Annotated in this window: 117 protein-coding genes, 1 tRNA gene and 2 pseudogenes (2 of these 120 only partly in view); 47 read left to right on the top strand and 73 right to left on the bottom strand. The window is 70.7% G+C overall.

Translation table 11 applies throughout. The annotated features are described in order from the left end of the window. The 3 genes in view from JOD60_RS06215 to JOD60_RS06205 are tightly spaced (at most 53 nt apart) and all read right to left on the bottom strand, a layout consistent with a single transcriptional unit that may run on beyond the window. Nucleotides 1-303 carry the 5' portion of a TlpA family protein disulfide reductase gene (locus JOD60_RS06215; RefSeq protein ID WP_076689527.1) on the bottom strand. It extends 297 nt beyond the left edge of the window, so only the first 303 of its 600 coding nucleotides appear in the window; the start codon lies at nt 301-303; the stop codon falls past the left edge of the window. Beyond that, nucleotides 300-929 (bottom strand): histidine phosphatase family protein, encoded by a 630-nt coding sequence (locus JOD60_RS06210; protein ID WP_076689525.1) that lies wholly within the window; start codon nt 927-929, stop codon nt 300-302. The genes JOD60_RS06215 and JOD60_RS06210 overlap by 4 nt, the downstream gene beginning before the upstream one ends. A gap of 53 nt (nt 930-982) precedes the next feature. Continuing rightward, entirely contained in the window at nt 983-1,699 is a 717-nt protein-coding gene (locus tag JOD60_RS06205) for a DedA family protein (RefSeq protein WP_076689523.1), read from the bottom strand. 87 nt (nt 1,700-1,786) lie between these two features. Here JOD60_RS06205 and aspS point away from each other — a divergent pair, with 87 nt between their 5' ends. From aspS to JOD60_RS06180, 5 genes are all read left to right on the top strand, one after another. Then, the gene (aspS, locus tag JOD60_RS06200; protein WP_076689521.1) at nt 1,787-3,127 is read left to right on the top strand and encodes an aspartate--tRNA(Asn) ligase; all 1,341 of its coding nucleotides are present in this window, start codon (nt 1,787-1,789) and stop codon (nt 3,125-3,127) included. A gap of 160 nt (nt 3,128-3,287) precedes the next feature. Next, nucleotides 3,288-4,427 (top strand): ABC transporter substrate-binding protein, encoded by a 1,140-nt coding sequence (locus JOD60_RS06195; protein WP_076689519.1) that lies wholly within the window; start codon nt 3,288-3,290, stop codon nt 4,425-4,427. Beyond that, the gene (locus JOD60_RS06190) at nt 4,424-5,356 is read left to right on the top strand and encodes an ABC transporter permease (RefSeq protein ID WP_372430792.1); all 933 of its coding nucleotides are present in this window, start codon (nt 4,424-4,426) and stop codon (nt 5,354-5,356) included. The genes JOD60_RS06195 and JOD60_RS06190 overlap by 4 nt, the downstream gene beginning before the upstream one ends. Beyond that, nucleotides 5,353-6,177, top strand: a complete 825-nt coding sequence (locus tag JOD60_RS06185) for an ABC transporter permease (RefSeq protein ID WP_076692082.1) — start codon at nt 5,353-5,355, stop codon at nt 6,175-6,177. Before JOD60_RS06190 ends, JOD60_RS06185 begins: the two co-directional genes overlap by 4 nt. After that, nucleotides 6,174-7,280 (top strand): ABC transporter ATP-binding protein, encoded by a 1,107-nt coding sequence (locus JOD60_RS06180; protein ID WP_076689515.1) that lies wholly within the window; start codon nt 6,174-6,176, stop codon nt 7,278-7,280. Before JOD60_RS06185 ends, JOD60_RS06180 begins: the two co-directional genes overlap by 4 nt. Nucleotides 7,281-7,311: 31 nt before the next feature. Here JOD60_RS06180 and JOD60_RS06175 read toward each other — a convergent pair whose 3' ends face one another. From JOD60_RS06175 to JOD60_RS06155, 5 genes are all read right to left on the bottom strand, one after another. Then, nucleotides 7,312-7,608 carry a Dabb family protein gene (locus tag JOD60_RS06175; protein ID WP_076689513.1) on the bottom strand — a complete coding sequence of 99 codons (297 nt, stop codon included), beginning with the start codon at nt 7,606-7,608 and terminating at the stop codon, nt 7,312-7,314. Next, complete coding sequence (locus JOD60_RS06170) at nt 7,605-7,898, bottom strand: glutaredoxin family protein (RefSeq protein ID WP_076689511.1); 294 nt, start codon at nt 7,896-7,898, stop codon at nt 7,605-7,607. Before JOD60_RS06170 ends, JOD60_RS06175 begins: the two co-directional genes overlap by 4 nt. A 77-nt stretch (nt 7,899-7,975) precedes the next feature. Next, nucleotides 7,976-8,074, bottom strand: coding sequence for a 30S ribosomal protein bS22 (locus JOD60_RS06165; RefSeq protein ID WP_003792170.1), 99 nt, complete (start codon nt 8,072-8,074; stop codon nt 7,976-7,978). Between the two features lie 82 nt (nt 8,075-8,156). Then, on the bottom strand, nt 8,157-8,348 hold the full coding sequence (locus tag JOD60_RS06160; RefSeq protein ID WP_076689509.1) for a helix-turn-helix domain-containing protein: 192 nt from the start codon (nt 8,346-8,348) through the stop codon (nt 8,157-8,159). Between the two features lie 93 nt (nt 8,349-8,441). Next, nucleotides 8,442-8,849 (bottom strand): ArsR/SmtB family transcription factor, encoded by a 408-nt coding sequence (locus JOD60_RS06155; RefSeq protein ID WP_076689507.1) that lies wholly within the window; start codon nt 8,847-8,849, stop codon nt 8,442-8,444. Between the two features lie 84 nt (nt 8,850-8,933). Here JOD60_RS06155 and JOD60_RS06150 point away from each other — a divergent pair, with 84 nt between their 5' ends. Both JOD60_RS06150 and JOD60_RS06145 read left to right on the top strand, forming a co-directional pair. Then, the gene (locus tag JOD60_RS06150; RefSeq protein WP_076689505.1) at nt 8,934-10,376 is read left to right on the top strand and encodes a TrkH family potassium uptake protein; all 1,443 of its coding nucleotides are present in this window, start codon (nt 8,934-8,936) and stop codon (nt 10,374-10,376) included. Beyond that, complete coding sequence (locus JOD60_RS06145) at nt 10,369-11,040, top strand: potassium channel family protein (protein ID WP_076689503.1); 672 nt, start codon at nt 10,369-10,371, stop codon at nt 11,038-11,040. The genes JOD60_RS06150 and JOD60_RS06145 overlap by 8 nt, the downstream gene beginning before the upstream one ends. 55 nt (nt 11,041-11,095) lie before the next feature. Here the strand turns inward: JOD60_RS06145 and proC are convergent, their stop codons facing one another. After that, entirely contained in the window at nt 11,096-11,929 is an 834-nt protein-coding gene (gene proC / locus JOD60_RS06140) for a pyrroline-5-carboxylate reductase (protein WP_076689501.1), read from the bottom strand. Nucleotides 11,930-12,025: 96 nt separating this feature from the next. Here proC and JOD60_RS06135 point away from each other — a divergent pair, with 96 nt between their 5' ends. Next, on the top strand, nt 12,026-13,138 hold the full coding sequence (locus JOD60_RS06135; RefSeq protein ID WP_076689499.1) for an alpha/beta hydrolase: 1,113 nt from the start codon (nt 12,026-12,028) through the stop codon (nt 13,136-13,138). Between the two features lie 82 nt (nt 13,139-13,220). On the opposite strand, the gene JOD60_RS06130 is transcribed toward JOD60_RS06135, so the two are convergent. Further along, nucleotides 13,221-13,652 carry a nucleoside deaminase gene (locus JOD60_RS06130; RefSeq protein ID WP_076689497.1) on the bottom strand — a complete coding sequence of 144 codons (432 nt, stop codon included), beginning with the start codon at nt 13,650-13,652 and terminating at the stop codon, nt 13,221-13,223. Between the two features lie 59 nt (nt 13,653-13,711). Between JOD60_RS06130 and upp the strand changes: the two genes are divergently transcribed. Next, on the top strand, nt 13,712-14,344 hold the full coding sequence (gene upp / locus JOD60_RS06125; RefSeq protein ID WP_076689495.1) for a uracil phosphoribosyltransferase: 633 nt from the start codon (nt 13,712-13,714) through the stop codon (nt 14,342-14,344). A 34-nt stretch (nt 14,345-14,378) separates the two neighbouring features. Here the strand turns inward: upp and JOD60_RS06120 are convergent. From JOD60_RS06120 to JOD60_RS06110, 3 genes and pseudogenes are all read right to left on the bottom strand, one after another. Beyond that, a pseudogene (locus tag JOD60_RS06120) lies at nt 14,379-15,154 on the bottom strand (CorA family divalent cation transporter). 236 nt (nt 15,155-15,390) lie between these two features. Next, nucleotides 15,391-15,690 carry a DUF3467 domain-containing protein gene (locus JOD60_RS06115; RefSeq protein WP_076689493.1) on the bottom strand — a complete coding sequence of 100 codons (300 nt, stop codon included), beginning with the start codon at nt 15,688-15,690 and terminating at the stop codon, nt 15,391-15,393. A gap of 44 nt (nt 15,691-15,734) precedes the next feature. After that, nucleotides 15,735-19,289 (bottom strand): TM0106 family RecB-like putative nuclease, encoded by a 3,555-nt coding sequence (locus tag JOD60_RS06110; RefSeq protein ID WP_076689491.1) that lies wholly within the window; start codon nt 19,287-19,289, stop codon nt 15,735-15,737. Nucleotides 19,290-19,383: 94 nt separating this feature from the next. On the opposite strand from JOD60_RS06110, the gene JOD60_RS06105 reads away from it, so the two are divergent. Continuing rightward, nucleotides 19,384-21,456: an NAD(+) synthase gene (locus JOD60_RS06105; protein ID WP_076689489.1), complete on the top strand. Its 2,073-nt coding sequence runs from the start codon at nt 19,384-19,386 to the stop codon at nt 21,454-21,456. A 9-nt stretch (nt 21,457-21,465) separates the two neighbouring features. On the opposite strand, the gene JOD60_RS06100 is transcribed toward JOD60_RS06105, so the two are convergent. Beyond that, the gene (locus JOD60_RS06100; RefSeq protein WP_076689487.1) at nt 21,466-22,053 is read right to left on the bottom strand and encodes a hypothetical protein; all 588 of its coding nucleotides are present in this window, start codon (nt 22,051-22,053) and stop codon (nt 21,466-21,468) included. 196 nt (nt 22,054-22,249) lie between these two features. Here JOD60_RS06100 and JOD60_RS06095 point away from each other — a divergent pair, with 196 nt between their 5' ends. After that, on the top strand, nt 22,250-23,158 hold the full coding sequence (locus JOD60_RS06095; protein WP_076689485.1) for a hypothetical protein: 909 nt from the start codon (nt 22,250-22,252) through the stop codon (nt 23,156-23,158). 42 nt (nt 23,159-23,200) lie between these two features. On the opposite strand, the gene JOD60_RS06090 is transcribed toward JOD60_RS06095, so the two are convergent. The 4 genes from JOD60_RS06090 to JOD60_RS17025 form a co-directional block, all read right to left on the bottom strand. Continuing rightward, nucleotides 23,201-26,197, bottom strand: coding sequence for an AAA family ATPase (locus JOD60_RS06090; RefSeq protein ID WP_076689483.1), 2,997 nt, complete (start codon nt 26,195-26,197; stop codon nt 23,201-23,203). Continuing rightward, nucleotides 26,194-27,342, bottom strand: a complete 1,149-nt coding sequence (locus tag JOD60_RS06085) for an exonuclease SbcCD subunit D (RefSeq protein WP_076689481.1) — start codon at nt 27,340-27,342, stop codon at nt 26,194-26,196. Before JOD60_RS06085 ends, JOD60_RS06090 begins: the two co-directional genes overlap by 4 nt. A 70-nt stretch (nt 27,343-27,412) precedes the next feature. Next, nucleotides 27,413-28,879 carry an MFS transporter gene (locus JOD60_RS06080; RefSeq protein ID WP_076689479.1) on the bottom strand — a complete coding sequence of 489 codons (1,467 nt, stop codon included), beginning with the start codon at nt 28,877-28,879 and terminating at the stop codon, nt 27,413-27,415. 51 nt (nt 28,880-28,930) lie between these two features. Further along, complete coding sequence (locus tag JOD60_RS17025) at nt 28,931-29,059, bottom strand: hypothetical protein (protein WP_269746953.1); 129 nt, start codon at nt 29,057-29,059, stop codon at nt 28,931-28,933. 44 nt (nt 29,060-29,103) lie between these two features. On the opposite strand from JOD60_RS17025, the gene JOD60_RS06075 reads away from it, so the two are divergent. After that, complete coding sequence (locus JOD60_RS06075) at nt 29,104-29,958, top strand: alpha/beta fold hydrolase (RefSeq protein WP_076689477.1); 855 nt, start codon at nt 29,104-29,106, stop codon at nt 29,956-29,958. Between the two features lie 22 nt (nt 29,959-29,980). Here JOD60_RS06075 and JOD60_RS06070 read toward each other — a convergent pair whose 3' ends face one another. Further along, a complete protein-coding gene (locus JOD60_RS06070) occupies nt 29,981-30,277 on the bottom strand; it encodes a hypothetical protein (RefSeq protein WP_076689475.1) in 297 nt (98 codons plus the stop codon). A 97-nt stretch (nt 30,278-30,374) separates the two neighbouring features. Next, complete coding sequence (locus JOD60_RS06065; protein ID WP_076692081.1) at nt 30,375-30,674, bottom strand: GNAT family N-acetyltransferase; 300 nt, start codon at nt 30,672-30,674, stop codon at nt 30,375-30,377. A gap of 635 nt (nt 30,675-31,309) precedes the next feature. Here JOD60_RS06065 and JOD60_RS06060 point away from each other — a divergent pair. Then, on the top strand, nt 31,310-32,020 hold the full coding sequence (locus tag JOD60_RS06060) for a winged helix-turn-helix domain-containing protein (protein ID WP_076689473.1): 711 nt from the start codon (nt 31,310-31,312) through the stop codon (nt 32,018-32,020). Between the two features lie 235 nt (nt 32,021-32,255). Beyond that, on the top strand, nt 32,256-33,218 hold the full coding sequence (locus tag JOD60_RS06055) for a DNA-3-methyladenine glycosylase family protein (protein WP_076689471.1): 963 nt from the start codon (nt 32,256-32,258) through the stop codon (nt 33,216-33,218). An 8-nt stretch (nt 33,219-33,226) separates the two neighbouring features. Here the strand turns inward: JOD60_RS06055 and JOD60_RS06050 are convergent, their stop codons facing one another. The 5 genes from JOD60_RS06050 to JOD60_RS06030 all read right to left on the bottom strand — a co-directional run bounded on the left by JOD60_RS06050 (nt 33,227) and on the right by JOD60_RS06030 (nt 37,449). Next, nucleotides 33,227-33,982, bottom strand: a complete 756-nt coding sequence (locus JOD60_RS06050) for an iron ABC transporter ATP-binding protein (protein WP_076689469.1) — start codon at nt 33,980-33,982, stop codon at nt 33,227-33,229. Next, nucleotides 33,979-35,025, bottom strand: coding sequence for an iron chelate uptake ABC transporter family permease subunit (locus JOD60_RS06045; RefSeq protein WP_232321710.1), 1,047 nt, complete (start codon nt 35,023-35,025; stop codon nt 33,979-33,981). Before JOD60_RS06045 ends, JOD60_RS06050 begins: the two co-directional genes overlap by 4 nt. Further along, the gene (locus tag JOD60_RS06040) at nt 35,018-36,010 is read right to left on the bottom strand and encodes an ABC transporter permease (protein ID WP_076689467.1); all 993 of its coding nucleotides are present in this window, start codon (nt 36,008-36,010) and stop codon (nt 35,018-35,020) included. Before JOD60_RS06040 ends, JOD60_RS06045 begins: the two co-directional genes overlap by 8 nt. A 10-nt stretch (nt 36,011-36,020) precedes the next feature. Next, on the bottom strand, nt 36,021-37,010 hold the full coding sequence (locus tag JOD60_RS06035) for a siderophore ABC transporter substrate-binding protein (RefSeq protein ID WP_076689465.1): 990 nt from the start codon (nt 37,008-37,010) through the stop codon (nt 36,021-36,023). Between the two features lie 250 nt (nt 37,011-37,260). Further along, complete coding sequence (locus JOD60_RS06030) at nt 37,261-37,449, bottom strand: hypothetical protein (RefSeq protein ID WP_076689463.1); 189 nt, start codon at nt 37,447-37,449, stop codon at nt 37,261-37,263. A 156-nt stretch (nt 37,450-37,605) separates the two neighbouring features. Between JOD60_RS06030 and JOD60_RS06025 the strand changes: the two genes are divergently transcribed. Both JOD60_RS06025 and JOD60_RS06020 read left to right on the top strand, forming a co-directional pair. Next, a complete protein-coding gene (locus JOD60_RS06025; RefSeq protein ID WP_076689461.1) occupies nt 37,606-38,394 on the top strand; it encodes a siderophore-interacting protein in 789 nt (262 codons plus the stop codon). A 28-nt stretch (nt 38,395-38,422) separates the two neighbouring features. After that, nucleotides 38,423-39,115: a Pr6Pr family membrane protein gene (locus JOD60_RS06020; RefSeq protein ID WP_076689459.1), complete on the top strand. Its 693-nt coding sequence runs from the start codon at nt 38,423-38,425 to the stop codon at nt 39,113-39,115. 12 nt (nt 39,116-39,127) lie between these two features. On the opposite strand, the gene JOD60_RS06015 is transcribed toward JOD60_RS06020, so the two are convergent. Both JOD60_RS06015 and JOD60_RS06010 read right to left on the bottom strand, forming a co-directional pair. Beyond that, nucleotides 39,128-39,958, bottom strand: coding sequence for an aldo/keto reductase (locus JOD60_RS06015; RefSeq protein WP_076692079.1), 831 nt, complete (start codon nt 39,956-39,958; stop codon nt 39,128-39,130). A 50-nt stretch (nt 39,959-40,008) separates the two neighbouring features. Next, nucleotides 40,009-40,821 carry a Cof-type HAD-IIB family hydrolase gene (locus tag JOD60_RS06010; protein WP_076689457.1) on the bottom strand — a complete coding sequence of 271 codons (813 nt, stop codon included), beginning with the start codon at nt 40,819-40,821 and terminating at the stop codon, nt 40,009-40,011. A 96-nt stretch (nt 40,822-40,917) separates the two neighbouring features. Between JOD60_RS06010 and JOD60_RS06005 the strand changes: the two genes are divergently transcribed. The 5 genes from JOD60_RS06005 (at nt 40,918) to JOD60_RS05985 (ending at nt 47,224) form a co-directional block, all read left to right on the top strand. After that, nucleotides 40,918-42,216, top strand: a complete 1,299-nt coding sequence (locus JOD60_RS06005; protein ID WP_076689455.1) for a sensor histidine kinase — start codon at nt 40,918-40,920, stop codon at nt 42,214-42,216. Next, entirely contained in the window at nt 42,204-42,887 is a 684-nt protein-coding gene (locus JOD60_RS06000) for a LuxR C-terminal-related transcriptional regulator (protein WP_076689453.1), read from the top strand. Before JOD60_RS06005 ends, JOD60_RS06000 begins: the two co-directional genes overlap by 13 nt. Beyond that, nucleotides 42,884-43,762: a hypothetical protein gene (locus JOD60_RS05995; protein WP_076689450.1), complete on the top strand. Its 879-nt coding sequence runs from the start codon at nt 42,884-42,886 to the stop codon at nt 43,760-43,762. The genes JOD60_RS06000 and JOD60_RS05995 overlap by 4 nt, the downstream gene beginning before the upstream one ends. A gap of 78 nt (nt 43,763-43,840) precedes the next feature. Beyond that, nucleotides 43,841-45,520, top strand: coding sequence for a glucose-6-phosphate isomerase (gene pgi, locus JOD60_RS05990; RefSeq protein WP_076692078.1), 1,680 nt, complete (start codon nt 43,841-43,843; stop codon nt 45,518-45,520). A gap of 216 nt (nt 45,521-45,736) precedes the next feature. Next, on the top strand, nt 45,737-47,224 hold the full coding sequence (locus JOD60_RS05985) for a lipase maturation factor family protein (RefSeq protein ID WP_076689448.1): 1,488 nt from the start codon (nt 45,737-45,739) through the stop codon (nt 47,222-47,224). Between the two features lie 117 nt (nt 47,225-47,341). Here JOD60_RS05985 and JOD60_RS05980 read toward each other — a convergent pair whose 3' ends face one another. Then, entirely contained in the window at nt 47,342-47,992 is a 651-nt protein-coding gene (locus JOD60_RS05980; protein ID WP_232321709.1) for a YdeI/OmpD-associated family protein, read from the bottom strand. After that, nucleotides 47,992-48,729, bottom strand: coding sequence for an NRDE family protein (locus JOD60_RS05975; protein WP_076689444.1), 738 nt, complete (start codon nt 48,727-48,729; stop codon nt 47,992-47,994). Before JOD60_RS05975 ends, JOD60_RS05980 begins: the two co-directional genes overlap by 1 nt. Nucleotides 48,730-48,779: 50 nt before the next feature. Here JOD60_RS05975 and coaBC point away from each other — a divergent pair, with 50 nt between their 5' ends. After that, complete coding sequence (gene coaBC / locus JOD60_RS05970) at nt 48,780-49,991, top strand: bifunctional phosphopantothenoylcysteine decarboxylase/phosphopantothenate--cysteine ligase CoaBC (RefSeq protein ID WP_076689442.1); 1,212 nt, start codon at nt 48,780-48,782, stop codon at nt 49,989-49,991. A gap of 80 nt (nt 49,992-50,071) precedes the next feature. On the opposite strand, the gene JOD60_RS05965 is transcribed toward coaBC, so the two are convergent. Continuing rightward, complete coding sequence (locus JOD60_RS05965) at nt 50,072-52,201, bottom strand: glucose PTS transporter subunit IIA (RefSeq protein WP_076689439.1); 2,130 nt, start codon at nt 52,199-52,201, stop codon at nt 50,072-50,074. A gap of 289 nt (nt 52,202-52,490) precedes the next feature. Between JOD60_RS05965 and JOD60_RS05960 the strand changes: the two genes are divergently transcribed. Continuing rightward, on the top strand, nt 52,491-53,435 hold the full coding sequence (locus JOD60_RS05960) for an aggregation-promoting factor C-terminal-like domain-containing protein (protein ID WP_076689437.1): 945 nt from the start codon (nt 52,491-52,493) through the stop codon (nt 53,433-53,435). A gap of 76 nt (nt 53,436-53,511) precedes the next feature. On the opposite strand, the gene JOD60_RS05955 is transcribed toward JOD60_RS05960, so the two are convergent. After that, complete coding sequence (locus JOD60_RS05955) at nt 53,512-53,745, bottom strand: hypothetical protein (RefSeq protein WP_076689434.1); 234 nt, start codon at nt 53,743-53,745, stop codon at nt 53,512-53,514. Nucleotides 53,746-53,846: 101 nt separating this feature from the next. Between JOD60_RS05955 and JOD60_RS05950 the strand changes: the two genes are divergently transcribed. After that, entirely contained in the window at nt 53,847-54,260 is a 414-nt protein-coding gene (locus JOD60_RS05950; RefSeq protein WP_157127876.1) for a hypothetical protein, read from the top strand. 79 nt (nt 54,261-54,339) lie between these two features. Beyond that, complete coding sequence (locus JOD60_RS05945) at nt 54,340-54,495, top strand: hypothetical protein (protein ID WP_157127875.1); 156 nt, start codon at nt 54,340-54,342, stop codon at nt 54,493-54,495. Between the two features lie 35 nt (nt 54,496-54,530). Here the strand turns inward: JOD60_RS05945 and JOD60_RS05940 are convergent, their stop codons facing one another. Beyond that, the gene (locus JOD60_RS05940) at nt 54,531-54,884 is read right to left on the bottom strand and encodes a hypothetical protein (protein ID WP_076692077.1); all 354 of its coding nucleotides are present in this window, start codon (nt 54,882-54,884) and stop codon (nt 54,531-54,533) included. Nucleotides 54,885-55,000: 116 nt separating this feature from the next. Between JOD60_RS05940 and JOD60_RS05935 the strand changes: the two genes are divergently transcribed. After that, nucleotides 55,001-55,258 (top strand): type II toxin-antitoxin system Phd/YefM family antitoxin, encoded by a 258-nt coding sequence (locus tag JOD60_RS05935; protein ID WP_076689429.1) that lies wholly within the window; start codon nt 55,001-55,003, stop codon nt 55,256-55,258. Beyond that, complete coding sequence (locus JOD60_RS05930) at nt 55,246-55,638, top strand: type II toxin-antitoxin system VapC family toxin (RefSeq protein WP_076689427.1); 393 nt, start codon at nt 55,246-55,248, stop codon at nt 55,636-55,638. The genes JOD60_RS05935 and JOD60_RS05930 overlap by 13 nt, the downstream gene beginning before the upstream one ends. A 21-nt stretch (nt 55,639-55,659) precedes the next feature. On the opposite strand, the gene JOD60_RS05925 is transcribed toward JOD60_RS05930, so the two are convergent. Next, on the bottom strand, nt 55,660-56,079 hold the full coding sequence (locus JOD60_RS05925) for a hypothetical protein (protein WP_372430791.1): 420 nt from the start codon (nt 56,077-56,079) through the stop codon (nt 55,660-55,662). A gap of 753 nt (nt 56,080-56,832) precedes the next feature. Between JOD60_RS05925 and JOD60_RS17020 the strand changes: the two genes are divergently transcribed. Beyond that, complete coding sequence (locus JOD60_RS17020; RefSeq protein ID WP_076689425.1) at nt 56,833-57,255, top strand: DUF488 domain-containing protein; 423 nt, start codon at nt 56,833-56,835, stop codon at nt 57,253-57,255. Here JOD60_RS17020 and JOD60_RS05915 read toward each other — a convergent pair. From JOD60_RS05915 to JOD60_RS05895, 5 genes are all read right to left on the bottom strand, one after another. Beyond that, entirely contained in the window at nt 57,238-58,086 is an 849-nt protein-coding gene (locus JOD60_RS05915; protein WP_084201917.1) for a DUF8757 domain-containing protein, read from the bottom strand. The genes JOD60_RS17020 and JOD60_RS05915 overlap by 18 nt on opposite strands. A 455-nt stretch (nt 58,087-58,541) precedes the next feature. Then, nucleotides 58,542-61,352 (bottom strand): FtsX-like permease family protein, encoded by a 2,811-nt coding sequence (locus JOD60_RS05910; RefSeq protein WP_204981588.1) that lies wholly within the window; start codon nt 61,350-61,352, stop codon nt 58,542-58,544. A 55-nt stretch (nt 61,353-61,407) separates the two neighbouring features. Next, a complete protein-coding gene (locus tag JOD60_RS05905; RefSeq protein ID WP_076692075.1) occupies nt 61,408-62,142 on the bottom strand; it encodes an ABC transporter ATP-binding protein in 735 nt (244 codons plus the stop codon). Between the two features lie 5 nt (nt 62,143-62,147). Further along, nucleotides 62,148-62,756: a PadR family transcriptional regulator gene (locus JOD60_RS05900; RefSeq protein WP_076689416.1), complete on the bottom strand. Its 609-nt coding sequence runs from the start codon at nt 62,754-62,756 to the stop codon at nt 62,148-62,150. Nucleotides 62,757-63,039: 283 nt separating this feature from the next. After that, a complete protein-coding gene (locus JOD60_RS05895) occupies nt 63,040-63,732 on the bottom strand; it encodes a hypothetical protein (RefSeq protein WP_157127874.1) in 693 nt (230 codons plus the stop codon). A 21-nt stretch (nt 63,733-63,753) separates the two neighbouring features. Here JOD60_RS05895 and JOD60_RS05890 point away from each other — a divergent pair, with 21 nt between their 5' ends. Further along, nucleotides 63,754-64,125: a hypothetical protein gene (locus JOD60_RS05890; protein ID WP_157127873.1), complete on the top strand. Its 372-nt coding sequence runs from the start codon at nt 63,754-63,756 to the stop codon at nt 64,123-64,125. A gap of 17 nt (nt 64,126-64,142) precedes the next feature. Here the strand turns inward: JOD60_RS05890 and JOD60_RS05885 are convergent, their stop codons facing one another. From JOD60_RS05885 to JOD60_RS05870, 4 genes are read right to left on the bottom strand one after another with little or no spacing between them, the layout of a single operon-like run. Then, nucleotides 64,143-65,075 (bottom strand): hypothetical protein, encoded by a 933-nt coding sequence (locus JOD60_RS05885; protein WP_157127872.1) that lies wholly within the window; start codon nt 65,073-65,075, stop codon nt 64,143-64,145. Nucleotides 65,076-65,089: 14 nt separating this feature from the next. Then, the gene (locus tag JOD60_RS05880; RefSeq protein WP_076689410.1) at nt 65,090-66,190 is read right to left on the bottom strand and encodes a TniB family NTP-binding protein; all 1,101 of its coding nucleotides are present in this window, start codon (nt 66,188-66,190) and stop codon (nt 65,090-65,092) included. Continuing rightward, a complete protein-coding gene (locus JOD60_RS05875; RefSeq protein ID WP_076689408.1) occupies nt 66,187-68,205 on the bottom strand; it encodes a TnsB C-terminal domain-containing protein in 2,019 nt (672 codons plus the stop codon). The genes JOD60_RS05880 and JOD60_RS05875 overlap by 4 nt, the downstream gene beginning before the upstream one ends. Continuing rightward, nucleotides 68,202-68,945, bottom strand: a complete 744-nt coding sequence (locus tag JOD60_RS05870) for a TnsA-like heteromeric transposase endonuclease subunit (protein ID WP_135950044.1) — start codon at nt 68,943-68,945, stop codon at nt 68,202-68,204. Before JOD60_RS05870 ends, JOD60_RS05875 begins: the two co-directional genes overlap by 4 nt. 499 nt (nt 68,946-69,444) lie before the next feature. On the opposite strand from JOD60_RS05870, the gene JOD60_RS05865 reads away from it, so the two are divergent. Next, nucleotides 69,445-70,758 carry an HNH endonuclease signature motif containing protein gene (locus tag JOD60_RS05865; protein ID WP_232321708.1) on the top strand — a complete coding sequence of 438 codons (1,314 nt, stop codon included), beginning with the start codon at nt 69,445-69,447 and terminating at the stop codon, nt 70,756-70,758. 4 nt (nt 70,759-70,762) lie between these two features. Further along, the gene (locus JOD60_RS05860) at nt 70,763-71,083 is read left to right on the top strand and encodes a hypothetical protein (protein WP_076689406.1); all 321 of its coding nucleotides are present in this window, start codon (nt 70,763-70,765) and stop codon (nt 71,081-71,083) included. 98 nt (nt 71,084-71,181) lie between these two features. Here the strand turns inward: JOD60_RS05860 and JOD60_RS05855 are convergent, their stop codons facing one another. Continuing rightward, nucleotides 71,182-73,026 carry a DUF2207 domain-containing protein gene (locus JOD60_RS05855; protein ID WP_076689404.1) on the bottom strand — a complete coding sequence of 615 codons (1,845 nt, stop codon included), beginning with the start codon at nt 73,024-73,026 and terminating at the stop codon, nt 71,182-71,184. Nucleotides 73,027-73,112: 86 nt separating this feature from the next. On the opposite strand from JOD60_RS05855, the gene JOD60_RS05850 reads away from it, so the two are divergent. Next, nucleotides 73,113-73,568, top strand: a complete 456-nt coding sequence (locus tag JOD60_RS05850) for a MarR family winged helix-turn-helix transcriptional regulator (protein ID WP_076689402.1) — start codon at nt 73,113-73,115, stop codon at nt 73,566-73,568. Nucleotides 73,569-73,586: 18 nt separating this feature from the next. Here the strand turns inward: JOD60_RS05850 and JOD60_RS05845 are convergent, their stop codons facing one another. The 3 genes from JOD60_RS05845 to JOD60_RS05835 all read right to left on the bottom strand — a co-directional run bounded on the left by JOD60_RS05845 (nt 73,587) and on the right by JOD60_RS05835 (nt 75,525). Next, complete coding sequence (locus JOD60_RS05845) at nt 73,587-74,648, bottom strand: DUF2804 domain-containing protein (RefSeq protein ID WP_076689400.1); 1,062 nt, start codon at nt 74,646-74,648, stop codon at nt 73,587-73,589. 80 nt (nt 74,649-74,728) lie between these two features. After that, nucleotides 74,729-74,914 carry a GHKL domain-containing protein gene (locus tag JOD60_RS05840; RefSeq protein ID WP_076689398.1) on the bottom strand — a complete coding sequence of 62 codons (186 nt, stop codon included), beginning with the start codon at nt 74,912-74,914 and terminating at the stop codon, nt 74,729-74,731. A 155-nt stretch (nt 74,915-75,069) separates the two neighbouring features. Then, nucleotides 75,070-75,525 (bottom strand): Hsp20/alpha crystallin family protein, encoded by a 456-nt coding sequence (locus tag JOD60_RS05835; RefSeq protein ID WP_076689396.1) that lies wholly within the window; start codon nt 75,523-75,525, stop codon nt 75,070-75,072. A gap of 269 nt (nt 75,526-75,794) precedes the next feature. On the opposite strand from JOD60_RS05835, the gene JOD60_RS05830 reads away from it, so the two are divergent. After that, nucleotides 75,795-76,787 carry a putative endonuclease domain-containing protein gene (locus JOD60_RS05830; RefSeq protein ID WP_076689393.1) on the top strand — a complete coding sequence of 331 codons (993 nt, stop codon included), beginning with the start codon at nt 75,795-75,797 and terminating at the stop codon, nt 76,785-76,787. A gap of 120 nt (nt 76,788-76,907) precedes the next feature. Here JOD60_RS05830 and JOD60_RS05825 read toward each other — a convergent pair whose 3' ends face one another. Further along, on the bottom strand, nt 76,908-78,389 hold the full coding sequence (locus JOD60_RS05825) for an L-serine ammonia-lyase, iron-sulfur-dependent, subunit alpha (RefSeq protein ID WP_076689391.1): 1,482 nt from the start codon (nt 78,387-78,389) through the stop codon (nt 76,908-76,910). Nucleotides 78,390-78,468: 79 nt separating this feature from the next. On the opposite strand from JOD60_RS05825, the gene JOD60_RS05820 reads away from it, so the two are divergent. Then, nucleotides 78,469-80,358 (top strand): alpha-amylase family protein, encoded by a 1,890-nt coding sequence (locus JOD60_RS05820; protein WP_076689389.1) that lies wholly within the window; start codon nt 78,469-78,471, stop codon nt 80,356-80,358. A gap of 90 nt (nt 80,359-80,448) precedes the next feature. Here JOD60_RS05820 and JOD60_RS05815 read toward each other — a convergent pair. Then, nucleotides 80,449-80,521 (bottom strand) — tRNA-Arg (locus JOD60_RS05815). 206 nt (nt 80,522-80,727) lie between these two features. Further along, nucleotides 80,728-81,384 (bottom strand): asparagine synthase, encoded by a 657-nt coding sequence (locus JOD60_RS05810; RefSeq protein ID WP_076689387.1) that lies wholly within the window; start codon nt 81,382-81,384, stop codon nt 80,728-80,730. An 86-nt stretch (nt 81,385-81,470) separates the two neighbouring features. Between JOD60_RS05810 and JOD60_RS05805 the strand changes: the two genes are divergently transcribed. Continuing rightward, nucleotides 81,471-82,337, top strand: coding sequence for an SDR family NAD(P)-dependent oxidoreductase (locus JOD60_RS05805; RefSeq protein WP_076689385.1), 867 nt, complete (start codon nt 81,471-81,473; stop codon nt 82,335-82,337). A 112-nt stretch (nt 82,338-82,449) separates the two neighbouring features. Continuing rightward, complete coding sequence (locus tag JOD60_RS05800) at nt 82,450-82,650, top strand: hypothetical protein (protein ID WP_076689383.1); 201 nt, start codon at nt 82,450-82,452, stop codon at nt 82,648-82,650. A 78-nt stretch (nt 82,651-82,728) separates the two neighbouring features. Here JOD60_RS05800 and JOD60_RS05795 read toward each other — a convergent pair whose 3' ends face one another. The 7 genes and pseudogenes from JOD60_RS05795 to JOD60_RS05765 form a co-directional block, all read right to left on the bottom strand. After that, on the bottom strand, nt 82,729-83,661 hold the full coding sequence (locus tag JOD60_RS05795) for an aldose 1-epimerase family protein (RefSeq protein WP_076689381.1): 933 nt from the start codon (nt 83,659-83,661) through the stop codon (nt 82,729-82,731). A gap of 93 nt (nt 83,662-83,754) precedes the next feature. Next, a pseudogene (locus JOD60_RS05790) lies at nt 83,755-84,534 on the bottom strand (L-arabinose isomerase family protein); the annotation flags it as partial. Nucleotides 84,535-84,711: 177 nt separating this feature from the next. Next, a complete protein-coding gene (locus JOD60_RS05785) occupies nt 84,712-85,557 on the bottom strand; it encodes a sulfurtransferase (RefSeq protein WP_076689379.1) in 846 nt (281 codons plus the stop codon). Nucleotides 85,558-85,802: 245 nt separating this feature from the next. Next, nucleotides 85,803-86,411: a PadR family transcriptional regulator gene (locus JOD60_RS05780; RefSeq protein ID WP_076689377.1), complete on the bottom strand. Its 609-nt coding sequence runs from the start codon at nt 86,409-86,411 to the stop codon at nt 85,803-85,805. Between the two features lie 288 nt (nt 86,412-86,699). Further along, nucleotides 86,700-87,776, bottom strand: a complete 1,077-nt coding sequence (locus tag JOD60_RS05775) for an FUSC family protein (RefSeq protein ID WP_084201914.1) — start codon at nt 87,774-87,776, stop codon at nt 86,700-86,702. After that, nucleotides 87,773-89,743 carry an HAAS signaling domain-containing protein gene (locus JOD60_RS05770; RefSeq protein WP_198159132.1) on the bottom strand — a complete coding sequence of 657 codons (1,971 nt, stop codon included), beginning with the start codon at nt 89,741-89,743 and terminating at the stop codon, nt 87,773-87,775. Before JOD60_RS05770 ends, JOD60_RS05775 begins: the two co-directional genes overlap by 4 nt. Next, a complete protein-coding gene (locus tag JOD60_RS05765) occupies nt 89,740-90,105 on the bottom strand; it encodes a PadR family transcriptional regulator (protein ID WP_076689374.1) in 366 nt (121 codons plus the stop codon). Before JOD60_RS05765 ends, JOD60_RS05770 begins: the two co-directional genes overlap by 4 nt. A gap of 87 nt (nt 90,106-90,192) precedes the next feature. Here JOD60_RS05765 and JOD60_RS05760 point away from each other — a divergent pair, with 87 nt between their 5' ends. Both JOD60_RS05760 and JOD60_RS05755 read left to right on the top strand, forming a co-directional pair. Then, nucleotides 90,193-90,576 (top strand): MmcQ/YjbR family DNA-binding protein, encoded by a 384-nt coding sequence (locus tag JOD60_RS05760; protein ID WP_076689372.1) that lies wholly within the window; start codon nt 90,193-90,195, stop codon nt 90,574-90,576. Nucleotides 90,577-90,599: 23 nt separating this feature from the next. Next, nucleotides 90,600-91,310, top strand: coding sequence for a GTP pyrophosphokinase (locus JOD60_RS05755; RefSeq protein WP_076689370.1), 711 nt, complete (start codon nt 90,600-90,602; stop codon nt 91,308-91,310). A 112-nt stretch (nt 91,311-91,422) separates the two neighbouring features. Here JOD60_RS05755 and JOD60_RS17015 read toward each other — a convergent pair whose 3' ends face one another. From JOD60_RS17015 to JOD60_RS05745, 3 genes are read right to left on the bottom strand one after another with little or no spacing between them, the layout of a single operon-like run. Then, the gene (locus JOD60_RS17015; RefSeq protein ID WP_269746951.1) at nt 91,423-91,545 is read right to left on the bottom strand and encodes a hypothetical protein; all 123 of its coding nucleotides are present in this window, start codon (nt 91,543-91,545) and stop codon (nt 91,423-91,425) included. Then, a complete protein-coding gene (locus JOD60_RS05750; RefSeq protein ID WP_232321707.1) occupies nt 91,532-92,056 on the bottom strand; it encodes a bifunctional 4-hydroxy-2-oxoglutarate aldolase/2-dehydro-3-deoxy-phosphogluconate aldolase in 525 nt (174 codons plus the stop codon). Before JOD60_RS05750 ends, JOD60_RS17015 begins: the two co-directional genes overlap by 14 nt. Before the next feature lie 4 nt (nt 92,057-92,060). After that, nucleotides 92,061-92,810 carry a PfkB family carbohydrate kinase gene (locus tag JOD60_RS05745; RefSeq protein ID WP_076689368.1) on the bottom strand — a complete coding sequence of 250 codons (750 nt, stop codon included), beginning with the start codon at nt 92,808-92,810 and terminating at the stop codon, nt 92,061-92,063. A 295-nt stretch (nt 92,811-93,105) separates the two neighbouring features. Between JOD60_RS05745 and JOD60_RS05740 the strand changes: the two genes are divergently transcribed. Next, on the top strand, nt 93,106-93,585 hold the full coding sequence (locus tag JOD60_RS05740; protein WP_157127871.1) for a hypothetical protein: 480 nt from the start codon (nt 93,106-93,108) through the stop codon (nt 93,583-93,585). A gap of 10 nt (nt 93,586-93,595) precedes the next feature. Beyond that, a complete protein-coding gene (locus JOD60_RS05735) occupies nt 93,596-93,895 on the top strand; it encodes a hypothetical protein (RefSeq protein WP_157127870.1) in 300 nt (99 codons plus the stop codon). A 103-nt stretch (nt 93,896-93,998) separates the two neighbouring features. Here the strand turns inward: JOD60_RS05735 and JOD60_RS05730 are convergent, their stop codons facing one another. From JOD60_RS05730 to JOD60_RS05700, 7 genes are all read right to left on the bottom strand, one after another. Beyond that, a complete protein-coding gene (locus JOD60_RS05730; RefSeq protein ID WP_076689364.1) occupies nt 93,999-95,072 on the bottom strand; it encodes a hypothetical protein in 1,074 nt (357 codons plus the stop codon). 758 nt (nt 95,073-95,830) lie between these two features. Next, on the bottom strand, nt 95,831-96,151 hold the full coding sequence (locus JOD60_RS05725) for a helix-turn-helix domain-containing protein (RefSeq protein ID WP_076692071.1): 321 nt from the start codon (nt 96,149-96,151) through the stop codon (nt 95,831-95,833). A 5-nt stretch (nt 96,152-96,156) separates the two neighbouring features. Next, nucleotides 96,157-97,203, bottom strand: a complete 1,047-nt coding sequence (locus tag JOD60_RS05720) for a tyrosine-type recombinase/integrase (RefSeq protein WP_232321706.1) — start codon at nt 97,201-97,203, stop codon at nt 96,157-96,159. 268 nt (nt 97,204-97,471) lie between these two features. Beyond that, nucleotides 97,472-98,452 (bottom strand): Gfo/Idh/MocA family protein, encoded by a 981-nt coding sequence (locus tag JOD60_RS05715; protein WP_076689360.1) that lies wholly within the window; start codon nt 98,450-98,452, stop codon nt 97,472-97,474. 155 nt (nt 98,453-98,607) lie between these two features. Continuing rightward, nucleotides 98,608-99,774 (bottom strand): cystathionine gamma-synthase, encoded by a 1,167-nt coding sequence (locus JOD60_RS05710; protein WP_076689358.1) that lies wholly within the window; start codon nt 99,772-99,774, stop codon nt 98,608-98,610. Continuing rightward, nucleotides 99,771-100,775: a pyridoxal-phosphate dependent enzyme gene (locus tag JOD60_RS05705; RefSeq protein WP_076689356.1), complete on the bottom strand. Its 1,005-nt coding sequence runs from the start codon at nt 100,773-100,775 to the stop codon at nt 99,771-99,773. Before JOD60_RS05705 ends, JOD60_RS05710 begins: the two co-directional genes overlap by 4 nt. Before the next feature lie 286 nt (nt 100,776-101,061). Continuing rightward, nucleotides 101,062-101,463, bottom strand: coding sequence for a sulfurtransferase (locus JOD60_RS05700; RefSeq protein WP_076689354.1), 402 nt, complete (start codon nt 101,461-101,463; stop codon nt 101,062-101,064). A gap of 83 nt (nt 101,464-101,546) precedes the next feature. On the opposite strand from JOD60_RS05700, the gene JOD60_RS05695 reads away from it, so the two are divergent. After that, nucleotides 101,547-102,131, top strand: coding sequence for a flavin reductase family protein (locus tag JOD60_RS05695; RefSeq protein WP_076689352.1), 585 nt, complete (start codon nt 101,547-101,549; stop codon nt 102,129-102,131). 24 nt (nt 102,132-102,155) lie between these two features. Here the strand turns inward: JOD60_RS05695 and JOD60_RS05690 are convergent, their stop codons facing one another. Then, on the bottom strand, nt 102,156-103,115 hold the full coding sequence (locus tag JOD60_RS05690) for a cation efflux transmembrane domain-containing protein (protein WP_076689350.1): 960 nt from the start codon (nt 103,113-103,115) through the stop codon (nt 102,156-102,158). Further along, nucleotides 103,112-103,618 (bottom strand): transglycosylase SLT domain-containing protein, encoded by a 507-nt coding sequence (locus JOD60_RS05685; RefSeq protein ID WP_076689348.1) that lies wholly within the window; start codon nt 103,616-103,618, stop codon nt 103,112-103,114. The genes JOD60_RS05690 and JOD60_RS05685 overlap by 4 nt, the downstream gene beginning before the upstream one ends. A 95-nt stretch (nt 103,619-103,713) precedes the next feature. Between JOD60_RS05685 and JOD60_RS05680 the strand changes: the two genes are divergently transcribed. From JOD60_RS05680 to JOD60_RS05660, 5 genes are all read left to right on the top strand, one after another. Next, entirely contained in the window at nt 103,714-104,067 is a 354-nt protein-coding gene (locus JOD60_RS05680; protein ID WP_076689346.1) for a DUF7882 family protein, read from the top strand. A gap of 110 nt (nt 104,068-104,177) precedes the next feature. Beyond that, complete coding sequence (locus JOD60_RS05675) at nt 104,178-104,771, top strand: Dps family protein (protein WP_076689344.1); 594 nt, start codon at nt 104,178-104,180, stop codon at nt 104,769-104,771. Beyond that, nucleotides 104,768-105,868: an acyl-CoA dehydrogenase family protein gene (locus tag JOD60_RS05670; RefSeq protein WP_157127869.1), complete on the top strand. Its 1,101-nt coding sequence runs from the start codon at nt 104,768-104,770 to the stop codon at nt 105,866-105,868. The genes JOD60_RS05675 and JOD60_RS05670 overlap by 4 nt, the downstream gene beginning before the upstream one ends. Beyond that, on the top strand, nt 105,865-107,262 hold the full coding sequence (locus JOD60_RS05665; protein WP_076689342.1) for a PIG-L family deacetylase: 1,398 nt from the start codon (nt 105,865-105,867) through the stop codon (nt 107,260-107,262). Before JOD60_RS05670 ends, JOD60_RS05665 begins: the two co-directional genes overlap by 4 nt. After that, nucleotides 107,259-108,056 (top strand): glycosyltransferase family 2 protein, encoded by a 798-nt coding sequence (locus JOD60_RS05660; RefSeq protein ID WP_076689340.1) that lies wholly within the window; start codon nt 107,259-107,261, stop codon nt 108,054-108,056. The genes JOD60_RS05665 and JOD60_RS05660 overlap by 4 nt, the downstream gene beginning before the upstream one ends. Here the strand turns inward: JOD60_RS05660 and JOD60_RS05655 are convergent. From JOD60_RS05655 to JOD60_RS05645, 3 genes are all read right to left on the bottom strand, one after another. Continuing rightward, nucleotides 108,000-108,314, bottom strand: coding sequence for a hypothetical protein (locus JOD60_RS05655; RefSeq protein WP_232321705.1), 315 nt, complete (start codon nt 108,312-108,314; stop codon nt 108,000-108,002). The genes JOD60_RS05660 and JOD60_RS05655 overlap by 57 nt on opposite strands. Before the next feature lie 85 nt (nt 108,315-108,399). Continuing rightward, nucleotides 108,400-108,726, bottom strand: coding sequence for a DUF7882 family protein (locus JOD60_RS05650; protein ID WP_076689338.1), 327 nt, complete (start codon nt 108,724-108,726; stop codon nt 108,400-108,402). Between the two features lie 23 nt (nt 108,727-108,749). Continuing rightward, nucleotides 108,750-109,022 carry a hypothetical protein gene (locus tag JOD60_RS05645; protein WP_076689336.1) on the bottom strand — a complete coding sequence of 91 codons (273 nt, stop codon included), beginning with the start codon at nt 109,020-109,022 and terminating at the stop codon, nt 108,750-108,752. A gap of 231 nt (nt 109,023-109,253) precedes the next feature. On the opposite strand from JOD60_RS05645, the gene JOD60_RS05640 reads away from it, so the two are divergent. Next, nucleotides 109,254-109,409, top strand: a complete 156-nt coding sequence (locus tag JOD60_RS05640) for a hypothetical protein (RefSeq protein WP_198159130.1) — start codon at nt 109,254-109,256, stop codon at nt 109,407-109,409. 9 nt (nt 109,410-109,418) lie between these two features. On the opposite strand, the gene JOD60_RS05635 is transcribed toward JOD60_RS05640, so the two are convergent. After that, nucleotides 109,419-110,525 (bottom strand): fatty acid desaturase family protein, encoded by a 1,107-nt coding sequence (locus tag JOD60_RS05635; protein ID WP_076689334.1) that lies wholly within the window; start codon nt 110,523-110,525, stop codon nt 109,419-109,421. Between the two features lie 141 nt (nt 110,526-110,666). Beyond that, on the bottom strand, nt 110,667-111,007 hold the 3' portion of the coding sequence (locus JOD60_RS05630) for a MarR family winged helix-turn-helix transcriptional regulator (protein WP_076689332.1). 139 nt of this gene lie beyond the right edge of the window; 341 of the gene's 480 nt are visible here — the last part of the coding sequence; its start codon lies beyond the right edge, outside the window; it ends in the stop codon at nt 110,667-110,669.

The raw sequence follows: 111,007 nt of genomic DNA, 5'->3' as shown, positions 1-111,007 counted from the left end.
CTCCAGCGTCGGCGCCTCGGCACGGCAGGGACCGCACCCGGCGTACCAGAAGTTCAGCACGAGCACGTCGCCGGCGTAGTCGGTGCTCGTCACGGTCGACCCGTCGACGGCCGTCCCGGTGAACGCGACGGCGTCGCCGCGGTCGGCGGGGGCGATCTCCTGCACGGTGCCGTCACCGGAGATGTAGCCCTTGTCGCCGCCCTGCTGGTACTGCTCGACCAGTCCGTCGTTGCCGCCGGTGCACGCCGTCAGAAGCAGTGCGGCGAGCGCGACGGCGGAGGCCGCGGTTCTGCGCCCGGTCATACCGCCCCCACATCCACGGCGCCGGCGAGGGATGCCGGCTCGGCGTACGACACCTCGCGCCAGCGGTCGCCGTCGCGCTCGAAGCTCGTCACGCTCGACAGCGCGCAGCGCCGGCGGCGCGGGTCGTGCCGCAGCGGCTCGCCCTGGACGGCGAGGTGGGTGATCCAGATGGGCAGCTGGTGCGAGACGATGACGACGTCGCCGGATGCCGCGGCATCCCATGCCTCGCGCATCGCGGCGTCCATGCGGTCGACGATCTGCGTGTACGGCTCGCCCCAGCTCGGCAGGGCGGGCGTGCGCAGATAGTGCCAGTTGCCCGGGTTCATCAGGGCGCGGCGCATGCGCTTGCCCTCGAACACGTTCGTCGGCTCGATGACGCGCTCGTCGAGCGTCGGCTCGAGGCCGAAGGCGGCCGTGAACGGTTCCGCCGACTCGCGCGTTCGCTGCAGCGGCGAGGCGTACAGCGCCGTCACAGGGCGACCGAGGCGCTTCACGTGATCGGCCGCCTGCTGCGCCATCGCGCGGCCGTCGTCGCTGAGCCGAAAGTTCGGCAGCCGCCCGTAGAGCACGCGCTGGGGGTTGTGGACCTCCCCGTGGCGCACGAGGTGGAGGCGATCTGCGGGCATGCGCCAAGTCTACGGGGGCCGCGTCTGTGGCTGGGCTGGGAGCGGGCGGAGGCCTACTCCCCCGGTACCTTCGCGGCTCGGCGTTGCGCCCAGAGCCCCCGCACGCGGGCGAGGACGAACCACGCGACGGCAGCGATCGCCGCGGCGATGACGACGTACTGCAGGATGTCGGTGTACTGCTCGATGACCGGCCACGCCTCGCCGAGGAAAAACCCGCAGAGCACGAACACGGTGTTCCACGCGAGCGAGCCCGCCGCGGAGAGCAGCCCGAATCGCCAGAGCGGCATCCGGGTGACGCCGGCGGGGATGGAGATGAGCGAGCGGAAGATGGGGATCATCCGGCCGAAGAACACGGCCTTGCCCCCGTGACGCGAGAACCAGGCGACCGTCTTGTCGATGTCTTCGGGATGCAGCAGCGGCACGCGCGCCGCGATCGACCGCAGCCGGTCAAGGCCCAGCCACGCGCCGAGCCCGTACAGCAGGAAGGCGCCCACGACGGCACCGGCGGTCGTCCAGGCGATCGCCTCGACGATCGTGAAGGCGCCGCGCGAAGCGGCGAGGCCCGCCATCGGCAGGATGACCTCGCTCGGCAGCGGCGGGAAGAGGTTCTCGAGAGCGATCGCGATGCCCGCCCCCGCCGGGCCGATGATCTCCATGAGGCCCACCGTCCAGTCGGCGAGGGCGCTCAGCCACGACCCGTCGTGAGAGGCGTCGGCGGCCGGAGCGAGGGGGCTGCGGGTGGGAGCGGCGAGGGCGAACGCGATCGTCATGTCATCGACGGTAGGCCGCCGAGGTTGCCGGTTCCTGTGGATCCGCCCGGGTGGTCGCGCTCTCGCCCCCACGTAGACTGATCCCTCGTGAGTGAACGCACCCTCGTCAGCCAGCTGCAGTCCCGCGAAGACGGTCCCGTCTCGGTCTCCGGATGGGTCGAGACCGTCCGCGATCAGAAGAAGGTGCAGTTCGTCATCCTGCGCGATGAGACCGGCGCGGTACAGCTCGTGAACCCCGCCACCCGCCCTGACCCCGAGGCCAGCGGCCAGGATGCCGACGCGCTCGCGCTGACCGCGCTCATCTCGGAGCTGTCGACCGGCACGTTCCTGACCGTGACGGGCGACCTCAAGCACGACGAGCGCGTCAAGCTGGGCGGCGTCGAGATCAAGATCGCCTCGCTCGACATCGCGGCATCCGCCCTGCCCGAGACGCCCATCGCCGCCGACAGCGGCCTCGACAAGCGCATGGATTGGCGTTTCATCGACCTGCGCCAGCGCCGCAACGCCCTCATCTTCCGCATCTCGACGACCCTCGAGCACGCGATGCGCAGCTACTGGATCGAGCGCGACTACGTCGAGCTGCACACGCCCAAGCTCATGGACAGCCCCGCCGAGGGCAACGCCGAGCTGTTCGCCTTGGAGTACTTCGGCGACCAGACCGCCTACCTCGCGCAGAGCCCGCAGCACTACAAGCAGATGGCGCAGGCGGCCGGGTTCGGCAAGATCTTCGAGATCGGCGACGTGTTCCGCGCCGACCCGAGCTTCACCAGCCGCCACGCGACGGAGTTCACCTCGGTGGATGCCGAGATCAGCTGGATCGACTCGTACGAGGACGTCGCGGCGATGCAGGAGGAGCTCATCGCGACCGCGTTCGCCGCGGTCAAGGAGAAGCACGGCGCCGAGATCGAGGAGCTGTTCGGGCAGACCGTCGAGGTCCCGACCCTCCCGTTCCCGCGCATCCCGCTCGCCGAAGCCCGCGAGATCGTGAAGGCGCGCGGCTACGAGATCCCCCGCACCGACGGCGACCTCGACCCCGAGGGCGAGCGGCAGGTCTCCGCGCACGTGAAGGAGACGTACGGCAGCGACTTCGTCTTCGTGACCGACTACCACCCCGAGATCCGGCCGTTCTACCACATGCGCAACGCCGAGACCGGGCTCACGAACAGCTACGACCTGCTGTACCGCGGCACCGAGATCACGACCGGTGCGCAGCGCGAGCACCGCATCGACGTGCTCGAGGCGCAGGCCCTGGAGAAGGGTCTGTCGCTGGAAGGCCTCGCGCACTACCTCGACTTCTTCCGCTACGGTGTGCCGCCGCATGGCGGCTTCGGCATGGGCCTCGCGCGCGTGCTGATGCTGATGCTCGGGCAAGACTCCATCCGCGAGGTCACCTTCCTGTTCCGCGGGCCGACGCGCCTCGCCCCGTAAGCGAAGGGTCCGCTCCGGCGGGCCCTTCGTCGTCTTTCCCTCTCCTTTGCCGATCGTTCATCTGCGACGCACGAACGGTCCATCCTCCGCCCCTAACGTCCTCTCGTCCCCGTTGCACGAACGCTCCCGCGCGCGTGCACCACCCGAGAGGAATACCCGTATGTCCCGTCATGCGCTGCGCCGGATCGCTCCGGCCGTCGCTCTGCTCACCGCCTCGGCCATCGCCCTGGCCGCCTGCTCGTCGTCCTCGGATGCCACCGACGGCGCCTCCGACTCTGCGTCGGACGCCGCCGCCGCGACGAGCGTCGCCGACTTCGGCACGTTCGCCGACCTCGAGGCCGCCGCCAAGGCCGAAGGCAAGCTCAACGTCATCGCGCTGCCGCGCGACTGGGCGAACTACGGCGAGATCATCGACGCCTTCAAGAAGAAGTACCCCGAGATCGAGGTCACCGAGCAGTCCCCCGACGTCTCGAGCGCCGAGGAGATCCAGGCAGCCACGACGAACGCAGGTCTCGACACCGCCCCCGACGTGTTCGACCTCGGCCTCACCGTGGCCCTGCAGAACACCGACAAGTTCGCCGCCTACAAGGTGCAGACGTTCGACGAGATCCCCGACGCACTCAAGGAGCCCACGGGCCTGTTCGTCGGCGACTACAGCGGGTACATGTCGGTCGGCTACGACTCGAGCCGCTTCCCCGAGCCCGCCCAGATCACCGACCTGCTGGGTGAGGACTACAAGGGCTCGGTCGCGATCAACGGCGACCCGACGCAGGCCGGCGCCGCCTTCGCGGCCGTGGGTCTGGCCACCGTCCAGAACGGCGGCACGCTCGACGACTTCCAGCCCGGCATCGACTTCTTCAGCGAGCTGCAGAAGGCGGGCAACCTGCTGAAGGTCGACGTGACCACCGGCACGATCGCATCGGGCGAGACCCCCGTCGTCTTCGACTGGGACTACCTGAACGCGACGCACTCCGCCGACAACGCCAACTGGAAGGTCAAGGTCTTCTCGGGCACCGGCTACGCGGGCTACTACAACCAGGCGATCAACAAGGACGCGCCGAACCCGGCCGCCGCCCGCCTGTGGCAGGAGTTCCTCTACAGCGACGACGTGCAGAACCTCTGGCTCGCCGGCGGCGCCCGCCCCGTGCGCATGGAGGCCATGACGAAGGCCGGCACGATCGACGAGACCGCCGCGGCGAAGCTCCCCGCAGCTCCCTCCGACACGGTCGTTCCGACCGAGGCTCAGAGCAAGGCCGCCGGCGCGCTCCTCGGCGAGAAGTGGGCCTCGGCCGTCCAGTGACATCCGCGACCGTCGCACCCGCTGCGACGAGCACAGGCCCCGGGTCGGAGCACCACGCTCCGGCCCGGGGCCGGTCCCGTCGCAGCGCACCGTCCCTCACGTGGCTGGGGCTTGTCCCCTTCGCCGCGTACCTCCTCCTCTTCCTGGCCCTGCCGACCGTCCTCGCGATCGGCACCGGCTTCTTCGAGAAGAACGGCACGTTCACCTGGGCGAACATCTCCGCCCTCGTCGACCCCGTCGTCCTCACCGCGTTCTGGAACAGCACGTGGCTGTCGCTGCTCACCGCTGCCATCGGCGCGATCCTCGGTGCGCTCGTCTGCTACGCCGCGATGGGCCTTCCCCCGCAGGGCGCCCTACGCAGCGCACTGGATGCCGCGACAGGCGTCCTCGCCCAGTTCGGCGGCGTCATGCTCGCATTCGTCTTCATCGCCACGATCGGCGTGCAGGGTGTCGTGACCCTGCTTCTCAAGGATTCTTTCGGCGTCGACCTGCAGCCGGGGACCTGGCTCTACTCGGTGCCGGGCCTCATCCTCCCCTACATATACTTCCAGGTGCCGCTCATGGTCATCACGTTCCTCCCCGCCCTGTCGGCGTTGAAGTCGCAGTGGTCGGAGGCGAACCTCACGCTCGGCGGCACGCGGGCGAGCTTCTGGCTGCGCATCGGCCTGCCGGTGCTCGCGCCGTCGTTCCTCGCGAGCTTCCTGCTGCTGTTCGCGAACGCGTTCTCGTCGTACGCGACGGCCGCCGCCCTGGCGAGCCAGGGCTCTCAGATCGTGCCGCTGCAGATCCGCGCGGCGCTCACGAGCGAGACCGTGCTCGGGCGGGAGAACCTCGCGGGCGCCCTCGCGCTCGGCATGATCGTCGTCGTCGGCGTCGTCATGGCCATCTACGCTCTCGTCCAGCGGCGCGCCGCGCGGTGGCAGTCGTGAGTGGGCCCGGTATCGCGCCCTCGCGGGTGACACGCACCGTGATCGGCATCGTGATCGGCATCCTGTTCGCGATCCCGCTGCTGTCGACGTTCCTGTTCACCCTGCGCGACCGCGAGAGCGGCGGGCTGTCGTTCGCCAACTGGGTGCGCGTGTTCGACCCCTCCAACACCCAGGTGCTCACGCCCATCTGGACAGGACTCGGCAACTCGGTCGTCCTTGCCGTCGTCACGGTCGTGATCGTGCTCGTGGTCCTGCTTCCGACGATGATCCTCATCGAGCTGCGCTTCCCGAACCTCGCACGCGTTTTCGAGTTCGCGGTGCTGCTGCCGATCTCGATCCCCGCGATCGTGCTCGTCGTCGGTCTCGCGCCGATCTACCTGCAGATCGGGCGCATGTTCGGCACGGGAACGTGGACCCTCGCCTTCGCGTACGGCATCACCGTGCTGCCGTTCGCCTACCGGTCGATCAAGGCGGCGATGGATGCCGTGGACCTCCGCACGCTCGCCGAGGCGGCCCGCTCGCTCGGCGCGGGCTGGCTCGCCGTCGTCATCCGGGCGCTCGTGCCGAACCTCCGACAGGGGCTCCTCGCGGCATCCCTCATCTCCGTCGCCGTCGTCCTCGGCGAGTTCACGATCGCGTCGCTGCTGAACCGTCAGGTGTTCCAGACCGCGCTCGTGGTGGCGCAGAAGATCGACCCGTACGCGTCGGCGATCTTCACGCTGCTCTCGCTCCTGTTCGTCTTCCTCCTACTCCTCCTCGTCGGTCGCGCGGCCTCCTCGTCTTCACGGGGACGCCGCCGCGCCGGAAAGGCCTCGTCATGACCACCGCCGACTCCCCCGCGCGCGCGCTGCCGCGCACCTCCGAGAACCTGCTTCTGCACGAGACCGGCGAAGGCACGACGGTGCAGCTGGCCGGCATCGTGAAGGAGTTCGGCGCGACGCGCGTCCTGCACGGCGTCGACCTCGACATCGCCCCCGGCGAGTTCGTGTCGCTGCTCGGACCGTCCGGCTGCGGCAAGACGACGCTCCTGCGGATCCTCGCGGGGCTCGAGGACTCCACCGACGGCACCGTCTCCTTCGACGGGAAGGATGTCTCGCGGGTGCCGACCAACAAGCGCGACATCGGCATGGTGTTCCAGTCGTACTCGCTGTTCCCGCATCTCCGGGTACTCGACAACACCGCATTCGGGCTCCGCCGGCGCGGTATCGGCGCCCGCGAAGCGGCGAAGCGCGCGCAGGATGCGCTCGAGCTGGTCGGGCTCGGACATCTCGCCGACCGGTTCCCGCATCAGCTCTCCGGCGGTCAGCAGCAGCGCGTCGCCCTCGCCCGCGCCCTCGTCACGGAGCCCCGCGTGCTGCTCCTCGACGAGCCGCTGTCGGCGCTGGATGCTAAGGTGCGCGTGCAGCTGCGCGACGAGATCCGCCGCATCCAGTTGCGCCTGGGCATCACGACCGTCTTCGTCACGCACGACCAGGAGGAGGCGCTCGCCGTCTCCGACCGCATCGCCGTCATGAGCGCGGGCCGCATCGAGCAGATCGGCACGCCGGGCGAGCTGTACGAGCGCCCCTCCTCTCCCGAGGTCGCGGCGTTCGTCGGGCTCTCAAGCGTCGTGCCTGCGGTCTCCGACGGCGCCGTCGCCCGCGTGTGGGGCCTCGAGCTGCCGCTGCTGCGCCCTGTGGATGCCGGTGCGGTGGAGATCTTCGTCCGCCCCGAGAACGTGCGGCTCGTCACGACCGCCGTGCCCGGCATCGACGCCACCGTGCAGGAGTCGACCTTCCTCGGCAGCTTCCGCCGCACGCTCGTGCGCACCTCGGACGGTGAGATGATCACGCTGCAGCACCCCGTCGGCGAAGCGATCACCTACGACGATGTCGTGCGCGTGTCGATCGACCCCGTTCCGGTGCTCGCCCGCGTCGCGTCCTGACGACATCCTTCGAGGTCTGGGTGCGACCCGCTCAGACCTCGAAGTCGACGGCGACGCGGTCGGAGACGACCGAACGGATGTAGCCTGCCACGGCCTGGTGGTCGGGGTGCGTCTGATAGGCGTCCAGGCCGGCACGATCGGCGAAGTCCGCGACGAGGGCGACGTCCCAGTTGCCGCCCCCGACGACGTCGGGCCCGATCGACAGGTCGACGATAGACGGCACGACCTCCCGCAGCGCCCCGAGATCGGCCGAGACCTTCGCGGCCTGCGCGGCGCGCTCGGCGGGGTCTTCGGTGCGCAGCTTCCAAGCGACGACGTGGCGGATCATGCGGTGTCCTTTCCGGAGGGGGTGCGCGTCGCGGCATCCTGCGTCGCGGCATCCAGTGCTGTGCGCAGCCGCGCCGCGTCGAGGCGCCAGTGCGCGTGCAGCCGGTCGTCGATGAGCACGACCGGGATCTTCTCCCACCACGTGTCGTACAGTGACGGGTCGTCGAGGATCGAGACCTCCTCGACCGAGACGGCGTCCTCATCGTAGTCGGCGACGACGACGTCGACGATCTCACGGGCGACGTCGCACAGGTGGCAGTCGGGTTTGGAGATGATCGTGAGGGTGGTCACGGCATCTATCCTCCCCCATAGACACGAAGCGCCCGTCCGTGAGGACAGGCGCTCGGTGTACGTGCCGCTGAGAAGGCTTACTTCTTGTTGCGGCGCTGGTGGCGAGTCTTGCGAAGCAGCTTGCGGTGCTTCTTCTTCGCCATGCGCTTGCGGCGCTTCTTGATGACAGAACCCACGGAAAACCTCACTATGTCAGGGGTCTGGACGCGGATCGCCACGTCCGGGATCGGGCACCTCGAAAAATGCCCTCGGAACAGTCTAGCCGACGTCGGCGATGGGCCGTTGCAGGGCGTCGGTGACGGCGGTCTCGGGCACGCGGTAGCTGCGCCCGAAGCGCACGGCGGGAAGCTCTCCCGCGTGCACCAGGCGGTACACCGTCATCTTCGACACGCGCATGAGCTCCGCCACCTCGGCGACGGTGAGAAAGCGCACGTCAGACAGGTCCGCCATCGAGACTCCCCCAGATCCAGTGAAACTATCGACCAACAGTACGGCTTCTGTGGGACGCCTGTAAACCTCTGTGACCGCTGTGACGTACCCGGATCAGCGGCCGGGGATCCGCTTGAACGCGCTGTCCCAGGCGTGCTTGGCGGATGCCGCGGCCCGCCCGACGAGATCCGCGGCTGCGACGGCGGAATCGGGCAGGGTGGTCGCGGGGTCGGCGTCGTCGATCAGACCGTCGTCGAAGAACGGCACGAGCCAGTCGTCGATGATGTCCAGCGGTGCCGGCGACAGCGAGTAGAACCGGTGCTGCCCCTCTTCACGGACCGTCACGAGCTCGGCTTCGCGCAGCACCTTGAGATGCTTCGACACCGTCGGCTGGCTCACCCCGAGCTCGGTCACGATGTGCGAGACGCTCGTGCCCCGCTCCCCGGCGGAGGCGCGCTCGCGCAGCAGCTGCAGGATGTCCCGACGGGTACCGTCGGCGATCACGTCGAAGATGTCCGCCATCCCCTTAGGTTAGCCCGCGCCGCGCCCGGAGTACCATGACATGGATTCTTCGAAGAGCATGCACGACCAGGGGAGGAGACGGTCATGACGGGCGACACCGTCGGCGCCCGTGCGTGGCGCAGCATGCGGAGCGTGCTCGCCGAGTCCTGGGACCGCCTGCGCGACCTGACGACCGCCTCCCCCTCCCGCTTCGCGGTGGGCGTCTTCCTCACGCTGATCCTGCTGTTCACCGCCCTGTTCATGCTTCCCGCGGCCGCCGCAGACGGGCAGTCCACGGCATTCGCCGACGCGCTGTTCACGGCGGTCTCGACGATCTGCGTCACGGGACTGTCGACCGTCGACATGGGGACGCACTGGAGCCCGTTCGGGCATGTGCTCGTCTACATCGGCGTCAACGTCGGCGCGCTCGGTGTGCTGACCCTGGCATCCATCCTCGGCCTCGTCATCTCCAAGCGGCTGGGCCTGCGCGCGAAGCTCATCGCCGCCGGCGACACCAATCCGCTGCGCGCCCACGGCGGCCCCGTCAACGAGGGGCAGACCGTCCGTCTCGGCGAGGTCGGTCAACTGCTCGCGACGGTCGCGCTGTCGACCCTCGTCATCGAGGCGGGGCTCGCGATCCTGCTGTACCCGTCGCTGCTGCTGAGCGGGATCGACCCGATCAGCGCGCTGTGGGAGGCGCCCTACTACGCGGCGATGTCGTTCACCAACACCGGCTTCGCCCCCAACGCCGGCGGCCTCGAGCCCTTCGCGCAGAACTACGTCGTGCTGACGCTGCTCATGGCCGGCGTCTTCCTCGGGTCGATCGGCTTCCCGGTGATCTTCACCCTGTGGCGGCACCACTTCCACGTGCGCCGCTGGTCGCTGCACGCGAAGCTCACCGTCATCACGACGGTCGTCCTCTTCTTCGCCGGCGCGGGCGTGTTCCTGCTGCTGGAGTACGACAACCCCGAGACCTTCGGCGGGATGGATGCCTGGGACACCACGTTCCAGGCCTTCTTCCTGTCGGCGATGACCCGCTCCGGCGGCTTCTCGGTCGTGGACATGAGCGAGCTGCACGGCTCGTCGCTGGTGGTCGGCTCGATGCTCATGTTCGTCGGCGGCGGCTCGGCGTCCACGGCGGGCGGCATCAAGGTGACGACGCTCGCCGTCCTCGCGCTCGCGGTCTGGTCGGAGGCGAAGGGCCGCCCGAGCGTGGAGGCGTTCGGCCGCCGCATCCCGAGCGATGTGCAGCGCGTCGCCCTGTCGGTCGTGGCGTGGGGAGCGACCATCGTGGCGCTGTCGACCGTCACGATCACGCAGATCACCCAGCAGCCGGTCGAGTACGTGCTGTTCGACGTCATCTCGGGGTTCGCGACCGTGGGCCTGTCGACCGGGGTCACGCAGCAGCTGCCGGACTCCGCCGTCTACGTCATGGCCCTGACGATGTTCATGGGGCGCGTTGGTACAGTGACACTCGCCGCGGCCGTGGCCGCGACATCCCGTTCGCAGCACTACTCGCTGCCCGTGGAAAGGCCCATCGTTGGTTGAGCAGATCCGGAGCGATGCTCCCGTCCTGGTGATCGGCCTCGGCCGGTTCGGCGCCGCGTGCGCCGGCGAGCTCGACCGGCTCGACCGCGAAGTGCTCGCGATCGACGACAACCTCGAGCTCGTGCAGAAGTGGTCCGAGCGGGTCACCCACACCGTGCAGGCCGACGCCCGCAACATCGAGGCGCTGAAGCAGATCGGCGCGCAGGACTTCCAGGTCGCCGTCGTCGCGGTCGGTTCGTCGATCGAGGCGTCGGTGCTCATCACCGCGAACCTCGTGGACCTCAAGGTGCCGCAGATCTGGGCGAAGGCCGTCTCGCAGAGCCACGGCAAGATCCTCGCCCGCGTCGGCGCGAACCACGTCATCTACCCCGAGCGCGAGGCCGGCGAGCGCGTCGCGCACCTCGTGTCGGGCCGGATGCTGGACTTCATCCGCTTCGACGACGACTTCGTGCTCGCCAAGATGTACCCGCCGAAGTTCATCCGCGGCATCCGCCTCGACGAGTCGGGCGTGCGCTCCAAGTACAACGTCACCGTCGTGGGCGTGAAGAGCCCGGGCAAGCCGTTCCGCTACGCCGAGGCGAACACCGTCGTCACCAACCACGACCTCATCATCGTCTCGGGCACGAACTCCGACATCGAGCGGTTCGCGTCGCTCGACCGCTGACCTCCCGCGAGAAACCACCCGCGGGAGGTCAGCGGTGGGTGTCCGGCGCCGGGCGTCAGGCGCCGGCGGCGAGCTCGCGGGAGCGCGCGAGCGCGGCATCCGTCGCCTCGGCGAAGATGCCGGCGAGGTTCGCCCCCTGGAGCACGGCGATCGCCCTTTCGGTCGTGCCCTTCGGGCTCGTCACCCGGCGGCGGAGTTCGGCCGGGTCTTCCCGGGTCGCGTCCAGCAGCGCGGCGGCGCCGATGAAGGTCTGCTCGGCCATGAGGCGCGCATCCGCGTCGGAGAAGCCCTTGCCGCGCGCGGCCTCGGTGAGGTCCTCGATCAGCAGGAAGACGTACGCCGGGCCCGACCCCGAGATGGTGCCGAGCGCGTCGATCTGATCTTCGGCCAGTTCGATCACGACGCCGCACGTCTCGAAGAGTTCCCGCACGAGGGCGACGTCGGCAGCGGATGCCGCGGGACCGGCAGCGATCCCCGTGACGGCCTTGCCGACCACGGCCGGCGTGTTCGGCATCGACCGGACGACGGCGACGTCGTCCCCGACGATCGACGCGAAGGTCGCGAGGGTGACGCCGGCGGCGAGGCTCACGACGATCACACCGGGGCGGAGGACCGGGGCGATCTCGCGCAGCAGGTCGGGAACCATCACGGGCTTCACGCCGATGAGGACGATGTCGGCGCCCGCCGCGGCGGTCGTGTTGGCGGCCGGATCCTGCTCGAGCGCCAGGCTCGTCACGCCGGCCAGTCCTTCGAGGTCTGCGGCCTTGGCCGCCGTCCGGTTGGTGACGACGATCCGCGGCGCACGGCCGGAGCGGACGAGCCCCTGGAGAATGGCGCCACCCATCGAACCGGCACCGAGAATCGCGATCGAGGGGAGGTCTTCAGCCATGCCCTCAATCCTATGGACGATCTGCCGCGCAGGGTCGGGGGGAATCCCCTGGGATGCACCCGGCGCACGCCTACCCGCACATCGTAGGATGCCGTCATGACCCTCCTGGACGGCATCACCTCCCGCCTCGTCGACACCGACCGGCTGACGGTCGGCATCCTGGAGCGCGTCGGCGACAACCCGGCGACCGCGCCCGAGCAGACGGTCGTCCTCATCCACGGGAACGTGTCGTCGAGCCTGTTCTGGCAGGAGCTCATGCAGGATCTGCCGAGCGATCTGCGCGTGATCGCGATCGACCTGCGCGGCTTCGGTGAGACCGAGAGCCTCCCCGTCGACGCGACGCGTGGCGTCCGCGACTTCAGCGACGACGTCCACGCGACGCTCACCGCGCTCGGCATCGAGACGGCTCATCTCGTCGGCTGGTCGATGGGCGGCGGCGTCGCGATGCAGTACGCGCTGGATCACCCCGTCCTCTCGCTCACGCTGCAGGCGCCGGTGTCGCCCTACGGCTTCGGCGGCACCCGCCGCGACGGATCGCGCCTGACCGACGACGACGCCGGCTGCGGAGGCGGCGGCGCCAACCCGGACTTCGTACAGCGCCTCACCGACCGCGACATGACCGACGAGTCGCCGACCTCACCGCGCAGCGTCTTCCGCTCGGGCTACGTCGCCGACGGGTACACCAGCGAGCACGAGGACATCTGGGTGGAGTCGATGAACACGACGTCCACGGCCACGGGGAACTACCCCGGCGACGGCGTCGACAGCCCGAACTGGCCGAGATTCGCGGCGGGCACGATCGGCGTCCTCAACACGATGGCGCCCCGCTACTTCAACACCTCGGGGATCGTGGACCTGCCCGTCAAGCCGCCGATCCTGTGGATCCACGGCACGGCCGACGCCATCGTCTCGGACGCCTCGTTCTTCGACCTCAACCACCTCGGCGCGATCGGGGTGATGCCGGCGTGGCCGGGGCCGGAGGTCGCTCCCGCGCAGGAGATGGTGTCGCAGACCCGCGACGTCCTCGAGGCGTACCGCGCGGCGGGCGGCGAGGTGACCGAGGTCGTGCTGGAGGGCGTGGGCCATTCGCCGCATCTGGAGCGCCCCGCGGAGTTCCGCCGCGCACTGCTCGAGGTGATCGGCTACATCGGGCGTCCCGCCGATCCGGCGCCGCCGACCGAGGCGATCATCCTCAGCTCCTCGGACTGAGCACCCGGCGACCTCGGCGCGCAACCGGCGATCTCGGCGCGGAACCGGCGACCTCGACGCGGAACCGGCGACCTCGGGGCGGTCAGCGGCGGGCGTCGAAGAACGTGCGCAGCAGGGCCTGCGCTTCGGCCTCGCGCACCCCGGCGACGACCTCCGCCCGCACCGGCAGCCGCCGGTCGCGCAGCACGTCGTACACCGATCCCGCCGCGCCCGCCTTCTCGTCCCAGGCGCCGAAGACCACGCGCCCGACCCGCGCCTGCAGGATCGCGCCGGCGCACATGAGGCAGGGCTCGAGGGTCACCACGAGCGTGCAGCCCTCGAGATTCCATGAGCCGAGGGATGCCGCGGCCGCCCGCAGGGCGACGATCTCGGCGTGTGCGGTGGGATCGGCCGTCGCTTCGCGCAGATTGCGTCCTTCGCCGCGCGGGGTGCCCGCGGCATCCGTCACCACGGCCCCCACCGGGATCTCACCCGCCGCTGCCGCCGCGGCGGCGAGCTCGAGTGCACGTCCCATCGCGGCGTCGTCACGAGCCGGAGCAGGAAGGGGCACGCGCCCAGCGTAGGCTGAACGCCATGCGCGTGCACGTTGCCGACCACCCCCTCATCACCCACAAGCTCACGGTGCTGCGCGACAAGCGCACGCCCTCGCCGGTGTTCCGCCAGCTCACAGAGGAGCTCATCACGCTCCTCGCCTATGAGGCGACACGCAACGTGCGCGTCGAGGACATCGAGATCGAGACCCCCGTGACGACGACGGTGGGGGTGCGGATCGGCGAGCCCCGGCCGCTCGTCGTGCCGATCCTGCGGGCGGGACTCGGCATGCTCGACGGCATGGTCAAGCTCCTGCCGACCGCCGAGGTGGGCTTCCTCGGCATGGCGCGCAACGAGGAGACCCTGCAGCCGTACACGTACGCGGAGCGCCTGCCCGAGGACCTCAGCGACCGGCAGTGCTTCGTGCTCGACCCGATGCTCGCCACCGGCGGGTCGCTCGGCGCCGCGATCGACTTCCTGTTCGCGCGCGGCGCGCAGGACGTCACCGCGATCTGCATCCTGGCCGCTCCCGAGGGCCTCGCGAAGATCGAGGAGCAGGTCGGTGACCGCGACGTGACGCTCGTGCTGGGCGCGCTCGACGAGCGCCTCAACGAGAAGGGCTACATCGTGCCCGGTCTCGGCGACGCGGGCGACCGCCTCTACGGCACGGTCTGAGCGCCCGCACCGGCGACCGCGCCGGTGGCGTCGGTCACAGCCAGCGGCGCCGCTTGAAGAGCACGTACAGCAGCGTCGGGAAGGCGATCATCACCGTGAGCGCGACGGGGTAGCCGTACTCCCAGTGCAGCTCCGGCATGACGTCGAAGTTCATGCCGTACACGGTGCCGATGAGCGTCGGCGCGAAGATGATCGCCGCCCACGACGAGATCTTCTTCACCTGCTCGTTCTGCTCCAGGTTGACTTCGGTCTGGCGCCGCGCGACGAGGGCGGAGTGCACGGTCAGCGCCTTGTCGAGCACCATGCGGAAGCCGTCGATGCGCTCGGTGACCCGGATTGCGCGGTCGCGCACGTCGCGGAGCTTTCGCTGCAGCTCGATGTCGACGTGGTAGGCCTCCTGCCCCCGCTGCAGCCACTCGATGATCGAGACGAGCGGGTGCGTCGCCCGCGAGAAGCGCACGAGCTCGCCGGAAAGCTCGTAGATGCGGCGCGACAGCGCGTCATCGTCCGCATCGCCGAACAGGTCGTCCTCGATCTCGTCGATGTCGTTCTCGATGCCGGCGACGACCGGCTCGTACTCGGCGACCACTCCACCTTGGAACGCTGGTGGCCTCCGGTCGCGTCTTCGATGGCGAGCGGATGCAGGTCGAACTCGGTCGCGACCGAGGCGAGCTCTTTGTCGGACGGGCGGTAGAGCCCGATCCACGCGAAGCCCTGGTGCGCTTCCTGGAGCGCGTAGGCCTCGTCCAGCGTGACAGGGGTGGCGACGCGGATGCCGTCGACGTAGACGGCGTTGTCGATGAGGGTCATGAGGGGGTCTCCTTGCCGGGCGGGCGCGCCGGGGCGCGCGTCATCGGCGCCCCGGATCGGGACGCGCGAGGATGCCGCGGAGCAGCCGGCTCTCAGCGTGCGAGGACGCGAGCGGGGTGCACCGCGGCGCGTCTACTGTCGTCTGCCATGGTGTCTCACCGCCTCGGGTCGGGGCCCGCTCATCGAGGGCCTCGGCGAGTATAGCCCTCGCCCGTGAACCGTGCGCTCAGGAACCCTCAGGAACCGGAGCGCCGCCCGGTCTCCTGCTCCCAGAACTCCAGCTGCTGCGTGAGCGCCTTGGCGAGCTCGAACACCTGCTGCGGCGGGATCCGCACCCGCTGCACCACGCGCCCGGGGACGATGGTGACGGGGTTGCCGTCGGCATCCGCCCCTGCCTGCGGCGGACGCGCGAGCGAGACGAAGTCCATGACGAACACGTCGGACGTGTGCCAGACGTTCGCGAAGTCGGCGTAGTTGCCCGGCACGACGTCGGGGGGAACCTCGATCTCGAACTGGCGCGGAACCTCATCGGTCATGACTTCCCCCTGTCCGTGGCCGCGGCGTGCGGGCTGTGGCGAGTCTACGGCCGATCCGCGCCGACGAGCCGGGCGAAGGCGCTGAGCCTCGCGACGCCGTCCGGCGTGCGGGGCAGGTCGTCGAGCAGTCCGGTTCCGTACACGATGTATGCGGTGTGCTCCGCCCGGGAGACAGCGACGTTGAGGCGGTTCTGCAGCAGCAGGAACTCCAGTCCCCGCGGCGCGTCGCGTCCGCTGGACGCGGCCAGCGACACGATCGCGACCGCCGCCTCCTGCCCCTGGAACTTGTCGACCGTGCCGACCGGCACGGCGCCGAACCCGGCTGCGACGAGCGCCTCCTCGACGAGCACCTGCTGCGCGTTGTACGGGGTCACCACGATGAGGTCGGTGGGGGCGAGCGGGCGTGGCGCCGCATCCTCCCCCGCCGTCCACGACCGCCCGACGAGGTCGCGGACGATCCCGACGACCGCGGCGGCCTCTTCGGCGGACTGGGTCGCGTTGCCGGTGTGACCGAGCGGCACCGGGACGACCCCCGGCGTGACGCCGGCGAGGTGCCGCGCCGAGGTGCTCGGGTGCGCCGCGAGCCGGCCCTCGTACGACAGCTCCGACACGGGAGCGGCGACTTCGGGCCTCATGCGCCGGGTCTGCGCGAGGAAGTACCCGCGGTCGTCGGCGATGACCGCGGCCCCGTCCATGACCCAGCCGAGCGCGGAGGTGTCGACCGGCTCGGGGTGGGTGCCCTGACTCACCTGCGGCAGCTGCTGCGGGTCGCCCAGCAGCAGCAGCCGCTGCGCGGCCACCGACACGGCGATCGTCGAGGCGAGCGAGAACTGGCCGGCTTCGTCGATGACGAGCAGGTCGAGACTGCCGCGCGGGACCCGCCCGGCATGACTGAGGTCCCACGCCGTCCCGCCGATGACGAACCCCTCCGGATGCTCGTCGGCGAACGCCGCGTAGCCGTCCTTCGCGATGGGGGTGAAGCACTCCGCGCCGGTGGGTGTGCCCTTCGTCGCCTTCGCGACCTGCGCCTTCGGAACGCCGGCGACGACGATGCGGTCGAGCATGTGCTCCACCACGGCGTGCGATTGGGCGACGACCCCGACCCGGTAGCCGCGCTCGGCCACCAGACGCGCGATGACGTGCGATCCCACGTAGGTCTTGCCGGTGCCCGGCGGCCCCTGGACGGCGAGGTAGCTGCGGTCCAGCTCGTGGACGGCACGCACGATGTTCTCGACGTCGTCGGCGCCGCCCCGCGGCAGTACGCCGCTCGCGGTGCGTGGCGACCGCCGCAGCAGCAGATCGGTGGCGGCGTCGTGCGGGAAGGAACCGGACGCCGTCGGCGCGACCTCGATCAGCGTGTCCGCCCACTGGTCGATGGCCGCCTGCTGACTGCCCGCCTGCGGCGGCGCGGGCGGCGTCAGGGCGATGGGCAGATCCTGCCAGGTGAAGCCCTGGATCGAGTTCTCCTCCACGACGACGCCGTCATCGAGCACGTCGACGACGCGGACGGTGCGGGCGGCGTGGATCCACCGCGGACTCGTGTCGATGGGGAACGGCGCCGGCAGCTCGTAGACGACGAACGTCGACGAGTCGGCGGTGAGCTTGGTGCCCGGCGCGAGGTCGCCCCGCAGCTCGACGACACGGCGCTGCACGCGCGCACCCTCGGGGATGTGCCAGTCGGTGAGCACGCGGCAGCGGTCATGGTCGAAGACGACGACGTCGCGGGTGTCCTCCCAGATCGACACCGGCTCCCGCAGGCGCAGGAAATGCGTCGCCCAGAAGGTCTTCGCTTCGCGCGGATAGTAGTCGATCGCGGCGGCCCCCAGCCGGAGCGCGGTGACCGCGCGCTCGTCGAGATCGGTGGCGGATGCCGCGGCGTCCGCGAGGCGAGTGAGCGCCTCCGCCCGGGGCGACGGCTCGTAGGGACGCTCCGCTGCATCGATGTCGGCCGACGGCAGGAGGTTCGCCTCGCGCGCCCGCTCGACGAGCCAGTCGCGCAGGCGTCGGGTCGAGACGCAGTCGTAGCGGTTGTAGTCGGCGAGGTCGTCGAGGATCGTCTGCGCCTCGGCATCCTCCCCGGCATCGCTGAGCGCGCGGGACTCGACGTACTTCACGATCGAGTCGTCGCCGCGCTGCACGTCGCTCGTGCGCACCTCGTCGCCCATGTACAGCGGTTCGAGCTTCTTGATGGAGTACGACCGTGATCCCACGCGCAGCGCCCGCCGCACGATCGGGTACAGGTCGACGAACACGCCCTCCCGCAGCAGCGTGTCCACCTCGGCTTCGCGCACGCCGTACCGCGCGGCCATCGCCAGCAGATGCGTCGGCTCGTACGGCGCGTAGTGATAGATGTGCATGCCCGGGTGTTGCCGCCGACGCAGCGCCACGACGTCGAGGAAGTCCTCGAGCGCCTGCTTCTCCTGTGCGAAGTCGTGCGCCCACAGCGCGGAGTACTGCTCGGCGTCGTCCACCCAGCCGAACAGGTAGTCGATGCCCCATTGCGGTGTCCCGCCGGCGGCGGGGGGCTCGGTGTAGAGGGGATCGCCCTCGAAGTCGAAGAACAGGTCGCCATGGTCGGGGCGCGGCAGCGCACCGATCGCCTGCGGGAGCACGACCTCGTACGTCGGCACCGCGTGCCCCTCGTCCGGCGCGGGTTGCACGCCGCCCGCGGGGCTCGTCAGCTGCAGCCGCGCCTGGGTGCGGAGCCCGGTGAAGGTATCCCCCGACATCCGCTCCGGCGCCTCTCGCGCCTCGGCGAGGTCATCGATGGTCCGGATGCCGGCCAGTCGCAGCCGGTCGCGCTGCACCGGCCGCATGCCGGCGACGAGCAGCAGGTCTCGGTGCAGGGTGACCTCGGCGTCGCACGTCGCGCAGCGGCCGCACGCGACGACGCGCAGCGCTCCGCGCTCATCGCCCCACGCGATCGGCGCGCCGCCGGCACCCGCGGCGAGGTCGCGGTCGGCGATGAGGGCGCGGAGCCGCTCACGGCGCAACCGGAACACCGGCATGAGGTCGCGCACCGCGTGGACCGAGGTGCTGCCGTCACCCAGCAGCAGCTCGACGCGGTCGCTGTGCGGCACGCCCAGCCGATCGAGCTGATCGACGTATGCCGCCAGCTGCATGAGCGCCGTGACCCGCGCGTGCCGTGCGAGCTTGGTGTCCTGCACGACCCACGGTCCCGGCGCGCCTGCCGCCGCGTCGCGCACGAGGAAGTCGGCGAAGCCGACGAACTCGTCGGTCGCGAACACCGCCTGGTAGACCACGTCCACGGCGGGATCGGCGAGGACGGCGGTGGTCGCGGCGACCGCCGCGGCGACGGCCTCGGCATCCGACGACCGGGTCTCGGGAAGCTCCACGACGCGACCCTCCCCCGGGAAGGCGGTGCGATACGCCTCGAGCTGGCGCAGCTCGTGCTGCGTGCCGAGACGGCCGGCGCGGGCGAGCGTCGCGTCTTCGGGCTCGACGACCGCCGGCACGCGTCCGAGCTTGGCGTCGATGGCGCGCAGCCACGCGAACTCGCATTCCGCCGCCGCCTTCAGGTCGCTCGCGCTCCAGACGATCCGCGCCGGCCCGGCCGCGCCTGCTTCGATGTATCGCATGTCACCCTTCCGCGATCGACACTAGCCGCGGGCGCCGACACGGTGCCGCGCCGCCCGCACCCTGACGAGCGCGCGTACCTGACAGACTGGAGCCGTGAGCGAGGACCTGCCGTTCGAGAGTCTGTACCGTCACGGTTTCGCGCGCGTCGCGGCGTGCACGATCCCCGTCGCGATCGCCGACCCCGCCCGCAACGCCGACGCCGTCCTGGCCGCTGCTCGCGAGGCTCACCAGGCGGGGGCCGCCGTGGCCCTCTTTCCCGAGCTGTGCCTGACGGGGTACGCGATCGACGACCTCGTGATGCAGGATGCCGTGCTCGACGCCGTCCTCGCCGCGCTCGCGGACCTCGCCGCGGCATCCGCCGACCTCCGCCCCCTCCTCGTCGTGGGCGCGCCGCTGCGCCTGGGTGCCCGGCTGTACAACTGCGCCGTCGTGATCCACCGCGGGCGCGTGCTCGGGGTCGCCCCGAAGAGCTACCTGCCGACCTACCGCGAGTTCTACGAGGCCCGCTGGTACGCCGCCGGGGCCGAGGCGCCCGACTCCGTGACGCTCGCCGGTGAGGAGGTGCCGGTCGGCACCGACCTGCTGTTCGAGGCGACCGACGTCGCCGGGCTCGTCGTGCACGCCGAGGTGTGCGAGGACATGTGGGTGCCGGTGCCGCCGTCGTCGCGGGCGGCGCTGGCCGGAGCGACGGTGCTCCTGAACCTCTCCGGCAGCCCGATCACGGTCGCCCGCGCAGATGACCGCCACCTGCTCGCGAAGTCGCAGTCCTTCCGCTGCCTCGCCGCCTACGCGTACGCGGCCGCCGGGCAGGGCGAGTCGACGAACGACGTGTCGTGGGACGGCCAGACCATGATCTACGAGGCCGGGAACCTCCTCGCCGAGACCGAGCGCTTCCCCGACGGGCCGCGCACGGCGTACGCCGACGTCGACCTCGACCGGCTCCGCCAGGAGCGTCTGCGTCAGGGCACGTTCGACGACAACCGCGTGCAGAGCTGGCCGAACGGCCGCCGCATCGCGTTCGAGGTGCAGCCGCCGGCGTCTGACCTCGGCCTGCGGCGCCCGCTCGACCGGTTCCCGTTCGTCCCCGACGACGCCGCCCGGCTCGATCAGGACTGCTACGAGGCGTTCAACATCCAGGTGTCGGGCCTCGAGCAGCGCATGCGCGCGATCGGGTCGCCGAAGCCGGTCATCGGCGTCAGCGGCGGCCTCGACTCGACGCACGCCCTCCTCGTGGTCGCGCGCGCGATGGACCGGATGGGCCGTCCGCGCAGCGACATCCTCGCGTACACGATGCCCGGCTTCGCGACGAGCGACCACACGCGCTCCAACGCGATCGCGCTCGCCGAGGCGATCGGCGCGTCGATCGAGACGATCGACATCCGCCCGATGGCGACCGAGATCCTGAAGGGCATCGGGCATCCTTTCGCCGGCGGCGAGCCGGTGTACGACGTGACCTTCGAGAACGTGCAGGCGGGTGCGCGCACCGACTTCCTGTTCCGCCTCGCGAACCAGAACGGCGGCTTCGTCGTCGGGACCTCCGACCTCTCCGAGCTCGCCCTCGGCTGGGCGACGTACGGCGTCGGCGACCAGATGAGCCACTACGCCGTCAACGCGGGCGTTCCGAAGACGCTCATCCAGCACCTCATCCGATGGGTCATCGCGCACTCCGCGTCCGATGAGTCGGGCACCGACCTGACGGATGCCGCGAAGACGGTGCTGCAGTCGGTGCTCGACACCGAGATCAGCCCCGAGCTCGTGCCGGCGGGGCAAGACGGCAAGGTGCAGTCGACCGAGGACACCATCGGCCCCTATGCGCTGCACGATTTCGCGCTGTTCCACGTGCCGCGCTTCGGGTTCCGCCCGTCGAAGATCGTGTTCCTCGCGGAGCACGCGTGGCGGGATGCGGATGCCGGCGCCTGGCCGCCCGGGTTCCCGGCATCCGACCGCTACGCGTACGACCGTGAGGAGATCGTGCGCTGGCTGCGGGTGTTCCTCACGCGCTTCTTCGGCTTCGCGCAGTTCAAGCGCACCGCGATCCCGAACGGGCCGAAGGTGCTGCCGGCGGGCTCGCTGTCCCCGCGCGGCGACTGGCGCGCCCCCAGCGACGGCAACGCCGCGGTGTGGCTCGCCGAGCTCGACGCGGCGCTGCCGGATCTCGCCGGCTGACGGGCCGGATCAGGCGGCGGGCAGCGCCCCCACCGCGATCGTGATGACCCAGCTGTCGCGCGACGCGTCGACGAGGGTGTACTTCATGTTGCGATCGGGAATCCAGCCGCGGTGGCGTCCGGCATCCAGCCGGACGTGCTCGGGCGCGACGCGCACGCCCCGGCCGTCGGCTTCGAGCACGGCCTGCACCCGCACCCAGTGCTGCAGCAGGTCGGGGATGTTGCTCTCGTCGAACAGGCGGGAGTGCTTCTGCATCTGCCGGATGTCGGCGGGCTCGGGTGTCATGTCGCGGATGTCGATGCCCAGCGGCAGACCCGGGTCGCAGATGGCGACGACCGTGGCGGCGCGGTAGCTGGCCGTCACGATCGCGATCGGCAGTTCCTCGCCGTCCTTGGAGGCGATGAGGCGCGTGTGATACCCGAAGCCGCGGGGCGCTTCGCGTTCGATCCGCACGTCTGTGACCTCGCAGTGCAGGCGCGCCGCGATGAGCTCCTTCGCGATGATCCGGCGGCGGTCGTGCACCGTCGTGCCCGGGTCCCATCCCAGGCGGGCGTCGACGCCGGCCGGAGTGTCGAGCAGAACCGTCTGCAGTGTCATGTCGCTCCTTCACCGTCTCGGCGGCACCGGGGATGCCGTTGCCCCACATCTTGTCCCAGATCGCGCTGACGCGGGCGCAGGAGCGACGTGTCAAACCTTCGTCCCCGCATCCTCGGTAGTCTCGATGTACCGCCCGAGCATCCGCTGCGGGCGACGCCGGGGCACGATCGATGCCCCCGACAGACGAGAGATGGCCATGTCGACCACCCCGCCCATCGACCCCACCGACCGCCCGACCCCCGCGGACGACCAGCCCACCGAGGCGTACCCGCCCGCGGATCAGCAGCCCACCGAGGCGTACCCGCCCGCGCCGCCCGCACCGCAAGCGCCGTACGGACAGGCCCCGCAAGCGCCGTACGGACAGGCGCCGCAGGCGCCCTACGGGCAGGCGCCGGGGTACGCGCCCGCTCCGGCCGACCCCGACACGCGGAGCAAGGGCATCGCGTGGACCGCCCTCAGCCTCGCCATCGTCGGCATCGTGCTCAGCCTCATCGGACTCATCCCCGTCGCATGGGTGGGCCTGATCGCCGTGATCATCGGCGGCCTCGTCCTGCTCGCCGCGTTCGTCTTCGCGATCGTGGGCCTGGCGGGCAAGCGCAACGGCGGCAAACCCCTCAGCATCACGGCTCTGGTGCTGTCGGTCGTCGGCGCGACCATCGGCGCGTTCGCCCTGATCTGGGCCATCGTCGTCACGGGACTGACGGCTGCGGGAACGAGCCTCGACTCGGGCTCGACGGGCGTCGTGCCGGCGCCGACCCCGACCGCCGAGATCTCCGGCGGCGCGGAGGGCGGTGCGGAGGGCGACGGTGCCACCGACGACGCCGCGACGGCGGACGAGGCGGCGTTCATCGCAGAGGTCCGACCGAAGGTCAACGACGTCATGGCGCAGATCGACCCGACCGCCACGCCGGAGGTCGTCGCGCAGGCGCTTCCCGATGAGACTCTCGTCATGATCGGGCAGGCGCTGCTGGTCAGCGGCGAGGCCGGCATCGACCAGATCGTCGATCAGACCTTCACCGGCAGCGGCGCGTCCGACGAGGACATCGAGAAGCTGCGCTCGCTGTACCAGGAGATCCTCGCCTCCGCGCAGGCGCACCTGCAGTAGCGGCGGGCTGGGGCGCCGGCCCGGACACGCGGGCGGGCCGGACTACCGGCGCACCGCGGCATCCTGTCGGATGACGCTCGGGCCCTCCGGCGTCGCTTCGACGAGGACCTGGGCCGGCACCTGCTCCTTCATCGCCTCGACGTGGCTGATCACCCCGACGGTGCGGCCGCCGGCGCGCAGCTCGTCGAGCGTGCGCATCGCCAGTTCGAGCGTCTCGGGGTCGAGTGAGCCGAAACCCTCATCGACGAAGAGGGTGTCGAGGCGGATGCCGCCGGCGCGCGCGGTCACCACTTCACCGAGACCGAGGGCCAGCGCGAGCGACGCGAGGAAGGTCTCGCCTCCCGACAGCGACTGCGGCGGCCGCAGTCGGCCGGTGTGCGCGTCGAGCACGTCGATGCCGAGCCCGGACGCACGGCCCCGCGCCGCGCGCGCGTCGGAGTGGTGCAGGGTGTAGCGCCCCGACGACATCTCCGCGAGGCGGATGTTGGCGGCGGCCACGATCTCCTCGAGCTCCGCGGCGAGCACGAACGTCTCCAGGTCCATCTTCATCGTGTTCGGCGCCCGGCCGGCCACCGTGTCGGCCAGTCGTGTGACGATCGCGGCGGCCTCGGCGGCCTCGGCGACGTCGGCGTAGGCGGCATCGGTCTGCGCGAGCAGTCCGCGCAGCCGCGCGGCGGTGCCCACCGCATCGCGGTGTGCGGCAATGGCGGCGGAGCGGCCTGCGTCGGCATCGGCGAGGGCCGTGGCGGATGCCGCGAGCTGCGCCTCATCGACGTCATCGCCGGCAGTGTCGAGCTCGAGCTCGAGCAGGCGCTGCTTCGCGGCGATGAGGGCGGCGCGGTGTTCGGCGATCGTCGCGTCGAGGGTCGCGAGCGCCGACTCCTCCAGGAGTGCCGCGACAGCGTCGTCGGCCGACGTGAACGGCGACGCGGCGATCAGCGCCTGCAGATCGGCGCGGGCGGCATCGCGAGAACGGGTCCGTTCCGCGAGGGCGGCGTCGGCGTCGACGAGCGCGCGGGCGGCGTCGCGCTGCACCGTGGTCGCGGCCAAACGAGCGGCGACGGAGTCGTACCCGCCGCGCGCCTCGGCGACCATCGCCTCCAGTCGGGCGACATCGGCCGCGACGGCGGCGCGCTGCTCCCCTGCGCGCAGGGCGCGCTCGGCGAGCGCGGCCCGCTCGGTCTCCGCGGCAGCCGTCAGCTCGTCCAGCTCGGCGCGTCGGTCGCGCAGCGCCGCGGCGGCCGCGGCCGCCTCCTCGGCGGCTCGCAGCTGCGCCTCCGCCGCCGCCACCGCGGCCGCTGCCGCGTCGGGCGCGATGCCTCCGGAACGCTCTCGGACGGCGGCGTGACGCTGTCGCGCCTCGTGAGCGACGCCGGCGGCCTGCTTCTCGGCGGCGGCCGCGATATCGCGGGCCCGTTCGGCCTCGGCGAGGTCGTCGTCGGTGACCGGGTCTCCGGCGCGGCGCGCGGGTCGCGGATGCTCGGTGGACCCGCAGACGGCGCACGGCTCCCCCGCGACCAGTCCGGCGGCGAGCTCACCGGCGTAGCCGGCGAGGCGCTGCCGCAGGAGCTCCCCGACCCGGGCGCCGGCTGCCCCCGCCACTGCGACCGCGTCGGCGTACGCCGATTCCGCGGCGGCGACCTCGGTCGCCAGTGTCGCCGCCTCGCGGGCGGCGTCGCGCACGTCGACGGCCCCGGCCAGGGTGGCGCGGACATCCGCGACGCGGCTCGCGGCGTGATCGGCTGCGGCCAGCTGTTCATCGATCGCCGCGCGCTCGTCGGGGATCAGCGCGAGCTGTTGATCGATCGCGGTCAGCAGTTCGCCGACGGCGCTCCGCTCGCGCTCCAGGTCGCGGACCGCCGCCGCCGCGCGCCCCAGGTCCGCTTCGTGCGCGAGGGCGGCCTCCCAGCGGGCGAGCTCGCCCGTCAGCGCATCGAGGGTGGCGCGCACGTCTCCCCCGGGGTCACCGCCGGCGTCGCGCCAGGCGGCAGCCGCCGACGCGGCCGCAGCGACCGCGTCGGCGTGCGCGCGCTCGGCGCGCTCCGCCGTCTCCAGCGGCGTACGCAGCGTCGCCGCGGCGCGTGCGCGCTCGAGGCGTGCCCGGTCGGCGGCGATCAGGGGCTCGCGCTCCTGCAGCTCGGTCAGGCGGGCGCGCGCAGCGGCGCGGTCGCGCCCGCGCTGGGCGCGGTGCACGAGCTCAGCATGCGCGGCGGCCGCGGCGGCGTGGGCGGCATCGGCCCGGTCTTGCGCGGTGGCGGCCTGTTCGACGCGGTACTCGGCCCGCTGCAGGGAGTGATCGGCGGCGGCGCGGCGATCCGCGAGGTCCACCGGACGCTCCTCGCCGTCGGCGCGGCCGTCCGCGAGCCCGCCCTCGTCGATGAGGCGCTCCGCTTCGCCGAGCAGGGTCCGCGCGCGGGCGTCGACCGCCGACAGCTCACGCTGCGCGTCGCGCCGTCGCTGCTCGAGGTCGTCGCGGTACTGCTCGAAGCGCTTCGTGCCGAACAGCGTCCGCAAGAGCGTCTGCCGCTCCTCGCCGGGCGCCAGCAGGAAACGCGAGAACTTGTTCTGCGCCAGCAGGATCACCTGCTGGAACTGCTGCGCATTCACCCCCAGCACGTCGCCGAGCACCTCGCCGACCGTGCGGGGCTTCGCCGCCCGCCCGACCCAGGTGCCGTCGACGAGCTCCTCGAGCTCCGCGCGCGCGATCTCGGTCGTCACTCCCCCGCCGCGCTTGGCCGGTCGGTCGTACTCCGGAGCGCGCGTCACCCGCCAGCGGGTCTGGCGGACCGTGAACTCCAGCCGCACCTCGGTCGGGTCGGTGAGGAAGCTGTGGTCGCTGCGCAACCGCTTCTCCCCGCCCTCGTACCGGGGGACGGTGCCGTACAGCGCGAAGCTCACGCCGTCGAGGATGCTGGACTTGCCCGCTCCGGTGCGCCCCGAGATGAGGAACAGCCCGTCATCGTCGAACGCGTCGAAGTCGACGACCTGCGTCTGCCGGAAGGGGCCGAACCCGGTCAGCTCGAGCCGGTGCAGCTTCACGCCAGTGCCTCCGCGCGCACCCGTTCGTCGAGCACGTCGCGCAGCAGCTCACGCTCGGCGTCGGTGGTCCCCTGGCCGTCGCGGACATGGCTGAGGAACGCGTCGACGAGTTCCGCGTCGCTGCGCGCCGCGCGCACGCGCTGGGCGTAGCTGCGAACGTCGCCGGCGGCGAGGACCTCCGGCGCGTGGACGACCTTGGCGCAGTGCGGAAACCTCTCCTGCAGGCGGCGCAGGGGGTCGCGAGCGGGCAGAGCGTCGGTGTACTCGACGCACACCCACGCGTCCTCGGCGTCGGCGTGGGCGGCGCCCGTCAGCAGGTCCTCGAAGGGCCCGCGCAGCGTCACGAGGCGGCGGGGCACCGGCAGGGCGAGCCAGGTCGCGTCGGCGACCCCCTCGGCATCCAGGTCGATCAGCCACGAGCCGCGCGGCTTGTCGCCCTCGCCGAAGCTGTAGTGCAGCGGCGCGCCGGCGTACCGCACCCGCGGGGCGAGCTGCTGCCGGCCGTGGATGTGCCCGAGCGCGACGTAGTCCACGCCCTCGAACACCGACAGCGGCACGACGTCGAGGCCGCCCTGCTGGATGTCGCGTTCCAGGTGCGGCGTCGGCTCGACCCCGGCCGCGAAGCAGTGCGCGATCGCCACGGAGCGCCCGCCGCGGACGGCGAGGTCGCCGCGCACGATGTCCATCGCCCGTCCCAGCACCTCGGCCTGGGACCGGACGCCCGGCCACTGCGCGCGCAGCAGCGCCGGTTCGAGGAACGGGATGCCGTAGAACTGCACCGGTCCGAACGCGTCGCTGACCGTGACGGGATCGCCGATGCGGGACGGATCGGTGAGGACGTGGATGCCGTCGCGGAGCAGTCCTGCCTGAAACCCCAGCCGCGCCGCGGAGTCGTGGTTGCCGCTCGTGACGATGACCTGCGCACCGGTGTCGGCGAGGGCGCGCAGGGTGTCGCTGAGGAGTGTGTAGCAGGCCGCCGCGGGGGTGGCGGAGTCGAACACGTCGCCCGCGACGACGACGACGTCGACCTCGTTCTCGCGGACCTGCGCCGTCAGGGTCTCGAGCACACCGCGCAGCGCATCGAGCGTGGCGTGACCGTGGAAGGTCCGCCCGATGTGCCAGTCGGAGGTGTGCAGGATGCGCATGCTCCCACGCTAAATCGGACCCCCGACATCGCCCGGCAGACCCGCGGCGGACGGCGTGAGACCGGCCAGCTCAGCTCCGCTGCGCGCGCCGCCGGGCGCCGAGGTCGATGACGCCGATCAGCAGCGCCAGGGCGACGAAGATGCCGACGGCCACCATGCCGTACGCGTACGCGTCGTGGTAGACCTCGAGCCCGTGGTGGTCGGCGTCGCTCTCGCGGTAGATCGTGGAGTAGAACAGCGACAGGCCGACCGCCGTCCCGACGGCGGTGCCGATCCGCTGGCCGAGCTGACCCACCGATCCCGCGAGACCGCCCGAGCGTGTGGGGATGTCGGCGAGGGTCAGGGTCTGATTCGGCGCGACGACGAGGCCCGCCCCGGCACCGGCGATCGCCATGACACCCGCCATCGCGTACGCCACGGCATCCGCCGGCACGGTGTACGCGACGATCGCGAGCGCGACGATGCTGACGAGCACGATGACGAGACCGCCGACGACGAGGGGACGCCCGAGGCGCCCCACGAGGTTGCCGCCGATCCACGCCGATCCGGCGCTGACGACGGCGAAGCCGATCGAGACCATGCCCGCGTACACCGGCTCGAGGCCCACGCCCGCCTGCAGGAACAGCGTCGTCAGCAGGAACATCGCCGGAATCGCGGTGAAGTAGGTCGTCACGACGAGCGTGCCGTTGCGGAACGACGAGATGGAGAACAGCCGGAAGGGCACGAGCGGGGACCGGCCGGATGCCGCGTACCGCCGTTCCCACCACGTGAACGCCGTCGCGGACACGACGAAGAGCACGAGGGTCCACCAGCGGCGCGGATCGTCGTCGGGCGAGCCCGTCGTGAACAGGAACGGCCACATCAGGGTGATGATCGTGAGCGCGAGGAGCGTCAGGCCGACGGGGTCGAGCTGAAGCTTCCCGGGGGTGGGACGCCGGGTGCGCGGCAGCAGCCCCACGACGCCGGCGATGACGATGAGGCACAGCGGCACGTTCATCCAGAAGATCCAGCGCCAGCCGTCCTGAGCGCCGCCGACGGCGATCATGAGCCCGCCGAGAGTGGGGCCGATCGCCGTCGCGATGCCGATCGTCGCACCGAACAGGCCGAAAGCCTGGCCGCGCTCCTTGCCGACGAAGATCTGCTGGATCGTCCCCAGGACCTGCGGCATCTGGATGCCGGCGGCGAGCCCCTGCACGAGGCGACCCGCGATGAGGATCTCGACCGTCGGCGCGAGGGCGCACACGACGCTCATCGCGAGGAAGAGGGTGAGCCCGACGAGGAACAGCGTCTTGCGGGAGCGCTGATCGCCGAGGCGCCCGAACGGGACGAGCGCGAGACCGAACATGAGGACGTAGCCCGACACGACGATCTGCAGCTGCGTGGAGCCGGCGCCGAACGCCGACTCGATGGAGGGCAGGGCGACATTGACCTTGCTGAGGTCGAGGATCGTGAGGGCTGCGACGGAGACGCACACCCAGAACGCGCGCCAGCGCTGGGCGTGATCGAGCGGAATGCTGGCGGTCTGCGGCGAGCTCATCGGCTCCAGGCTATGCCCGTCGGCACCGCGATGCGTCCGCCCCGCGGCGACTCATGAGGCCGCGCGCTCCGCTCGCTTGGCCGCCTCGAAGGCGCGCAGCGCCTCGTACCGGTCGGCGGAGCGCTCGCGCGCTTTCGCCGCCTCCTCGTCGCGGTTCTTCGGCGCGGCACATGCCCTCACCGTACGCTCAGCGTGCGACGCCGACCAGGCTTTAGCCTCGATCCATGCCCACCGACGACAGCCCCCTCCAGGCCGCCGCCGACACGGCATCCGACGTCGTCGAGCAGGCGACGGATGCCGTGGACCGCGCGATCGACGAGATCACCGGCGTGCCCTCCGACGACGGCCGCATCGAGGAGTTCTCCCACGACGGCGCGACGCTCATCGCCGAGGAGCGCGGCGACCGCGCCGCGACACGCACCTTCGTCCTGGTGCACGGCATCGGGATGGGGCGCAAAGTGTTCGCCGACCTGGTGCAGCACCTCGATGGCGACGCGCTCGTCGTCGCGGTGGACCTGCCCGGCTACGGCGATGCGCCGGAGCCGGAGCGCACGCCGGCGATGGAACGCCTCGCCGACCTCGTCGCGGCGTACGTCCGCCACCTCGGCCGTGGTCCCGTGATCCTCCTCGGCCATTCGATGGGGACGCAGGTCGTCACCGAGGTCGCCGTCCGCCACCCCGATGCCGTCGAGCGGATCGTGCTCGTCGCCCCCACCGTCGACCGGCATCATCGCCACCCGCTGACGCAGCTGTGGCGGCTCGGGCGGGACCTGCTCGGTGAGAGCGTCAAGGTGCTGCTGCTCGGCGGCCGGGAGTACCTGCGCGCGGGGCCGCACCTGCGTAGTAAGATGCACGCGATGCTCGTGCACCGGCCGGAAGACGCCTACCCGCGCATCGCCGTTCCGACGCTCGTCGTGCGGGGCGAACTCGACGTCGTCGTGCCGCAGCCGTGGTTCGACGAGGTCGTCGCGGCCATCCCCGATGCCACCTCGTTCGTCGTCGAGGGGCACCACCACGAGACCCTCATCCGCACCGCCGAGCCCACCGTCGCCGAGCTCCGCCGCTGGCTGGACGGGTGACGGCGCCGGACGACTCGGTCGCTCAGGATTCGGACTGGGCGTCGGTCTGCAGGTCCGGGTCCATACCCGCCTGGATCTCGGCGCTCTCGACGAACTGATCCGGCACGGTGACGGCGCCGGCGCCGGATGCCGCGGCATCCGCCTGCGCATCCTCCGGCGTATAGCGGATGCCGCCCTCGACGGCCGATTCCGAGGAACCGTCCGTCTCCTCCGCGTCGGTGGTCTCCGCGTCGGTGGTCTCCGCGTCGGCGGCGTCGCCGCTCTCCCAGCCGCCGGACGGCTCGGCGTTCACGACGCCCTCGGGAAGGTCGTTGCCCATGATGCGCTCCTCACTGTCGTGGACCCACTCTCGTGGGTCGATCGCGGGGCGCGCAGGGGGTTGACCCGACCGCGGGACGCGGGTAGCCCGCGCGGTCTCAGCCGGCGCGACGCTGTGCGAGAAGCCCGGCGTGCTCGGGATGCGCGGCGAACCAGTCGGCGACGTACCAGCAGACGGGGCTGACGACGCGGTCGCCGCGCGCCGCGACATCCTCCACCGCCCGCGCCACCAGCTCGCCCGCGTACCCGTGCCCGCGGAAGGTGGGGATCGTGTACGCCCGCGTCATCGCGAGGGTCTGCCCGTCGTCGCGGTAGTCGAGCACGCTCACGAGGTCATCGCCGCGGTGAAGCGTGTAGCGCGACTGGTCCTTCTCATCCGTGAACCTGAAAGCGGTCATTCCTCCACGGTACGCCCGGTCGGGCCCGTCGGGTCCGTGTGACCGGTGCGCGGCAGCGACGCGAGCCACGCGTCGACCTCGCGCTGGCCGCGCCACCACCCGACGCATCACGACCCGGCGGGGATGGTCGATCCACACGATCGCGTCGGCGCCGCCGGGCGTGCCGGGTGAGAGCAGATCCCCCAGACGCGGCGCGGGGGCGGGTTCAAGCATCCGTCGATTCTCGCGGGAACGCGCGGGCTGAGCAATCTGTCATATTCCGTCATGCAGGCGCCGCCGCATCCGTGCGGTTTGACACATCGCGACGCGGTTCGTCATAATCAGGCGCATGACTGACATCGCACGCACTCTGTCCGCCCGGGAGGCGAACGGAACTGCCGGCATCATGATGCCGCGCGTTGTCATGTGTTGCCGAATGTGTCGCTGACACGGTAAACCCCGCCGGGTGCACCCGCCGCTGCCGACCTGAGTCTTCAGGAACGCGCCGTCGCACCCCCGAGCATCCCGAACCGCCCACGACGCACGTTCCGGATCGCTCGCACATCGGCTCTGGGAACCCCTTCCCGCCGGCCATCGCAACACACTCGAACCCGTCGAGGCATCAGCTCCGGGTTCCTCCCGAAGGACACGTCACCATGTCGAACACCGCTCTTCTCGCCCAGCCCACCGCCGTCCGCCACCTCCACGCCGTCGAGACGCCCGCCCCCGTCACCCCGGCTCCGACCACCGGCAGCATCCCGGTCGGCACCGCGCCGCGCGGTTTCGCGCTGTACGTCGGCATCGACGAGGCCAAAGCCGCCGCCGACGGCGTCTCGCTGTCGACGCTGGTCGAGGCGCTGCGCCGCACGCTCGGCGAGCTCGCCCCACACGCCGAGACCTACGCGACCGTCGCGCTGGCGCCCGTCGGCGCCGGCGGCCGTGACGTCGACGTCGTCCGCCTCGCCCTGCACGAGCCGAGCGCCGTCGCACGCACGAAGAACGAGCAGCCCGAGGAGGACCACGTCCCCGGCGGCGTCACCATCGACATCTCCCGCCGCCGCGTGCACATCGACGGCGAGTCGGCGGCCCTCACGTTCAAGGAGTTCGAGCTGCTGCAGTACCTCGTGCTCCGCGAGGGCCGCACGATCGAGCGGACCGAGCTGGTCTCGTCGCTGTGGAGCCACGCCGACGCCGATGAGGCGCCGGGCGAGCGCACCATCGACGTGCACGTGCGGCGCCTGCGCGCCAAGCTCGGCCGCTACGAGGACGTCGTGCGCACTGTGCGGGGCATCGGCTACCGGTTCGACCGTCACGCCGACGTCGTCATCCGCTACGGCCACGGCACACCTTCGCCCGACCGCTTCTGAGCGTTGCCGCCCGCGGCGGCCCGCGCCGGCCCGCCGCTGGATTCGGCAGTCGCTCCGGCACGGTCATCACACCGAACACCCGCCACAACCGACTGCCGAACCGGGGCGCGGCGGATTCAGCAGTCGCTCGGGCACGGTCATCACACCGAACACCCACCAGAACCGACTGCCGAACCCGGGGCGCGGCGGGGTTGGACCGCGAGGGATGTCGGTGGCGGTCGCTTAGGCTGACGGCATGACGAGCGGGGTGCGGATGCCGACGCAGACGCGCGATCCGCGCGCCGCGCCCGATCGGCCCCTGGAGACCGAGTACCGACCCCGCGTCGCGATCGACGCCCGCCGGGCGATCGCGTATCAGCAGCGCGGCGCGCACGATCCCTCGCACACCGTGCACGAAGGCATCATCTGGCGGGTGAGCCGCACTCCCGAGGGCGTCGCGACGCTCGCGATCCGCGTCAAGCGCGACCGTGTCCGCGGCGCGGCCTGGGGCCCAGGGGCGGAATGGGCGCTGCAGCAGCTTCCCCGCCTGTGCGGCGCGGCGGACGATCCCGACGGGTTCGAGGCCGACCGGCATCCGCTCATCGCCGACGTCCACCGCCGCCACCCGGCGCTGCGCATCGGGCGCACCGACCTCGTCTTCGACGCGCTGGCCAGCGCGATCTTCGAGCAGAAGGTGACGGGGCTTCAGGCCTTCGGGGCGTGGCGCATGATCCTGACCTGGTGCGGCGAGCGCGCGCCGGGACCGACGCCGCGGCCCATGTTCGCGCCGCCCGCGGATTGGCGTCTGATCCCCAGCTGGACGTGGCATCGCGCCGGGCTCGAGCCGCCGCAGGCGAAGACGGTCGTGTCCGCGGCGGCACGGCGCGCCTCGATCGAGCGCGCCGCGGCATCCGCGACGGACGGCGATGCACGCGACCGCGTCTTCACGAGCCTGCCGGGCGTCGGCGTCTGGACGAGCGCGGAGGCCCGCATCCGCGCCTTCGGCGATGCCGACGCCGTCAGCGTCGGCGACTACCACCTGTGCCATCAGGTCGGGTACGCCCTGACCGGCCGTCGGGTGGACGATGACGGCATGTGCGCGCTGCTCGAGCCGTGGCGCGGCCACCGTCAGCGGGTCATCCGCCTGATCGGGCTGAGCGGCGCCGTCGAGCCGCGCCGCGGGCCGCGTCTGGCGCCCGAGGACCACCGGGGCCGCTGACCTGCGACTCAGTAGTAGACCGCGAGGCGGCCGCGCGGGCCGTCGACCACCTCGACGGGCGTGTCGAAGATGCCGGTGAGCACATCGCCGCGGATGATCTCGTCGGGCGTCCCGAACGCGACCACCTGCCCGTCTTTCATCGCGCACACCCGGTCGGCGTAGTGGCCCGCGAAGTTGATGTCGTGCAGCACCACGACGATCGTGCGGCCGAGTTCGGCGGCGGCGCGGTGCAGGTGGCGCATCATCTGCACGGCGTGCTGGATGTCGAGGTTGTTCAGCGGCTCGTCCAGCAGCACGTAGTCGGTGTCCTGCGCGAGCACCATCGCGACGTAGGCGCGCTGACGCTGACCGCCGGACAGCTCATCGAGGTAGCGACCCTCGAGTCCCTGCAGCCCCAGGAAATCGATCGAGCGGTCGATGACGGCCTCGTCGGCGAGGGTGAGACGGCCCTGCGAGTGAGGGTAGCGGCCGAAGCCGACGAGCTGACGCACCGTGAGCCGCGTCACGAAGTGGTTCTCCTGCCGAAGCACGGCGACCACCTTCGCGAGCTCCCGCGATTTCGTCGAGGCCACGTCGTGTCCCGCGATCGAGACGGTCCCGGCATCCGCGTCGAGAAGACGGCCGATGATCGTCAGCAGCGTCGACTTGCCGGCGCCGTTCGGGCCGATGAGCGCCGTGATGCCGCCGGCCGGCAGGTCGAGGTCCACCGGGCCGATCGAGACCTCGGTGCTGTAGCGCTTCTCGACGGCGGTGAGCGAGATCACAGGCGCCCCTTTCGCAGGAGGTGGATGAGGAAGAAGGTGCCGCCGACGATCTCGACGATGATGCCGACCGACCCGGCCGCGTAGAAGACGTGCTTGAGCACGAAGTACGCGCCGCCCAGCACGACGAAGCCCACGAGCCACGACATCGCGAACATCCGTCGGTGGTCGTACGTGTCGGCGAGCTGATAGGTGACCATCGCGACGAGGAACCCGAAGAACGTCATGGGCCCGATGAGCGAGGTCGACACGGCCATGAGGATCGAGACCATCAGCAGCGCGAGGATCGAGTCGCGCCGCTGCGGCGCCCCGAGTCCGAGCGCGATGGGGCGGCCGAGGGCGAGGACGTTCAACCGCCGCGCACCCCACCACAGCCCGGCGGCGGCCAGCACCATGAGCGGCACCGCGATGGGCAGGTAGGTGACATCCGCGTTGGCGACGCTGCCGATGAGGCGCGCGGTCAGCAGGTCGAACTCGGTCGGAGTGAGCAGGCGCTGCATGAAGGTCGAGAACGCCGCGAGCGCGCCGCCGAGGATGATTCCCACGAGCAGCATGATCTGCACGTTCGCGTACCGGCCTGACAGCAGCCAGCCGTAGAGGATGCCGGAGAAGAGGAGCATCACGAGGATCTGCAGCAGATAGGGCCCGGCGCCCTGGACCATGAGCGCACCGGCGGCACCGAAGAAGAAGATCGCCGCGGTTGAGATCGCCGTGTACAGCGACTCGAATCCCATGAGCGAGGGCGTCACGATGCGGTTGGCGGTGACCGTCTGGAACGTGATCGTCGCCAGCGACTGGCAGATCGCCACGATCACGATCACGACGACGCTCGACACGCGCAGCTGCGCGATGCGCCAGAAGCCGTCGCTGCCCGCGGGGGCGGGGTTGTCCCACACGAGGATGCCGAGGGCGATCGCCGCCGCGAGGACGGCGAGCACCGCGAGCGTCACGGTGAAGCGGCGGGCGTGGGCCGCGGTCGGGAAGGAGCCGGTGCGGCGCACCGGTGCAGGCGGCGCAGGCGGCACAGAGGTGAGGATGTCAGGCACGGCGACGCTGCCTCAGCAGAAGGGCGATGAACACGACGGAGCCGACCATCGCGAGGATGAGTGAGACCGGTACCTCGAACGGCATGTTGATGACTCGGGCGACGATGTCGCACGCCGTGATGAGGGCGATGCCGCCCAGCGCGACCCAGGGGAGGTTGGAGCGCAGGTCGTCGCCGCGGATCAGCGACACCACGTTCGGCACGATCAGGCCCAGGAACGGCAGGTTGCCCACGACAACGGTCACCACACCGGAGGCGAGGGCGATGAGGGCGGTGCCGACGAGGACGATTCGCCGGTAGTCGAGGCCGACGCCGGTGGCGACGTCCTCACCGAGGCCGGCGATCGTGAAGCGATCGGCGGCGATGAAGACGGCGACCACGACGATGAGCACGACCCACAGCGGCTCGTACTGTCCGCGCAGGACCGACGTGAACGAGCCCGTGAACCAGATGGCCATGCTCTGCAGCATGTCGGTCGACAGGGCGATGAAGGTCGAGACGGCGCCGACGACGGCGCCGATCATCATGCCGACGATGGGGACGATGATCGACGAGGTCAGCATGACGCGGCGCAGGAAGAAGAAGAAGAGCATCGTGCCCACGAACGCCATCCCGACGGCGCCGATCATGCGGGCCATGAGCGGAGCCTCGGGGAACAGCAGCATCACCAGCAGCAGGCCGAGACCGGCCCACTCGGTGGTGCCGGTCGTCGTGGGCTCGACGAAGCGGTTCTGTGTGAGCAGCTGCATCACGAGGCCGCACATCGCCATCGCGGCGCCCGCGAGGATCAGCCCGACGGTGCGCGGGATGCGGGTGATGAGGAACATCTCGCCGCCGTCGGGCGCGCCCCACACGTCGTACACGCCGACGGCCAGCGACAGGGCGACCAGCAGGGCGACGACGACGAGGCCGCCCACCAGCGGCCACGTGAACAGGCGTCCACGTGACCGCCGGCGGACGCCGACGACGTCGGTCGTCACAGTCATGCGGTTCGGCTCACGCCTCGAGGGCGTCGGCGAGCGCGTTGAAGAACTGCGTGTACGTCTGGATGCCCTCGTTGAGGTAGGTGCCCTGCGGCATGTAGACGATGTGGCCGGCCGTGACGGCCGTGACGTTCTTCAGCGCCTCCGAGGTGCCGATGAGGTCGTTCGCCGGCGTGTAGGCCTCGTCGGTGTTGGCGCTGACCCCGGCATCCCGGTCCATCACGAGGATCCAGTCGGGGTTGGATGCTGCGATCGCCTCGACCGAGATGTCGTCGCCCTGGTGGTCGGTGGAGCCGTCCACCGTGAGCGCGGGCGTGAGGCCGAGGATGTCGAAGACCGGCCCGAGGGTGCGTCCGCTCGTCGGCGCGGCGTAGTTGATCTCGCCGCCCGAGGTGATGACTGCCATGACCGTCTCGGTGCCGTCGTAGGCCGCGGTGACGCGCGCGATCGACTCCTCGAAGTCGGCGACCATCTTCTCCGCCTCGTCCTGCTTGCCGAAGATCTCGCCGAGCACGGTGACCTGGCGCTTCAGCTCCTCATCGAGCGCCTCTCCCTCGCGCGGGTCGAGCTCGACGATGGTCGCATCCGGCACCAGAGTCTGGAAGTCGCCGTAGTAGCTCGCGAACCGCTGTCCGTTGATGATGAGGTCGGGGTCGGCGGCGACGACGGCCTCGAGGTCGGGCTCACCGTGGTTGCCGAGGTTGATGACGTCTGCCCCGTCCTCCTTGTACGACAGGCCCGCCGGGAAGATGTCCAGCGGCGCGGCGACGACCTCGATCCCCCACTCGTCGAGCACGGTGATGGTGCGGTTGTCGGTGGCGACGACGCGCTGAGGCGGCAGCGCGATGGTCTGCTCACCGTGGTTGTCGGTGACGGTCACCGATTCGGGCGCCGCGGTCTCGCTCTCGACGGCGGCCGGGGCGCTGCCGGCGCAGCCGGCGAGGGCGAGCACGCCGGTGACGGCGAGCGCGGGAAGGGACAGACGACGGAACGTACTGCTCATGCGTGATTCTCCTGGGTAGGCGCGGCACGCGTGCGCAGCGGAAGGCGCACGCCGCCTCGCTGTCGGCACAGGGTCGCACGGGCGACCCGACGCAGGTCAGGTTAGCCTAACCTGACCAGGAACCGCCACCTCGCGTCGATCGGCTGGCTCATCGCCTACGAATCGTGGCGCGGCCGCACGCCGAACGACAACGACCCCTGGGACGACGGCGCCCAGCTCTGACTGCGCGACGACCCAGGGCTCTCCCCCGTCAGGGCGCGCTCTCCGGCGGCGCCTCCTCGTCCTCTTCCTGATTGAAGTTCGACGGCTCGTCGGTGTGACCGGCCGCGACGCCGTCGGGGTCGGGCGGGATCGTGCCGTCCTGCCCCAGGCCGCCGGCCTTGCGGGTCACGTCGGTGTCGGTGCTGTCGGGATCGTCCTGTCCCGTGATGTCGCTCATGTCGCATTCCCTTCCGGTGCGGGCGCCGGCGACGGTTCGCCGAGCCTCTCCGTTGCGACGCTACGGATCGACGACGTCGACACGGAGGGGCTTGACCGGCACGAGCCTGCGCGGTAGCCGGGCGCCGGCAGCGCCAAGTGAGGGTACCCTAAGCTCATGACCTCCCCCACCTCCACGCCCTCGTTCACGCTGTCCCGGACCGGGCTCGAGCTGCGCTTCCGCCAGGTGCATCTGGCGGCGCGGCAGTGGCTGACCGCGGATTACGTCCGCATCCGGCTCGAGGGAGCGGACCTGCGCGGGTTCACCTCGCTGGGATCGGACGACCACATCCGCGTGTTCTTCCCCGACACCCCGCCCGCGTCGGTCGAGGAGCTGCGCGCGGCTCCCAGCCGCGAGTACACGCCGTTGGCGTGGGATGCCGACGAGGGATGGCTCGACCTGGAGTTCGCGATCCACGGCGATCAGGGAGTCGCCGCACCGTGGGCTGCGACCGCGGAGATCGGCGCGATCGCCGGCGTCGGCGGCCCCCGGGGTTCGATGCTGATGACGGGACGTCCCGACGGCTGGCTGCTCGCAGGCGATGAGACCGCCGTGCCCGCCATGCGGCGTTTCACGCACCTGATGGACGCCGACGCGGTGGGACGCATCCTCGTGGAGGTGGCGGATGCCGACCACGAGCTGCCCCTCGATGCCCCCGCCGGCGTGGTCGTCGAGCAGGTGCACCGCGGTGGCGCGGCGGCCGGGGCCGCTCTCGCCGCCCGCCTGGATGCGCTGACCGCGGCCGACCGTCCGGCCGGCGATGTCTTCGGCTTCGTCGCGGCGGAACAGTCGATCGTCACGCACGGCCGGGCCCTGCTGCTGGATCGCTGGGGGCTCGACACCGACCATGTCGTGGTCAAGGGCTACTGGAAGCGCGGCACCGACGAGTATCACGCTCCGCACTGAGCCCGCGACCGCCCCTACGATGGGCGCCATGGTCCTGCGCTCCCGCCTGCTCGCGTTCTTCTACCGCGCCCTCGCGGCGCTGATGATCGTCTTCGGCATCGCCCGCGTGTCCGGCCTGTGGACGGCCACGCCGACCTGGTCGTCGTTCACCTATTACACGGTCATGAGCAACGTGCTGTGCCTGGTGTGGATGGTGCTGTCGGCGATCGTCACCGTGCGCGATGCGCAGCGAGACGGATGGACCGGCGTCTCCACGCCGTCCGCCCGCTGGGCGGCGGCGATCATGGAGGCGATCACCGTCACGATGCTCATCTACCTGTTCGTGCTGGTGCCGTCGCTGTTCACTCAGCCGGGCGCGTACGAGCCGTTCACACTGACCGACAACCTCGTGCACATCATCACGCCGATCCTCGTCATCGTGGACTGGCTGCTGTTCGTGCCGAAGGGCAGGCTGCGCGCGTACGACCCGCTGCTGTGGGCCCTCATCCCCTACGCCTACCTCGCGTTCGCCTTCACCTACGGTGCGCTCGGCGGCGAGTTCGCGCCGGGCGTGCGCTACCCCTACCCGTTCATGAACGTCGAGGTCAACGGGCTCGGCGACGTGATCCTGTGGATCGTGGGACTCACCGTCGCCCTCGTCGGGGTCGGCTACGTCTACTACGCCCTCGACCGGCTGCTGGCGCGGGTCGGCGCGCCGCGGCCCGCCGTCGCCCGCGCCTAGCCGGCGAGCCCGTCACATCTCTTCGTGGGTGTCGGGGTCGCCGTCCCACAGCCGCCCGCGCTCGAGCCCGCTGATCGCGCTGACCTCGGCATCCGTCAGCGTGAAGCCGAACACGTCGGCGTTCTCGATCTGACGCGCGGGGTCGGCGGACTTCGGGATGGGCGTCGAGCCCAGCTGCGTGTGCCAGCGGAGGACGGCCTGCGTGGGCGTGACGCCGTGCGCGGCGGCGACGTCGGCGACGACGCGCTCGGTGAGCAGCTCGCTGCGGCGCGCGAGCGGGCTCCAGCTCTCGGTGCGGATGCCGTGCTCGGCGTGGAACGCGCGCAGCGCCGCCTGCGGGAAGTAGGGGTGCAGCTCGACCTGGTTGACGGCGGGGGTGACCCCGGTCTCGTCGATGAGGCGGGTCAGCATCGGCTCGGTGAAGTTCGAGACGCCGACCGAGCCGACCTTGCCTTCGCCCTGCAGCGCGATCATGGCGCGGAACGTGTCGACGTAGCGATCTACGCTGGGGTTCGGCCAGTGGATGAGGTACAGGTCGATCCGGTCGAGCCCGAGTCGCTCGAGCGATCCCTCGGCGCTGCGGATCGTCTCGTCGTAGCCGTGATCGCGGCCGGGCACCTTCGTCGCCACGATGAGCTCGTCGCGGATGCCGCTGCGCCGCGCCGCCTCGCCGACCTCCGCCTCGTTCTCGTAGTTGACGGCCGAGTCGAGCAGCCGGTAACCGCTCTCGATGGCGGCGACGATGGCGGCCGTGCCGTCCTCGCCGCGCAGGTTGTAGGTGCCGAGACCGAGCTCGGGAAAGGCGGTGCCGTCGTTCAGGGTGACCGTGGGAATCGTGACCATGGCCTCCACGCTACGCCCGGTCGACGCGGCGCGGCGCGTGCGGACCGGGGTCACTCCCCGATCAGTTCATCGATCTCGGTGAGGACGCCCGCCTCGGCGTTGGAGCCCGCGCGGAACCGCGCGACGGCAGCCACGTCGGGGTGGGCGTCGGCCATCGCGTACGACCAGTCCGCCGCCTGCAGCAGCTGCAGGTCGTTGAGGTAGTCGCCGAAGGCGGCGGTCTGGGCGGGCGTGACACCGAGAGCGGCCTGCAGGTTCCGCAGGGCCACACCCTTGTTCACGGTCGTGTTCATGATGTCGACCCAGTGCCGGCCCGACACGACGACCTGATGGCTCTCGCGGAGGTCGGCGAACGCCGGCGCCGTGTGCGCCTCGCCGCCGTCGATGTCGAAGATCGCGAGCTTGAGGATCTGGTCCGACACCGCCAGCAGGTCGGGCACGACCTCGAGCCTCGCATAGTACTTCTCGACCTCGGCCACGAACTGCGGCGCGGTGTCCTCGATGTACGCCGAGCGCTTGCCGCACACCACGAGCCCGGCGCGCAGTGCGCCGTCCGCGACGAGGCCGCGCAACCGGGCGACCACGGCGGCCGCGAAGACCGGATCCATCGCGTCGGAGCTGACCTCGGCATCCCCTCTCACGACGTACGCACCGTTCTCGGCGATGTAGTCGAGCTCGGCGTCGACACCGGCGAACATCCGCTGCAGTGTCGCGAGCTGCCGCCCGCTGGCGGGCGCGAACGCGATCTTCCGCTCCCGCAGTCGCTCGAGCAGCGCCCACAGTCCGTCGGGCATCGACCCGTCGGGCCGGAGCAGCGTGCCGTCCATGTCGACGGCGATGAGGCGGATGTCGGGTGCGGTCACCTCCTCATCTTCCCAGTCGCTGCGTAGGGATAACCCGAAGCGCTTCGTCGGGCTGGCTCTGGGGCGGCGCGCGCGGCGCACCCCTACCGTGGAGCCATGACCATCGCCACATCCGCCAGCGGCTCCCCGTCGGTCGCCGCGCCGCCGTCGGTCGCGCGCGCCACGCGGCCCCATCTGGCCTCCCACCTCGGCGCGATCGCCCAGCTGGCGGCCGCCGGCCTCGTCGGCTCGCTCCTGTTCGGCGCACTCGCGACGCTGCTGAGCCTCGGCGTGAGCCTGCTGCTGGTGCTCGGCATCGGCATCCTGTTCCTCCTCGCCTTCCTCTATCTGCTGTGGGCGACCTCGTGGCTCGAGCACGAGCGGGTCGAGGGTCTGTACGGTTTCGGCGTTCCCACGCTGCGCGCACGACGCAGCGGCGTCCCTGGGTTCGGCGGCTGGATGCGCACCCTGTGGCAGCAGTTCATCGACGGGCAGATGTGGCGCGGCGTCGCCAGCGCCGCCATCGCGACGGTGCTCGGCCTCGTCGTGCTACCCACCGTCGCGGGGCTCGTCGCCTCGGTCGGCCTCGCGTTCGCTCCGCTGGGGGCCGCCGACACCGTGCGCGTCCCCGGCACCGGCTTCCAGATCGAGGACGGGTGGGCGGTCGGCCTCGGCGTGCTCGGCGTCGTCATCTCGCTCGCCGTGCTTCTCGGCGTCGCGCTGCTGCACGCCGTGCTCACCCGCGCGATCCTCGTCCCCTCGCAGGAGGCGCAGTTCGCCGCGCAGGCGCAGGTCGCCGGCGCGCAGCGGGCGGGAGCCGTGCGGGCGAGCGAGGTCGAGCGCACCCGCATCGAGCGCGACCTGCACGACGGCGTGCAGCCGCGGCTCGTCTCCGTCGCGATGACCCTGGGTCTCGCCCAGCAGAAGATCGACGACGACCCCGCCGCCGCGAAAGCCCTCGTCGACGAGGCGCACACCTCCACGAAGGCGGCGATCACCGAGCTGCGGCAGCTGGCCCGCGGCATCCACGCCTCTGTCCTGGACGATCGTGGGCTGGATGCCGCGCTCAGCGCGCTCGCGGCCCGCTCCCCCATCCCGGTGCAGCTCGACGTGCGCGTTGAGGGACGCTGCAGCGCGCAGGCCGAGGCCGCCGTGTACTTCGCGATCGCGGAGTCGCTGACGAACGCGGCGAAGCACTCCCGCGGCTCGGAGGCGCGCGTCGTGGTGCGCCGCCGCGACGACGGGACCCTCTGGGCGCGCGTCGAGGACAACGGCATCGGCGGCGCACGGGTGCTACCCGGTGGCGGACTGGACGGCATCACCAACCGCATCCTCGCCGCCGGCGGCACCGCCCGCCTGGACAGCCCGGCCGGCGGACCGACCGCCCTGGAGGTGAGCGTCCCGTGCGCATCCTGATCTGCGAAGACTCCGCCCTGCTGCGCGAAGGACTCGTGCGCGTGCTGGAGGACGCCGGCCACGCGGTCGTCGCCGCCCTGCCCGACGCGTCCGACCTCGACGCCGCCGTGGCGCGGACCGCGCCGGAGCTGTGCATCCTCGACGTGCGCCTGCCCCCGACGTTCACCGACGAGGGCATCCGCGCCGCCCTGGCGCTGCGCGCAGCCGACCCGGCCCTTCCGGTGCTCGTGCTCAGCCAGTACGTCGAGGAGCGCTACGCGAGCGAGCTGATCACCGGTCAGTCGGCCGCGTTCGGCTACCTGCTGAAGGACCGCGTCGCCGACATCCGCGACTTCCTCGCCTCCGTCGAGCGCATCGCGGCCGGCGCCACGGTGCTCGACCCCGAGGTCGTGGCTCAGCTGCTGACCCGCCGGTCCCGCGACGAGCGGATGGCGCGGCTCACCGAGCGGGAGCGCTCGGTGCTCGCGCTGATCGCCGAAGGCAAGAGCAACCAGGCGATTGCCCAGACGCTGTTCGTCAGCGAGGCGAGCGTCGAGAAGCACATCACCTCGCTCTTCCAGAAACTCGACCTCGAGCAGGACGAGCACGGCAACCGCCGCGTGCTCGCCGCGCTCGTCCACCTCGACCACGGCGGCTCCGGCACGGCGCCCCAGAACGGAGCACTCCGATGAGCACGACGACGGCCCTCACCCCGCCGCCGGTGGCCGGCCCGCCCACGACGCCCGGCTCGCCCGGGGCGCCTGGTTCGCCCGAGGGGCCCGGCAGGCCGCCGCGGCGCACCACCGCCCGCGTCATCGCCATCCTCGCGATCGTGGTCGGCGGCATCCTCATCCTCGGCACGGTGACGGCGGGCATCTTCTCCGCGGTCCGCGCCGCGACCCTGCGCACCGAGACGTTCACGGCGGATGCCGCGGGCATCGCCGCGCTCGACATCGACATCTCCGGGGCGTCGCTCACGGTCGAGTACGGCCGCGATGCCGCGCTCACCGTCGACGGCGCCGCGGGCGACTGGCGCTTCGAGCGGGACGGCGACGTGCTGCGCGTGACGAACGAGCGGTCGTGGTGGACGGGCTGGCACTGGGGCGGCACCGATGAGGCTGTGTTGACGCTGCCGTCGGCGCTCCAGCGGACCGCGATCGACGCCGAGTTCGGTGTGAGCGGCGGGGTGCTGCACGCCGACGGGACCTACAAGGACCTGGACATCGAGCTCGCCGCCGGCTCGATCGAGCTGTCGGGCACGGCGCACGACCTCGATGTCGACGCCTCCGCCGGGCGCACCGTCTTCGACCTCGATGACGTCGACACCGCCGACATCATCCTGAGCGCCGGCGCCGTCACCGGCACGCTCACCGGGGAGGCGCCGACCGAGGTGACCGCCGACGTCTCCGCGGGCAGGCTGCAGCTGACCCTGCCCGACACGGCGTACGCCATCGCCTCCGACGTGTCGGCGGGCGAGTTCCGCCACACGCTGACGGAGGACCCCGCCTCGCCGCACCGCGTGAGCGTGCAGGTCTCCGCCGGCGCGGCGATCCTCGACCGCGGCTGATCTCCCCCTCCCTGCCTCGCCGACGGCCGCCTCACCTGACGCACGCGCCTCCGGCCGCGGCGCGCTAGCGTGGGTCCCGTGACCACACCGATCGATGCCACCACCACTTCCGCCTGGGGCGAGCTCACCGCCCGCGCCGACGGGTTCGCCCCCGACCTCCGCCGCTGGTTCGCGGACGATCCCGGACGGGTCGAGCGCCTGACGTTCGATCTCGCCGACCTGCGGATCGACCTGTCGAAGAACCTGGTGGACGACGGCATCCTCGCCTCGCTCGTCAAGCTCGCCGACGAGGTGCACCTCACCGAGCGCCGCGACGCGATGTTCCGCGGCGAGCACATCAACACCACCGAGGACCGCCCCGTGCTGCACACGGCCCTCCGCCGCCCGGCGGGCGCCGAGCCGCGACTGGTCGTGGACGGGCAGGACATCGACGGCGACGTGCAGCGCGTGCTCGACGCCATGACCGCGTTCGCCGAGCGCGTGCGCTCGGGCGACTGGGTCGGCATCACGGGCAAGCGCGTCACGCATGTCGTCAACATCGGCATCGGCGGGTCCGACCTCGGCCCCGCGATGGTCTCGGCGGCTCTCGAGCCGTTCGCGACCGCGGGCATCCAGGCGCGCTTCATCTCCAACATCGATCCCTTCGACCTCGCCCACAAGACGGAGGACCTCGATCCCGAGACGACGCTGTTCATCGTCGTGTCGAAGACCTTCACGACGCTCGAGACGCTCACCAACGCGCGACTCGCGCGCGACTGGCTGTGGTCGGGGCTCGCGGCGTCCGGTGCGATCGACGGGTCCGAGACGCAGAAGACGGATGCCGTGGCGCACCACTTCGTCGCCGTCTCGACGGCCCTCGACAAGGTCGCCGCCTTCGGCATCGACCCCGCGAACGCGTTCGCCTTCTGGGACTGGGTCGGCGGGCGCTACTCCGTCGGCTCGGCGGTCGGCCTGTCACTCGTGCTCGAACTCGGCCCGGACGCCTTCCGCGAGATGCTCGCGGGCCTCCACGCCGTCGACGAGCACTTTGCCACGACGCCGCTGGAGCGCAACGTCCCGGTCCTGATGGGCCTGCTCAACGTCTGGTACACGAACTTCCTGGGCGCGCAGTCCCACGCGGTGCTCCCCTACGCACAGCAGCTGTCGCGCTTCCCGGCGTACCTGCAGCAGCTCACGATGGAGTCCAACGGCAAGCGCGTGCGCTGGGACGGGTCGCCCGTCACGACCGACACCGGCGAGATCTTCTGGGGCGAGCCGGGCACGAACGGCCAGCACGCGTTCTACCAGCTCATCCACCAGGGCACGCGCCTGATCCCGGCCGACTTCATCGGCTTCGTGAACCCGGCGTATCCCCTGACGGATGACGGGCGTGACGTGCACGGCCTGTTCCTCGCGAACTTCCTGGCACAGACGAAGGCGCTCGCCTTCGGCAAGACGGCCGAGGAGGTGAAGGCCGAGGGCACGACGGGCCCCCTCGTCGCTGCGCGCACGTTCCCGGGCAACCGCCCCACGACATCGATCTTCGCGCCCGCACTCACCCCGCGCGTGCTCGGCGAGCTCATCGCGCTGTACGAGCACCTGACGTTCACGCAGGGCGTCGTGTGGGGCATCAACTCGTTCGACCAGTGGGGCGTCGAGCTCGGCAAGCAGCTCGCGCTGCAGATCGCGCCCGCGATCGAGGGCGACGCGGATGCCGCGGCCGCCCAAGACGCCTCGACCCGGGCGCTGCTGGACTACTACCGCGCGCACCGCGCGTAGGGCCGCGGGCCGCGGCATCCGCTCCGCGCGTAGGTCCGCGGCTCGCGCCGCGGCATCCGCCCTCGAGAAACCATTCCGCGCTTGAGAAACCACGCCTGACGTGGTTTCTCAAACCGCAAGTGGTTTTTCGGCGCGCAGGGTGGTTTCTCGAGCCGCGCAATCCCGCCGGCCGCTGCCACCGTTTTCCCGACGGATGCCGCGGCGTAGGGTGACCGCATGGACGGCTTCGCGGCGGTCGACTTCGAGCTCGCGCGGCAGGTGCTGCAGCGGGGCATCGCCGCTCTGTTCCTCGTCGCGTTCGTCTCGAGCCTGAACCAGTTCCGGCCCCTTCTCGGCGAGCGCGGACTGCTGCCGGCGCCGGAGCTGCTCGCGTGGGCGGCCGCGAACCCGTCGCGCGCGAAGCTGCTGCGGCCGACGCTGTTCCGCCGCGTCCGCTACACCGACCGGCGCCTCGTCGCGCTGTGCGCCGCCGGGATCGTCGTCGCGGCGCTGCTCGTCGCCGGGATCCCTCAGCTCGGCCCGCCCTGGCTGCCGATGCTCGCCTTCCTCGCGCTGTGGCTCGGATACATGTCGATCACCTCGATCGGGCAGACCTTCTACGGGTTCGGGTGGGAGATGCTGCTGCTCGAGGCGGGGTTTCTCGCGGCCTTCCTCGGGTCCGATTCCCAGCCGCCGCCCACGGCGGTGATCGTGCTGATGTGGTGGCTGGTGTTCCGCCTGGAGTTCGGCGCCGGAATGATCAAGATCCGCGGCGGGCGGGAGTGGCGCGACCTCACGGCGCTGATGTACCACCACGAGACGCAGCCCATGCCCGGCCCCCTCAGCCGCCAGGCGCACCTCCTGCCGACGTGGTTTCACCGCGGCGAAGTCCTGGGCAACCATTTCGCGCAGCTGATCGTGCCGTGGTTCCTGTTCGCGCCGATCCTGGGGTTGTGGATCCCCGGGCCCTGGCCCGCCGTCGTCGGAAACCTCGCGGCGGCGGTCGTCATCGCGACGCAGCTGTGGCTCGTGCTGACGGGCAACTTCGCATGGCTGAACTGGGCGACGATCGTGCTGGCGTTCTCGGCCGTGTCGGTGCCCGGGTCCGGTGAGCGGATGCCGGATGCCGCGCCGTTCGGCGGCATCCCGCCGTACTGGGTCGTCGTCACCGGTGTCGTGGCGCTCGGGTACGTCGTGCTCAGTGTGCCCGCCGCGCGAAACCTGTTCTCGCGCCGTCAACTCATGAACGCGAGCTTCAATCGGTGGCAGCTCGCCAACGCCTACGGTGCGTTCGGCACGGTCACGAAGGAGCGCATCGAGTACGTCGTGGAAGGGACGACGGATGCCGACCCGGACACCGCCGAATGGCGCGAGTACGCGTTCAAGGGCAAGCCGGGCGACCTCCACCGCATCCCGCGGCAGTTCGCGCCGTATCACCTGCGGCTCGACTGGCTGATGTGGTTCCTCCCGCTCGGGCGGTCGCTCGAGGACTGGTTCACCGCGTTCCTCGTGCGCCTCCTCGAAGCGGATGCCGCGACGTTGCGGATGCTGCACCACGACCCGTTCGGCGGCGCGCCGCCCCGGTGGGTGCGGGTCGTCTCGTACCGCTACCGCTTCACGACGAGGGCCGAGCACCGCGTGTCGGGCGCCGTGTGGTTCCGCGACCGCCGACACGTGCTCGTCCAGCCCCTCGGCTTCGGGAACGCCCGCGACCCCGATCGTTGAGCGACCCCGGGGCGTCCCCGCCGGTCGTTGAGCGAGCGAGGAACGAGCGAGACGAAACGCCCCAAACGGTCGCGGAAGGGTTGCGACGTTTCGTCTCGGTCGCTGGCGCTTTCTCGCTCAACGACCAGCGGCGGCGGCGCGGGCGACCCAGCGGGGCTCGTCGCCGTAGCGCTGCGGCGGGATGAGCCGGCCAGCGGCGCAGTCGGCGACGAGCGTCGCGAGCCGGTCGGCGCGGGTCTGCTCGCGTTTGGCCGAGAGCACCCAGTTGCCGGCCACGCGGCGGTACGACGGTGGCGCTGCTTCCCAGAACGCCTGCGCGGCGGGAACCGCGGCGATCGCCGCGAGCCCGTCGGCGCCGAGTTCACGCCGGGTCTCGTACGAATACCCCGCTACGCTCTTGTCTCTCCGCTCGAACGCCGCGGTGCCCGCCGGATGCATCCGCCCCTCGGCCAGCAGGCGCTCGACGTGCGCGATGTTGACGGCACTCCAGTTCGACGTCGGCTTGCGGGGCGTCCACCGCTGACGGCGCGCCTCGTCGTCGATCCGGTAGCTGGTGGAGTCGATCCACCCGAAGCAGAGCGCCTCGGGAACGGCGTCCTCCCACGTCAGCCCCCGGTCGGGGTGGCCCTTGCGCCGCAGCCCCATCCACAGCTCGGTGGCGGTGGCGTGGTGCTTTTCGAGCCAGGCGCGGAAGGCCGCGGCATCCGCGAAGAAGACCACCTCGACGTCGTCACCCATGCCGCTGACGGTAGCAGCGGCATCCGACATCAGCGCAGGGTCAGCCGGTTCCAGCGTCCCGGCTCGTCGAACTCGCCGTACCGCACGTCGGCACCGTCGGGACCCACCGACGCCGCGCACACGAGCAGCGACAGCGTGGGATAGCCGAACGGCCGGTTGTCGCGCACGATCGCACGGTCGTCGACCGATCCGACCGCGCTCGTGCGCTCGAGGACGTCGAGCCAGCCCTCCCACCAGTGCGCGTCATGCGGGTCGGTGTCTCCGAACGCGTCGTGCCACGCCGAGATGCGGGCGGTCGCGGGGTCGTCGACGTCGTCGTGGGCGATCATGTGGATGCCGGGCGCGAGATCGACGGTGCGCACGGTGGCGCCGTCCCACATCGTGACGCGGGCGCCGGCGGCGGTGACCTCGACGAGGTTGTAGCCGTGCGTCCGCGGGCGCTCCCCCGCGGAACCCACCGCAGAACCCGCCGTCTCGGCGAGCGCGTCGAGGACGACGTGCCCGCGCGAGCCGAGCGTCTCCTCGGGCTCGGTCACGACGTCGGCACGGTTGAGGATGACGGCGACGCGCCCGGCGGCCGGGTCGGCCGCGAGCCACGCGCCCCCCGCGCGGCGATCACGGACGCCGATGACACCGGGATGCTCGGGCCACCGCTCCCCCAGCGGGTCCCACGTGCGGGCCGGATCCTCGTCGCGCACGGCGAGCAGGCGCACCGGTTCCCCGGTCGCCGCCGGAGACTCGGGGACGTGGACGATGACGGTGCACACGGTGCTCGTGACCTCTCCGCCCGCCTCCCGGCGCGTGGGAGGATCGGACCATGTTCGTTGTCGTGGGTGTGACGGGCGGCATCGCCGCGTACAAGACGGTGCAGGTGGTGCGCACCCTCGTGACGAGCGGTCACGAGGTGCACGTCGTACCCACGGCGGATGCGCTGCGGTTCGTCGGGACGGCCACGTGGGAGGCCGTCAGCAGGAATTCTGTCACGACGAGCGTGCACGAGGACGTCGCGCAGGTGCGCCACGTGGCGCTCGGGACGTCCGCCGACCTCGTGATCGTCGCGCCGGCGACCGCGAACACCCTCGCCCGCATGGCGGCGGGCATCGCCGACGACCTGCTCGGGGTGACACTCCTCGCCACCACGGCGCCGGTCGTCGTCGCGCCCGCGATGCACACCGCGATGTGGGAGCACGCCGCGACGCAGCAGAACATCCAGACACTGCGCGGGCGCGGCGTGCACGTCGTCGGCCCCGCCGACGGTCCGCTCACCGGCGGCGACAGCGGCCCGGGACGCATGGTCGAGCCCGACGAGATCGTCGCGGCAGCGCTCGCAGTCGCCGCCGGCACCGCCGCGCACGACGACCTCGCCGGCCGACGCGTGGCCGTGTCGACGGGCGGCACGCGTGAGCCCATCGACCCGGTGCGGTTCCTCGGCAACCGCTCCAGCGGACGGCAGGGCGCCGAGCTCGCGCTGGCGGCGGCCGACCGGGGCGCCGACGTGACGCTCGTCGCGGCCCACGTGGACGACGGCGTGCTCGATGCGGCCACGCGGCATCCGCACATCACCCTCGTGCACGCGTCGACCGCCGCGGACCTCGAGGCCGCGATGACGGATGCCGCGGCCCGCGCCGATATCGTCGCGATGGTCGCCGCCGTCGCCGACTACCGGGCCGCCGAGGTCGCCGCGCACAAGCTGCGCAAAGAGGACGGTCCCCTGCAGCTCGACCTCGTGGAGAACCCCGACATCCTGGCGGGGCTCGTCGCCGCCCGCCGACCCGGCCAGACGATCGTCGGGTTCGCCGCCGAGACCGCGTCGGACGACGCCGAGCTGCTCGAGCGCGGCCGCCGCAAACGCGCCCGCAAAGGCGTCGACCTGCTGGCCGTCAACCGCGTCTCGTGGGACGAGGGCTTCGAGGCGGCCGAGAACCGCGTGCTGCTGCTCGACGCCCGAGGTGAGGTCGTGGCGGATGCCGCGGGCACCAAACGCGCCGTCGCCGATGCCGTCTGGGACGCGGTCGCCGCGGCGCGCTGACCCCGTTCGGGGAGCGCAAACGGTTCCCGAAACCCGGTTCGGGGAGCCATTTGCGCTCCCCGAAACGAGAGGACCGGCGATTACGCCTTCTGCTGGATGACCAGGAGCGGAGCGCCGTGCGTCGTCGGGCCGAGCGCGACCGGGTCGACGGTGTCGAACTGGTCGGCGTTGAGCACGATCACCGGGGTGATGAGCGGGTAGCCGGCCTTCTCGATGACGGCCCTGTCGAAACTCACGAGCGGGGTGCCGACCTCGACGCGGTCCCCGTTTCGGACCTTGACGTCGAAGCCTTCGCCCTTGAGGTTCACCGTGTCGATGCCGACGTGGATGAGGACCTCGGCGCCGTTGTCCAGCTGCAGCCCGAACGCGTGCCCGGTCGGCTGAGCGGCCGCGACGACACCGGCGCCCGGCGAGTAGACGGTGTCGCCCGTCGGCTCGATCGCGACGCCCGGGCCCATCACTCCGCCGGCGAACACCGGATCGGGCACCGTGTCGAGGGGGACGACGGTGCCGTCCAGCGGCGAGGCCACCTGTAGGAGCGCGCCGACCCCGGCATCCGGTTCGGCGACGGCGGTGGCCGTCGCGGCGGCGGGCGCCACGGCGGCGCCTTCACCCGCGACTCCGGCGAGCTCCTGCCCTCCGGCGACGGCGGGGATCGTGTCGCGGGCGGCTCCCGTGGTGGCCGCGCCGGCGCCCGCGGTCGCCGCGGCGGGCGCGGCGGCATCCGCCGGATCCTTGTAGCCCGAGAAGATGATGAGCAGCATCGCGACGATGAACGCGCCGGCGACCGCGATGATGTACAGCCCGATCGGGTCGAACGCGGGGATCGTGAGCAGCGACGTGAAGACGAACGCCTGCGTCGTGATGCCGTTCGGAAGGCCCAGGATCAGCGAACCGATGCCGATGATGAGGCCACCGGTGAGGCAGCCGACCAGCATCCTCGGATAGATGCGCTTGTACCGCAGATGGATGCCGTAGAGGGACGGTTCCGAAATGCCGCCGAGCAGGCCCGCGGCGAGCGCGCCCGTCGCGGTCTGCTTCATATCCTTGTCCTTCTCGCGCCAGGCGAGGAAGAGCACACCGGCGGTCGCGCCGAAGCACGCGAAGTTCCAGGCGCCCATCGGGCCCTGGATGAAGTCGTAGCCGAGCGTCTGGATGTTCAGCAGCATGATCGCGTTGATCGGCCAGTGCAGGCCCAGCGGCACCATGAACGGGTAGGCCAGCGGGATGATGATCGCGAAGATGAACGGCGAGAACGTGTTGATCGCGGCGAGGGCGCTGGCAAGACCCGCGCCGACGTAGACGCCGATGGGGCCGATGAGGAACGCCGTCAGCGGGATCATGATGAGCATCGCGAGGAACGGCACGAAGATCAGCTGCAGGTTGTCGGGGATGAGCTTCTTGAGCCCCTTGTACAGCGGGCCGAGGACGGCCGCCATGAGCAGCGGTGGGAACACCTGCGACGAGTAGTCGGCGATCGGCATGGGAAGGCCCCACACCTGCACGATCGCGACCTGCGCCTGCTCGAAGCCGAACAGCGCCGTCTTGTCGACCCCGGCGGCGAGACCGGTGAACCCGGGCAGCATGAGCACGGCCATGATCGCGAAGCCCACCCAGGGGTCGGCGCCGATCTTGGCGGAGGCGTTGTAGGCGACCATGAGCGGCAGGAAGACGAACACGCACTGCCACATCAGGTTCACGAACGCCCACGACGGCGGCAGGGTGACACCCGGAGCGTTCCACGCCGGAATCACCTCGAGGGTCGCCATGAGCGCCATGAAGGTGATGAACAGGGATGCGCCGAGCAGCGCACCGAGGATCGGGCGAAACGAGTCGGAGAGGAACTCGAAGAGACTGTCGAGCCATGCGTTCGTGCCTCGCGGACCCTTCGCGCGCTCGCGGGCCTTGATGTCGGCATCCGACTCGCCGTCGCGACCGCCCGCCGCAGCACCGGCGGCGCCGGCCATCTCGGGCAGCGCCATGATCTCGTTGTAGACGTTCTGCACGCCGCCGCCGATGACCACCTGGAAGCGGTCGCCGGCCTGCGGCACCGCGCCGAGCACGCCGGGCACGGCTTCGGCGGCCTCTTTGCTGGCCTTGTCGCCGTCGTGGAGCTGGAATCGCAGTCGCGTCGCGCAGTGCGTGAGACTCGCGATGTTGCCGGGTCCGCCGACCGCGTCGACGATGTCGGATGCGGAATTCGATGCCATGGTTCTGCCCCTCCGGAGTGAACGGATGCCGCCTGGGAACCGCCTGTGTTCACGACTCTATACCGGCGTGATGACGCGTCGATAGGCCCTCCATCGCGAGGGCGGATACCGGGTGATCGCGGGTGCGCAGGCTCGTCGCCCACGGCGGCGCGTTCAGGTTCTGTCCAGGTTCTGCGCCGGGGACGTCCAGAAACTGTTGTGAAGCTGTGACCTTCGTGTCCACCCGAGGACGCGCACTGCCGGCCTTCCGTGCTGCTGCGGTGCTGATTCACCCGGAAGTACATCTCTTATGCCCCGTCTCGCACTTCGCTCCGTCACGCCTGCGCTCGTCTGCCTCGGTCTCGTCGCCGGAATTGCCACGACCACCTCGGGGGCCCTCCCCTCCTTCGCCGCCGACGCGGCGCCGGCCGCCCAGCGGGACTCCGCCGCGGCCCAGACGGTGTCGGCACCGCTCAGCGTGATCACCGCGGACGGCCAGACGGCACTGGTGAAGGCGCAGGCGGCGATCGCCGGCGCGAGCAAGGTGTCGATGGACATCACGGCATCCGGTCTCGATGTCGGCACCTCCGACATCGTCGTGGACACCTCCGATCTCAGCGACCTGGTCGACAAGCTCGAGGCGCTGGATGTGACACCGACCCTCATGATTCCCGCGCTGACCGCCGATGCCGTCGCGGAGACCGCCGCGGTGCGCGGCGAGACCGCGGGACTGCGTGCAGCCCTCGACGAGGCGAAGCAGCGCAAGGCCGAGGAGGAGGCCGCCGCGAAGGCTGCCGCCGAAGCCGCCGCCGCTCAGGCCGCCGCCGAGGCTGCCGCTGCTGCGGCCGCCGCTCAGGCGCAGGCCGAGGCCGAGGCGGCCGCCGAGGCGGCCGCCGCTGCGAAGAAGGCGTCGGCCGCGGCATCCGCGCCGGCGGTCAACATCAACGTCGACCCGGGCTCGGCCCAGGGCATCGCGCAGTCGATGATGGCGGCGAACTACGGCTGGGGCGACGACCAGTTCGCGTGCCTCGTGTCGCTGTGGGACAAGGAGTCGGGCTGGCGCGTGAACGCGGCGAACCCGAGCGGCGCCTACGGCATCCCTCAGGCGCTCCCCGGCAGCAAGATGGCGTCCGCCGGCGCCGACTGGCAGACGAACCCCGCGACACAGATCGCGTGGGGCCTCGGCTACATCTCCGACCGCTATGGCACGCCGTGCGGCGCGTGGGGCCACTCGCAGTCCACCGGCTGGTACTGACCCTCCGCGCGCGCGTCCGCCGCGCCGGCTACCAGCGCACGGACGCGACGTTCACCATCGTCCTCGACGACACGCATCAGGATGCCGCGGTCGGCGCGATCGAGAACGCACCGGTCAGCGTCACCCCGACGCCCACCTCGACCCCGACTCCGACTCCGGTCGCGCCGGTCGGCCCGGGGACGGCAGGGACCGGCGGCACCCTCGCGGTGACGGGCGGCACGGCGCCCTCCTGCTGGGATGGGTGGGCCTTACGCTCGCCGGGCTCGGCATCGCGACCGTCCTCGTCCGACGCCGCGTGGCGGAGTCGCACCCGCGACGCTGACCCGGGGCGACCCCGCGCATGAACTCCCGCCCGGCCCTCGGCCGGGCGGGAGTTCGGCGTCAGCCCGGCGATGCGCCAACATGAACAGCATGACTGTCGTCGCTCGCCTGGTGTCGGCCGCTGCCTTATCGGTGATGCTTGTCACGGTTGCCGGCTGTGCGCCGTCTCCTGGCATCGGATCCGTTCACCCCGGCATCCCGGACGGCGTCACGCTCGACCCGCTGGATTGGACGCCCACGGCCGCGTGGATCGAGCGTGGCGAGTCGTTCGCAATCGTGACCATGGGCAGTTCGAGTTGCCCGGTCGTGGCGAGCAGTATCGACGCCGCCGAGGACGACCGCGTCTCCGTGACGTTCGGGCCCTCCCCCAACGACCCCTGCTCGGCAGACATGGCGCCGACCACCCACGAATTCGATCTGCCCGCCGGCGTCACGAGCGACACGATCACCGTCGAGATCCGCTTCGAAGAGTGGCCTGACGTGTACACGGTCACGCTGGACTGAGCTCCCGCACGCCGCCGCACGACCCAGACATCGACCTCCCGACGAGCGTGCGTGGTGGGGCGGGATGTGGGCCGACCGCATGGTCGATTCCGCCATCGCCCATCAGATCATCGACAGCGGCCTCGCCACGAGCGCCGACCTGCAGTCCATCAGTGAGGGATGGCGCGCGTGGGCCGCAGATGACGACGGCTGGTTCTCCGTCCTTCACGGGGAGTTGCTGTACCGCGTCGCCTGACGCGTCGGGCCGACTGCGTCAGCGGCTCCGCTACGTCAGCTGCGGAAGAACGCGTTGGCGCGCTCCGAGAACAGCAGCGCGAGACCGATCACCGGCAGGATCGCCCCGCCGATGCCCTGCCAGATCTGGCCCTGGAACAGCAGCGCGACAGCGCCGAGAAGGTTCAGGACGAAGAGGATCGCCGTCAGAACGCGCGCCCAGTTGCGTCCGCCGAACAGGCCGAGGCTCACGAGGATCGTGATGATGCCGAACACGATGAGGAACGGCCCGGCCCAGATCGACGTGCCGCCGGGAAGGATCGAGAAGATCCCGACGAGGATGTCCCACGCGCCGTTGATCCACGCGATGATCGCGACGAGGGTCACCCCGAAAGGTCGAGTGCCAGCCATCTGCCGTACCTCCTGACTCCGATGCCCCGCGAAGGCCCGCGCGGCTGTGTTCATCTTGGCATCCTCGCCAGCGCGATGCCTGTCAGACGTGTCTGACATCGGGGTATGATCGCGGCATGGCAACCATCACCGCGAGAGACGCTTCCCGAGGGTTCTCCGCGTTGCTCGATCGGATCGAACGCGACGGCGAGGAGTTCACGATCGTCCGCGATGGCCGCGTCGTCGCGCGGATCATGCCTGCTGCCGCCCGAACCGTCGGGAGTTTTCTCCAGCGGCGCGCCGGACACCTGGCTCTCGATGACGACTTCGCCGCCGATGCGGAGAGTGCCCGCGACATACTCACCCCGGACAACGGGGACCCGTGGCGCGACTGATCCTCGACACGAACGCCCTCATCCAGCTCGATCGGCACGGGACCGGCGTCTGGCAGATCGCTGAGTCCGACGACCTCGCGATCGCAGCGATCACCCTCGCCGAACTCCGTCACGGCGTGCTCGCCTCGGATGAGCGCCGCCGGTCAGCGCGCGAATTATTCGTCGACGACGTCGAGGAGGCGATCGAGGTGCTCTCCTACACGACGTCGACCGCCGAGGAGCACGCCGTGCTGCTCGATCACGTGAGGCAGCGCGGGCGCCCACGGGGCGCGCATGACCTCATCATCGCCGCACACGCCCGGCAGTCGGGCCGCCTACTCATCTCCCGGGATGCCAGAGCACGTTTCAGAGATCTGCCCGGCGTCGAGATTCGCGCGTGACGCGCGGCCGAGGCGCTGGGATCACTGTGCGACGCGGTCGGTGAACGAGACCGGCTTGCCGGCCGCTCGCGCGTAGGCGATCTCCCTGCTCGTCGACTCACCGATGTAGCCGCCAGGGTTGACCACGAGAATGCGATCAGCCAGATCGATCTTCGACAGGTGCAGTGCGTCGAGCGCCGCTTTCTGCTCTTCCGACACAACTCCGCCCACCTCGCCTGGCGCGAGGGCGATGATGCCGCCGAGTGTCAACGTGCGATTCTCCGCGCGCATCTCATCGACGAACCGGGCGGAGCCGCAGATGCAGACGATTTCAGGTCGATCGATCACGCTCCACCTTATCCGCACCGACGTATTCGTCACGGTTGCACTACTGGTCTGAAATATCGGCGGCACACGTGCATTCGGCGAAAGCGTGCTCCATTCGGCCTCAATGCGCCCCAATATCCTGATGTCCAGTCAAAGGCTTCAGCATCATCGGGCTCGATGCGAGCAAGGGGCTTCACGTCGACAAGCGCAGCCGATCCGTCGCGGAACCGTACGAAGAAGTCGGGCACAAAGCTGCGCGCAGTTCCTGTCCAGTAGATCCCCATCGGCTGCGATGAGATCGCTGCGACCCGCGGGTCGCGGTCAAGCTGCCTGAGCGCGACACGCTCGTAGAGCGACGCGAACCAGACATGCCTCCGGTCGTCGCCGCTCAGTACTGGCCCGTGTCGTTTTTCTTGTGCTTCCATGACTTCGGAGTCCGAACCCGGTCGACGGTCTCGAACGCGACCTCGACCACGTCGGTCAATTCACGGCGGTGATCCACGCGCGCGTGCGGCGCGTTCGTCTAGGTGGTTGGCTCCCAGTGCTTCAACGTCATCTGCTCTCTGATCTCGACGAGATGTTTAGTTGGAGAGTTCCTGACGCCGCAAGAGCTCGACCGCCACGCACAGTGTTGCCGCCAGGGCATGCCCGAGCGTGCGTTGTAACGAATATATTCGTTACATGAAGCTAGCTGCCCGGAGTGACGAGTCGCTGCAGGCGCTCGCTTTTCAGGTTCGGCAGGAACAACTCCGTCGACGCGGCCGCACGCACATGTGCAGCGTCTGTGGGAGAGAATTCGTCGCGCGCGCGGGGGCGCGGACGTGCTCAACGACCTGTCGAGTCCGGGCCCAGCGCGCGCGGGTCCGCGCAAGTCGGAAGGAGCATGGAGTGATCGGCATCGGATATGAGGGCCTCAGCGTCGACCAGTTGGTCGCACGCCTGCAGGCTGATGGCGTTGAAGTGCTCGTAGATGTCAGGATGACGCCCTTGTCTCGCAAGCCGGGCTTCTCCAAGCGCGCCCTCTCGGAGGCGCTGTCGGCGGCGGGAATTCGCTACCTTCACGACCGCAGGCTCGGCAACCCGAAGGACAACCGAGCGGCTTATGCCGACGCTTCGTCAGATGCCGGCGCAACGGCACGGGCGCGCTACCGCGAGATCATCAGCAGCGGCGACGGCGCCGCCGCTGTTCGCGACTTGGCGGCTCTCGCTGAGGAGCGTGCCGTAGCCGTGCTGTGCTTCGAAGCCGACCAGGCTCACTGTCACCGCGAGCAGGTCATCGCCGCCGTGGCGGGCTCAGCCGTCCTGGTCTAGATCGAACAAGCCCACGCTGGTTCCGATGCCCTCCGGCGGGTAGTAGACCCCGAGCACGCTGAAGCTGTGGCGTTTGCGCGCATCCTCAAAGTTGCCCATGAAGAACGATGTCTGTCGACCCGGCCCGAACATCTGTGTGAGGAACTTCCGCTCGATCGGCGCGATCGCATCCGTGTCGCTCTCGCGGCGCAGTCGCCCCTGCAGGGCTGTCAGCTCCCAGTCCAGAATCTGACCCACGTGCCCTGGGCATCCGTCGGCGGTGCAGTGGTACTCGTAGCGGGCGATGAACCTCGGCGCCTTCAGCTCCGGCGGGGTCTTCGTCGTATCCCCGAACAGCGACAGCGGTGCAAGGTTGGCTGCGGCAGCGATGCGAGCCTTCTGGGCATCGCTCCACTCGCCGAACGGCTCGACCCTCAACCGCTCGACCGCTTTGACCGTCACCATCCCGAGCGAGGGCGCATCGTGGTGCTCAGCGGCCGCGGCGCTGAGCGCGCACGTTGAAGTGCGCGCGACCCGCTCCATGAAGGGCTGACGCTCCTTCCAGTCATCGAGGTGTTTGACGATCCTGATGCTGTCGATGTCGGGACGGTAACTCTCCGGCCTGCTGTCTTTGGTCTCGCGCCGCACCTCGACGTCGATGAGGTCGAACTTCTTGAACTGCTGCTCCACGCCCATCCACCGGAACGCAAGCGGGTAGAGACGCACCCACTCTGCGCGCCCACCATCGACACGAATGCCGGCGACGCACACCGTGTCGCCATACCTCGCTGACGGCTGGGGCGATGCCTTCACGGTGATGAGCACCCGCGCCGTCTCGGACATGACCTGCATGACGCTCACCGTAGGGGTGGCGTCCGACATCCGAACGACAAATCGGTTGACAGAAACTACAGGTCATCCCACGACCCCACAGAATCGATCGCAGAAACGTCAGATGGCTTGCCATCGGACTATTCCTGGGCGCGAGCTATGCGGCGTGTCGGATATCACGACAGTTGTCCGGTGGCAGGGTAGCTGACCTGGGGTTTTCTCGTTTGATCTGAACGACGGAGGGGCGTGCCTATCTCACACGACTTGAGATGGATCGCAGCGCACACCTGTCACCGTCGACGCAGCCGACGTCGGAAGGCGAGCTCACCGAGCGCTACGCAGGGCGACGAGCAAACAACGAAAGCTCGCATCATCGGGAAGAGTGTGTGCGGCGAGGAGGCGTCCGTCGCTGATCCCGTAGAGGGGCAGGTCTGCTACGACTCGGTGCCCTCGGTAGACGGCTCGTGGTTACGGCGTCAGTCGGTGGGTCGGCGCACGAGCCCCCGCGGCGGCCGGGCTGCGATGAGCGCGACAGCGAGGGCGGGGATGACGACGGCGAGCACGATGCCCGCCTGCACGCCCCAGAGGGGAATGGTGTCGAGCCAAGCACCGCCGGACTGCGCGCGCCGATTCCATTCGATCTGGAGGGTACCGAGGGCGATGCCGGTGATGATCCCGAGTGGTATGCCCGTGAGCAGCACCACTCCGGCCTGCACGAGGCCGTACTGGCGGAGGAAGCCGTTGGTGGCGCCGACGGCGTGCATGGTTGCGGCGTCCCTGGCGCCCTGTGACCGGGCGAGGGTGAGGGTGATCGCAGTCGCGAGGGTCGCGAGGAGCGTGAGGGCGAGGATCGGGAGCAGCGCGTCGTCGCGTCCCCACGGGCGCGGGTTCTGTGCTTCGCCGATCCAGACCAGCGAGGTGCGCTCGTCGAGTAGGGAGCGGGCGGCGGCGATCTCGCTCAAGGTGAGTGGCCGGGAGGTGGTGACGTACTCACCGACGTACTCGAAGGAGTCGATGCCGAGCGCCTGAGCAGCGTCGGCCGAGATCGTGAGCGGGGGCGCGAAGCCGCGCAAGAAGACGGCGTCCAAGGACACAATCCGATCCGCGTCCGCTTCGGTAGGTGCACGCTCGGTGCTGACGGCGATGCGGGCGGTACCGTCAGCACCGATCCGAGCGGCGTTGTTGACAACGACGCCGCCGGCGTCGAGCACTGCCGCGGCCTCCTCAGAGCCGGACAGCCCGGATGCGCGCAGTGCATCGCCGTCGAGGACGTACACATCGGTGCCGCCCCACCATGCCACGGACAGTCCGGGAACGTAGGCACGTTCGTAGGGCACGCACGTCACGGAGGTGCCGGGCCTGGTTGCGGAAGCGGTGTCGGGTTCCTCACCGTCGGGGCACTGCGCGCCCTCGGCGGGCAGGAGGCCGAGATGGAGTCTGCCGTCGCTGTCGGTGGTGCGGATTGCGACGTTGCCGGTGACGGGTAGCTCGTCGGCGAGCGTGTCAATCGCGTCGGCGAGCACGAGGCGATCGAACCCTTCGCTGACGGGTACCTGGACGCCGAGGACGAGGTGGCCAGCGGCGACCATCTCACCGGTCTGGTCTCGCTGGTTCGCAACCGACGAGCCCGTCGTGACGGTGAGGAAGGATGCTGCGGCCACCGCGACGAGCACGGCGCTGGCGGCGGGCAGGAACCGCGAGCGGTGGTCAGCGGCATCGCGTACGGCGAGACGCCAGACGGCGGGCAGGCGGCCAGCGGCTCGTGAGGCAAGGCTGAGGAGTGCACGGACGGTGACCAGCAGGCCCGCGACCGCGAGCAACAGGCACAGCACCAGCATCGCGAGCGGTAGCGCCGAGGAGACGGGCACCGTGCCCGACGCAACGTACCCGCCGCTGGGGGCGGCGCCGGTCAGTGCCGCTGCCCCGGCGACGGCCGCAGCGATGAGCAGCACCAGCCCTGCCACCGCAGTGATGACGCGCCGGCTTTGTCGACGCGACTGCGCAGGGAGGTCCTTGAGAGCGTCGACCACCGGAAGCCGCGCAGCGCGGCGCGCTGGCCCGAGCGTTGCGACGATGCCGACGACTACGGCGACGAAGATGGCGGCGACGGCGACCTTCCAGGGGAAGCGGCCGGTCGGATCGGCGACCTCGGGACCGACCCCGAGCACTGTGACTGCGGTGACGGCTGCTGCGGCGCCGAGTGCGACGCCGAGCAGCCCCCCGGCGAGACCGATACCCAGGCCCTGCGCCGTGAGCGTTCGCCGCAGGTCGGCGGGGGCCGCTCCTGCCGCTGCGGCCATGCCGAGCGTGCGGCGAGACTGCTCGGCCGACACGGCGAACGCGGGAGTGACCAACAGCAGTGCGAGGGCCGCTCCGAGGATGCCTGTCAGCAGTGTCGTTGCGGCCTGGGTGACTGCCGTGGCCGTGTCTACTTCCACGGGGTAGAGCTCGTCGGCGCTCGGGTAGTTCTCGAGCACATTCCGCGACACGGCGAAGGCCTGCAGTTCATTTAGGTGCTGAGCGATGTCCCAGGTCACTGGTTCGTCGCCGACGACGAGCCAGTGTCCGTCGACCCCGGCCGGGTCGGCCTTGGCCATCGCGGAGATCCATCCGTCGATTGCCCAGCCCCGTAGCGCGGTGTCGTCGACGAGGCCCGAGACACGGTAGGCGCGCTGCGAGTCCTGGATCACTTCGCCGATGCGACCGCCGGTGCTATACCAGCCGTTAAACGGGGGTGCGACCCAGGTCAGAGTGTCGCCCACGCCGATGCCGAGGCGCGCGCCGAGCGCAGTCGTGATGACGACCTCCGTCGCGTCCGCCGGGGCAGCCCCCGCCGACAGGGAGGGGAGTAAGAACGGCAAGGCCTCTTGCTCCGCCTCTTGCAGGACGGCGGAAGTGACCTCGGCGAGGGCGACGCCCTCCACTCCAGCGCCAGCCTCGGATTGATCACCCGGCGCAACGTTCAGTCCGGTCGTGACGAGCAACGTTGGTGAGTTCCAGAACGCCAGCAGCCGATCTTCTTCCGGGAGCAGCGCCGCCAGCTCGTCGTGCGACGCGGGCACCTGCTCAAGGTCATCGATCCATGTCCCCGGGGCACCTTCGGGAAGTTGCGGGAAGACCGATCCGTCGCGCGTGATTGCCGTCGCCGTAACCACGGCCTGCACGCCATCCGGGATATCTTCCAGTGCCCTATCACGGCTGGGCGGCCCCGATTGCGTCAGTGCTGTTCCTGCGACCAGCGCGGTCACCGGCAGGGCGACGACGAGCGTGGCTAGCACTGTGCGCACCCAGTGTCGGCGCGCATCCCGTGTGGCCAGTCGCAACGCAGCCGGCCGCCAGAATCTACTGCTGGCCATCGGAGACATCCGCGGTGAGCAGCACATCGGCATCAGATGGGCCCGTCTGCCCGGCAACCCGCCCGTCGCGCAGGAACACCGTCCGGTCCGCCCAGGCCGCGAAGCGAGCCTCGTGAGTGACCATCAACACCGCCGCTCCACGATCAGCGCGATCGCGGAGCAGCTGCAGGATCCCGGTGCCGGTCGCCTGGTCGAGCGCCCCGGTCGGCTCATCAGCGAGAATCAGCGTGCGCGACCCCACGAGTGCCCGCGCGATGGCGACGCGTTGCGCCTGCCCGCCCGACATCTCCTCCGGTCTGCGGTCGGCCAACTCGATGACCCCGACCTCCGCAAGCACCTCCCGGGCCGCGCGTCGCGCGCGCCGAGAAGAGATCCCATCCAACTCCAGCGGGAACGCGACATTCTCCGCCGCGGTCAACGCAGGCAGCAGATTGAAGTCCTGGAACACGTAGCCCACCTGGCGTCGACGCAGCACCGCCCGCTGCGTCACCGACATTCCCGAAAGATCGGCTCCGGCGACGACCACCTGGCCCGACGTCGGCGCGTCCAGGCCACCCGCGAGCTGCAGCAGGGTCGACTTTCCCGAACCCGACGGCCCCATCACGGCAACAAACTCGCCCGCATCCACGCGCAGGTCCAGGCCTGACAGCGCGCGCACCTCGGTCGGCCCCACGCCGTGCACCCTCTCAACGGAGCGCAGATCGAGCACGCTACCTGCCATGGGGCTCACCGGAGGACCCGCGCGGGCGCGACCATCGACAACGCACCGCGGGACGGGAGCTCACTGGCGCGGGCGACTGTCTCCTCGACCGCATCGAGCCATCGCAACTCCGCCTCGGACTGGAAGATGTGGCTGTCCAGCACCAGCCGGGCGGTCACATCCGCGGCATCTACCTCACGTCGCACCCGAGTGACGTCGTGCAGCAAACGCTGCACAGCCGCGCGCTGCGCCTGCACGAGTGCTGTGACATCTACGCCCGGGACGATGACCGCCAGTGCCAGCTTTACGACCAGTTCGTCCCGCCCCCGATGCTGCCGAGATACCGGGCGTTGCCACCACGAATCGAGCTCCGCGTGCCCTTCAGCGGTGAGCTGCCACGGCTCTGTGACCGTACCGTGCTCGTCGCCGCTACCGCCGACAAGCCGGTCGTGATCTCTGCCTGTGCTTACCTGAGCAACCAGTCCATCTCGACGCAGCCGCTGCAGCGTCGTTGAGACCTGACCGATGTTAAGCGGCCAGGTCTGACTTGTCGTCGCATCGAAGTCTTTTCGCAACTGGTACGCCGTCGACGGTCCTCTCGAAAGCAAAGCCAAGAGCGCGAACTTCACTGACATGAATGACTCCCAACAATTACCGGGTAACTCCGATTACCAAGTAACTATAGCGATGCCGCCCACAATCGCACCAGCAACACCTTCAGCAGGTCCGACCTCAGTCCCGTCGAGTGCAACAGACGAAGCGTTCGTCGCCGACGCGCGGCGACGACAAGCCCGCGGTTGAGTGTGCGCCGCTGCTGCTTCACCCGGCATCCAGCGCTGCTCCTGGAACACGAACCTGAACTGCCAGGGACGAAGCCGTGCGCGCACCGCATCCCTTAACATCGCGAAACTCTCACCGTCAAACAGCATCCGCCGGTCGCCGGAATGCGGTGGCGAGCACACCAGCTCGTGAAAGCGCGAGTGGGTCTGGCTCGAATCCCCAGTTGCGGATTACGCGGCTGCGCGGTGCAGCTTGGCCGGTCTTCCCGGCGATGTCGGGAAGGAGTCTCGGGTTGGCGTGGCGGAGGAGGCAAGCGCGCTGACGGTGGGCCGCGGCAATGAGAGCGCGGTTGAGTGGGCATCGCTGGTGCTTGACCTGCTTCGAACTACGAAGTCCGTACATGTACAACATCGCCCGGTGGGCACACCCGACGGCGCTGATGGTGAAGGTGCGCAGTGCGTCGTTGGGCTCCTCGCCGATCGCTTTCGCGACGGCGGGTAGCAGGCGATCGGCTTGAGTGAGCGCGGAAGTAGTCACATCCAGGATCGGGGTGATCGTACGCGGGTTTGTGAGCACGCGGGCCAAACGGATGATCTCGGGGTACGCGCAGAGCAACGCGTTCTCGTAGGTGTCGAGGTGCGGGATGCCAATTCTCGCCATGCGGTCGTCGATGACGGACGGAGACTCTGACCCTTCGTGCCAGGCACGGACGAACGCTGCGGCGAGGTCCAGTTCGCCAGTATGGAGGGCGACCCCGCGCTTCCAGAGCTGTGATCGCAGCAGGAGCTCCGCATTCTCGTAGTCGGCGAGGCCGACCACGTCGGCGTGCATGGCGCGGTACGCCCAGTGGTGATGGGTGAGGCAGAGCGCACCACCGCGGGCGATCGTCGTGGTGGCCAGGCCGCCGGAACACTCCAGGCATGCCGTGCGGGGTTCGGCGAACCGGGTGCATCTGGAGCACTTCTCGGGGCGCCAGCTGCGGTGGCCGCATCTGACCCACATGCCATCTGTCTCGAAGTTGGGGCGCAGCGCACCGCGCGGCAGATCTGCGAGGTGCTCGATGAGATCGACGACGCTGTGATCCGCCACGGGCCACCAGTTGCGACCGAGGTGGTCCAGGACGATTCGACGGATGTCGCGTTCCTCGCACTGGTGAGCTTGGGCGAGCCGCTTCGTGAACCCCTCGACGGTCTCACCCTCGATGAGTTCGAGTCGAATCGGTAGCGTGCGGAGCGGGGTGTTCACACCTGTGCATGCCTCGATGAGGGGCGCGGTTGCCGTGCGGGAGGCTTGCGGGCGTCGGTGTGGCGCAGGAGTGTGGCTCGGACCCGCGGGGCGAACGTCAGGATTCTCCTACCGAGGTCGTCCAGGCCCGGGGATCGGCCATGCCGGAGCCGCATGGGCCAGTCGAGGCCGATGACCGTTTCGCGGCCTTCGGCGTGAAACGAGGCGCGGACCGCGTCGATGTCGTGAGATGTGCCTGCGGTCACCGCGTTCACGGCTGCTTCCACGAGTGCGGCGACCTGGATGGGGCCGACGTTCGTGTTCGCGAGGAATCGCTCCGCCCACGGCTCCGTTGCCAGTGCGACGAGACGCACTGCTTCGGGATAGTGGCGCGCAAGCGCCGTTCGATGAGATTCGTCCTCCTGTCCGAGATCGGTGGCGCGGATGAGGGTTGTGGCGAGTTCCAGTTCGCCGGTGTCGGGGCCGATGCCGCGTTCCCAGAGGGTGCCTGTGAGGCATCGTTCGGCTCGAAAGAAGTTGGCCGCGCGGGCGAGGTCACGGTCTGCTCCCGCATAGTGCCATCGGCGGTGTCGTGCACACACCGCCCCGGCCCGCGTTCGCACTTCCACGGGTTCACCGTTGGTACAGCGCCTGCATCTCGTGATCGGGGCCGGCAGAGGCGCGCACATCGAGCAGTTGCTGTGTCGCCAGTTGACGTGGACGCAGCGGACAAAAAGACGATCAGCGCGTCGACTGTCGAAGAACCCGGGTGGGAGGTCGGCGAGTTGTTCGACCAGGCGCGGCACCAGCTCCGGTGTTGTACGCAGAGGCAGCCGCGGGCGCTCGTGACGGATGGTCGTCCACAGTTCCCCTGCCGGCACGGCGTTGCGGGTGGCGAGCCTGCGGAAGACGCTACCGACGGTTTCTCCCGCGAACGGTTCGATGAGCACGGGGAGCTTCCTCATCATTTCGCGCGAGCGGGCCGGCCTCGTTTGGGCCGTGGTGAGGGCCGGTTCTCTTCTTCCTCGATCCACCCTTCTGCCTCACGGATTTTCGCCAGTGATGTGAGTACGTCGTCGAGGTCGAGCCGTTCGGTGTGTTGCTCGATGGCGCGGCGCGCTCCGCGGCGGATGGCTCTGGCGACGCGGCCGATGGAACCGCGGGATAGGTCGCGGAGTTCGGCAGCGACGGTGAGGATCTCCGCGTCAGGTTGCGAGATCAGACACAGTGAGTCTTCGAGGTCGACGAGGATTCGTCCCCACACCGCGGCATCAGCGGTCTCGCCAGTCCCGTAGGTGTCGAACTTGACCAGCTCGAATCGGGCCATGATCTGCTCGCCGCGGGAGCCCCAGAACAGGCCGTTGCGGGCGACGTCGACCCCGGCGTAGACCATCGTGCCGGGACACCGTTCGGACAGCTCCTTGAGCGCGTCGGCGACTTGTTCGTTGCCGCGGTAGTGCAGGTCCAGCCGGTGGATGTCGTCGATGATCACGAGTTCCGTGCGGCATTCGCGCATCACATGGCTCACGCGGCTGAGGAGGATCTCGTAGTTCGCGTTGCGGGAGTACGGGATGGCGTAGAAGTCGGCGAGCTTGGTGATCATGGTCTTCGCCGTCGCGTGCGTGGGTACGGGTACATAGGCGACGGGGATCAGGTTGCGCGGCGTGCTGCCGGCACGTTGCCGTCGGGCTCGCTCGAATGCGCGCCCGAACTCCTGGACGGCGGTGGTCTTCCCGAGACCTGGCCGGCCGGAGATGATCACCCCGGACCTGCTGGCGTCCGGGGAGCGGTTGTCGGTCATGGCGTGGCGGATCGCGATCGCGACCTGCCGTAGCGATGGGGTTGCGACCCGGGCGCCGAGGGTCATGTACCTTTCGCGTGCGATGTTGAATAGCGCACGCTCCGAGGAGTCCATCGCGTCGTACTCGGCCAGGGTTATCGAGAGTGGCCGTTGGGCGACGAACTCGACGAACTCGCGCCACCCTTCCTTGGTCGCGTAGTCGAAGTCGGTGGACGGGGCGTCGAAGTCGAAGTCTCCCAGCAGGTCATCGAACATCGCGCTCATGCCTCATCCGGCGACCGGGTCATCCCGAACGGTGCGGCGACCGGCCACGCCGGCTTCGATGCGACCGCATTGGGTTCCTTGTCGCCGTCGTCGTCTGCAGCCGTTAGCTCGCCGCGCGGTGGACCTCCGGGGGCGATGTGTGGGAGTTGGTGGGTGATCGCCAGCGGGTCCGTCCGTGCGCTTACGGAACGCTTCTTCTGCCGCTTCGTCGGAGGGACGTTGCCTTTGTACATGAACCGGCGCATCACTTCGTTGAGGTCGTCGGTGCTCGGCTCGCTCTCGCCGCGGGCGGCTGCTTGTGCGCGGGCGACCCGCCACACTTCGTCGGCCATCGGAGCACCGCTGTACGGAGATCGCCAGTCCATCGGGAGGAACTGGTCGCCGAGTTCCAGCCATACCGTCATCGGGTTGTATGGGTCGACGTGGAACGGCCACCTGCCCTGCTGCCGATGATGCGGTGACCGCTTCTTCCGCAGCGGGCCGAGTTCTGTGGAGTCGTAGACGCGCAGGTCGATGTCGACGCCGTAGTGGTTGATCACCCGCCACTCGGTGGGGAGAAGCGCGATGTACTTCTCGGCCGTCAGCGGGACTTGCAACTCTGGCGCGATCTCCCGGTACGCGGCGACCATCTGGTTCGGCGTCAGCATCAGCCGAGGATTGCGGGGGTCTCGCAGCGCCTTATGGGGTCGGTTCTGCCAGGTCACTGCAACCCAGTCTTCGAACAGCTCCTGCAGCTGCTCGAGGGTGAGCAGCTGACTCGTCGCAATGATCTCGTCGCCGCGCATATCGGTGCTCTGCCCGAGGAACGCGATCGCGTACTGGGTGAACATGTCCTTGATGGTGCGGAACATCCGCTCGATCTTCGCCTTCTGCGTCGGCGAGTACTCGGCGTTGACGGTGAGTGAGATCCCCAACGTCCGGCACGCATCCGAGAAGTGCCGGGACACGTACGACGCGCCACGGTCGGTCGTGATCGACTCCGGGAAGACGTACGGCTGCGCGTCACGCATCGCCTCGAACCGTTCGACGACGAGTCCGTCTGTGCCGGTCCATGCCTCAGATACCTGACGGCGGTTCGCGCGCACCCCGTCGGGGCGGGACGCGTACGGCACGAGAGCGCGGGCGAGGACCACCACCAGGTCGATGCTGCGGGAGCCGACGGTGACGATGCCGGAGAGCACCGACCGGGATGCCTCGCACAGCAACAAGGTGAGATCGGGGCGGACGGGTTCACCGTCGCATTCGACGAGGATCTCCATCGGCGTCGTGTCTATGAGCACCTGCTCACCAGGTCGCACCCCCGACCGGACCCCGTGCATGTGATCCGGTTGGTTAGCCGTCGTGCGACGGGCACGGGCAGTCCCCAGCGTGTGCTTGCCGGCATCGAGCTCGTTCAGGAGCCGGTACATCGTTGCGCGGCTCGGCATCGGCACGACGCCCTCGCCGAAGCGGTCGTCCAGCTCTCTGCGGACGAGCCAGATCAGTCGCGTCCCGGTGCCCGTGGATTTCCGCTCCTGGCCGGCCTGGACAGTCAGGATCGCGTCGATGAGGCGCTCGTCGTAGGAGCGCCCGGGTATGTCGGCCAGACCGTGGCGACGTCGATCGAGAAGTCCGCTGACCCCGAACACTTCGAGCGCGCGTTGTTGCCGCGAGACCTTGACGGGGCTGTAGTCGGTTCCGAGACGACGGTTGACGCTGTCGATGACTTGCTGCCGCGCTGCGGGCTTGGTCACGCCTGTCGCCACGAGCTTGTCGAACCGGGCGAGTTCCTCCAGCCACACGTCGACGATCTTGCGGTCGCGCGCGTCGAGGTCTTGCAGGCTGCGCAGGTCCAGCAGTGAGCGGAGCGATGCCGGTGCGGCAGGTTCCGCCTCATGTTGCAGATCGGCGGCGAGAACCTCCACGTCGTATCCGTCGCCGTCGACGGCGCGCAGGGTCAGGTAGGTGGGTCGGATCGCGACGACCTGGTGGCTTCCGCCCTGCCACCGGATGATGTCGCCCGGGTGAATGGTCATGATGCCGCTCCGAGGTCGACGACGGTCGTCATCGACAGGGGACGCTGTAGATCCGCCACGGCAACTCCGCTCCATACGAGCGCATATGCGGCACCGACGCCGGAGTGAGCGGCGCCACTGAGGGCCGCCGCGAGCGAGCCCAGACTCATCCGGCCGGTGAGCCCGAGCGCGGCGATGTCGACGCCCTCCAGCCACGCAGGCTCGCGGTACCGAAGCAGGAAGCGCAGGTTCGCCTGGGTGGCGCCGGGAAGCTGATCGAAGACGAGATAGGACCATCCCAGTGCGGCGGCAAGGCGCCGGGTGAGTTCGAACTTCATGCTGTCCTCGGGCTTGATCAGTTCGATCGGCTTCACGTCGACGAGCAGCGCGCTCCCATCGGAGCGGCGCACGAAGTAGTCGGGTGCGTGGGAGCGCTTCGGTGACCGCCAGCGGATCCACATCGGCTGGCTCGACACCCCGACGACATCCCCCGTCCGGTCCAGCGTGGTCAGGAACGAGCGTTCCCAGAACGACTCGAACGGAACGTGCCGGCTCGTCGAGGCCATCCACAGCTTGCCCTCGAAGTTGCGCTTACCCGGCCACGACGGGAACTCGCGTACAGGATCCGCATCCTCGAACATCACGTGCGCCGCGTCGACGGGGTCTGCGTGCTGGACGATGCCGTGTCTGGAGAACTCGATCGTGGCCGCGAGTGCGTTCGTCCCGTCGATCGCGGCGAGCCAGTCTTGGGTCAAGGTCACGGAGAACTCTCCCTTCCGGAGAATCCCGCACCCGATCAGAGCGCTCCTGTGGAACCTCCCGGCTTGAACCGCAAGCTACTCCCGCCTCGGAGCAGCGCTACGCGGCGCGCCGCTCTCCCGACAACTGGAGTGAGAATCCGACAACTGGAATGAGACGACTCGACAGGTCCGTGAGAATCGGACAACTGGAGTGAGACACGACACGGCGGAAATGAATCACAAAAAGATAACGACGAGGTCTTGTGGACCGTTATCTGGTCGTTATAGAGTGCTTGCACGGTAGTTGTTTTGCTGTGGCAGCTACCGACATGTGATTGCAGGACACTCTTGGTGCAAGGGACAAGGGCCGGTCGGAAGCCTCTCCGACCGGCCCTTACTCTTGCCCGTGCTTCATCGCTCTCTCCCCAACCGGCAGTCTCGATGCGTTATCCACAGTTTTCCCGTTTGACCGGGAAATCGTCCGCCTCCAATGTCGGAACCCCTCGGCAGAATCGAAGGTATGAAAGCCTTCGACGAACCCGAGACGCCGCAGTATCGCGCGCGCCTCACCGCGCTCGTCGACGGCATCGTCGAACGGCGACGCCAGATCGCGAGACTTCAGGCTGAAGAGGCAGAGCTGCTCCGCGATGCCCAAGGCCTCGCCCTCGAGCGCATGGACGCGCCGAGCGCGCACCCCGACCGTCCCGGCGACATCCCACTGCGCTCCATCGCCGCCGAGATCGGCGCCGCCACCGTCCAGTCCGACCGCACCGTCCAGACGCGCATGAGCGACGCCGCCATCCTCGTCGAACTCTTCCCCGCGACGCTCGCGGCGCTCAGCGACGGACGGATCAGCCGGGCCCATGCCACGGTCATCGCCGACGCCGGCCTCCCCATCGCCGACAACGACGCGCGTGCCGCATACGAAGCCGCCGTCATCCCCCTCGCCGCGACCGAGACCCCGGGTCGCCTGCGCCCCGCCGCACGTCGCCTCGCCGATCGGTTCCACCCGCTCCCGCTCGACGAGCGCCACCGCGCGGCGCGCCGTGAGCGTCGGCTGTGGACGACCACGCTCGACGACGGCATGGCGGAGCTCGGCCTCATCGGGCCCGCGCACCTCATCCACGGCATCTACGACCGGGCGACCCAATTCGCCACGTCGATCCTCGACGCCGAACGGCACCCCGACACCGGCGACCAGCTCGACGGGCTCGAGGCCGAGCCGACGCCCGACCGACGGACCCTCGACCAGGTCCGCGCCGATGTCGCGTGCGACCTCCTGCTCACCGGTCAGCCTGCCGCCGCCCCCGAGAGCACCTCTCCCGTCCGCGCTCGCATCCAGGTCACCATCCCGGTACGCTCCCTGATCGGCGACGACGACGAGCCCGCGCACCTCTCCGGCTACGGCCCGATCGGCGCCGCGACCGCGCGGTGCCTTGCCGCCGACGCGCCCGGCTGGGATCGACTGTTCACCGACCCCGATACCAGCGCCCTGCAGCTCGTCGACCGCTACCGACCCAGCGAAGCCCAGCGGCGGATGCTGAAAGCACGCGACGAACACTGCCGTTTCCCCGGATGCCGGCAACCCACCGACCGGTGCGACGTCGACCACACGATCGCCCGCGCGCACGACGGACCCACCACGGTATGGAACCTCGGCCACTTCTGCCGACGACATCACCTGCTCAAACACCACTCCGCGTGGCGCGTCCGACAGCGTCCCGACGGCATCCTCGAATGGACCAGCCCCTCGGCCGGGTCTACGACGATCGCCCTGCGCGCACCCTCACTTTCGCACCGGCACCGTTCTGATCGACGCCGCGGGAGACAATGAACGCATGCACGACAACGCGCTCTCCGTCACCCTGAACGACGCCCCCGACCTGCCAAGCGTGGTGCTGCAGGCGCTGTACCGCATCACCGGGCGTTCCTCGGGCGAGCTGCGCCGCAGCATCCTGGCCCACGAACCCGTCTACACGGCGGCGCTGTTCGGCAACGACCACATCGACGTCGTCCCCCGGCTCGAGAAGACGATCGCCTACCTCGACGAGCTGGGGCTCCCGCTGACGCTGCACGAGTGGGTCGACGGCGAGCGCGACGAGGTGTCGCGCGAGACGCTGCGGGGCATTCTGGAGGGCTCCGGGGGTCAGTACCTCTGAGCGGGCTCGGGGCGTTTCGTCTCGTCGCTGCGCTCCTCGCTCAACGACCGGGGTGGTCGCTGACCCGGGGCACTCCTCGCTCAACGACCCAGGGGGCCTCAGACCCCGCCGCCCCCACCACCGCCACCGCCGCCACCGGCCGACCCGCCGCCCGAAGACCCGCCCGTCGACGATGACGATGACGCCGCCGCCGACAGTGACCCGATCCCCGACGAGAACGACGACGCGTCGAACGCGCCCGTGCCGTAATACCAGTACGGGCCGGTCGCGCCGACCGCGGTGTAGAGCACCGCGAGCTGCCGCGACCACTCCTTCTCCTGCCCGAAGACCACCGCGTACGGCAGCAGCTTCTCGTACAGCGCGAGCTTCTGCCGCGGGTCGTCGACGTCCACCGGCACCCGCTCCGCTCCCGACGGCGACTGCAGCATGCGGATGCGGTCGGCTTCGGCCCACGCGATGAACTCCTTCAGCCCGAGCAGATGATCGCGCGTCTCCGCACCCCGCGCGGTCAACGGCTTTCGCGAACACATCCCGATCACGGCGATCGCCACCACGACCGACAGCCCCATCACGATGAGCGGCACCACGGCGTTCGTGCCCGCGCCGATCGCGACGAAACCGAGCGCCACCGCTGCCGCCGCTGCCACGACGGCGATCGTGATCGGCCACACCCGCACCGCTGCCCGCACGGGACGCCGCAGCCCGCGCGTCTGCAGCTCGGTCGCCGCCGCCGCGAGAATCCCTTGCGCCACCTTCGACAGCCGGGTGTCCTGCGTGCCGAAGGTGTACTGCTCCCCCGGCACGCCCTTCGGGAAGAGTCCGTCGAGCAGCATCCGCCCGTCACCGTCTGCCCGGGAGGCGTCCACGAGCTCCGCCGTGAGCTTCGCCTTGCCCCACATTCCCTTCTCGCCCTCGATGATCCGGATCGAGCCAGCGACCGCCTGCTCCAGCACCTCCGCCGGGATCGCCTTCGTCGTGTGGCCGAGCAGCACCGCGCTCTCCAGCGCGTCGATCGCCCGTGGCGGCTCGTACTCCGCGATGATCGTCGGCCGTCCCGGCTCGTCGGCCAGCTGCCGCCGCCGCGCCCGAACCGCGACGACGCCGGCCCCCACCGCTCCCAGTCCGGCGAGCGCCTGCACCCATCCGAACGGCGAGGCGAAGTATCCGGTGTCGAACAGCGTGAACGTGTCCGGCGCGAACCCCACCGCCATCGTGAGGGTCTGGTACGGCTGGAGGCCGGTCGCGAGCGCGGTGATGACGGCGGTGCCGTCGGCATCCTGGGTCTGGGTGATCGACGCGCACGGGTCGGTGGCGTCCTGCGCGCCCTGGTAGCACGCCATCCGCCCGGTCAGCTGCGCGGCGAGAGCGGGAGCGAGGTGCAGGCGCGCCGTCACCGTTCCGAACGGCTGCGCCCAGTCGACACCGTTGACATCCCAAGAGAACTCCAGGCCGGTGTCGGGGAAGTTCCACATCACGTTCTCGAGCGTGTAGGTGATGACGAAGGTCTGCGGCCCGTGCAGGTAGTCGTCGGCGCGGGAGACCACCGAGAACTCGCCGTCGACGTCCTCGACCTCCGCGGGCCGCGGCGCGCCCTCGCCGTCGGTCACCGACACGAGCTCGGGCCGCAGCGGCTGACCCTTGTAGGTGTCGGGGATCGCCCGGCGGATGCCGCGGTTCTGATCGGTCTCCGGGAACACCGCGACGATCCGCTCGACGACCTCGAGCCGGCTCGTGCCGTCATCGGCACGGGTGAGCGTGTAGTCGGCCGTCATCGATTCGAACGTGAAGTCGTCGACGTCGGCCGAGACGACGGATGCCGCGGCCGGCACGACGACCGAGCCTGCGGCCGCCACGGTGACGACGGATGCCGCGGCCGGCGCGCCCGCGAGGAGCACCAGCATCAGCCCGAATACGATCGCCGCCCCGATTCGCTCCCGCCTCATGCGCTTCACCCTAGGTGTGCGCCCGGCCGGGTGCCGCCCGTCGCGCCGGTCCGGATGGGGACGACAGCGGGGCTACAGTGGCATCCATGACCGACCGCCGCCTCGCCATCGCCGCGTGGGAGAGCCTGTTCCGCGCGCAGCACGAGGTGCTCCACGAGATCAGCGGCGACTTCTGCGAGGACGATCTGACGCAGGCCGAGTACGACGTCCTGTTGACGGTGACGCGGGGCGACGACCACGCCGCGCGCCTGCGCGACGTGACCGCCAACATGCTCATCAGCCAGCCGAGCGTCTCGCGGCTCGTCGACCGAATGGTCGCACGGGGTCTCATCAGCAAGTGGCCCGACCCGCAGGACGGCCGAGGCGCGATCGTCCGCGCGACCGACACCGGGCTCGCCGCCTTCCGCCGGGTCGCCACGACCCACGGTCGCTCGATCGCAGAACGCATGTCGGTGCTCACCGACGCGGAGCTCGCACAGCTGCAGGCCCTGACGAGCAAGCTCCGCGGCGCGGACGCCCCCGGCGGCGCGACAACCCCGTAAGGCGCCCGCCGGTGCGCGTCACCACCGGTTGTGGACGTCCTCGGCGAAACCCTCGATGCCGTTGAACGCGATGACCCCGGCATCCGTCCGGAACGTGCCCGCCCACGCGCCGAAGCACTGGTCGGTGCGCGACGCGACGACGCCCAGGTTCATCGCCGAACGCTTGTCGTAGAACGGCGTGAAGGTGGCGTCGAGACCCCCACCGGCGACCTGCCAGGGGCGCAGCGGATCGCCGAGGTCGTACGTCCATTGCACGGGCTCCGAGATCTTGTGCAGCACTCCGGCGACGACGACCCCGTTCTCGGTGGCGCCGGTGCCGTCGGTCCAGCGCCCGCCGACCTGGATCCCGATCGTCCGGCCGTCGGCGAGCACGCCCGATCCGGCGCCCCAGTTCCACGCGATGTCGTACGGCCAGCGTCCGCGCCCGTGGTCCAGCACCGCCCACGATCCGGCGGGGACCTCGTGGCGGATACCGTCCAGCGTGAGAGTGCCGGATGCCGGCAGCGCGACGTCCTTCACGGTGTACTGGAACAGCCGCGGCGACCACGGCACGACCACCGCGAGGCAGTCGTGGTCGGCGGGACGGGCCACGGTGATGTCGAACGCCGCCCCGGGGATCTCCGCGTGCAGGCGCCACACCTGCCCGCCGTCGGCGGGGGTGACGGTCACGGCGAGGTCCTTCGCGCGGGCTATCGCGATGCCGCCGGCCAGGGTGCCGGGAAGCGCCACGTCGCGCACCGGGATCACCGTCGCGGTGCGCCCCCACGTCTGCGCGGTCGCCCGGTCGAAGATCCACACCTCGTGCACTGCGGCATAATCCAGCGACGACACCGTCAGCGCCACGATGTGCGCGGGCGTCATGACGTTCCAGTACTCCCAGCGCTTGTTGCGCCCCCAGCCGTGCCGTCCCCCGATGCCCGACGTGTCGACCAGCGGCGAGCGCGCGAAGCCGATGGATGCCGGGTTGAGCCGACCGCTGGGCAGGGTGAGCGAGACCGGAGCGGTCAGCTCGGTCTCGTGCAGTGCGGCGGGCTGCGTGCCCGCCGGCCGCGGACTGGGCGCGGCGGAGGGGTCGGTCATCGGCATCCTTGCTGACGGTCCGTGACGGGGAGTGCTGGTGCGCCGATTCTATCCGTCAGCTATGCGGATGGCGGGGAGGCCTACGCATCCTGCTGCGGGAAGAGCACCCGCAGCGAGAACCACCGGTCGTCCGCGCTCACCGTCACGGTGCCGTTGTACGCCAGCGCCGCCGTCTCGATGTTGCGCAGCCCGTACCCGTGGCGCCGGTGCGCGCAGGTGCGGCAGGTGGTGCTCTTCGAGCGTTCCACCGGGCCCGCGAGCGGCATCGGCCGGATGCACGATCGGTCGATTCCGGCGCATGTTCTGTCGCGGGCGAGGCGTGGACGGGTCCCGCACACACGAGAACCGCCCCGAGTCCGGGTGGACTCGGGGCGGTTCTCCGGTGGCTCTCGCCGGGGTAGCTCTCGGCTGCGCCGGCGGCTCACTGCTCGACGGGCTGCGGCTCCTGGGTGCTCTCGTGGGCCTGTATGGTCGGGGCCGCGGCATCCGCCACCACCTGCACCTTGCGGGGCTTGGCCTTCTCGCTCACGGGGATCGTGACGGTCAGGACGCCGTTGCTGTAGGTCGCGGCGATGCCGTCGGTGTCGATGCCCTGGCCGAGGTTCAGCTGGCGCAGGAAGCTCGCGGTCTCACGCTCGCGCGTGATCCACTTGACGCCCTCGCCCTCGCTGAGGGTGCGCTCGGCGCGGATTGTGAGCAGCTGGCCGTCCACGTCGATGTCGACCGAGCCCGGGTCGATGCCCGGCAGGTCGGCGCTCAGGACGTAGTGGTCGCCGTCGCGGTAGAGGTCCATCGGCATGCGGCGCGGGCCGCGGCGCGTCTCGAAGAGGCTCGACGCGAGGCGGTCGAGGTCACGGAACGGGTCGTACGTGGCCATTGTTCTCTCCTTTGTCTGTCTGGTCTGAAGTTGAGCCCAGTTGACTCAAGTAGGTTCAGATTAGCACTCTCATGGTGAGAGTGCCAACCGTTCGCGGGGCGGCGAACGTGATGGCGCAGATCGTCGTCATCGCCGCGGTCAGCGACCAGATGCGCCCACACATCACACGGCCGACAACTCCTCCTCCCCAGAAGGCAGGCCTGGCGACTTCTCCACGGATCCGGGGCAGAGAGCCCCAAGCGAAGGCATCCACCCGCGATCCTGGGCGGATGCCGCGACACCCTCGACCGCTGCCCCCTCACCTCGGTGACGCATTCGGGCGCGCCCGAGCGCTCGCCGCGGGCGTCTCGCCCGGTCGGCTGCGCACTCGAGACCTCGAGCGCCCGTTCCACGGTGCGCGTCTTGCGCATCCCGACGCCGCGAAGGATTCCGGGGAGGGTATCGAGCTGCCGCGCACTCCCGACGAGGAGAAGCGCGCGCGGCTGCAGCACCGCGCTCGTGCCTATGCGGAGGTCATGGGAGCGCATGCATTCTTCATCGGGCTCACGGCCGCCGCACTGTGGGGAGCACCGCTCCCCGACGACTTCGACCCCGAAGCCGACCTCGAGGTCGGCACGGTATACCCACATCGAGCGCCGCGCGGCCGGGGTGTCCGCGCCCGCCAGGTGCGGCCGCACCTGGTCACGACGCGCGTGCGGGACGGGCTGCGGGTCGCAAGTCCCGCATCGACCTGGGCCCTGCTCGGCGGCGAGCTCGATGGGCGCTGGCTCGTCATCCTCGGTGACTACTTCGTGCGGATCCCGCGCGGCCCCGGCGGGAGGCCGCGACCACGAGACCAGCTCACGACACCCGAAAGGCTGCGCGCCGCAGCATCCGAGCCGCAACGTCGGCATCGCCGCATTCTGCAGGCGGCACTCGCCGACGTGCGGGTCGGCAGCTTCTCACGGCTCGAGACGGAGTACCGGCTTGACGCCGCCGCGGCGGGGCTGCCCGAGATGGAACTCGACGTCGAGATCCGCGATGCCAAGGGCCACTTGCTCGGCATCGCCGACGGCGTACATCGGCGCTACCGAGTCCTCGTCGAGATCGAGGGCGACCACCACCGGACAAGCAGACGGCAGTGGAACCGCGACATCGAGCGTCTCGCCGCCTTCGCAGCTGAGAACTGGGAGGTGATCCGCGTCACGGGCGGCCGCGTACGGGGCGGGACGGCGGCGACCCTCGTCGCCGCCGCGCTGCGCCGCCATGGCTGGGAGAGCTGAAGAAGCCCCTGAACAGGGCCCCTCGCGCAAGCTGTTGGCGCAGATTGCCCCTACAGGGCGCGATAGCGACCAGATGCGCCCACACATCGCACCCGCGCGCCCAAGAGAAGGGATGCAGCGTCAGCACTCCACGACGTTGACCGCGAGACCGCCCTCGCTGGTCTCCTTGTACTTCGTGGACATGTCGATCCCGGTCTGGCGCATCGTCTCGACGACGGCGTCGAGCGGCACGTAGTGGCTGCCGTCGCCCCGCAGGGCGAGCCGCGCGGCGGTCACGGCGGTCGAGGCGGCGATGGCGTTGCGCTCGATGCAGGGGATCTGCACCAGCCCGCCGACGGGGTCGCACGTGAGGCCCAGGTGGTGCTCCATCGCGATCTCGGCGGCGTTCTCGATCTGCCGGTTGGTGCCGCCCATGACGGCCGTGAGTCCGCCCGCCGCCATCGCGCAGGCCGACCCGACCTCGGCCTGGCAGCCGCCTTCGGCCCCCGAGATCGATGCGTTCGCCTTGAACAGCGACCCGAGCGCCGTCGCCGTCAGCAGGAACCGGCGGATGCCGCGGCGACGATTCGCCTCGGCGACGGATGCCGCGACCCCGGCATCCGCCGCGACGGGGTCGGCCCCGTGCAGCCCGAGCAGCGCCGAGCCCACCAGCTCGCCGTACGGAGTGACGGCGTTCTCGGCGCCGAGGCCCGAGTCGGCCAGGAAGCGCCACCAGTACATCGCGACGGCGGGCAGGATGCCGGCGGCGCCGTTGGTCGGGGCGGTCACGACGCGACCACCCGCGGCGTTCTCCTCGTTGACGGCGAGCGCGAACGCGCCCAGCCACTCCCCCGGCAGCTCCCGTCCGCCGCCGGCCGAGGCCGCGTCGAGCTGCGCGCGGATCGCGCCGGCCCGCCGCTTCACCTTCAGCATCCCGGGGAGCACGCCGTCGGCGTGCAGGCCCGCGTCGACGCAGGCGGCCATCGCATCCCAGATGGCATCGAGGCCGGCGGCGACCTCGACCTCCGGGCGCAGCGCCTCCTCGTTGCACCGCGCGACCTCCGCGATCGTGAGGCCGTGCTCGTCGCACACGTCTAGCAGCTGCGCCGCCGTGGCGAAGGGGAACGGGGCGGATGCCGCGGCCACCGCCGCGTCCTCGCCTTCCCGCCGGATGAAGCCGCCGCCGATCGAGTAGTACGTCTCCTCGACGAGCACCCCGCCCGCCGCATCGAGCGCGCGGAGGGTCATCGCGTTGGGGTGGCCCGGCAGGCGCGTGCGCGGGGCGAAGGAGATGTCGGCCCGGGCGAACGGCACCGGGATGCGGCCGTCGAGCAGCAGGGCGTCGCCATCGTTCCAGGTCGTCCACGCGGCGCGCACGTCGGCGGGATCCACCGTCTCGGGTTCGTGGCCCTGCAGGCCGGCGACGACGGCATCCGGCGTGCCGTGCCCGATGCCGGTCGCGCCGAGCGATCCGTACAGCGTGCACGTCACCCGGGCGACCCCGTCGATGGCGGCCGCGCGGCGCGCGAAGTCGCGGGCCGCCCGCAGCGGGCCGACCGTGTGGGAGCTCGAGGGTCCTACGCCGATGGAGAACAGCTCGAACGCCGAGACGTAGGCGCTCATCCTTCGAGCCTACGCCGCGGTCGCCGCCACAGCGCCGGGTCGGCGCCCCGCGTAGGCTGAGTGGATCGGAAGGAGCACGATGACCGCGCTGTCGACGCCGAATGCCGATCGCACCACCGCGCTGGAGGCCGCCGAGGCGGCCGGTCGGGTCGACGAGGCGTTCCTCGCCCGCTTCGACGCGCAGTTCCCGCGCCTGCACGCGCTGTTCACGCAGTTGTACGGCGACCGTCCCGACGGCAGCGAGCAGCTCGCCGCGACGGTGGCCGCGGCATCCGCCTCGTGGAACGCGCGGCCCCTCGACCTCAAGGTCCGCGACGGTCAGCGCACCGCCGACCCGGAATGGTTCCAGTCCGAGCGGATGCTGGGCGGTGTCTGCTACGTCGACCGGTACGCCGGAAACCTCGCCGGCATCCGCGATCAGATCCCGTACTTCCGCGAGCTGGGGCTCACCTATCTGCACCTGATGCCGCTGTTCGACGCTCCCGACGGGGACAACGACGGCGGTTACGCGGTGTCGAGCTACCGGCGGGTCAATCCGAGCCTCGGGACCATGGCGCAGCTCGCGGAGCTCGCCGCTGAGCTGCGACTCGCGGGCATCTCGCTGGTGCTCGACTTCATCTTCAACCACACCAGCAGCGAGCACGAGTGGGCGCAGAAGGCGGTCGCGGGAGATGCGGAGTACGAGGACTTCTACCTGATCTTCCCCGATCGGCAGATGCCCGACGCCTACGAGCAGACGACGCGCGAGATCTTCCCCGACGACCACCCCGGCTCGTTCGTGCAGCTCGCGGACGGGCGCTGGATCTGGTCGACGTTCTACCACTACCAATGGGACCTCAACTACGCGAACCCCGCGGTGTTCCGCGCCATGGCCGGCGAGATGCTGTTCCTGGCGAACCAGGGCGTCGAGGTGCTGCGGATGGATGCCGTCGCCTTCATCTGGAAGCGCCTGGGCACCGCGTGCGAGTCGCTGCCGGAGGCGCACCTGCTGCTGCAGGCATTCAACGCGGTGCTCGCGATGGCCGCGCCGGGGATGATCTTCAAGTCGGAGGCGATCGTCCACCCCGATGAGGTCGTGAGCTACATCTCGCCCGACGAGTGCGAGCTGTCGTACAACCCGCTGCAGATGGCGCTGACGTGGGAGGCGCTCGCGACGCGCGACGGGCGGATGCTGCAGCAGGCGCTCGACCGCCGGCATGCGTTGCCGGCGGGCACGGCGTGGGTGAACTACGTCCGCAGCCACGACGACATCGGGTGGACGTTCGCCGACGAGGATGCCGCCGAGCTCGGCATCGACGGCTACCGGCACCGGCAGTTCCTGAACCGCTTCTACACCGGCCGTCACGAGGGCTCCTTCGCGCGCGGAGTCGCGTTCCAGGAGAACCCCGCGACCGGCGACGCGCGGGTCGCGGGGACCACGGCGTCGCTGGCGGGCGTCGAGGCGCAGGATGCCGGCGGCGAGGACCGCGTCGTGCTCGCTCACGCCCTGGCACTGTCGACCGGAGGGGTGCCGCTGCTGTACCTGGGCGATGAGGTCGCGCAGCTGAACGACTACTCCTACGCCGACGACCCGGTGCGCCGCGGCGATTCACGCTGGGTGCACCGCGGCAACCGGCCTCGCGACCGGTACGCGCAGCGCGACGATCCGTCGACTCCGGCCGGGCGGGTGTACCGGCGGATGACGAAGCTCATCTCGGTCAGGCAGTCCACGCCCGAGTTCGCCGGCAACGAGCTCATCCCGTTCCACACCCCGCACCCGTCGGTCGTCGGGTATCAGCGACCGGGCGCCGCCTCGCGGGTCCTCGTTCTCGCGAACGTCGGCGACACCGAGGTGTCGATCGACCCGCTGACCCTGTCGGGCTTCGAGCGCGCCGCGTTCGACCTCGTCCACACGAACGACGTGGACCTCGACGACGGCCTCGCCCTCCCGCCGCACGGGTTCGTGTGGCTGCGGGTCACACCGGTCTGACGCCGGGTGCGGGGGCCGCGCCCGCTCGGGCCGCCGGGGAACAGCAAAGGCCCCGGCGAACCGGGGCCTTTTCACTGTCTCAACACAGTGTGCGCCCGAAGGGACTCGAACCCCTAACCTTCTGATCCGTAGTCAGATGCTCTATCCATTGAGCTACGGGCGCATGTCTTCACTCGCGGGAAGACCGAGGAACAGCCTACCTGACGGCCCGGGATCTGACGAATCGGCGGGCAGGCGGCGACGAGGGCGGCGGATTCCGAGGAGATTGCACGATTCCGAGGACGGATGCCGGGGTGCGCGTCCTCGGCATCCGTCATCTCCTCGGAATCCGACGCGGACGCGACGCACGGCGGATGAACGGCGGGAGGCCTACTCCAGCTCGGCGGGATCGAAGCCGGCGGAGCCGGGGGCCGGCGCCTCGACGGGCTCGGCCGGTTCGACGCCTGCATCCCGCAGCCCCTGCTGGGCGGCGACACTGCGGCGGTGCGCGCGCAGCTTCGGCAGGTCCACGAGACGCAGCGCCTGCATCCGCGCGGTGCGCATGCGCTCGTAGTCCGGATCGAGGTCGGGCCGGGCAGCCTCGATGCGCAACGTGCGGTCGATGTTCTTGGCGACCTCGCTCCACGCGGCATCCCGCGCATCGACGACGAGCTTGCGCAGTTCGTCGTCGTTCTCGGCCCGCGCCCGCAGCTCGCTCGCCACGTGCAGCGACTGCAACTGGCGACGCCGCAGGTTGCGCGTGTCGCGGCTGCGGTAGTCGTGGGTGCCGTCGGAGTCGCTGTGCCGGCGGCGCGCCGCCTTGCGCTCGGTCTCGGTGCGCGCGGCATCCGCTTCGGCCTCTTCGGCCAGCGTGATCAGCGCCGCCCGCGCTTCATCGAGGTAGCGGTCGGGGTCGAAGTCCTCACCCTCGGCGAGGATGTTCACGAGAATCGTGTTCTTCAGGCTCAGCAGGGTGGCCGCCGACGCGATGTACAGGCCCTCCGCGACGACATCACGGGTCCGCACGCGTTTCTTCTTCGCAGCCACGACACCCCCTCGCGTTCGATCCTAGGGAACTGCATGGGCGAGAATCGACGGCGGGAGCGGAGAACCGACCGCGAGAAGGGGCGAGGATGCCGAAACTCGATCTCACCGGATCCACGGTGGTCGTGACGGGTGCCGCTCACGGCATGGGCGCGGAGGTCGCGCGCCAGCTCGCCGCCCGCGGCGTCGGCGTCGCGCTCGTCGACCGCGACCGCGCCGGCCTCGCGCACACCCGCACCACCATCGACGCGCTGCCTGCCGTCGCGCGTGGGTACGCACCGCCGATCACCCTGCATACCGTCGATCTCACCGACGACGCGGCGGTCCGCCGGGTCGCGGACGACGCGGCATCCGCCCACCCGCGCCTGGCCGGGCTCATCACGTGCGCCGGGTCGTCGATGCTCGGCAGCATCGATCAGCTGAGGATGGCCGAGATGCGCTGGCTCATGGACGTGAACCTCTGGGGCACCGTGAACATCACGCAGGCGCTGCTCCCGGCGCTGCGCCGCTCCCCCGCCGCGCACATCACCCACCTCGTCTCCATCTACGGCCTCGCCGCTCCCGCCGGGCGCATCCCGTACGCCATGAGCAAGTACGCCGTGCGCGGCTTCACCGAGGCGCTGCGCCACGAGCTGGAGGGCTCGAGCGTGTCGGTCGGCGCCGTGTACCCCGCGGGGGTCAAGACCGGCATCATCCTGCGCGGCCGCTACGCCGCGGCGATCGACCCGGCCGTCGCCGACCGTGCCGCCGCCGCGCAGGCCGCGATGTACCACACCGAGCCGGCGGATGCCGCGGCGAAGATCGTCGACGCCACGATCCGCCGCCGCGCCCGCACGATGATCGGTCGCGAGGCGCGCGTGGTCGACGTGCTCACGCGGCTCACGCCGGTGCACTACTGGGCCGCGATGCGCAGGCCGCTCCGCGACGCGATCGACACGACGACGCCGGCCTCCTGAGGCACACCCCGCCGTCCGGCTAGCACCGGCGGGCGACGGTGACAACCCCCTCCCCCGCGAGGGTCGGCATCCGTAGCGTGGCGAGCGTACCTGGATGAAAGGAGTCGAACCCATGGGTTTCATCGATGACGCGAAGGACGCCGCGGAGACGGCAGCCCGCAAGATCAAGGACGGGTTCGAGGACACCGTCGACCGCGTTCACGACAAGGTCGACGAGGTCAAGGCCGACGCGGAGGTCAAGAAGGCCGAAGCCGAGCGCGACTCCGTCGAGCGCCGCAACGAGGTCAAGGAAGAGATCCGCGGCGACCACTGACCCCCCTCGCTTCCCCCGAGCTGGAGCGCCCCGGAGAACACTCCGGGGCGCTCTGTCGTGCGCGGGCAGCCGAGCGGGTCAGAGCGCTGCGATGCGCCAGGATCCCGTCGCCGCCGCGCCGGGTTCGAGCACGATGAGGCCCGTGCCGAAGTCGTAGCGGTCGTCGTTGAACGCGTCCGGCGCGCAGGTCATCGGCTCGACGGCCAGGCCGATCCGGTGCGCGGGGTTCGCGGCGCCGTCGGGCTGGTCGGCGGTGTGGATCTGCACCCAGGGGAGCTCCTCACCCCACGTCATCTCGACGCCGGTGCCCGACGGATCGGTCACCCGTGCCGCCGCGACGCCGCCGGTGCGGGCCAGTCCGGTGAAGGCGTGGTCGATCTCGACCGCGCCGAGCGTGCGAGGCGTTCGCCAGTCGAAGCGCGCGGAGCCGGCGACCTCGACGAGATCGGTCGGCGCGAGCCGGTCGGCGGTCACTTCGAGGACCTCGGATGCCGGCAGCTCGAACGTCCAGTCGTCCAGCGGCGCGGCGCCCGCGACGAGATAGGGGTGAGGGCCGGTGCCGTACGGCGCGGCATCCTCGCTCAGGTTCGTCGCGACGACGGTCTGGGTGAGCCCGTCGGCATCGAGCCGGTAGGTCACCTCCACGCGGACGCGCCAGGGATAGCCGGCCTGCGGCACCACCTCGGCGGTGAGCGTCGCGGCATCCGGCCCCGCCTCTGCGACCGCGAAATCGAGCCACGCGACCAGTCCGTGCAGGGCGTGCCCGCGCTGCGGCTCGGTGAGGGAGAGGCGGTACTCCTCCCCCGCGAACGTGTACCGACCGTCGACGACGCGGTTCGGCCAGGGCGCGAGCGTCGCGCCGCGGAACCCGGGGCGCACCTCGTCGGCGTCGAACGGCACGATGAGGTCGCGTCCGTCGTGGGTGAGTGTGCGCAGCGTCGCACCGATGGAGGCGATGTGCGCTTCGTACGCGCCGGAGCGGATGGCGACGGGGGTGCCGGAAGTGGTCATCCGCTCATTCTCTCGTGAATCGGGGAGCGCAAATGGCTCCGAAACCCCGCGTCGAGGAGCCATTCGCGCTCCCCGAACGCCGGAGGGGGTCGGTCACAGCCCCTGAGCCAGGCGGTAGTAGGCCTGGTTCCAGCGGAGCTCGCGCTGGAATCCGCGGACCGTGGTGTCGTCGTCGATCACGACGAGCTCGGTCTGCGCCATCTCGGCGAAGTCGCGGAACACCTCGATGCCGACGGCCGTCGTCATGACGGTGTGGTGCGCGGCGCCGGCCGCGAGCCAGCACGACGCGGAGGTCGCGAAGTCGGGCTGCGGCTTCCAGACCGCCCGGCCCACGGGGAGCTTGGGCAGGTCGGGCGCCTCGACGTTCTCGACGACGTTCGCGACGAGGCGGAACCGGTCGCGCATGTCGCTCATCGCGACCACCAGCGCGGGGCCCGGGTCGGCGGTGAACACGAGGCGGACTGGGTCGTCCTTGCCGCCGATGCCGAGCGCGTGGATCTCGAGTCGCGGCTTCGCGGTCGTCAGCGACGGCGAGACCTCGAGCATATGCGCGCCGAGGATCTTCTCGTCGCCCGGGGCGAGGTCGTAGGTGTCGTCCTCCATGAGGCTCGCCCCGCCGGGGAGGCCCGAGCCCATCACGTTCCCGACGCGCACGAGGATCGCGGTCTTCCAGTCGCCCTCAGCGCCGAACCCGTAGCCCTCGGCCATGAGGCGCTGCACGGCGAGCCCGGGCAGCTGCGTGAGGGCGCCGAGGTCCTCGAAGCTCGTCGTGAAGGCGCCGAAGCCACCCGCCTCCAGGAACGACCGCAGCCCGAGCTCGATCGCCGCACCGTCGCGCAGCGACTGGTGGCGCTCGGCGCCGGGGCGGAACTTCCTCGTTCGGGGGCGAATCGTGTTTACGATAACACGCGCGCGCTGCGGAGGCCAGTGAGAGGGGCGGATGCCGGTTCGTCGAGGGTGCGGATGCCGGGGCGGGTGGGGCGGATGCCGGTTCGTCGAGGGTGCGGATGCCGGGGCGGGTGGGGCGGATGCCGGTTCAGCCGGCGCGGATCAGGGTCGGGCGCCGGTGGCGACAGGGCGGTCGGGGTGGTTCGACCACTGGCTCCACGAGCCGACGTACAGGGCGGGCTCGTACCCGGCCAGCGTGAGGGCGAGCGCGGCGTGCGCGGCCGAGACACCCGACCCGCAGTAGACCCCGACCTCCGTGTCCCTGTCGACGCCGGCGGCTTCGAACCGCTCGCGCAGCGCATAGTCGTGCAGAAACCGGCCGTCGCTGTCGGTGTTGAGCGCCGTCGGCGCGTTCCGCGCGCCGGGAATGTGCCCCGCGCGCGGGTCGATGGGCTCGGTGTCGCCGCGGTAGCGCTCGGGCGCGCGCACGTCGAGCAGCACGCCCGACTGCGCGAGCGCGGCGGCCTCGTCGATGCTCAGCTGCCGCAGGTGTCCCGGATGCAGCGTCACGTCGCCCGGCTCGGGGGTGTGCGGGTCTCCGGTCGACAGCGGCAGTCCGGCGCTGCGCCAGGCGGCGAGGCCGCCGTCGAGCACGCGGGCGTCGACCCCGGCATCCGTCAGCATCCACCACGCACGGGCCGATCCGAACCCCTGCCAGTCGTCGTAAACCACGACCGTGTCGCCGTCGTCGATGCCCCACCGACGGGCGGACGCCTGGAACGCATCGGGGTCGGGCAGCGGATGCCGCCCCTCGCCCGGATCGCCGTGGCGCGCGAGCTCGTCGTCGAGGCTCACGTAGACCGCATCGGGCAGGTGGCTTTCGCGGAACGCCGGCAGGCCGTCGGGCTCGTCGAGGCGCCACCGCACGTCGAGCACGACCGGCGGGCGGTCCGACAGGCGCAGCTGGGCGAGCTCGGCGACGGCGATCAGCGGAGTGGGAGCGGTCATGGCCTTACGCTACTCGCGCGCAACGCGCCGTTGCGTGGCGGCAGCGGTGGGCAACTCCTTCGATGTTGCGCGAGCTCCGGCACCGGGTCGCGCGTTTCCGGGGCTCGCGCGCAGTGGCCGCGACGGATCGAAGGAGTTGGACACGCATGGGTCGCGCGCCGCCGCTCCCTGCGCGGCCATGACGACGCCCCAAACCGGCAGGATCCCCGCCGCGACGCCGGTCGCCGATCAGCTGCAGGACGCGCTCACGTCGCCGACCCCGCAACTTCGGCGAGGGCGGGGCGCCCGCGCTTGGGCTTCTCAGTCGACAGCTCGAGCGCCATCGCGTGCTGCGGGTGCAGCGCGAGGCGCTGCTCGGTGTGGTCGAGCCAGCGCACCTCGGCCTCCGCGGCGAAGATCATCGAGTCGACGACGAGCGACCACGCGAGCTCTTCGGGAGAGTCGACGCCGGCGCCGGCGTACTTCGCACGGTTGAGCTCCTGCAGCTGGCGCAGCGATGCCGCGCGCTGGGTCTGGATGACGGCGGCGACATCGACACCGGGCAGGGTCGCAGCGACGGCGAGCTTGATCGCGAGTTCGTCGCGGGTTCCGCCCGACCGCTCGACCGGCGCTGCCCACCACTGCTGGACCTCGGCCGAACCGGCATCCGTGATCTGCCAATAGACGTGCCCCTGCTCGTCGACGTCGCCCTTCTCGACGAGGCTGTCGCGCTCGAGCCGGTCGAGCGTGTTGTAGATCTGGCCGACGTTGAGTGGCCAGGTCGACCCGGTGCGGCGATCGAACTCCGCGCGCAGCTGGTAGCCGTAGCAGGGCCCCTGATCGAGGATGGCCAGAAGGCTCTGTCGTACCGACATCCGCCGCTCCCTTGGTCGTGGATACATACCGGGTATTGCGTTACCGAGTATATGCATACTCGGTATGGTGTGCGCGCATGCGACGCGCCGAGCGCGCCCTGCCCTTCTGCGGCGCCGGCCTGGCCCCGAGTGCGCCCGTTAGCGCCGAGTGCGCCGCTTAGCGACCGGCAGCAACGGGCCCGCTCGGCGAGAACGGGCCCACTCGGCGGGATGGAGCGCGGGGGCAAGGCGAGGGGCGGGGCGAGGTGGGCGCGAGGGCAGAGGGGCGGGGCGCGGGGATGCCGCGGGTCAGTCTGCGCGCAGGCGCACGGCGAGGGCGGCGACGGTGCCGACGGCGGCGCCGACGAGGGTGTCGACGACCCGCTCGAGCGCGAGCGGGAGCGACGCGCCGTCGCCCGTCGCGGCACCGATGATCAGCAGCACGAGCGGCGTGATGAACACGAGTGCGAGCGCGTAGTGGCGCACGACGACCAGCTCGATCGCGAACTGCAGGCCGCCGAGGACGAGCCCCAGCGCCCACACCGGCACCGGCAGGAACGCGAGCGCGAGGTAGGCGGCCGCGCCCACGACGGTGCCGACGGTGCGATGGATGCCGCGCACCGCGGCATCCCGCCGCCCGACCGGCAGGCCGACGACGGCAAGGCCCGCGCAGACGATCCAGTACGAGCGCTCGGGGTCGACGGCCACGGCCGCGCCGACCCCGACGACCGCGACGATCGCGGCGCGCACGGTCAGGGTGCGGGCGACCGCTCCCCAGCGGCGCGGGAACAGCGCACGCCGGGGACGCACCGGCTCGCGCCGGTAGCGCGGCAACGCGAGCGGCGCCACGACGAGAAGACACGCGAACACCGACGACGCCGCGACGAGCGCGAGGTACAGCCACGGGTCGACAGCGCGCTGCCCGCCCGCGTGCACGCTCGTCACCTGCGCCGACAGGCCGAACACGAGCACGAAGAACACCGGCCCGGGCGGGCCGAGCGAGACCCACCCGGCGATCGCCGCCGAGACGACCGTCAGCACCAGAACGCCCCCGAGCACCGCGATCGTGCCGCCCGCACCGGCGAGGGTGCCGCCGGCGGCGCAGGCGGTGAGGGCGAGCGCGACGAGCGGCGCGAACCGCGCGCGCTCGCGGGGGCGCAGCCAGCCGCCATAGATGACCGTGAACGCGCCGGTCGCGGCGAGCAGGGCGATATCGGAGCGACCGGATGCCGCGAGCACCACGATGGGCACGGCCATCGCGAGCCCGGCCTGCAGCGCCAGCGGCCAGCGCCGGCCGCGCGACGGCCCAAAGGTCGTGAGGCTCCAGGCGACATGCGCCGCTTCGGCGCGCACCCGCGCGCGCAGCGTCGGGTCGCCGGAGGTCACCCCTCCATTGTCGCGCCCCGCGCGCGACGCAGTGCGAGCACGCCGCAGGCGGCGGCCCCGACGAGCGCCGCCGCGCTGACGAGGATGAGCACGCGCCCCCACGGCGCGTAGTCGGCGCCCGAGATGCCGTACGCGTCGGCGAGCGACATGCCGGGGCCGAAGGATGCCGCGAAGTAGCCGAGCGCGCCGGCGGCGATGATGAGGCAGACGGATGCCGCGGCGCCGAGCGCGCTCACGGCGTTCCGCCACGCGAGGATCAGCGGCGCGAGGGCCAGCATCGGCCCGACGGCCAGGATGCCGAGGACCATCGGCGCGTCGAAGGTCTCGCCCGTGGCGTCAAGCGTGCCGGAGATCTCCGCGAGGGTCGCGCCGGGGACGGCGGCGAGCGGGTTCCAGACGAGGATCTGCACCGCGGCCACCGCAGCGTAGGCCACGACCGCGACGAGCCCCGCGGCGCCGACGATCCGCGCGGCGACCGGCGACGCGGCACCGCGGTGCCGGTCACGGGCGCGCGCAGCGCGCAGCGCGGGGCCGCCGCGCCGGCGACGCGCCCCCGACGGCAGCGCCCGCACCGCCATCCAGATCGCCACCACGACGGATGCCGCGGCGAAGACGCCCCAGAGAAGGGCCGTCTCCCCCGGCGAGCCGAACCCGCCGAGCTCGCCGGGCAGGAGCGGGTTCGCGCCGTCGCCGGCGGGGGCGCTGTACCCGCGCGGGAGGATCAGCGGCACGACGGCGAGCGCGGGCAGGACGACCGTCGCGAGTGCGGCGTCCAGTCCCGTCCAGGCATCGGAGCGCCACACGGCGATGATCGCGGCGGCCCAGACGGCGAGGGCGCCCACGGCAGCGGCGAACAGGCCCGGCGCGGCGAGCGCCTGGGCCAGCACGAGCAGGGCGAACCCCGCCCCGCCGAGGGTCATTCCGCCGATGACGACGGCGATCGCGACGCGGGTCCGCGGCGTGCGGGGCGGCGCGCCGGCTGCGCGGAACCGTGCGCCGAGCAGCACGGCGCAGGCGAGCAGCGCCGGGATCAGCGCCGGCGCGGCGATCGTCACGACGACATCCGTGCGCACGGAGACGACCGGAGTGCACTCCGTGCCCGCGCACATCGTGCCGGCTGTCCCGGCGTCGACCGCCGCCGCCCACGCGGCGGCACCGGCCACGACGGTGAGTGCGAGCAGACCCGTGATGACGCCCTTGTCGGCCGGCTCCCACGACCGCGACAGCCACACGACGGTGAGCGTCGCGACGAGCGCCAGTGCGGCGACGACCGGCACCGCGACAAGCGGGGCCGGATGCCCGCCGACGAGAGCGACGACGACCGCGCCCAGCGCCGCGATCGCCGGGCCGGCGATGGCCACAGCACATGCGGGGCGCCGCTCGAGCCACGCGCCGGGGCCGGTGCGCGCCTCGACGAGCGGCCGCGCGGCGGGTGCGGTGCGCGGCGCGCGGAGGCCCTGCACGAGCAGCCACGCGCCCACCGCGAGCGGGATGACCACGAGCGCGCCGAAGCCCGCGCTCCAGAATCCGCCGAACACCCCGCCGGAGGCGGCCGCGAGCGCGGCGAGCGGCCACGCGGCCGTGCCGATCACCTTCTCCGTGCGCAGCCACCGTCGCGATGACCACAGCAGGCCGACGCCGACGATCCAGCCGATCACGAATGTCCACCACGTGCCGACGGTCAGAGCGAGCACGGTGACGATGACACCGGCCGCCGAGTCGGCGAACCCGGCGGGGCGCGGCGCAGGCGCGTCAACGCCGGCCGCGATGAGGGCGGGATCGCCGAGCTCGGCGATCGTGCGATCGAGGTCGAACCCGGGCTCGGCGGCCGCCTCGCGCAGGTGATCGGCGATCTCGCGCATGATGCCGTCGGCGGCGGCCGGGTCGACGGCGGCCACCGCGACGTGCACCTCGGCGAGGTAGGCGCGCGCCCGGGGGTCACGCAAGACGGACAGCTGCTCGTTCATTCGCCGGGTCTCCCTTCGTCGTCGCCCGCGACCGACCCCGCGAGGGCCTCCGCGACGGCGGCCGATACGTCTGCCCAGGTGCGCTCGAACCCCGCGACGGCGTCGCGCCCGGCATCCGTCAGCCGGTAGTAGCGCCGCGGCGGGCCGCTCGCCGACTCGACCCAGTGCGTCTGCACCCAGCCTGATTCGCGCAGCCGCGACAGCAGCGGGTAGAGCGACCCCTCGCTCGCGAGCAGGCCGAGCCCGGTGAGCCGGCGCGCGAGGTCGCGCCCGTACACGTCGCCGCCGCGCATGACGGCGAGCGCGCACCACTCGAGGACGCCTTTGCGCAGATTCGTCTGCACACGATCCTCGGGATACATGCATCACAAGGTACCTGGCGTCAGCTCCTGGGACAAGAGCGTCGCAGGTCACGGCTATGGTGCGGAGTGCACCGACAAGGAGTGCGCATGACCGGAGACGAACTGCAGCAGTGCGCGCGCGAGCGCGCCGACGAGCTCCCGCTATCGTCGCTCGAGCACCCGTTCGGGCCGGAGTGGGACGTGTTCAAGGTGCAGGGCAGGGTCTTCATGCTGATGACGGCGGTCACGGGCGAGCCGATCGTGACCTTGAAGGCCGCGCCGGCGGACGGCGAGGCGCTGCGCGCGCAGTTCTCCGACATCTCGCCGGGGTACCACATGAACAAGAAGCACTGGATCACGCTCCGCGCGGGAGGCGCGCTGCCGAAGGATCTCGTCGCCGAGCTCGTCACCGACTCGTACCTGCTGGTCGTCGCGAAGCTCCAGCGGGCGCCGGTCCCGGAGCATCGGGCCCGGCTCACAGCATCCGCCTAGTCCGGCTCGATAGCGTCGGGGTCATGGAAGCGTCGCCACAGGCCCTCTCCGTGCTCACCGACGAGGGGGTCGCGACATTCTCCCCGGAGCAGCTCCGCGCGATGCGCGACGAGTTCCAGCGTTTCCTGCTGGAGTACCAGTTCGGGCTGCGCGAGGTCGAGACCAAGCTCGGCATTCTCCGCGATGAGTTCCAGCTCATGCACGACTACAACCCGATCGAGCACGTCTCCAGCCGCGTGAAGACGGCCGACAGCCTCGTCGACAAGGTCGCGCGCAAGGGCGTGGAGCCCACGTTCGACGGCATCCGCGCCGGGATCATGGACATCGCGGGCGTGCGCGTGACGACGAGCTTCACGAACGACGCCTATCGCCTGTTCGACCTGCTCACCCAGCAGGACGACATCACGGTACGCGAGGTGAAGGACTACATCGCCGCCCCCAAGGCCAACGGCTACAAGAGCCTGCACGTCATCGTCGAGGTGCCGGTGTTCCTGTCGTCGGGGCGCGTGGAGGTGCCGGTCGAGGTGCAGTTCCGCACGATCGCCATGGACTTCTGGGCGAGCCTCGAGCACAAGATCTACTACAAGTACGCCGGCGCGGTGCCCGAGGGCCTCGTGGCCGAGCTGAAGGATGCCGCGGACTCGGCGGCCCTGCTCGACGCGCGCATGGAGCGGCTCCATCACGAGCTGCACGGCCCGCACGGGACGCACGCCGGCCCCGTCCGCGCGGTGTAGCTACGCGCTCACCCAGGGAGATGTGGGCGCATCTGGTCGCTACCGCGGCGGGATACGACAGTGTGCGCCCACTTCCTCGGCAGGCGCGCCAGCGGCCGGCGCCCCGGCGGCCTCAGCGGCGCGCGGCGAGAAGCGCGGCGAGCTGCTCGAGCTGTGACTCGTCCTCGAGGGCCGAGCCGACGGCGAGGACCCGGACGCCGCCGTCGAGGAACGCGCCGGCGTTACCGGCAGCCATGCCGCCCGTCGCGATGAAGCGCACCCTGCGGGAACGGGCCGCGGATGTGCCGGAACCAGTCCGCGCCCAACCACTGCGCCGGGAACGCCTTCAGCCACGTGAGTCCGAGGGCCACAGCCTGCTGCACCTCGGACGGCGTCGCGACGCCGGGCAGGATCGGGATGCCGGCGGAATGCGCCGCCTGCACGACATCCGCGTCGAGGCCCGGCGAGACGAGGTAGCCGGCGCCCGCCGCGACCGCGACAGGAACCTGCTCCGGCGAGACGATCGTGCCGGCGCCCACGACGGTCCCGCGCTCGCGACCCAGGCGCGCGACCTCGCGGAGCGCGTCGACGTCGGCATCCGACTGGATGGTCACCTCGACGGAGTCCAGCCCCAGGTCCCACGCGGTGGTCGCGACGCGCACCGCGCGGTCGACACCGGCGCTGCGCAGGATCGCCATCAGCGGCGAGCCCGCGAAGGTCTGCGCGAAGAACGCATCGGTCGAGGGGAAATCGGTCGCGTCGGTCACAAGATCAGCTTTCTGTCGGGGCGGGAACGGTCGCGGCGCCGACGGTCGCGCCGGCGGCCGTCGGATCAGGGAAGTCCGCCGTCGTGGCGAGGGTCAGCGCCGCGCGGTCGTGGCCGGCTTGCAGGCGCTCGGCCGCGGAGGCACCGGCGAGGTATCCGCCGGCGAACGCATCGCCGGCGCCCACCGCCTCGACCACGTCGACGCGGTGCGCGGGGACGAAGATCTCGCCGTCGGCGGTGAAGACGGTCGCCCCGACGTCGCCGTCCTTAACGACGAGCTCGGCCGGCTCGGGCAGCAGCGCGCGGATGGCCGCGGGGGTCGCCGCGCCCCACAGCGCCTCGGCCTCGTCACGGCCGACGAAGACGACGTCGGCGCGACGCGCCAGATCTCGCAGCACGGGCGCGGCGACGGATGCCGCCCACAGCGCGGCCCGGTGATTGACATCGACGCTGACGGGCACACCCGCCGCGCGAGCGCGCGCGATGAGACGCTCGAGGAACGCGGGCGCCGCACCGTCGGGGGTCAACCGGTCCAGCGCCGCCGTGATGCCCGACACGTGCACGATCGCGACGTCGTCGAGATCCGCGGCATCCGCGTCGGACGGCCCGAGGTGCGCGGCCGCAGACCCGTCGCGGTAGTAATGCACGCCGCGGCCGGGGTCTTTCACGTACAGGCCGGTGCGATGGCCGGGGTCGACGGCGTGCACCGTCCCGAGCCCGCCGAACTGGCGGACAGGCGATATCGAGGGGTGCACTATTCCTTGAAGTCAATGCTTCAGAGCGTGGCTGCGGCGACCTGCGGGCCGCCCGGCCGCGCTGCCCACTTAACGTCAGAGTAAGCAGCGCTTCAGGACCAGAATGTCCTCCCAACGGATGACGTCGACGATCACCGGGCGGTGGTAGTTTCTCCTCGTTGCCCGACTCGCGGGCTAGATTGGAAGGCCTTTCTTGAGAACTCGTAGCGCATCCATTTCCGCCGGCATCGTCGCGATCGCGCTTTGCTTGGTTCCGTCGGTTGCGGCTTCCGCCGCTCCTTACTCCGTCTCCGCAGTGAGCTCCACGGGTGATGTCACACCGAACCCGCAGGGCGAGTACACGGCGACACTGAACGGCGTCGAGTTCGGCGGGTCGGTGTCTGCCCTCGCCGCCGCACCAGGCTGCTCAGCAAGTGATCCCGCCACAAAGCGCGTGAATACTTGGCAGCGACGCAACCCGAGCGGGGTAGCCAAACTCGAGTGCGGAAACTCGGGCTACGGCTGGCGTCACATCGCCGCCGGCAAAGCGCAGGATTGGCAGAACATCATCAACAAGTACAACCTGGGCACCGACTGGGCCACCTTCGCGAAGTGGAACATCGGCAACACTGTGGGCGCACCCGCGTCAGCGCCGTACAACAGCGCCAACCAGACGTACACCTATCAGGCGCCGCTTCAGATTCGTAACGCGCAGGGCCAAGTCGTGCGCACCTACACGGTGAAGGTGCCTGTCGGAAGCACCACTGAGCGAATCATCACCGCTTTCCCGAGCTGAAGGCCGCTCAGTGAGTGCGCTGGAGCGATTCGTTGATCACTTGCGGGCGGTTGATCATCGCAACACTTTTGACAGTGAGCGCGGTGTGATCGTGGTTTTTGGAGAAGGATCCGATCGAAATGCTGAGTTCACAATTACCGATCAGTCCTTGGGTGCGCGTCTGAGCGCACTCGAAGAAAGCGGCCGTCTCATCTGGCCAGATGTCGACGCTGAGGTGGCTGCATTTCGACTCCTTTCCGTGCACCTGATGGAGCAGGTCGACACCGGCAATTCGGATCACTACGCGCTGGACGGGAGCGGTACTGCGTAACAGCGGCCGACCGTGACCACGTCTCCCGGACCGAGCACCTCAATACGAGGACTGATGCGCTCCGTCCGGGACGTCTTGTAGGCGCCTGACCTGTCAGGCTTGATCATCTTTCTGTGCGTGCGGCGACGTACGCGGAGTTGTCACGTTGCGAGAACTGCGCCCATCGGCTGGCGGCCTGCGGAGTGATTCCCATCTGGGAGGCTACGACAGCTGCGGGGAGGTCGCTGGTGAGAGCGAGCATGGCGTAGTTGCGGGCGATCCGTGGACTGACTCCGGCACGCGCCAGCCACCGCCCCAGGGTCGTGGGGTGGATAGGTTCATGGTGTCGCCGTGGCGAGGGGAACAGATAGATCCCTTCGCCGTCCCGTCGAAGCGCGCGCGGATCCTGCTCGGCGTCCGTCACGAGTTGCGCGAGGAGTTGCGCAATCGGGTTGGGGACCTCGATGGGCTCTGTCGATAGTGCGAGATAGGTTCGACTTCCCGTCGCGGTGGTGTCGGCTGTAGTGAGTCGGTGGATGCGGTCGGTTCGGGCTCCGTACACGAGTACGAGCAGCGCGGCGACTCTCGTCGCGAGATTCACCGTGTGGTCCGTTCCGGCGATGAACTTGCGAATCAGGGCGTGATGTTCGTCCTCCTCGCTGATCTCGCTCGGTTTGGCCGTCTTTCCACGCTCGACGCGAAGTCCCGGATACTGGCCCGTGCTGCTGAGCCACGAGATGAAAGGCGCGATGTCACCGCTACGGGCGGCGTTTCCGGCGGTCCATCGGTCCAGTGCTTCCTGTGTCAGCTGGGCGCGGCCGTCGCCGTTTTGCTCGCGGTGATGGAGGAGCCGGGCGGCAGCGCGGATCCGCTCCCGCGCGGAATCCGCGACACCGATCGTGGTGCGCCGGTGGCGCGCCCGGCGGCGCACGGTGCGCAGCACCTTCCATTGCGCGTAGGGAGTGATCACGGCGGCGTGATGGGGCGGGAGCTGGGTCAGGTACTCGTCGACCCACGTTTCGAGCCGCTCTGTCTGCTCATCTCGTGGGGGAAGCACACCCGCGTCAACCAGGAGTGCGCGGAGGTGATGTCGCGCCTGCCCGGGCGGACACGCGTCGACGCTCGCATGCGTGATCGACTCCTGTGCTCCGATTGCTTGGAGCAGCGCCCGCGGAGTGGGCTTGAGAAGCCATCTCATGGTCGAATCCACGCGGCCTCGATGAACGAGTGCGTTCGGGAGCCCCGTCAGGTGCCCGGGGATCGCTCCTGTCGCAGCCGCCAGCAGCTCGCTGGAGGCTCGGAAGACGGAGCATCGAACGCAGGTGTTCTCGAAGTGCTGCTCACCCGCGGCGCCACACGTTGCGCAGATGTAGTCGCGTGTCGATCCTGCACACGGCCCGCAGACGCGCTCTCCCTGGTCGTTGCGGCCGATGAGTGCCCTCCTCTGAGCGCAGGACCCGCAGTCGGCCGGGTGGCGGAGCTCGCGACGATAGCAGACGCGGCACACCGGACCGATCGGCCAGGTCATGGTGTGCACCGGGCGCCGTTGTTGGCAGAGGGCGCACTCGGCGATGGTGGTGCGGTAGCAACTGTGGCAGAGATCTGCGACGCCGCTCTGGTGGCGGGTTGCTACGCGTCGTTCCCGCCCGCATCGTCCGCACGTCCTGACGGGTGCGGGGTAGCAGCGCTGGCAGAGATCGTCGCCGTCGACGATGGCGGTGACGTGATCGACGCGGCCGCATACGGCGCACGAACGCTTGGGTCGCGCGCAGTGCCCACACAATGGAGCCCCGTCCTCAGTCCGGGCGCTGGGTGCCCGGACGCGACCACAGCGCGAGCATTCCACCCGTCGGCTGACGTTGTAGCACGGACGGCAGAGCCCGCCTCCGTCAGCGAGTCTCTTTACCCGCTGGGCGCGCCTTCCGCACTCGGAGCAGGGATGCTCCGGCGGAACCGTCACTTGGCGTGCCCAGGCCGGTTGATCGTCGTTCGGCGAGCGGATACTCGACTCTTCAGCGGGACGACGTCTCCGGATACCTTCTTGGCGGTGGCCTCGACGATGCGCGGTTCGATGAGGTCGTTGGGCGTGCACTTAAGGATGTCGCACAGCGCGATCAGAGTCGCCATGCTGAGACGCTGCGGCTGACCCGTCACGAGCCGGTATGTCTGCTCGCGGGAGAGCGCGACGCCTCGCTCAGCGAGCAGCGGCTGCAGGTCCGTCGTGGCGAACATCCCACGCTCTGCCATCTTCGCTCGCAGATGCCAGACGTACTCCATCTCTTTCACAGTGCTGCCTCCTCGAGATCGGTGCCGTATCGCATGTGGATGGCTTGGGTGAGGAGGCGGTTGCGGTACTCGTTGGAGACGCCCACGTAGATCGCGGTTGTCGAGGAGAAGGAGTTCCCCACTTGCTCCTGAATGAATCGCTCCGGGTAGTCGAACTCCACCAGGTGCGTCACATATGAGTGCCGCAGCGAATGCAGATCCAGCGACGAGTCGATCCCCGCGGCGTCCCGAGCCGCACAGAACGCCTCGTTAGCTGCCCGCCTACTCAATCTCGTCCCACGCTCCGTCACCCAGAGCGCAGGTGATGACCCCGAAGACGACAGCGCGGGTCGAACCTCTTCCAGATAGTGCCCAAGCGTCTCGGCAATCCAGCCCATCTCTGGGACGGTGAGAACCGTGCGTCGCTTTGACGGGCCTCCGCGGCTCGCCTTGCCATGCCGTACCGATAGCGCACCGAACCGATCCAGCTGCGGCTGCTTCGCGTTGCGGCGCAGATCCACGAGATCAAGCATCACCGCCTCCCGCCTCCGCAGTCCGAACGCGTATACGCACTTGAGGAGTGCCGCATCTCGCAGCGCCTGAACCGCGCCCTTCCGTCGACGCGACCGGATCCGAGCGGCAAGCCCATCGGCCGCATCGAACAGCGCCTGAACCTCGTCAAATGTCAACGGTCGTCGCGCCGCATCGCCCTCGTACTCGCTGACATGGACGATTGAGTTGTCCTCATGGAACACCTGCCGCGGCGCGGCTCCGAAACGCGCCTCACACTCCGACAGCCACGGATATCGAGGATCAGTGACGTACTCGCAGAACATCTTGATGTCGATCTCGTACCCGCGCAGCGTCGATAGCCGCAGCGGCTTCGCCCCCGACCGCAATTCACCGATCCATGCTTCCACTTCCGCCGACGTCCACTGCCACGGGTACATGCCCGAGAAAGCCACAAACCGGCGAACAAGCCGCTCTCTCGCCGCAATCGTCGCAACCTTCAGGAAGCGAGCAGTCTGCTGAGCTCGCCACCCATCCAGCATCCCATCGAGCACGGCCCTCTCGGGGTCGAGGTGAGCGACGTTACGCGCGGAGAAAAGCCTCTGCGCAGGCGAAGAATTAACTACAAGCACATCCTAATGATGCATCCAACACAACATTGATGCAAGAGAAGGCCACTTTCAGATCCTTGGTCGGAGCAGTGACTTCGACCCCGCTCGAGAATCACTGATCTCAGCCTTCTGCAGCTCGTGCGATCGCGGGTCGCCACGTTGCATCAGATGGCAATATTGCCCGTTTACTCCCTGGGCTGACGCTGCACGGTCAGAGCACAGACCGCCACTCGGCGAGCAGGCGCGCCGTCGCGAGCGTCTCCCGCCAGGGCATCTCCGGCGCCTCGGTGCGACCCTCGCGCAGGGCGGCGATCGTGGCATCCGCTTCGGCGGCCATGGGGCTGACCGTGCCAGTCGCGATCTCCTCGCGCGTGCCGTCTTCGCGGTGCAGCACGGCGGTCGCCGTCGACTCCACGCGGCTGCCCCACACGTTCGGGATCTCGAGCTCCCCGCGCGTGCCGCGGATCGTCGCGGCACGTGGCAGGGTGCGGGTGATCGACGTGGAGACGCGGGCGCGGATGCCGCCGAGGTCAAGCACTGCGCTGGCGTCCTCGTCGACCCCGGTCGTGCCGATGACCCCGTCGGCGGACACGACCGCCAGCGCATCGAGGCGACCCGCCCAGGCCGCGACGCCGACGGCGAGCGACACCGGATAGCAGCCCGCGTCAAGCAGAGCGCCACCGGCCAGTGCCGGATCGAACAGGCGCCGGATGCCACGGTCCGCGGCGAATCCGATGGCCGTCTCGACCTCGGTGATCTCGCCGACGGCGCCGCTGCTGACGAGTTCGCGCACCCGGTCCGGGAACGGGCCGAACCGGTACTTGAAGGCCTCGACGAGCGGCAGCCCCGCCGCATCGGCCGCCGCGAGGATCTCCTCGGTCTCGGCGACGTCGATCCCCAGCGGCTTCTCGCACAGCACCGCCTTGCCCGCCGCGAGCGCGGCGAGGGCGAGCTCGCGGTGCGAGGTGTGCACGGTGCCGATGTAGACGGCGTCGACGTCGTCACGGCCGAGGATCTCCTCGTACGTGCCGGCGACCGCGCCGCCGAACTCGTCGGCGAACGCCCGCGCCCGCGCGGCATCCCGCGCCCCCACGGCGTGGAGTGCGCCGAGCCGGGCGTGCGGCAGCGCGCGGAGGAAGTCGCCGCTGATCCCACCCGCCCCGAGAACCGCCCATCGCGCCGTGTCGCTCATGCCCTCACGCTATCGGGCGGGTGCGTGTGCGGCGCGCCCGCCGGTCATAACTCAGTCTGCACGAGCGACGGATGGCGCCGCCCTTCCGGAATCACGCTGTCCGACGAAGCGCGCCCCACGCCAGAGACTGAATTACGCCCGGCGCGGTCGGCCGCTCAGGCGGCGAGGGCCTGCGCGAGGTCGTCGAGCAGGTCGGCGATATCCTCGATGCCGACCGACAGGCGCACGACCTCGACCGGGACGGCGGCGTCGGTGCCGCGCACCGAGGCGTGGGTCATGGCGTCGGGGTAGTTCACGAGCGATTCCACCCCGCCGAGCGACTCCGCGAGCTGGAACAGCCGGGTCGATTCCGCGAACCGGCGCGCGGCCTCCTGGGACTCCAGCGCGACCGAGACGATCCCGCCGAACCCCGACATCTGCCGGGCGGCGAGATCGTGCCCGGGGTGCTCCACCAGACCGGGGTAGTACACCCGCGCGACGCGTTCATGCCCCTGCAGGAATGCGGCGACGGATGCCGCGTTCTCGCTGTGCCGCTGCATGCGAACCGCAAGGGTCTTGATCCCGCGGGTCGTGAGCCACGCGTCGAGCGGACCCGACACCGCGCCCACCGCGAACTGCAGGAAGCCGATCTCATCGGCGAGCGGACCACCGCGGTGCGCCTCGGAGAGGACGAGCGCCCCGCCGACGACATCGGAATGGCCGCCGAGGTACTTGGTCGTGGAGTGCACGACGACGTCGGCGCCGAGGGCGAGCGGCTGCTGGAGAGCAGGGGTGGCGAAGGTGTTGTCGACGACGACGAGCGCACCCGCCTCGCGGCCGAGGGCGGCAAGACCGGCGATGTCGGTGACGCGCAGCAGCGGGTTCGACGGGGTCTCCACCCACAGCAGGCGCGGCGCGCGTTCGGAGACGGCGGCGCGGACGGCATCCGCATCGCTCATGTCGACCGTGCGCAGGCGCACGCCCCACGGTCCGAGCACGCGCGAGAGCAGCCGATAGGTGCCCCCGTAGACGTCGTTGCCGAGCAGCACCTCGTCGCCGGGCGACAGCGCCGCACGCAGTAGCGTGTCCTCGGCGGCGAGTCCCGACGCGAACGAGAAGGCGTGCGATCCGCCCTCGATCGCGGCGAGCTGTTCCTGCAGGGCGGTGCGCGTCGGGTTGCCGCTGCGGCCGTACTCGTATCCCTGCCGCAGGCCGCCGATGCCGTCCTGGGCATACGTCGTGGAGAAGTGGACGGGCGGGATGACCGCCCCGGTCGCGGCGTCGGCCTCCTGGCCGGCGTGGACGGCGAGGCTCGCGAACCCGCGGGCGGCGTCGGTGGTCATCGGTGGGCTCCTGTCGTGGGGATCTCGGTGCCGGTGCACATCGCGAAGCCGCGGGCCTCGAGCCACGCGTCGTCGTACAGCTTGCTGAGGTAGCCGCGGCCGTGGTCGGGCAGCACCACGATGACGACGGCGTCTTCGGGCAGCTCCCGCGCGGTGCGGAGGGCGGCAACGACCGCCATGCCGGAGGAGCCGCCGACGAGGAGCCCCTCCTCACGGGTGAGTCGGCGCGTCATGGCGAAGCTCTCGGCATCCGACACCCGCTCGTAGCGATCGACGACGCCCGGGTCGAAGGTGGCCGGATAGAAGTCCTCGCCGACGCCCTCGACGGCGTAGCCGTGGATCGGACCGCCGGAGTAGATCGAGCCCTCCGGGTCGGCCCCGACGACGACGATCTCGCCGGCCGTCGCCTCCTTGAGGAAGCGCCCGGTGCCGCTGATGGTGCCGCCGGTGCCGATGCCGGCGACGACGTGCGTCACCCGCCCGTCGGTGTCGCGCCAGATCTCCGGGCCGGTCGTCTCGTAGTGGGCGCGCGGTCCGTTGAGGTTCGCGAACTGGTTCGGCTTGAACGCCCCGGGGATCTCGCGGGCGAGCCGGTCGGAGACGCTGTAGTAGGAGTCGGGATGCTCGGGCGGGACGTTCGTCGGCGTCATGACGACCTCGGCGCCGTAAGCCTTCAGCACGGCGACCTTCTCGCCGGCGAACTTGTCGGGCACGACGAACACCATGCGGTAGCCGCGCTGCAGCGCGACGAGCGCGAGCCCGACGCCGGTGTTCCCGCTCGTCGGCTCGACGATCGTGCCGCCGGGTTGGAGCAGGCCGTCGCGCTCCGCGGCGTCGATGATCCGCGAGGCGATGCGGTCCTTCGCGGAGCCGCCGGGGTTCAGGTACTCGACCTTGGCGAGCACGGTGGCGCGGATGCCGGGGTCTCCCGCCGTCACGGCGTTGAGGCGGACGAGGGGCGTGTTGCCGGCGAGGTCGGCGATGTGCGATGCGTAGCGCATGGAGGGTCCTGGGGTGTGGCCGCGGGCGCAGAGCGCGCAGACGTGCGGCGGGCTGTCGGGGTCGTCGAGGAGAGCCGGGGAGGCTCAGCGACAACAGCGACAGGTCAGGGACACGCGACAACGGTAACCCGGCAGGCGCGGATGCCGGTGAGTGTTACGTCCGGGCCGTAACATCTCGGCGCGCGCCGCGGTCAGGCCCCGACCATCGCTCCGGCGTGGCCGGGCACGAGGGGAAACACCTGTGCGGCGATGCGCTCCAGCTCGTCGCGCAGCGGGGAGGGCTGGATCAGCAGCAGCGAGATCCCGGCACCGTGCCGCGATAGTGCTGCGGCGCGCGCGCGTCGATGAGCACGCCGCGCTGCGGCGCGGTGGCGGCATCATCGATCGACGCGACGTCTGCGCCGGCGGCATCCGTCAGGCTGATCTGACCACGCCGCGGTGCCGCGTCGGAGCGCTGCAGCCGGAACCCCGCGCGCACCCACGCGCGCAGGCCCCCGTCGAGCACGCGCACGTCGACGCCGTGCCGGCGCAGCAGCCACCAGGCGCGCGCGGCGGGGACCCCTTCGTTGTCGTCGTAGACCACGACCCGGTCGCCGTCGTTCAGGCCCCAGCGCCACGCCGCCGCCTGCAGTTTCCATCGTGACGAGCACCGCCCGCCGGCAGAACGCGCCGTGCAACAGTCGGTCACTCGCGCGTCACATTCCGTCACGGAAGGTCACACAGCCACACACGGGAACACTCGGAGCGTCCCCGTCGTTACCGTCGAATGCCATGAGTCAGCACGTCACCGCCGCGTCGTCCGCCCCCGCCCCGCACCTCGGTGCCCCCGACCACCGGTTCGCGTCGTCGCTGTCGGCGGCGGAGTTCAAAGCGGTCTTCCGCGGACACCCCGGCGGCGTCGCGGTCATCACCGCCGACGCGGGCGACGGCCCGGTGGCCCTCACCGCGACGAGCGTCGCGAGCGTGAGCGCGGAGCCGCCGCTGTTGATCTTCTCCGTGTCGGCGCTGTCCTCGGCATCCGACGTCCTCTCCCGCGCCGAGACCGTCGTGGTGCACCTGCTCGACGCGCACGATCTCGAGATCGCGCAGCTCGGCGCCACGAGCGGCGTCGACCGGTTCGCGGAGACCCATCGCTGGTCGCGCCTGGTCACCGGCGAGCCGGTCTACAACGACGTGCGGGCGTGGGTGCGCTGCGCCGTCATCGGGCGGATGGATGCCGGGGGCTCCACCGTCATCGCCGCGCACGCGCTGCAGGCGCAGCTCGAACGCGACGTCGCCGCCGGGGAGCACGGCGACGCGCTCGTGTACCACAACCGCACCTGGCACCGGCTCGGCGACCACTCGCGCCTCGTCTGACGGCCGTCGTCTCCGACGCGCCGGTCAGCCGACGGTCTCGTCGGGCAGCGTCGCCACCGGGATGACGACGACGTCCTGCACCTTCCAGTCCAGCCCCGCGATCCGCTGCCGAGCGTCCTCGACGCTGTCCAGTCGCACGCGCCGGCGGTGCGGCACGACGAACGCTTCGACGTGGAAGACCTGGCCCATGTCGCGCATCCGCACCGACGCCTCCCGGACCCAGGGCTGCGCCTCGAGGTCGCGGACGATCCGGCGCATCAGCGGATGCGGCTCCGCATCGTCGTGGGTGCGCGCCCGCTGATCCATGAGGTCGAGCACTGCCGATCGGGTGTTCTTGTAGCCGTCCCGCACGATCCCGAGCGAGATGAACAGCGCCGCCGCCCCGTCCAGCCACCACAGGCCCACCCCGATCCCGAGCACCCCGACAACCGAGGCGACCGTCGTGGTCCAATCGGCCTTGGCCATGTCGGCATCCGCGTACAGCACCTTGTTGTGCAGCTTCGGCGCGAGCTTCGCCTTCGCGTGACCGTAGAAGAAGGGGCCCGGCACGACGAGGATCATCACCGCCACCATCAGCCACCCGAGCCAGATCGTCTGACCGAACAGCTGCACCGTGCCGATCGCCGGATGCTCCTGGCGGATGAGTCCGCCAATCGACTCGACCGCGAGATTGCCCCCGATCGCGAGCAGCGCGACGCCCGCCACGAGGTGTCCGACGCCCATGACCCGGTGAAGCCCGTACGGGAACGACCGGGACGGCGGATGCCGGATGAACAGCAGCGACACGAGGAACGCGACCTGCGGGATGAGGGAGAGCATGTCCTCGATCCACGCCGTCTTCATCGCCTGCGAACCGCCGACGACGAACGCGATGAGCACGATCGTGATCGACGTGTAGCCGATCGTGAACCACTCCCACCGGATCGCCTTCTGCAGGGCCTCCTGCTGCGCGGCGGGCAGGTCGGTGCGCCCCATCGACTTCATCGTCGCGCCCCCGACCCGGTCCGGCTCTGCTCGTCGAGGAACGTCTCCAGCGCCGCCTGCAACCCGTTCTCCCCCATCGGCAGCAGGAACACGACGCCGCCGGCGTCGACGCCCGGCAGATCGTCGAACCCGCGCGTCACCGATACACGGTCGACCCAGGGGGTCTCCTCGCTCATCCCGCCGATCGCGAGGTCGAGCGTGCCGGCTTCGAGGTCGTCGACGAGGTCCTCCTCACTGCCGACCGTCCAGACGACGGTCGCATCACGGCTGTCGGCGAACGCGGCGACGAGGTCGGGCAGCGGCCCCGACACCGCTCCGTCCTCGAGCGCCACCAGGCCCTCGCTGGCCGAGGCGCCGACGCGCAGCTGCCCTCCCGTGATGCGGTCGAGCGCCCCGTCCGGATCGGTGGGGATGCGGATGCCGCACCCGGCCAGCGCGACGGCCACCGCGATCGCGGCGACGCACGTCGCAACCGCGCGCAGAAGGGTCCTCGGCACCGGCATGCCGAGATGCTAGGGCGGACGCCGACCCGCCGGCATCCCCTTGGCACGGCCGGACGCCATCGGCCATGCGCCCGACGGAGGCATAGACTCGCCCTGTGGGCACCATCTATTACGGCGGATCGGCGACTCCGATCCATATCGAGGACCGGGCGCTCGCGCATCTGAAGGTCGTCATCGCGACGAAGCTGCGCCGCAGCGAGAGCTTCACGGTCTCGTGGCAGCATCCCGAGGGAGAGCCGCGCGGGCGCAGCACGATCTGGCTGCACCCGTCGATCCCGATCCGGTTCGTGTTCGACGATCCCGAGCCGGCCGAGCTCAGCCGCGAGTGGATCGAGGATCTCGCGCAGTCGGCGAACTCCTCGGGCGGCATCTCGCTGGTCGCGGAGCACATCGAGCCGGCGCCCGACGACGCTGCCGACGACGCGCCACAGACCGTGACGGTCAACTGAGCGCCGGAGTAGCATCCGCGCCACGTCGCTGACAAGCCCCTCTTCGCCCTCCGCGCCGGACCGTAGGTTCGGATCGGGGCCGGCACCGTCCGGCCGACGAGGAGGATCCCATGGCGAAGACGGCCACGTCGACCAAGAGCTCGGCGAAGACGACCACCGGCACCACGACGGCCGGCAACAAGCGATGCCCGGCCCGCGGGGGAAGCGGCGCCGAGCGGACCGGTCTGCAGAACGCTGAGAGCGGCTTCCGCGCGTCGCCGGAGCTGAGCCGGAACCTGCAGTCCGTGCTCGTCGACCTCGTCGAGCTGCAGATCCAGGGCAAGCAGGCGCATTGGAACATCGTCGGTACGAACTTCCGCGACACGCACCTGCAGCTCGATGAGATCGTGCACGCCGCCCGCGAGCTCGGCGACACGATCGCCGAGCGCATGCGCGCGCTGCACGCGCTGCCGGACGGTCGCAGCGACACCGTCGCCCAGACGACGACCCTGCCGGAGTTCCCGCAGGGCGAGATCGACACCACCGAGGCGATCGACCTCATCACCGAGCGCCTCGAGGCGGCGGTGGGCACCGTGCGTGACGTGCACGATGCCGTGGACGAGGAGGACCCGACGAGCGCCGACCTCCTGCACGAGGTGCTGGAGCAGCTCGAGCAGCTCGCCTGGATGGTGAGCGCGGAGAACCGTCGGCCCGCGAAACGGTGAGCGCCCCCTCGGTGGGGGTCGCCGACGCCGTCGATCTGGCGGGCGGCGAGCCCGGATTCGCCGCGCGGGCGGTCACCGACGCGGCGCGCGACGTCATCGGGCTCGGCACGCACCTCGGCGCCACGATCGACTGGGCGGTCCGCTCCGCCGCGCACATCCCCCTCCCCGGTCCGTCGCGGAACGCGACGGACGCCGCGACCGCGGAGCGGTGGAGCGCGCTGGCCACCGCGGCGGCCCTGGACGTGGGCGCGGCGCGCGTGCTCGAGCCGCACCTGGATGCGCTGGCGATCCTCGCCGAGGCGCGCGCCGACGGCATCGCCGTCGACCTCGCCGCGCTCGGCGTGGATGAGGACGCGTCGTGGGGTGTCTACGCCGCCGAGGGCGGCGCGGCGCGCCTCACCGCACGCCAGACCCCGTCCGGCTGGGTGCTCGAGGGCACGAAGCCCTGGTGCTCCCTGGCGCAGGACGTCAGCCACGCGCTCGTCACGGCGTGGACCGGAGAGCACGACCGTCGGCTGTTCGCGGTGGCGATGACGGATGCCGCGGTCTCGCCGCACCGCGGACCGTGGGTCGCCCGCGGTCTCAGCCGCATCGTGAGCGCCCCGGTCGACTTCACCGCGGCATCCGCCGTGCCGGTCGGCGATGACGGCTGGTACCTTCGCCGCGCCGACTTCGCGGTCGGCGGGATGGGCGTCGCCGCGGTGTGGTGGGGCGGCGCGCTGCCCCTGCTGGCGGCGTTGCGCGCGGGCGCGGCGCGCGAGGGCGCCGATCAGATCGCCCAGATGCTGCTCGGCGAGGCCGACGCGCTGTCGTGGAGCGCCCGCGCGACGCTGCTCGACGCCGCCGGCCGCGTCGACGCCGCCGGTGCCGACCCAGGTGGCACCGGCGACGACCTGCGCATCCTGGCGGAGCGCGTCCGCGCGGTCACGGCGACCGCGGTGGAGCGCATCGTCACGCGCAGCGGTCACGCCCTCGGCCCCGGCCCGCTCACGGTCGACGAGGAGCACGCGCGCCGCGTGTCGGACCTCAAGATCTACCTGCGCCAGCACCACGCCGAACGCGACCTCGCCCGGCTCGGCCGCCTGGTGGCCTCGTGAGCGTCGCGTTCGACCATCGCGAGGCCGGCACGGCAGAGGAGCACTGGGCGCGGGCTCGCCCGTGGCGCGATGCCGCGAGGTTCGACCTCGACGGCGGCCGTCTCGTGGTCCTCGCCGCCCACCCCGACGACGAGACCCTGGGCGCCGGCGGGCTCATCGCGGCGGCGGCCGCCCGCGGGGCCGAGATCGTCGTGGTCGTCGCGACGGACGGTGAGGCGGCGGATGCCGATGCCACCGGCGCCGCGCGCGCACACCTCGCGCGCATCCGGCGGAGCGAAGTCGTCGACGCCGTCGCCGACCTCGCGCCGGGCGCACAGCTGCACCTCCTCGGCATTCCCGACGGCGAGGTGCGCGAGCACGCCGATCTGCTGCACGAGCGCCTGCGCGCGATCGTCGCGGACGGCGGCGACGCGCCCGGTGCCGCCCGCCGCGCGCCCGCCCGCAACGCCGCGGCCGCGCCTGCCACGACGCTCGTCGCACCGTGGTGGGGCGACGGACACCGCGACCACCGCGTCGCCGGCGAGGTCGCCCTGCGGCTGGCCGGCGCCGACGTGCGCGTGCTCGGCTACCCGGTCTGGATGTGGCACTGGGCCGACCCCGACGAGGTGGACCCGGCATCCTGGCGCGTCCTGCCGCTCGACGCTGCGGCGCGCGCCGCGAAGACGCGCGCCCGCGACCGACACCGCTCGCAGACCCAGCCCGACTCGAGCGGCGCCCCGACTCTCCACGACGGGATGCTGGCCCACTTCGACCGCGACCTCGAGGTGTTCATCGCGCCGCCGGATGCCGCCTCCACCCCGACCGACACCTTCACGCGTCGCTACCGGTCGCGCCCGGACCCGTGGGGTGTGCGCACGCGGTGGTACGAACGGCGAAAGCGGGCGCTCCTCGCCGCGATCCTGCCGCGCGAGCGGTTCACACGCGCGCTGGAGATCGGGTGCGGCGTGGGCGAGTTCACCGCCGAGCTGGCCACCCGCTGCGACGCCGTGGTCGCGATCGACGTCGCCGCCGAGGCCGTCGCCCGCACCGCCGAGCGCGTCGCGACGCAGCCGCACGTGCAGGTCGTGCGCGCCGACGCGCGGACCGATCTGCCCGCCGTCGCGCCGGGGCACAGCGAGCTCGTCGTGCTCTCCGAGGTCGGCTACTACTGGAGCGCCGCGGATCTGGAGATCGTGCTGGACGCGATCGAGGCGGCGGGCGCGGACCTCATCGCGGCCTGTCACTGGCGGCATCCCGTCGGCGACGCACCCCTGTCGGGCGACGCGGTTCACGCGGCGATCGCCCGCCGGGCCCGCACGCGCCTGTCCCGGTATCTCGACGAAGACGTCGTCATCGAGGTCTTCGCCCTGCGCGAGACGCCGTCGGTCGCCCGGGCGGAGGGACTCACCCCGTGACCGCGATCGAGGCGATCGGCGTAGTCGTGCCGGCGCACGACGAGGAGGAGCTGCTGGGCGCCTGCCTCGCCGCGCTCGCGCGCGCCGCGCAGGAGGCGCGCCCGCTCGTGCGAGACGTGCGGATCTGGGTCGTGCTCGATGCCTGCAGCGACCGGTCCGAGGAGATCGCGCGCGCCGCGGGCGTGGAGATCGTGCGGGTGGACGCGTGCAATGTGGGGCGCGCCCGCGCCGCCGGGGTCGAGGCGCTGACGGCCGCGTTCGCGGACGTCCCGCCGGCGCGGCTGTGGATCGGGAACACGGATGCCGACTCCACCGTGCCGCCGCACTGGCTCGCCGACCAGCTCCGGCTCGCCGATGCCGGGGCGGACGTCGTGATCGGCACGGTGCGTCCCGACTTCCGCGACCTCAGCGCCGAGCAGTGCGCGGCGTGGTGGGCGACGCACACGCCGGGCGTCGCCAACGGCCACGTGCACGGCGCGAACCTGGGCGTCCGCGCCTCGGCGCTGCTCACCGCGGGCGGCTACGCGCCGCTCGCGGAGCACGAGGATGTGGACCTCGTGGAGCGGATGCGGCAGACCGGCGCCGTGTGCGTCGCCGCAGACACCGCCTGGGTGCAGACCTCCGGCCGCACGTTCGGGCGCACCGACGGCGGCTACGCGCGGTACCTGCGGGAAGACCTCATCGCGCTGGCGCAGCGCACCGGGGCATCCGGATCGGAGGCCGCGGCATCCGCGCGGTCAGAGTCCGCGCCGCGGCGGGAAGTGCGCGATCGGGATGGGGCGGGTCGCGCCTGACGAGTCCTCCTCGGCGAGCCGTCGCGCCGCCGCCTCGGCGCACTCTTCGAGCGTCGCCATCCGGCACCGGCGCTGGGTGCCGCGCATCCAGACCACCTCAAAGCCGTCGTCCACCCGCTCCACGTACGCGACGATGTACGACGCGTCCGTCGCGGGCGCGCGGGTGTCGCACAGCCGCCAGGCGTCGGTGTCGATCGCCTGCAGATCGAGGAGATCCCCGGCATCCGCCGCCTGCGCCATCGTCGCCACCGCCTTCACGACCACCCTCTCCCGGCGTGCGTGGACGCACGAGGGGATTGACAGGGCGAGGCGGGTGTGCCTGCGGCGGTGCCTGCCGCGGACGTCAGCCGGTGAGAACCTCGCCCGTGTCCGGACCCTCGGGCTCGGGAACCAGGTACAGCCCGCTCGTGGAGTTGGCGGCGTGCGTCAGGGCTTCCAGCCAAGCCCGGTTCAGAGCCGGCTGCCGGCTCCCGTGGTACTTGTACACGATCGTCGCGTGGGGGTGCAGCCACACCGTGGTGCGGCCGTCGCCCAGGCTGGGGTCGTTGCGCCAGGTGAACGGGAACGGCTCGCCACGGCGGAGCTTCTGGCTGATCACCACCTGCAGGTGCGCGAGCACCCTGTCGTCGAAGTCGACCTTCACCGCACCGTCGTAACTCAATCTGCCCACGCCTTCACCGTAGCGCGTCGGTGTCACCGCAGCGCGTCGGCACGGCGGACGATCTCCGCGCACGCGCGGTCGGCGCCGAGCACGGTCGCCGAGATCGCGACGGGCGCCTCGACGACGGCGAGCAGCCCGGAGCCGAGCAGCATGGAACAGCGGGAGAGCTCGCCGTCGTGGATGCTCGGGAAGTGCACGACGTCGGATCTGCCGTGATCCTGCAGCACACGCGCGTAGTCGATCACGGCATCGGCGACCTCGTCCGTCGTGAGGACGCGATGACCGTCGATCAGGATGTCCTTCATGCTGCAGCACCTCACCTGTCGGCTCTCGTGATGATTGCTGACAGTCAAGTAGCACGCCGCGCGCACCGGCGAGGGGGTTGACAGGCTCCGGCGCCGCCCGTTAGTCAGGAAGCCGGCGGGACGTGCACCCGCGCCGCGCCGAGGAGGCGCCCGTGCGTGAGGGTCTGACAGAGCCGCGGGACGGTTGTCAACCCCCGGACACGGCCGGCGGGTCAGGAGCACAATCGCGGTATGGGACTCGCAATCATCCTTCTCATCGTCGCCGTCGTGCTCATCCTGCTGGGCGTGTTCGTGGAAGCGGCGAAGTTCCTGCTGTGGATCGGCCTGGTCATCCTGCTGATCGCGATCATCGCCTGGCTGATGAGGGTCGTCAAGCGCAACGCCTGACCGCCGGGCTCAGGCGCGGCGGTACTGCGACACCGTGGGGCAGTCGAAGGGATCCCGTGCGGCCAGGCCGACGCGGTTGAGGTAGTCGATGACGATCGCGTACGAGCGCCACAGGCTCGTCTCGGTGTACGGCACCCCGAGGCTCTCGCAGTAGTCGCGCACCACGAGGCGCGCTTTCGCGAGGTGCGGGCGGGCCATGCTCGGGAACAGGTGGTGCTCCACCTGGTAGTTCAGGCCGCCCATGAGCCACGTCACCCACCAGCCGCCGCGGATGTTGCGCGAGGTGCGCACCTGCTTGCTGAAGAAGTCGAGCCGTGCCGACTCGGCGATCACCGGCATCCCCTTGTGGTTCGGCGCGAACGACGCGCCCATGTAGACGCCGAACACGGCCAGCTGCACGCCGAGGAACGCGAAGGCCGTGCCGAGCGGCAGCAGCAGGAACAGCGGCACGGCGAGCACCGTGAAGCGCGTGGCGATGAGGGCGAGCTCGAGGCCGCGACGCTTGACCGGCTCGCGCGAGAGCAGGTGGCGGATGCCGAGCGCGTGCAGATTGAGGCCCTCAAGGGTCAGCAGAGGGAAGAAGAGCCACCCCTGTCGGCGCGTGATGAGGCGACGGATGCCGCGGGCCTGCGCCGCGTCCTCGGTGAGGAAGGAGATCGTGTCGACCTCGATGTCGGGGTCCTTGCCGACCCGGTTGGGGTTGGCGTGATGGCGTGAGTGCTTCGAGTCCCACCACGAGTAGCTGATGCCGACCACGCCGGCGGCGAGGATGCGGGCGAGGCGGTCGTTGGCGCGTCCGGAGGCGAGGATCTGCCGGTGCGCGGCCTCGTGGGCGAGGAAGGCGACCTGGGTGAGGACGATCCCGAGCGCCGCGGCGATGAGCAGCTGGAACCAGCTGTCGCCGAGCAGGATGAATCCCGAGATGCAGCCGCCGAGGCAGACGGCGAGGATGGCCCCCACGAGCGCGTAGAACCCGGGACGCCGCCGCAGCAGGCCGAGCTCCTTGATAACGTTGGAGACCTGCGTGTACGCGCGGGCGACGGGCGGGAACGTCTCCGCGGTCGCATAGGTCTGGCGGATCGGACCGAGGGTCGCGGTGGGAGCGATGGTTGCCATGGACGGCTCCGGGGTGATCGGCGGCTCCGGCGCGAGCGTCGGTTCCGTTGGGCGAAGCCAAAGGCGGATGCCGATCGCTGACGCCGACACTACGCGTGCGCCCATGCCGGTCCCGGCATGCGACGGCGTCGCGGGCCGCCGTCAGCGCGGACGCCCGGGCACGGCGTCCGCCGGCTGCGAGGTGACCCCCTCGGCGGCGGCGAGGCGCCGAGGGGACGCGAGCAGCGCGTCGCGCTCCTCGTCGTGGATGAGCGGAGCGAACTGCGCCTCGATGTCGGCGGTGTGGGCGGCGGTGGCCTTCTCGATGAGCGCCACCCCGGCATCCGTCAACGCGATGCGCACCTGCCGCGCGTCGACGTCGCCGCGCGTGCGGACGACGAGGCCGCGCTCTTCGAGTCGCGCGACGAGGTGCGTCGTCGAGCCCGAGCTGTAGAGCAGCAGATGCGACAGGTCGGCGGCGCCGAGCGCGCCGCCGGCCTCCC

The organism is Microbacterium aurum (genome assembly GCF_016907815.1).
GTDB lineage: Bacteria > Actinomycetota > Actinomycetes > Actinomycetales > Microbacteriaceae > Microbacterium > Microbacterium aurum.
The sequence above is the reverse complement of the archived record's forward strand: the minus strand, read 5'-3'. Positions and strand labels throughout refer to the sequence as shown.

Bases quoted from the DNA above. Each gene is read 5' to 3' on its own strand.
- JOD60_RS06210 (WP_076689525.1), bottom strand. From the start codon at position 929: ATGCCCGCAGATCGCCTCCACCTCGTGCGCCACGGGGAGGTCCACAAC.
- JOD60_RS06205 (WP_076689523.1), bottom strand. From the start codon at position 1,699: ATGACGATCGCGTTCGCCCTCGCCGCTCCCACCCGCAGCCCCCTCGCT.
- JOD60_RS06195 (WP_076689519.1), top strand. From the start codon at position 3,288: ATGTCCCGTCATGCGCTGCGCCGGATCGCTCCGGCCGTCGCTCTGCTC.
- JOD60_RS06180 (WP_076689515.1), top strand. From the start codon at position 6,174: ATGACCACCGCCGACTCCCCCGCGCGCGCGCTGCCGCGCACCTCCGAG.
- JOD60_RS06175 (WP_076689513.1), bottom strand. From the start codon at position 7,608: ATGATCCGCCACGTCGTCGCTTGGAAGCTGCGCACCGAAGACCCCGCC.
- JOD60_RS06160 (WP_076689509.1), bottom strand. From the start codon at position 8,348: ATGGCGGACCTGTCTGACGTGCGCTTTCTCACCGTCGCCGAGGTGGCG.
- JOD60_RS06155 (WP_076689507.1), bottom strand. From the start codon at position 8,849: ATGGCGGACATCTTCGACGTGATCGCCGACGGTACCCGTCGGGACATC.
- JOD60_RS06150 (WP_076689505.1), top strand. From the start codon at position 8,934: ATGACGGGCGACACCGTCGGCGCCCGTGCGTGGCGCAGCATGCGGAGC.
- proC (WP_076689501.1), bottom strand. From the start codon at position 11,929: ATGGCTGAAGACCTCCCCTCGATCGCGATTCTCGGTGCCGGTTCGATG.
- JOD60_RS06135 (WP_076689499.1), top strand. From the start codon at position 12,026: ATGACCCTCCTGGACGGCATCACCTCCCGCCTCGTCGACACCGACCGG.
- JOD60_RS06130 (WP_076689497.1), bottom strand. From the start codon at position 13,652: ATGGGACGTGCACTCGAGCTCGCCGCCGCGGCGGCAGCGGCGGGTGAG.
- upp (WP_076689495.1), top strand. From the start codon at position 13,712: ATGCGCGTGCACGTTGCCGACCACCCCCTCATCACCCACAAGCTCACG.
- JOD60_RS06115 (WP_076689493.1), bottom strand. From the start codon at position 15,690: ATGACCGATGAGGTTCCGCGCCAGTTCGAGATCGAGGTTCCCCCCGAC.
- JOD60_RS06110 (WP_076689491.1), bottom strand. From the start codon at position 19,289: ATGCGATACATCGAAGCAGGCGCGGCCGGGCCGGCGCGGATCGTCTGG.
- JOD60_RS06100 (WP_076689487.1), bottom strand. From the start codon at position 22,053: ATGACACTGCAGACGGTTCTGCTCGACACTCCGGCCGGCGTCGACGCC.
- JOD60_RS06095 (WP_076689485.1), top strand. From the start codon at position 22,250: ATGTCGACCACCCCGCCCATCGACCCCACCGACCGCCCGACCCCCGCG.
- JOD60_RS06085 (WP_076689481.1), bottom strand. From the start codon at position 27,342: ATGCGCATCCTGCACACCTCCGACTGGCACATCGGGCGGACCTTCCAC.
- JOD60_RS06080 (WP_076689479.1), bottom strand. From the start codon at position 28,879: ATGAGCTCGCCGCAGACCGCCAGCATTCCGCTCGATCACGCCCAGCGC.
- JOD60_RS06075 (WP_076689477.1), top strand. From the start codon at position 29,104: ATGCCCACCGACGACAGCCCCCTCCAGGCCGCCGCCGACACGGCATCC.
- JOD60_RS06070 (WP_076689475.1), bottom strand. From the start codon at position 30,277: ATGGGCAACGACCTTCCCGAGGGCGTCGTGAACGCCGAGCCGTCCGGC.
- JOD60_RS06065 (WP_076692081.1), bottom strand. From the start codon at position 30,674: ATGACCGCTTTCAGGTTCACGGATGAGAAGGACCAGTCGCGCTACACG.
- JOD60_RS06060 (WP_076689473.1), top strand. From the start codon at position 31,310: ATGTCGAACACCGCTCTTCTCGCCCAGCCCACCGCCGTCCGCCACCTC.
- JOD60_RS06055 (WP_076689471.1), top strand. From the start codon at position 32,256: ATGACGAGCGGGGTGCGGATGCCGACGCAGACGCGCGATCCGCGCGCC.
- JOD60_RS06040 (WP_076689467.1), bottom strand. From the start codon at position 36,010: ATGACTGTGACGACCGACGTCGTCGGCGTCCGCCGGCGGTCACGTGGA.
- JOD60_RS06035 (WP_076689465.1), bottom strand. From the start codon at position 37,010: ATGAGCAGTACGTTCCGTCGTCTGTCCCTTCCCGCGCTCGCCGTCACC.
- JOD60_RS06030 (WP_076689463.1), bottom strand. From the start codon at position 37,449: ATGAGCGACATCACGGGACAGGACGATCCCGACAGCACCGACACCGAC.
- JOD60_RS06025 (WP_076689461.1), top strand. From the start codon at position 37,606: ATGACCTCCCCCACCTCCACGCCCTCGTTCACGCTGTCCCGGACCGGG.
- JOD60_RS06020 (WP_076689459.1), top strand. From the start codon at position 38,423: ATGGTCCTGCGCTCCCGCCTGCTCGCGTTCTTCTACCGCGCCCTCGCG.
- JOD60_RS06015 (WP_076692079.1), bottom strand. From the start codon at position 39,958: ATGGTCACGATTCCCACGGTCACCCTGAACGACGGCACCGCCTTTCCC.
- JOD60_RS06005 (WP_076689455.1), top strand. From the start codon at position 40,918: ATGACCATCGCCACATCCGCCAGCGGCTCCCCGTCGGTCGCCGCGCCG.
- JOD60_RS05995 (WP_076689450.1), top strand. From the start codon at position 42,884: ATGAGCACGACGACGGCCCTCACCCCGCCGCCGGTGGCCGGCCCGCCC.
- JOD60_RS05985 (WP_076689448.1), top strand. From the start codon at position 45,737: ATGGACGGCTTCGCGGCGGTCGACTTCGAGCTCGCGCGGCAGGTGCTG.
- JOD60_RS05980 (WP_232321709.1), bottom strand. From the start codon at position 47,992: ATGTCGGATGCCGCTGCTACCGTCAGCGGCATGGGTGACGACGTCGAG.
- coaBC (WP_076689442.1), top strand. From the start codon at position 48,780: ATGTTCGTTGTCGTGGGTGTGACGGGCGGCATCGCCGCGTACAAGACG.
- JOD60_RS05965 (WP_076689439.1), bottom strand. From the start codon at position 52,201: ATGGCATCGAATTCCGCATCCGACATCGTCGACGCGGTCGGCGGACCC.
- JOD60_RS05960 (WP_076689437.1), top strand. From the start codon at position 52,491: ATGCCCCGTCTCGCACTTCGCTCCGTCACGCCTGCGCTCGTCTGCCTC.
- JOD60_RS05950 (WP_157127876.1), top strand. From the start codon at position 53,847: ATGACTGTCGTCGCTCGCCTGGTGTCGGCCGCTGCCTTATCGGTGATG.
- JOD60_RS05945 (WP_157127875.1), top strand. From the start codon at position 54,340: ATGGTCGATTCCGCCATCGCCCATCAGATCATCGACAGCGGCCTCGCC.
- JOD60_RS05940 (WP_076692077.1), bottom strand. From the start codon at position 54,884: ATGGCTGGCACTCGACCTTTCGGGGTGACCCTCGTCGCGATCATCGCG.
- JOD60_RS05935 (WP_076689429.1), top strand. From the start codon at position 55,001: ATGGCAACCATCACCGCGAGAGACGCTTCCCGAGGGTTCTCCGCGTTG.
- JOD60_RS05915 (WP_084201917.1), bottom strand. From the start codon at position 58,086: ATGCAGGTCATGTCCGAGACGGCGCGGGTGCTCATCACCGTGAAGGCA.
- JOD60_RS05905 (WP_076692075.1), bottom strand. From the start codon at position 62,142: ATGGCAGGTAGCGTGCTCGATCTGCGCTCCGTTGAGAGGGTGCACGGC.
- JOD60_RS05900 (WP_076689416.1), bottom strand. From the start codon at position 62,756: ATGTCAGTGAAGTTCGCGCTCTTGGCTTTGCTTTCGAGAGGACCGTCG.
- JOD60_RS05895 (WP_157127874.1), bottom strand. From the start codon at position 63,732: ATGCACGCCGACGTGGTCGGCCTCGCCGACTACGAGAATGCGGAGCTC.
- JOD60_RS05890 (WP_157127873.1), top strand. From the start codon at position 63,754: ATGGGTGAGGCAGAGCGCACCACCGCGGGCGATCGTCGTGGTGGCCAG.
- JOD60_RS05880 (WP_076689410.1), bottom strand. From the start codon at position 66,190: ATGAGCGCGATGTTCGATGACCTGCTGGGAGACTTCGACTTCGACGCC.
- JOD60_RS05875 (WP_076689408.1), bottom strand. From the start codon at position 68,205: ATGACCATTCACCCGGGCGACATCATCCGGTGGCAGGGCGGAAGCCAC.
- JOD60_RS05865 (WP_232321708.1), top strand. From the start codon at position 69,445: ATGAAAGCCTTCGACGAACCCGAGACGCCGCAGTATCGCGCGCGCCTC.
- JOD60_RS05860 (WP_076689406.1), top strand. From the start codon at position 70,763: ATGCACGACAACGCGCTCTCCGTCACCCTGAACGACGCCCCCGACCTG.
- JOD60_RS05855 (WP_076689404.1), bottom strand. From the start codon at position 73,026: ATGAGGCGGGAGCGAATCGGGGCGGCGATCGTATTCGGGCTGATGCTG.
- JOD60_RS05850 (WP_076689402.1), top strand. From the start codon at position 73,113: ATGACCGACCGCCGCCTCGCCATCGCCGCGTGGGAGAGCCTGTTCCGC.
- JOD60_RS05845 (WP_076689400.1), bottom strand. From the start codon at position 74,648: ATGACCGACCCCTCCGCCGCGCCCAGTCCGCGGCCGGCGGGCACGCAG.
- JOD60_RS05840 (WP_076689398.1), bottom strand. From the start codon at position 74,914: ATGCCGCTCGCGGGCCCGGTGGAACGCTCGAAGAGCACCACCTGCCGC.
- JOD60_RS05835 (WP_076689396.1), bottom strand. From the start codon at position 75,525: ATGGCCACGTACGACCCGTTCCGTGACCTCGACCGCCTCGCGTCGAGC.
- JOD60_RS05830 (WP_076689393.1), top strand. From the start codon at position 75,795: ATGCCGCGACACCCTCGACCGCTGCCCCCTCACCTCGGTGACGCATTC.
- JOD60_RS05825 (WP_076689391.1), bottom strand. From the start codon at position 78,389: ATGAGCGCCTACGTCTCGGCGTTCGAGCTGTTCTCCATCGGCGTAGGA.
- JOD60_RS05820 (WP_076689389.1), top strand. From the start codon at position 78,469: ATGACCGCGCTGTCGACGCCGAATGCCGATCGCACCACCGCGCTGGAG.
- JOD60_RS05805 (WP_076689385.1), top strand. From the start codon at position 81,471: ATGCCGAAACTCGATCTCACCGGATCCACGGTGGTCGTGACGGGTGCC.
- JOD60_RS05800 (WP_076689383.1), top strand. From the start codon at position 82,450: ATGGGTTTCATCGATGACGCGAAGGACGCCGCGGAGACGGCAGCCCGC.
- JOD60_RS05795 (WP_076689381.1), bottom strand. From the start codon at position 83,661: ATGACCACTTCCGGCACCCCCGTCGCCATCCGCTCCGGCGCGTACGAA.
- JOD60_RS05785 (WP_076689379.1), bottom strand. From the start codon at position 85,557: ATGACCGCTCCCACTCCGCTGATCGCCGTCGCCGAGCTCGCCCAGCTG.
- JOD60_RS05780 (WP_076689377.1), bottom strand. From the start codon at position 86,411: ATGTCGGTACGACAGAGCCTTCTGGCCATCCTCGATCAGGGGCCCTGC.
- JOD60_RS05770 (WP_198159132.1), bottom strand. From the start codon at position 89,743: ATGAACGAGCAGCTGTCCGTCTTGCGTGACCCCCGGGCGCGCGCCTAC.
- JOD60_RS05765 (WP_076689374.1), bottom strand. From the start codon at position 90,105: ATGTATCCCGAGGATCGTGTGCAGACGAATCTGCGCAAAGGCGTCCTC.
- JOD60_RS05760 (WP_076689372.1), top strand. From the start codon at position 90,193: ATGACCGGAGACGAACTGCAGCAGTGCGCGCGCGAGCGCGCCGACGAG.
- JOD60_RS05755 (WP_076689370.1), top strand. From the start codon at position 90,600: ATGGAAGCGTCGCCACAGGCCCTCTCCGTGCTCACCGACGAGGGGGTC.
- JOD60_RS17015 (WP_269746951.1), bottom strand. From the start codon at position 91,545: ATGGCTGCCGGTAACGCCGGCGCGTTCCTCGACGGCGGCGTCCGGGTC.
- JOD60_RS05730 (WP_076689364.1), bottom strand. From the start codon at position 95,072: ATGAGATGGCTTCTCAAGCCCACTCCGCGGGCGCTGCTCCAAGCAATC.
- JOD60_RS05725 (WP_076692071.1), bottom strand. From the start codon at position 96,151: ATGGAGTACGTCTGGCATCTGCGAGCGAAGATGGCAGAGCGTGGGATG.
- JOD60_RS05715 (WP_076689360.1), bottom strand. From the start codon at position 98,452: ATGAGCGACACGGCGCGATGGGCGGTTCTCGGGGCGGGTGGGATCAGC.
- JOD60_RS05710 (WP_076689358.1), bottom strand. From the start codon at position 99,774: ATGACCACCGACGCCGCCCGCGGGTTCGCGAGCCTCGCCGTCCACGCC.
- JOD60_RS05705 (WP_076689356.1), bottom strand. From the start codon at position 100,775: ATGCGCTACGCATCGCACATCGCCGACCTCGCCGGCAACACGCCCCTC.
- JOD60_RS05695 (WP_076689352.1), top strand. From the start codon at position 101,547: ATGAGTCAGCACGTCACCGCCGCGTCGTCCGCCCCCGCCCCGCACCTC.
- JOD60_RS05690 (WP_076689350.1), bottom strand. From the start codon at position 103,115: ATGAAGTCGATGGGGCGCACCGACCTGCCCGCCGCGCAGCAGGAGGCC.
- JOD60_RS05685 (WP_076689348.1), bottom strand. From the start codon at position 103,618: ATGCCGGTGCCGAGGACCCTTCTGCGCGCGGTTGCGACGTGCGTCGCC.
- JOD60_RS05675 (WP_076689344.1), top strand. From the start codon at position 104,178: ATGGCGAAGACGGCCACGTCGACCAAGAGCTCGGCGAAGACGACCACC.
- JOD60_RS05645 (WP_076689336.1), bottom strand. From the start codon at position 109,022: ATGAAGGACATCCTGATCGACGGTCATCGCGTCCTCACGACGGACGAG.
- JOD60_RS05640 (WP_198159130.1), top strand. From the start codon at position 109,254: ATGGGACTCGCAATCATCCTTCTCATCGTCGCCGTCGTGCTCATCCTG.
- JOD60_RS05635 (WP_076689334.1), bottom strand. From the start codon at position 110,525: ATGGCAACCATCGCTCCCACCGCGACCCTCGGTCCGATCCGCCAGACC.